The organism is Nocardia sp. NPDC050378, assembly GCF_040655675.1.
GTDB lineage: Bacteria > Actinomycetota > Actinomycetes > Mycobacteriales > Mycobacteriaceae > Nocardia > Nocardia coubleae.
Map to the genome: position 1 here is coordinate 56242 of NZ_JBFAKI010000009.1, position 112885 is coordinate 169126.

The window sequence follows — 112885 nt, forward strand, 5'->3', positions numbered from 1 at the left end:
GCACACCGATCAGTACTTCAACACCCGCAACCTCGACGCGCATCGCACCGGGACCGCGCCGGAGATCATCAAGGACCTCGACGGCGCGGGCCCCGACATCTTCGTCGCCTGCATCGGCACCGCCGGGTCCTCGACGGGGGTGGCAGGGGTGCTGCGCGAACACAATCCGGCGGTATCGGTGATCGGGTTGGTCGCCGACAAGTCCGATTTCATCCCCGGCATCCGCAATATCGACGAGATCAACGAAGTCGGCCTGTTCGACCCGGACAACTACGACACCATCGACGCGGTGACCTCGCAGGAGGCGATCGAGGGCATGCTCACCCTCAACCGCCGCTGCGGGATCCTCGGCGGGCCGACCGCGGGTGCCGCCTACTTCGGGGCGCTGCGTCATCTGCGGGCCGTCGACGCCGAGCTCACCGAGCGGCGCACCGCGGTGTTCATCGTGTGCGATCGGGTGGAGAGCTATCTGAGCTACGTGCGCAAGCGCAGGCCCGATCTGCTCGAGCAACCGGTGCGCCCGAATTCGGTGAGCACGGTGACCGACGCCGAGATCGCCGCCGTGGCGACCGTCGACGTGGACCAGGCGCGTGAGTGGATCGCCCGGGACCGGCCGGTGGTCGTCGACCTGCGCGGTTCCTTCGCCTATAGCGCGGTCCACATCGAAGGCTCGATCAATATCGTCGACGAGCTGTTCGACGAACTCGTCCACGGCGGGCTGCCGTTCGGTGCGGGCACACCGGTGCTGCTCGTGTGCCCGGTCGGTGAGAAGTCCGCGCGCTACGCGGCCCTGCTCACCCGGATGGGGCACCGGGACGCGCGGAGTCTGCGCGGTGGTGTCGTGGCCTGGCGCGACGCGGGCGCACCCCTGGTCAGGGACTGAGCCATGACCGACGATGTTCTCGACCGGCTGGCCGACTGGCAGGCCGGACTACGCGCCCAGTTCCCGATTCTCACGCGCAATCCCGACGTGGCCTATCTCGACAGCGCGGCCACGACCCAGAAACCGGCCGCGGTGCTCGACGCGGTCGGCGATTTCCTCACCACCGGCAATGCCAACGTCGGGCGCGGGTCCTATCCGTGGGCGACCGCGACGACCGGCCGCATCGAGCGTGCCCGCGAGCGGATCCGAATCGCCCTGGGCGACACCACGACCGGCTCCTCGGTGGAGTTCGTCGGCGGCACGAGTCACGGATTGCGGGCGGTGGCGCAGGACTGGCTGGCCGATCAGCTCCTCGACGGCGACGAGATCATCGTCCCGTTCGGTGACCACGAAGCCAATCTGCGTCCCTGGCTCGACATGCGAGACGACCTGGCGCGCGGCGGTATTCGCGTGCGCATCGTCGCGATGCCCGTCGACCCGGCCTCCGGTGATTACGACCACCGGGCCCTGCCGTCGGTGGTCACCGACCGCACCCGCTTCGTCGCCGTCACCCACGTGCATCACGTCTTCGGTGTCGATATGAACGTGCACCGGGTGCGTCAGGCGGTGGGGCCCGACGTGCCGATCTGTCTCGACGCCGCGCAGAGCGTCGGGCACCGGCCGGTGTCGGTCGCCGACCTCGATGTGGATTTCGTGGTGTTCTCCGGGCACAAGATGCTGGCCCTGCCCGGCATCGGGGCGGTGTGGGCGCGCAACCGTCGTGGCCCGCGCTTCGCGCTACGCGGGTGGGAGGGGACGCCGAATACGGCGGGCATCGTCAGCATGGCCGCCGCCTTCGACTGGCTCGATGCCGCCGGAACGGCCGAGATCGGCGCCTGGACAAGCGCTTTGACCCTCCGACTCACCGACGGGTTGGCCCAGCTGCCCGGAGTGCAGGTGCTCGGCTGTCAGGACAGTCTCACCGCCGAATCGACCGTGCAGCGGCGCGAGGCACTGGTGACCTTCCGGCATCGCGCGGTGCGCTCCGACGATCTGGGTTTCGTGCTCGCCGACGAGGGGATCATGGTGCGCGCCGACGGGCACTGCCAGGCGGGCCGTGATTCCGGCGACCACGCCGTACGGGTGAGCGTGCACGTCTACAACACCCCCGACGAGATCGACCGGGTGCTCGAGGTGGTGCGCCGGTGCGAGGGAATGAGCAGCTGAGCGATCGCAGGTCACGGGTGCGGCCCGGAAGTGGCCCGAGGGAGTGAGCAGTCGAGCGGGTCAGGCGGGGGTGCGGCCTCGGAAAGCGGTGCGCGCGCTGAGGAGGGCGAGGTCGTCGCGGGTGCCTAGCCAGTGTTCGTCGTGCGGGTCGAGGAGTCGCTGCCAGACCGCCGTGTCGGCGTCGTCGAGGTACGGTGCCGCCCGGCGCACGCGCGCGGCGAATTCGTCCAGCACGACCCGGCGGACCTCGGTGGGCAGGGGAGCGGGCAGGTCGACCAGCGCCGTCGAGGCGGTGACGTCGACGAGACCGGCGTCGGCGAGGATCGCCGTCCACGCGCGGCGCGGTCGCACCGCCGCCGCACGGTCGAAGAACCAGCGGGTGAACTGCTGATCGTGCGCCTCGTCGAGCCGAATCTCCAGGCCGGGCCTGCCGACGCCGATGTCCCACGGCAGGCAGCGCGTGGGCAGACCGCCTTCGGCGATGCCGAGGACGCCGCCGGGTCGGAGCATCCGGGTGAGGGACCCGACGGCCGCGTCCCAGTCGTGCGCGTGGTGCACACACCAGGACGACCAGACCACGTCGGCCGGCTCGGGTAGTGGTGGTGCGCCGTCCTCGAGATCGTGCAGGACCACGCGGACCCGGTCGCTGACCCCGGCCGCACGCGCGGCTTCGATGGTCAGCTCGAGCATCGCCGGATCGAGGTCCACCGCGTAAACGCGCCCCGCCTCGCCGACAGCTCGTGCCAACGCGACGGTCGACGTCCCGGCCCCCGGCCCCACATCGACGACAACCTGGCCCGGCGCGACCGCCAACGGCTCGAGCAACGCCAGCGTCGCGTCGAGGAATACGGCCTCGGCCGCGGCCGGTTCCCCGGTCGAGGTCCCGGTCCCCGCGCGCCCCCCGCGGCGCTCATGAATGATCGTCATAACGCACATGCTACTGAACATCATTTTCAATTCGAATTCGGACACGCCGATCCGGAACCGGTGCCGGCGAAAACTCGCTGGTGGCGTCGGATCATCAACCCCCGCAACGGCTTCCGCCGAAGAATTGTCCTGCTGCGACCGTCGCCACGGTCCTGTCGCACCGGATCGGCCTCGGCACCGAGTACCTCACCATGCACGAATCGGGCGACCCACTGTCGGTTCCGGGCTTCTCGGTCGACCTGGATGTGGACCCGGCCGATCCCGACGAGGACGAGGGCGGCGAAGAAGAGGACGGCTCCTGGGCCGCCACGGTTTCGTTCGTGCGTCTCACAGGAGGCGGCGAACTGCCTCGATGACGGCGCGGCGGCGGTCGTCGGTGGTCTCGGTTTCGGAAGCCGGCACGCCGGCGGCATTGCCCGGATTCCAGGCGAGCGCGATGCTCAGGACCAGCGTCAGCAGTGTGCCGGGTGAGAAGCCGGAGCCGATGTTGTTCGCCTTCTGTACGGCGGCAAGCGCTTCCAGCTTCACCTCGCGCGCCGGCGTTGCGCCTGCGGGGTTCTGACTGCCGCGCTCGAGGCGGTGCCAGGTGGCGAGCCGGATGACTTCGGGATGGGCTCGACTGGCGCGGCAAGCCGCTCGGCGTCCCCCTGCCCGGGTACGCCGAGGTACTGACGCCCGGCGACAGTGCGCACTTCACCGGTCTGATGAAGCGCGAGTACGGCCTGGTCGCTCGCATCGGGCTGGCAGGCAGCGCGCTGCGCGGCGGCTCCGAGCGCATGGCGGGCATCCGCATCCGACTCGAGCGGTGACCGGTGTGGATTCCGCGTGTCGTCGGCCGTGACGAGGAGTTCTAGACTCGACCCATGTCTGCCGACACCGACCCCACGGACTCCTTCGACGCGGTGATCTCGGCGGCGGACGCGCCCGTCTGGATCGTCACCACCAGCGCGCACGGCCATCGTTCGGGCTGTCTCGTCGGATTCGCCACGCAGGTGAGTATCGAGCCGCGCCGGTTCCTCGTCGGCTTGTCCAAGAGCAACCACACCTACGAAACAGCCGCCACCGCAACACACCTCGCCGTGCACCTGATCGCGGCGCGGCATTTCGAGGTGGCCGGGCTGTTCGCCACCGCGACCGGGGACGACACCGACAAGTTCGCCGGATGTGACTGGTACACCGGACCACACGGGCTGCCGATCCTCACCAGCGCGGCCGGCTGGTTCGCGGGGGAGATCCTCGAGCGCATCGACCTCGGCGACCATCTCGGCGTGCTCCTCGCGCCCGTCGCGGCCGAAGCCCCGTCGACCGACCACGCGATCCTGCACCTGAGCGCGGTCGCCGAACTGAAGCCGGGTCACCCCGCCTGAACACGACAACGGCCCGGAACCGTGGTGGTTCCGGGCCGTCGGCGGGGATCAGCGCAGGTCGAAGCGGTCGTTGTCGACCACCTTGACCCAGGCGTCGACGAAGTCCCGCACGAACTTCTCGCCCGCGTCGCTCTGGGCGTACACCTCCGAGACCGCGCGCAGCACCGAATGCGAACCGAACACGAGGTCGTTGGCCGTGGCCGTCCAGCGCTTGGCTCCGGTCTTGCGATCGAAGCCCTCGTAGACGTTCTCGCCCGACTCTGCGGGCTTCCACTCGGTGTTCTGATCGAGCAGATTCACGAAGAAGTCGGTGGACAGCACCCCCGGGCGATCGGTGAACACACCGTGCGAGCTGCCACCGTGGTTGGCGCCGAGTGCACGCAAGCCGCCGACCAGCACGGTCATCTGCGGTGCGGTCACATCGAGCATGTACGCGCGGTCGAGCAGCAGACGCTCGAGCGGCGCCTTCTCACCGGGACGTACGTAGTTGCGGAAACCGTCGGCACGCGGCTCGAGCACGGCGAACGACTCGACGTCGGTGGACTCCTGGGTGGCGTCGGTGCGTCCCGGGTGGAACGGAACCGTCACCGTGTGACCGGCGTCCTGGGCGGCCTTCTCGACCGCCGCGGAACCCGCGAGGACGATCAGGTCGGCCAGCGAGATCTTCTTGCCACCGGTGGCCGAGGCGTTGAAGTCCTGCTGGATGCGCTCGAGCACTTCGAGCACCTTGGCCAATTCGGCCGGCTCGTTGATCTCCCAGTCGCGCTGCGGTTCCAGCCGGATGCGGGCACCGTTGGCGCCGCCGCGCTTGTCGGTGCTGCGGAAGCTGGCCGCCGACGCCCACGCCGTCTTGACCAGCTGGGCGACCGTCAGACCGGAATCGAGCACAGTGCGCTTGAGCGCCGCGACATCGTTGTCGTCGACCAGTTCGTGGTCGACGGCCGGGACCGGGTCCTGCCACAGCTGCGGCTCGGCCACCCACGGGCCGAGGTAGCGGCTCAGCGGGCCCATGTCGCGGTGCAGCAGCTTGTACCACGCCTTGGCGAAGGCCTCGGCCAGCTCCTCGGGATGATCGAGCCAGCGCCGGGTGATCTCACCGTAGATCGGGTCCTCGCGCAGGGCCAGGTCGGTGGTGAGCATCGTCGGCGTGCGGGCCGGACCGCCGAACGGATCGGGGATGAGTCCTTCGCCCGCACCATCTTTCGGCTTCCACTGCCACGCGCCCGCGGGGCTCTTGGTGAGTTCCCATTCGAAGCCGTACAGGTTCTTCAGGAAGCCGTTGCTCCACTGGGTGGGTGTCGCGGTCCAGACGACCTCGAGCCCACTGGTGATGGCGTCCTTGCCCTTGCCGGTGCCGAAGGAGCTCTTCCAGCCGAGACCCTGCTGCTCGATCGGGGCGGCCTCGGGCTCGGGTCCGACCAGGCTCGCGTCACCCGCGCCGTGGGTCTTGCCGAAGCTGTGCCCGCCGACGATCAGCGCCGCGGTCTCCTCGTCGTTCATCGCCATCCGGCCGAAGGTCTCGCGGATGTCGCGAGCCGCCGCTACCGGGTCGGGCCTGCCGTTGGGGCCCTCCGGATTCACATAGATCAGGCCCATCTGCACCGCACCGAGCGGTCCGGAGAGCTCGCGCTCACCGCTGTAGCGTTCGTCGCCGAGCCAGGTGTCTTCCGGGCCCCAGAACATCTCTTCGGGCTCCCAGATGTCGGGACGGCCGAAGCCGAAGCCGAAGGTCTTGAAGCCCATCGACTCCAGCGCCACATTGCCCGTGAAGACCAGGAGGTCGGCCCAGGAGATCTTGTTGCCGTACTTCTGCTTCACCGGCCACAGCAGCCTGCGCGCCTTGTCGAGATTGGCGTTGTCGGGCCAGCTGTTGAGCGGGGCGAAGCGCTGCGCACCCTGGCCGCCGCCGCCGCGGCCGTCGGCGATCCGGTAGGTACCGGCCGCGTGCCAGCTCATCCGGATGAACAGGCCACCGTAGTTGCCGTAGTCGGCGGGCCACCAGTCCTGGGAATCGGTGAGGACCGCGGCGATGTCGGCCTTGAGCGCCTCGACGTCGAGCTCGGCGAATTCCTTCGCGTAGTCGAAGTCCTCGCCGAGCGGGTTGGACTTCGACGAGTGCGCGTGCAGGACCGAGACGTCGATCTGCTCGGGCCACCAGTCCTGATTGGTCAGCGGGCGATGCGCCTTGGGCTCGGGCGAGGGGATCGCGGGGTTCTCGCTCTCGCTGGTGCTCGAGGTCTCGGTGTCAGGAGTGGGTGGGCGGCTATCGGAGGTCACGATATTCCTTCCTGGACGGGTGGTGCGGACTACTCGTTAGGGGTGGACGGTGCGTGCGCGCAGTCGGGGCACAGGCCCCAGTAGATGACCTCGGCTTCATCGATGGCGAAGCCGTGGTCGTCGGACGCGGTGAGACAGGGTGCTTCGCCGACCTGGCAGTCGACGTCGAAGATCGCGCCGCAGTCCCGGCAGATGAGGTGGTGATGGTTGTCGCCGACGCGCGACTCGTATCGGGCGACCAGGCCGCGTGGCTGGATGCAGCGCAGCAGCCCGGCGCCGGTCAGGGTGCGCAGCGAGTCGTAGACCGCCTGGTGGGACACACCGGGCAGGCGCGAGCGGACCGCCCGGATCACCGAATCGGTATCGGCGTGCGGATGTTCGTGCACAGCGCCCAGCACCGCGACACGCGGAGCTGTGACGCGCAGTGAAACTCCCCGCAGCATCTGCTGGAATTCCTGGTCCGTCGGCACGCCACGAAGTCTTCCCCGTTTTCTTGAATCAGTCAAGTATTTGTTCCGGGTCAGGTTCGTGAGAACACCGCGACGAGGAAGTCGGAGTCGTCGCGGAAGGGGCGCAGGTCCCAGGTGGACAGCAGGAGATCGGTTGTGAGACCGGCTTTTTCGGTGTCGTCGAGGAAATCGGCGAACTCGTAACCGCGCTCGGCGCCGAAGCCGGTGATCAGGCGGCCCGCGGGTGCGAGATGCCGGGCGAACCCCTCGAGCACCGCGATCCGGGTGGACGGCGCGAGGAAGGTGAGCACATTGCCCGCGCACACGATGGCGTCGAAATCGCGGGTCGGTAGATCCAGTTCGGCGAGGTCGCCGACGAGCCAGGTGGGGCCCGGGTGATCGGCGCGCGCGGCGTCGATGAGCACCGGATCCACATCGACACCGACCACGGAGTGACCCACGTCGTGCAGGTAGCCGCCGATCCGGCCCGGACCGCAGCCGGCGTCGAGCACGCGCGCGCCACGTCCGAGCATGGCGTCGACCAGCCGCGCCTCACCGACGATGTCGGTGCCCTCGGCCGCGAGGGTGCGGAATCGTTGCACGTACCTCGCCGAATGCGATGGGTCGGCGGCGACGATCTCCTCCCACAGACTGGGCGTGCGGTCCTTCGATGCGCTCATGATCGACTCCTCCTGCGGCCGACCCTAGCGCGATCCACGGACTAGGCGCGGAGATCTCCGGGAAATGGCCGACTGGTGAGGCTGTGATAGAGCACGCTGAGGTCGAGGGCGTCACCGGCGGCGGTTTTGGGCTCGGCGGCTCGATCGACCTGGCGGTGCAGCGCTTCCATCTTCTCGTCGAGCTGGGTGGCCGCCTCGGCTGCCTGGGCGAGGTCGCTGCGCAGGTTCGGCGGCACCTCACCCCGGTACTTGTAGTAGATCTTGTGCTCGAGGCTGGCCCAGAAATCCATGGCGATGGTCCGGATCTGGATCTCCACCGGGACCCGCTGGGTGTGCCCGGCGCGAAACACCGGGATCGACACGATCAGATGCAGGCTCTGGTACCCGTTGGGTTTGCGGTGGGTGATGTAGTCGCGCTCCTCGAGCACGGTGATATCGGCCTGGCTGACCAGCAGGTCCCGGATGGTGGCGATATCGGAGATGAAACTGCACACCACCCGCACCCCGGCGATGTCGAGCACGTTCTCGCGGATGGCGGCCAGGTTCATCGCGTAGTTCTTGCGCCGCACCTTCTCGAGCACGCTCTCGGGCGACTTCAGCCGCGAGCCGACGTGCTCGATGGGGTTGTAGGCGTGGGTGTTGTTGAAGTCCTCACGCAGGATGTTGATCTTGGTGGTGACCTCGTCGATCGCGAACTTGTACCCGAGCATGAAGTCGACGAACTGGTCACGCAGCGCGCGCACGTCGTCGACATCGACCAGTTGCCCGTTGGATGCCGAGCCGGTGTCGGGTTGCCAGGGTTTCACCCCGACCATTGTGCCCGTTACGTCGCCGACGGCGCCGCAGGGGCGTCACAGCCCCGGGTCGTCCTCGTCGAGCCGATGGTGGTTGAGCTGGGTGAATCCCCATGCTGCCAGGGCGGTGAAGCAGGCGATGTAGAGCATGTAGGCGGTGAGGACGAGCACGATGCCGTAGTCGTGCATCCAGTGCCCGAGGGGGAATACCGCGAGTGCGCCGAGACCGAGCATCACCACCGAGGTACCGAGGGCGGGCAGTGCGAGGGGGGTGAGATCGGGGCGTTTCGGTTCCGGCGCGGGAGTGGGTTCCGGGCGAGCGATCTCGGGGCAGCGGTCGGGTTGTGCGTCGGTGATCATCGAGAATTCCTCGCGTTCGGGCTCGAAATATCAACGGGTGCAGCGGGAGTGGGGCGGGTCGGCGGTCCCGCGCGAGGATCGCCACCCGCCGATGGGCGGTGACCCGTCATGTATTCGGTCCTGCGGACGGATGGGATGGGACCGAATCGCGTGTCGCAATTCTCCAGCTAAATCGTGTCGCCGAGCGTGGAAGTAGTGGTCTCGTGGCATAGAGGGAGCGTCAGCCAACGTGTGCGCCACCGTGCCAGCTACGGTGTGGCACACCGGTACCGTTTGCGGCGCGGTCGGCGGGGTACGGCCACGGCATGACCGAACCAGACGACACCTACGACCCGCCCCAGGACACCGGCGCGCCCGACTCGGTCGAAACCGATCCGGCCGCGCTCAACAGCAGCGAGGACCTCGATGAGGACCGCCTGCGCGAAGACCCACTGGAAGCGGGTATGGACCCGCCCGAGCACTGGACCGGCGTCACGAAGTACGGGATGACCCCGGCCGAAGAGGCCACCCCGCGTGGGCTGGACGAACGCCTGGCCGAGGAGGAACCCGATGTGGTTCCCGGGTCCGCGCCACAGGCGGCCGGGTCGTCCTCGGTCGAACTCGATCAGGACGGCAACGAGGTCGCTCCGCGGGTCGGCTACGAAGAGGGCCTCGGCATCGCCGCCGACGTGGCCGGTGGTTCCGTGCCCGACGAGATCCGCAGACCGGAGCCGCCGGAGTGATCCGGACCGGTCAGCCGCCCGCGTATTTCTCGGCGTAGAGAGCCTGATCGGCGCGGGTGAGCAGGTCGTCGGGCCCCTGGCCCGCCAGCGCGACGAGGACCGCGCCGATGCTCACCGTCACGTCGATGCTCACGGTGTCGACGGTGACCGGGGTGCTGAGTGCCTTGTGCAGCGCGGCGACCAGCCGGTCGAGGAGGTCCTGGTCGGCCGGCGGCTCGGCGAGGACGACGAACTCGTCACCGCCGGTACGCGCCAGTACGCACCCGTGCCCGGCGGCCGCGGACTCCAGCCTGTTCGACACGGCGGCGAGCAATTTGTCGCCGACGATGTGGCCGAACGAATCGTTGACCTCTTTGAAGTTGTCCAGATCCAGCGCGCACACCCCGGCTTTCGCCTCCGGAGCCGCCTCGTCGATCACGGTATTCAGCCGGTCGAGCAGGTACCGCCGGTTGGGCAGTGCGGTGAGTGGGTCGTGCATCGCCTGCCACTGCAATTGCTCTGTGGTCGTGCGTCTTTCGGTGATGTCCTCGCCGAAGCCGAGCAGGTACCGGCGTTCGCCGTCGGCCGAGGCGCAGCGGGTGACGGTCCAGGAGGTCCACACCATCGAGCCGTCCTGGCGGGGGAAACGGCCTTCGATCTGGATGCAGCCGGTCGCCGAGTCGTCGAGGGCGCGCATCACCCGCTCGCGCACCTCGGTCTGCCGGTCGGCCGGGAACATGGTGAAACCGGTCGTGCTGCGCAGCTCGGCCAGGTCGCGGCCGATGAGCCGTTCGAAGGCCGGGTTCGCGTCGAGGATCATGCCGTTCTCGTCGCCGATGGAGATGCCGATCGAGGAGTGGTGGAAGGCGATCTCATAGCCCTCGGCATGCGGTGGGCCGGTACACAGGGCGCGCGCGAAGCCGGTGCCGAATCCGCCGAGCAGGGCATCGCCGGCGGCGAGGTCGCGCGGTCTCGCCGATTCGGCGACCGCGCGTAGTACCGGAACCGACGCGGCGATGACGGCCGGGTCGGTGAGGCCGAGCTCGGCTATCGCTCGCGCGGCTCGTTCGCCGGCCTCGAACGAGGATTCGGGTGGTGCTTGGCCGAGCTCGGCGACTATGTGGCGGACCCGCTCGACGAGCGAATCCCGCGAGACCGGACCGAGCTCGGCCAGGCGCCGAGCCCACTCGTCTGCGTGGTCGTCGAGGTTCATAGCGAAGCCGGTTCCAGGTGTGCGGCGTCCTTGCCGCGGCCGATGCGATCGGTGGTGATCATGCCACGTCGTGGCCGGACAGTGGCCGCTCGGCCGCACCGATTCGGTGCGGCGGGGGTCAGGTGGGCTCAGCTGTCGAAGTGAACATCCAGCAATCTCTCGCTCGCGCGCAAATGCTCGGCCATGGTGACGAGCAGGTCGATCGAGTCGCGGGACAGGCCGATCGTCTGCACGAGGAACAGGCGTGGCCGGTCGAGCTGCAGGCGCGCGAGCAGGGTGCTGTCGTCGACGCTCGACTCGTTCAGGTCGCGGCCGAAGAAGTAATCAGGTTCCACCTGGAAGTAATCGGCCAGGGCGGCAACGGTTCGCCACGAAGGGTTGCTGCGGCCGCCCGACCGCAGCTGGGACAGATACGGTGCCGAAATGCGATGCCCGGCCGCCTGCAACGAGCGTGCGACCTGGCGGTTGGTGCACCGGTCCGCGACCTGCTCGGGCGGATTGCGGAAGAGCTCGTTGAGGCGGGTAGCGAAGTGCGACACGGCGATTCCTCGACATCGGGTTGGTCAGAAGACCATCTTCTGCCGCTCACTGTGTCGCTGGCAATAGTGCCAGCTACCTTGTGGCTTCCATCACGAAATTCGGCCGGGGCAATTGTTCCACGGCGAAATGTGATCACCTGCCTCAGTAGGCGAGAGGGTAGTCGTCCTCCGGCATCGGAGTGATCCACGACTGGTCGAATACGTCGGCCGGGTTCGCGGAATCCCAGGCGGCGGGGGCGAATTCGCTCGGTGGTGTGAGCGCGTCCAGATCGGGGCCCGCGTCGCGGTCGGCGTCGTCGGCCACCGCGAGCTGTTCGGCGAAGTCGGCGTCATCGCGGGTAGGGATCATTCTCGACCTCCAGATGCGGATTCTGCGGGTGGGCCGGCTGCCGGACCGGCCCACTCCGAGGTGGAAGAGCGACGTGACATTCGAGGTGTTCTCGCCGTTGCGGCGGGGGTCCGCGCTGGGTAGGCGGAGCCGCTGACAGGATCATGACGCGCCTCCTCGCAGAGAAGCGTCCGGACGGGTCAGGCGTTGATGGCCTGGCGCTGATGTCCGTTGGAGTGCGCGATCTCGATCTTGCGCGGCTTGGCCTTCTCGGCCACGGGGATCGTCAGGCGCAGCACGCCGTCGGTGTATTCGGCGCGGACGTTGTCGGTGTCGAGGCCCTCGCCGAGGAACAGCTGGCGGCTGAACACTCCGCGCGGGCGTTCCGCGGCGAGCATCTCGCGGCTCGAGTCGAGTTCGGGTCGCGATGCTCGCACGGTGACAACGTTGCGTTCGATGTCCAGGTCGAGCGAGCTCGGGTCGATACCCGGCAGGTCGAATTCGACGAAGAACTCGTCGCCCTCACGCCAGGCGTCCATCGGCATCACCGTCGGCCGGGCCGCGGTGCCGAGCACCTGCTGCGTGAAACGGTCCAGATCGCGGAAAGGATCGGTACGCATCAGCATGGTCGCCACCTCCAACTCACTCCATTTCTCTCTCGTAGGTCAGGTAACCTATGCCGTGTGGCATAGATTTGTTTTAGCACTCTCGACCCGAGAGTGCAAGGGAGGAGTGAGATGTCGCTGGACCCGCACGCGGGATCCCCGCTACCCGACCCGGCGCAGGCCGTGTACGGGATCTCGGTGACAGCAGAACTGACGGGGGTCGGGGTGCAGACGCTGAGGCTCTACGAGCGGCACGGGCTGCTCACCCCGGCGCGCAGCGACGGCGGTACCCGTCGCTACAGCAGCAACGATCTGGCGCGCCTGCAGCGCATCGTCGCGCTCGCCGCCGCGGGGGTGAACCTCGCGGGGATCGGCCGCATCCTCGAACTCGAGGACGCCAACGCTGTTCTGCACGCTCGTCTGCGTGGCGAACCGCCTCCGGATTAGCGCCGACCTGATGGTCTGTTCCTGTGGGTGAGCATGGGGTCGCGCGGGAAGTGTCGTGAATCTTCCAATGACTTCGGTTAACGGTTTTTCCGGGTGCGGGCGGGTCCTAGGTTTCGGGGCGGCTGTCCGGCCGAATTTTCGCCTGCGAAAGACCGAGTGTGCGTGTGACGAGTTGGGTGCCGATCCTGCGATCGGCGCTGGTGATCGCCCTGATGTCCGGGGCCGTCATCGCCCTGCGCGGTCGGGTTCCCGGGGTCGCGCCGGTGGCGGGGGAGCGGCCCTCCGCGCTGACGGTCGCGGTTATGCCGGTGCTGTTGCTCGTCTCGGTGGTGATTCTGGCGGCCGGGGTCTTGATCAGCCAGCACCGCTTGCCGTTGGCGATGCCGCGGATCGAGACCGGTGGCGGGCTGCCACGGTTGCGGGTCGGACGGCTGTCGGTGCTCGTTCCGGTCGCCGTCGGCGTCGCGGCGCTGGTGTTCGCCGGTGGGATCGTCGCCCTGTTCCTGCTGCCCGGCGCGAAAACCGAGCAGACGCCGCGCGAGGACGCGCCGATACGCGACCGTCCGACCTCGCTCGATGCCGCTGCTCCCGAATCACCCTTCAGCACACCGGATCTGAGTGGCCTCACCCTCGTCGTCGCGACCGCGCTCGCCCTGCTGCTCGTGGCGATCGCGATGGTCGGGCTGGCCGCGGCGTTCGGTTCCGCGCGTCGCGTCCCCGACCACGTTCCCCCGGCCGACACCGAACTGCCCGCGCCCGAAGTGGATTCGCTCACCCGGGCCGCCGAAATGGGTCTGGCCGCGATGATCGCCCCCGGCCAGGACACCCGCGAGGCCATCATCGCCTGCTACGCCGCCATGGAACGCGGCCTGTCCGCCGACCGCGCCGCCGCCCCCCTCATCTCCGACACCCCCAACGAGGTCCTGGCCCGCGCCTTCACCACCGGCGTCCTGCAGGACTCCTCCGCCCACGAACTCGTCACCCTCTTCGAAGAAGCCAGATTCAGCCCCCACGACATGCTCGGCTGGCAACGCATCCGCGCCGAACAATCCCTGCGCGCCGTCCTCGCCGACCTCCAACGCCGCACCGCCGAACTCGTCGCGTAGCGACCGGCGAGGTGGGGGCACGCGCCGCGTCTTTGCTACGGTGACGATGTGTGCTGGAGCACACCTGTTCGGGTAGCAGCTGGTGGTGGGCCCGTGAGGGCGTGCCGCGGTGGTCGGTGGTGAGGTCGGTGTCCCACGACGAGAGGCCGTTCGATGCGTGCGCAGATCAGTTTGACCGTGGACGGGCATACGCGGGAGGTCGGTGTCGATACGCGGGCCACGTTGCTCGACGTCCTGCGTGAACAGCTCGGTGTGACCTCTCCGAAGAAGGGATGCGATCACGGGCAGTGCGGGTCGTGCACGGTGTTGCTCGACGGGCGTCGCGCCATCCTGTGCCTGGCGCTGGCCGTCGCGCACGACGGGGTGACCATCGTGACCGCCGACGGGCTCGCCGACGGAGACGACCTGCACCCGATGCAGCGGGCTTTTCTCGAGCACGACGGCTTCCAGTGCGGTTACTGCACACCGGGCCAGATCTGCTCGGCTGTCGGCATGCTCGAGGAGGTGGAGGCGGGCGCACCGAGTCATGTCACCGCCGACCTCACCGGTTCGGTCGAGCTCACCGACGACGAGATCCGGGAGCGGATGAGCGGCAACCTGTGCCGCTGCGGCGCCTATCCGCATATCGTCGCCGCGATCGCGGAGGCCGCCCGGTGAGGGACTTCGGCTACGAGCGTGCGATCGGGCCCGAGCAGGCGGTGGCGACGATGCTCGCCGAGCCGGATGCCGTATTCCTCGGCGCCGGAACCAATCTCGTCGATCACCTCAAGCTCGGCGTCACCGCGCCCGGCTTGCTCGTCGACGTGAGCCGCCTACCGTTCGACGACATCACCGAACGCCCGGACGGTGGCGTGCGGGTCGGGGCTACGGTGCGCAATGCCGACCTCGCGGCGCACCCGATCATCCGCGCCCGCTACCCGATGCTCTCGGCCGCGCTGCTGGCGGGCGCGTCACCCCAGCTGCGCAATCTGGCGACCACCGCGGGCAACCTGCTGCAGCGCACCCGCTGCCCGTACTTCCAGGACGTGACCACGCCGTGCAACAAGCGCACGCCCGGCAGCGGTTGTTCGGCCATCGGGGGATACGACCGCGACCAAGCCGTCCTCGGCGCCTCTGACCGGTGCATCGCCACCCACCCCTCCGACATGGCGGTGGCCATGACCGCGCTGGACGCGACGGTCCGGGTGCTCGGCGCCGACGGTGAACGCGAGATCCCGCTGGTCGATCTGCACCGACTGCCCGGTGCCGAACCCGAACGCGACACCGTGCTCGCCCACGGCGACCTCATCACCGCCGTCGACCTGCCCGCCCTCGACGTGGCCACCAACTCCACCTACCGCAAGGTGCGCGATCGGGCGTCGTACGCGTTCGCACTGGTTTCCGTCGCCGCGGCCGTCGATATCGCCGACGGGCAGGTTCGCGACTGCCGCATCGCGTTCGGCGGTGTCGCGCACAAACCCTGGCGCGCCCACGCCGCCGAAGCCGCGCTGCGCGGTCGCCCCGCCACCGAGACGAGCTTCGCCGAGGCCGCCGACGCTGAACTCGCCGCCGCACGCCCACAACGGCACAACGCCTTCAAGATCCCACTGGCACGCAAAGTCCTCGTCGCGACCTTGCGCGACCTGACCGAGCAGGGGGCGCGATGACACCCGCGATCGGCAGCTCCCCCACCCGTGTCGACGGGCCGGCCAAGCTGCGCGGCCGGGCGCCGTACGCGATGGAACACCCGCTCCGGGATGCCCTGCACGCCTTCCCGATTCAGGCCACCATCGCTCGCGGCCGGATCGGCGCGATCGATACCCGCGCGGCCGAGACGATGGGCGGTGTCGTCGCGGTACTCACTCATCTCAACGCCCCACGGCTGGCCACCGACGACGACAACGAACTGTTCATCCTGCAGAACGACGAGGTCGCCTTCCGTGGCCAGCTGATCGGGGTGGTTGTCGCCACCAGCCCCGAAGTGGCGCGCGAGGCGGCCACACGAGTGCGGGTGAGCTACGACGAAAGCCCCGCCGACGTGGTCTTCGACGCCGACCGCGACGACCTGTACGCACCCGAGGACGTGAGTGGCGGCTTCGCCACCGACACCACCATCGGTGATGTCGAGAAGGCACTCGAGCTGGCCCCGGTGACCGTCGACCAGACCTACACCACCGCGATGGTGCACAACAATCCGATGGAACCGCACGCCACCATCGCGCACTGGACCGAGGACGGCCTGGTCCTCTACGACTCCACCCAGGGCCCGCACGTGGTGCGCTCCACGCTGGCGCCGCTGTTCGGGCTGGAACCCGAACAGGTGCGTGTCATCGCACCGTATGTCGGTGGTGGATTCGGGTCGAAGGGGGAACCGCACGCCAATATCGTGCTCGCGGCCATGGCGGCGCGGTTCACCGGCGGCAAACCGCTGAAACTGGCGCTCACCCGACAGCAGTTGTTCTCCCTGGCCGGTTACCGCACTCCGAGTGTGCAGCGGATCCGGCTCGGCGCCCATCACGACGGTACCTTGACGGCTTTGAGTCATGATGTGGTCCAACAGGTTTCGAAGGTGAAGGAATTCGCCGAGCAGACCGCGATCGTGTCGCGGGTGATGTACGCGTCCGGTACCCGCGCCACCACCCACCGGTTCGCCGCCCTGGATGTGCCGGTGTCGTCGTGGATGCGCGCACCGGGGCACTGCCCCGGGATGTACGCGGCCGAAACGGCGATGGACGAACTGGCCGTGGCGCTCGGCATGGACCCGATCGCGCTGCGCATCCACAACGAACCGGAGGTCGACCCGGAATCGGGGCGCCCGTTCTCCAGTCGTGGGCTGGTCGAGTGCCTGCGTACCGGGGCACGGCGGTTCGGCTGGACCGACCGCGATCCGGCGCCGAGATCGCGCCGGGACGGACGTTGGCTGGTCGGTTCGGGTGTCGCGGCGGCCACCTATCCGGCCGATGTGAATCCGGGCAACAGCGCGCGGGTGCGTTTCACCGGCGGACGCTACGAGGTGGCCATCGACGCCATGGACATCGGCACCGGCACCTGGACGACACTCGGCCAGATCGCCGCCGACGCCCTCGGTGTCGCCGGCGACCGCGTCGACCTGCGCATCGGTGATTCCCGGCTGCCCGCCGGAACCGTCGCGGGTGGTTCGAGCGGGATGGCGTCGTGGGGATCGGCGGTGGTCGCCGCCGCCGAGGACTTCCGCCGCCGTTACGGCGACGACCCGGCCGACGGTGCCGAGACGACGGTGGAGACGTCGAAAGACCCGGCGCGGGAGAGTTTCTCGACCCATGCCTTCGGCGCGCATTTCGTCGAGGTGCGGGTCGACACCGACACCGCCGAGATCCGGGTGCCCCGGGTGGTGAGCGTGTTCGGCGCGGGCCGCATCATCAACCCGCGCACCGCCCGCTCGCAGTTCATCGGTGGCATCACCATGGGCATCGGCATGGCACTGCACGAGGAGAGCGTCTTCGACACCCGCTTCGGTGAGGTCGTCAACCACGACTTGGCCGGCTACCACATTCCCGTCAACGCCGACATCGGCGAGATCGATGTCAGCTGGATCGACGAACACGACCCGCACGTGAATCCCATGGGGGCCAAGGGAATCGGTGAGATCGGCATCGTCGGCTCGGCGGCGGCCGTCGGCAACGCGATCTACCACGCCACCGGAGTCCGCGTCCGCCATGTTCCCATCCATCTCGAGGACCTCCTCGACGCCGTCTGAGCTCATCGCCTAGATTCGCCGGATGACCTCCACCGCCCTGTACTGCGGCACGCGCTGGGACGAGCAGGGCCGATGGTGTTACGAATTGCTGCGCGCGGACGGCACCGTCGACCTGCTGCCCGGTCTCGGCACCCGGCTCGCGTTCCGGGTCACCGAGGGCCGCTACTGCCTCGGCTACCGCGCGTTCGGCGGCGAACCCGGCCGGCGGACTTGCCCGCACGAGGCGCGGATCGACGCCGGTCACCAGTGCGAACGGTGCCGGATCCGGGAGGGGTGGTCGGTGGTGCACAGTCATCGTGGCCCCCTCGCCACCCTGCCCGAACAGGTGCGCGATTACATGGCCCGCCCGCACCACCTCTACATCGCGTACTTCGGTGACGGGATGGCCAAGGTCGGGACGGCCTCGGCGATGCGCAGGCACCGCAGGTTGTTCGAACAGGGTGCGCTGGCCGCCCGCTTCATCACCGATTCGCCGGACGGGTTGCATGTGCGCGAACTCGAACGGTTGGTGACCGAGCGGGCCGGGCTCCGGCAATCGGTGCCGGGCGTCACCAAGACGCGGATCCTCACCCGCCCCCTGCGGCCGTGGTCGGCGGTGGAAGAAGGAGTAGCCGAGGCGGCCGCGCACGCGGCGAGCGCCCTGCCCGACGACATCGTCCGCACCGATATCGCGTGGTCGGGCGGTCGCGACTTCTACGTGACCATCCAGGCCAGCGGCCGATTCCCGGATCCCATCGAAATCACAGCCGCCGCAGGCGAATACGTGTTCGACGCGGTGGCCGCACACGGCCACACCCTGGCCTGCCGCGATCCGGCGGGCGCCGCTGAACTGGTGTTGGTCAACGACTCCCGCCTCGTCGGTCGCCGGATCGAACTCGATCCGGCGATCAGCGTCACCCCGGAACCGGCGCAGACCAGCCTGTTCTGAGGTGCCGGATCAGGCTGATGGTCCAGCGGGGATCGCCCCGTTCTCGACGGCTCTGAACAGTGCGGCGCCGAACTCGGCGAAGGCGGGACGAGGTGCCGGCGTTGGGCAGGCGGAAACGGTCGGACATGGTCGTTTCCGTTCCGATGGTGTGGTTCTCACACGATGCGGGTTCGGGAGCCTGCGAGTGAACGCAGGGCCGCGGTGGTGGATCCACCGGTGGGCAGCCAGGCGCGCGCGGCGAAGGTGGCGGCGGTGAAGAACAGGGGCATGGCCCATTTGTCGGGGCCGTCGCCGACGGCCAGGTGCGACGCCGCCGCACCGCCGTAGACGAAGACCAGTCCGGCGTAGGCCCATTCCTTCGTGCGCGGGTGGCCGGGCGTGAGAACGGTGGCCAGCGCGGCCGTTTTCGCGACACCGAGGACGGTGGCGAAGTACATCGGGTAGCCGAGGTGGTCGAAGGATTCTCGGACGTAGGAGATCCGCGCGAGATCCCAGTACGCGCCGACGGCGGTTTCGGCGAGGACTGCGACAACGGGCACCCAGCGCGCGAATTTCGCGACGCGGGTCAGGCGGGTAGTCATGAGTGAGTTCTCCTGTGTGGGAAGGGAATCGGTCAGGCAGCGGCCGCGACATTGGTCGCGGCCTGGTGGAGGACGGCGGCGAACCGGGCGTTCTCGGGGGCATTGAAGGCGAAGGCGGCGCGACGGCGGGTGTAGCCGTAGGTCAGGCCGCTGTGCGGGTCGGCGAACCCGTCGGATCCGGCGGAACCGGTGTGCCCGAAGGCGTAAGCGCCGAGGAATGGAGTGAGCAGGCTCTTGGCTTCGAAGCCGAGCGTGTACGGTGCGCTGTCACCGCGCACCAGGTCGCGACCGCCGGAGTGGATGGTGGATACCGTCGCGATGGTCTCCAGCGACAGCAGTGGTTCGCGTCCGTCGATCCCCGTGGTGGCCGCCGCGTACATCGCCGCGATACCCGCCGCGCTGCCGACCCCACCCGCCGAGGCCTGGCCGAGCCTGCGCACGGTGCTGTCGTTGGGCAGCGCCATCACGTCGGCGGCGGTGAAGCCGTGGGCGTTGAGGTTGTAGGCGATGCCCGCGATGCTGTGCGGCGCAGGGGAATGCGCGGCGAAGGCGGCCTCGGCCTCCGGTGTGGCGCGCCAGGGCAGGATCGGCAGGTAGCGGTGCTCCAGGTCGGCGGGCAGGCCCAGGTGGATGTCGAGGTCGAAGGGTGCGCGGATGCGCTGCTCGAACAGTTCCCGCACGGTGGCGCCGGTGACGGCCCGCACCACCTCGCCGACGACGGCGTACGTGACGAACCCGCCGTATCCGTGCACGGTGCCCGGCTCGAAGTAGGGTCGCTGTCCGATGAGCCGTTCGGCGATCACCCGGTCGTCGGCCAGTTCCGCGACGGTGAAGCCACCGTCGACACCGACCACGCCGGAGCGGTGAACCAGCATGTCGCGCACCGTGACCCGTTCCTTGCCCGACTGGGCGAACCGCGGCCAATAGTCGGCCACGGGCCGGTCGACGTCGAGCACACCGTCCTGGATCAGCAGCGCGATCACCAGGGCGGCGGCGCCCTTGCTGGTAGAATGCAGCCCGGTCAGCGTCGTGCCGGACACCGCGGAGCCGGACCAGAGGTCGACCACCCGGCGACCACGCACGAACGCTGCCAACTGTGAGCTCGGGTCACCCTCCTCGGTCACCACGGCGGCGAATTCGGCCCGCACCTGTTCGTATCCCTCGGCGACGAAGCCGTGCACTTCGACCATGATGTTCTCCTTTCGGCCGCAGCTTCCGGCCGCGGCGGATCGTGTTCTGACGCACTGACGTAAGCCACGGGCAGAACGTGACCCGGTCGTGGAAAAGCGCTGGTCACGGCACCACGGTCACACTCGGCGTCCCGCCTTCGTCATAGCGGTGCGACGACATCGAGGAGGACCCGTGCAGAACGCACAGTTGCTGGCCGAACAGTTCGAGGACAACCGCGCCCACCTGCGGGCGGTCGCCTATCGGATGCTCGGCTCGCTCACCGAGGCCGACGACGCGGTGCAGGAGGCCTGGCTGCGGCTGGCCCGCACCGACACCGCCGAGGTGGACAACCTCGGTGGCTGGCTCACCACCGTCGTCGGACGGGTCTGCCTCGACATGCTCCGCTCACGCAAGAGCCGCGGCGAGGAACCCCTCGACGCCGATCACCTGTCCGATCCGGTGATCACCAGCGAGACCGCCGCCGACCCCGAACAGGAAGTGGTGCTCGCCGATTCGGTCGGCCTGGCACTGCTCGTCGTGCTCGAGTCGCTGCGTCCCGCCGAACGGCTCGCCTTCGTGCTGCACGACCTGTTCGCCATGCCCTACGAACAGATCGCTCCCATCGTCGACCGCACGCCACAGACGGTGAAGAAGCTGGCCAGCCAGGCGCGCCGCCGGGTACAGGGCGCGACGCCGGGTCCCGATCCGGATGTCGCGCGCAGGCGCCGCGTCGTCGACGCCTTCCTCACCGCCGCGCGTGGTGGCGATTTCGACGAACTGCTCCGCCTGCTCGATCCCGAGGTGGTGTTGCGGGCCGACGCGGGTGCGGCGATGCGGGTAATCCGTGGTGCCGCCGCCGTCGCGGGCCAGGCCGAGACGTTCCGGCGCATGGCCACCCTGTGCACCGTGTACCCGGCCCTGGTCGACGGCCGCTGCGGGCTGGTGACCACCGTGGAGGGTGACCCGTTCTCGATCATCGGCTTCACCGTCGTCGACGACCGGATCGCCGCGATCGACATCCTGTCCGACCGGCAGCGGCTGGCCGGTCTAGATCTGTCGCCCGTACTCGGATAGCTCGATCAGTCCGTGGCCAGCTGGGTACGCAGGGTATCCAACCCCATGCCACCCAGCTTCAGGGCCCGGGTGTGGAAGTGCTTCAGGTCGAATGCCGCACCCGCGCGGCGCCGGGCGTCGTCGCGGGCCGCGAGCCAGGCTTGTTCGCCGAGTTTGTAGGCGGCGGCTTGGCCGGGCCAGCCCAGGTAGCGGTCGATCTCGTCGCGGGCGGTTGCAACGTCTTCGAGAGTTCTCGTCAGCAGGAATTCCCGACCGAGGTCCGGGGTCCAGCGTGCACCCTCGTGGAAACCGGTGCCCGGCGGGATCGACAGGTCCAGGTGCATGCCGATATCGAGGACGACGCGGGCCGCGCGGAAGAGTTGTTCGGCGAGCATGCCGAACAGGGCGCCGTCGTCGTCGAGAAAGCCGAGTTCCCCCATGAGACGCTCGGCATAGAGCGCCCATCCCTCGCCGTGCCCGTCCACGAACGACATGAGTCGCTGGAACCTGTTGAGCGACTTCGCCTCCCGTACGGCAGTGGCGACCTGGAGGTGATGACCCGGCACACCCTCGTGGTAGACGGTGCTGATTTCCCGCCAGGTGCTGAACCGCTCCCTGCCCGCGTCCACCGACCACCACATACGGCCGGGCCTGCCGAAATCCTCGCTCGGCCCGAGGTAGTAGGCGCCGACTCCGCCACCCGGCGGTGCGATGCGGCACTCCAGGGCCATCAGTTCGTCAGGAATCTCGCAGTGTTCGGCGCGCAACGCGTTCAGTGCTCGATCGGAGGTTTCCCGCAGCCAGCTCGCCAGGGCGGCGTGCCCGTGCAGGTGGTACCGGGGGTCGGCGTCGAGGACCGCGGCAGCTTCGGTGAGGGAGGCGCCCGGTGCGATCCGGTCGGCCACGGTCGTCATCTCCTCATGGATGCGCCCGAATTCCGCCCACCCCCAGGTGTATGCCGCACGCGGGTCGATCTCGGCCCCGGTGAAGTACCGCGACCACAGCCGGTAGGTGTCCGCACCCACCGCGTCGGCACGGGGAGCGTGGGGCGCGAGCTCGGTCCGCAGGAACCCGGCGAGCTCACCCAATGCCCGGTCGGCGGCCGCGGCGACACCGGACAGATCCGGGGCGCCCCGCACGCGGGCGGCAGGCGCGGCGAAGGTGGTGAAGAACCCGGCTGCCCACGTCTCGACCTGTCCGGCCGTGCCGAGGACCTGCCGCAGCGCCGCGCCACGGCCCCGCTGCTGCGCGGTGAGCAGGGAATCACGCAGGCCCGCGATACTGTCCGGAACGGCGGCGAGGCGATCACCGACCACGGCCCAGTCCTCGGCGGTGTCGTCGGCCATCACGTCGAACGCCATGCGCAGGTCCTGTACCGGCGAGGCGATGACATTCAGGGCGCCGAGCCGCAGCCCCGCATCTTGCAGCTCGACCTCGAGGCCGATGCGTTCGGCGAACACCGCCGCCGCCACCCGCTCGTCGTCGGCGGGTGTGGTCGCGGCGATGTCCTGTGCGGCCCGGCGGGCGAGTTCGGCACGGGCTTCGTACCCGGCGGGGGAGTAGTCGGTGAGCCGATCGTCGTGGCCGGTGATGCCGAGCAAGGTCGCCGTCACCGGATCCGCGGCGGCGAAATCGTCGACATACCGGTCGCAGATCCGGTGCACCCCGGAGTCGGCGCGCACGCCGTCAGCTGTCGACGGAACGATTGTCGAGCGCCTCGCGCAGATCGGCGTTGATCCGATGGGCCTCGGCGAGCTGGTCTTCGAGAATCACGATGCGACAAGACGATTCGAGGGTGTTGCCCGCGTCGACGAGTTCGCGTACTCGCGCGGCGATGCGCAGCTGATACCGGGAGTAGCGGCGATGGCCGCCCGCGGAGCGCTGCGGAGTCAGCAGTTCCGCGGCGTCGAGGGCGCGCAGGAAAGCTTGGGTGACGCCGAGGATTTCGGCGGCGCGACCCATGCTGTAGGCGGGGTAGTCGTCGTCTTCGAGTCGGTCGGCGGCACTGATGCCGTCGTTGGTGGTCACCTGCTGCACTGCACCTCTCGGTCAACGCTGGCAGGCCCGGCGCGCTCGGCGCCGGGCCTGGGATCTACAAACGAGGGATTGACTTCACATTCACTCCGCACCCCGACACTCTCCGGGACGCGGGACTGGTAAGTGACTGCTCAGTGACCACCACCTCCTGTGACTGCCGGTTATGTCGAAGCTCATGTACATCAGCGACTGTACAACTGCTCTCGCAAAATGTCTACAGTCCTCACTGTAGATTTTCTCGACCGGCGACGCGTCAGTTCAGGATCGGCATCGGCGCGGTCTCCGGGAATGTGACAGGCAGCGCCGTCAGCGCCCGGTGGAAGGGACCCGGACGCCACGTGAGCTCCGACTCGGGAACCGCGAGTTTCATCTCGGGCAGAGCGTCGAGCAGTTGATCGATGGCCTCCTGGACGATCAGATAGGCGGGGGATTTGGCGGGGCAGCCGTGCGGGCCCGTGCTCCAGGCCAGGTGGGCGCGGTTGTCGAGGAACTCGCCCGTGCCGATGGCCGGATCGGTGTTGCAGGCCGCCATGCTGATGAGCACCGGCTGATGCGCGGGCAGCCACACACCCTCGACCAGGATCGGCTGACGCGGATAGGTGATGCAGTGGTTCGCCATCGGCGGATCGGTGTAGAGCACCTCGTCGAGCGCGTCGCGCGTCGACAGGCTGCCGCCGAGGATGCTGCCCGCGAAGCGCTGATCGGTGAGGATCAGCCGCACCGTGTTGAGGATCAGGTTCAACATCGGTTCGATACCGGCGCCGTACATGGTGAGCAGCTGGTTCATCAGCTCCTCGTCGTTGAGCCGGGCGGGGTGCTGCACCAGGCGGGTGGTGACATCGTCACCGGGGTCGAGCTGTTTGTGCTGGATCTGTTCGTACAGCGCGTCCTCGAGCATCTGACCGCCCTGCGCCGCGCTCGCCCCGCCCTCGAAGATGGCCGCCATACCCGCGGCCGCTCGGGCGCCGACGTCCTCGGGGACACCGAGCATCGAGTTGAGAGCCGCGAAGGCGAGCGGGAAGGCGTACTGACTCAGCAGTTCCGCACTGCCGTCGGCGCAGAAGGTGTTGATCAGGGGGATCGCGAACTGCTCGACGGTGCGCTGCAACCGGTACAGGTCGACCCCTGCCAGGCTGGCGACGGTGGCCTGCCGGTAGCGGGCGTGCTCGGCCCCCGCGGTGCGCAGAGCGTTGGGGCGGTAGCGCATCATCGGCAGCACCGGGCAGTCTTCGGGCACGGTGCGTTCCCACATGCGGGCGTCGGCGGGGAAGTGGTCGGGATCGTTGAGGATCTGGACGGCGGTGCGATAGCCGATCACCAGGGTGGCGGGCACGCCGGGCACCAGATCGACCGGGACCAGCGAGCCGAAGCGGCGCCGCATCTCGCGGTAGGTGCTCTGCGGGTCGGCCGCGAACTCCTCCGAGTACAACGCCACCCTGGTCTGCCCGCTGTTCGAGTCGGGGGACACCGGGGTGGGGCCGAAGGATGTCTCGAGCGTCACAGCGACGTCTCCGCTCGGCGGAATTCGTCGCGCCGGGGCGCGGCGCCCAGCTCGCGGCCGACCCGTTCGGCCAGATCGTTCATCCGGTGCGCGACGAGTCCGAGATCGACGTCCGCGGTCGTCGCGACACCGAGCAGGGTGCCCGCTCCGGCGGCGGTGATCAGGATCATTCCCTCGTCGTACTCGGTCATGTTCTGGCGCACCGTATTCGCGTAACCACCGCAGAACTCGCCGAGCGCCTTGCCGAGCGAGCGCAACCCGGAGGCCGCGGCGGCGAACCGCTCGGCCTCGTCCTTGCTGATACCGGGCGAGTGGGCCACCCGTAGACCGTCATCGGATAAGAGGACCACGAACCGCACGCCGTCGAGCTCCAGATCGTCCAACAGCCAAGCCAGGCGGTTGGTGCTGTCGGTGAGGGAAGTGCTCATCAGCTGTCCTGTCCGTCGATGGAACGCTCGGCCGCGGCGCGGCCGTGCCGGGATCCGCTGTGCCAGGCGGTGACCAGTTCCGGTCTGCCGGGCGATTCCGCGCCCGTGGCCAGGCCGGTGGCGGGGGCAACGACTCGTCGCGTGCGTTTGGGTAAACCGCCGGGGGTCGTGCCGGGTGCCGTGTGTTCGGGTGGGGCCGCGACAGCCACCGCCTCGACTTCCCGTGGCTCGGAAACATCCTCTCGCACAACGGGTTCCGGCGGCGCATCGGCCTGCGCGAGCTCGTTCGAGCGGGCGTCGGACTTGTCGACGAGCAGCGCGGAGGGGATGAAGACCATCGCGCGAGTGCCACCGTAGACATTGGGGCCGTCGACGTAGGCCGCGAAGCCGTAGCGGCGGGCCAGTGCCGCCACACCGGGAAAGCCGATCTTGGGTGACGGCCCGAGTGCGTTGATGTCGATCACGCGCTCGCCCGACAGGATCTGGCGCGCCTCCTCCATCTGTTCCTGGCTCATCCGCACGCCCGCGTCGTCGATGATCAGGGTGACGCCGTGGTGTCCCTGCTGGAAGGCGACATCGACGAACGAGGAAGGCGGCGAGTAGCGCAGGGCGTTGTCGAGCAAGGTGGCCACGGTGTGCACCAGCGGCTCGACGGCGCGGCTGATGACGACCCGGTCGCAATGTCCCGCCCGCACCCGCAGGTAATCGCGTACGCGGCTGGTCGCGCCCGCGACCACGTCGTCCACGGTCTGCTGCGGCCAGCGCCTGCCGGGCAGGCCGCCGGAGACGAGCACATAGGACTGCGCCTGCCGGATCATCTGCTGCACGGTGTGGTCGATGCGGCTCAGGGTGCCGTACACCTCGTCGTTGCGGTTCTCGCGCAACGCGTTGCTGACCACCTGGCCCACGTCGGCGCCCAGGCTCACCACGGTGGTGCCGAAGGCGCGTACCGCGTTGCCCGTCGCGGCACGGGCTTCGGCGGCGACCTGCGCGCGGGTCTCCGCGCGGACGGCCTCCACCCGCTCGTCGGCGCGCTCCTGCGCCTCGTGTTCCACGGCGAGGCGGGTTTCCTCGCGCACCAAGGCGAGATCGTCGGCGTGCTCGGCCGCGATCCGGGCGATCTTGTGCGCGAACGGCGAGTCCCGCAGCTGGGCGGGGACCTCGGCGGTGACGTCGGGTTCGTCGTGGCGGCGGATCGCTTCGGTGATCCTGGGCAGGGTCGCCTCGATCAGGCGCGTCATCGCCTCGTCGTGCGCGTAGAGCTCGCGTTCGGCCGAGGACAGCCGCGCGCGGACGTGACGCTCGTTGCGCAGCGCGACCAGAGCGACCGCGACAGCGCCGAGCAACACCAATGTTGCGATACCGAACAAGAACACCGCGATTGTCGGGGTCATCGGTTCCTTTGTCGTCTCACCGGCCGAAGAGCCTGGTGGCCGGAACCTCGCCGGTCCCTCCGGCGAGACTGTTGCCGGTGGTGCAACCGTGCGAGTGCGGCCTGTCCCCGTCCCGCTGTGCTGCGCTTCCGGCGAATCCGCACACACCTTATCAGTGCGTATTTCGCGGTCGGAAAGTGTTGGTACCGAAAGTGATTCGCCCCTATTCCGCATCCGGTGACGGCGCGCCAAGATATATGTAACACGAAGTTCCATCTACACTTGAATGGAACCGCCGGTACCACTAAACTGACCAGTGGAACCACTGCTAGGAGACACCGATGACGTTGTCCACTTACCACGATATTCTGCAGGGCTTGTCCGAGGGATCGGTGAGCAAACACTTCGACCCCTATGTCGACATCGATTGGGACGCACCGGAAATGGCGGTGCATTCCGACGACCCCCGCTGGATCATGCCCACCGAGGACCCGTTGGGTCGCCACCCCTGGTATCGGGCCCAGCCCGTGGAACGCCAGATCGCCATGGGTATGTGGCGCCAGGCGGGCATCGCCAAAGTCGGTATCGACTTCGAGCAGCTGCTCATCCGTGGTCTGATGCAGTACCTGATCTCGGTACCCAACGGTGATCCGGAATTCCGGTACGTCACGCACGAGGCTGCCGAAGAGTGCAACCACACGATGATGTTCCAGGAGATGATCAACCGCATCGGCTACCGCGATGTGATCGGCATGGGCCCGATCGACCGCAAGCTGACGATGATCATCTGGCCCGCGGTGAAGTATTTCCCCGAGTTGTTCTTCACCCTGGTGCTCGGCGGTGAGGAGCCGATCGATCACCTGCAGAAGTCGTTGCTGCGCGGCGGTTTCGACCTGCATCCGATGGTGCACCGGGTGATGCAGATCCATGTCGCGGAGGAAGCCCGCCACATCTCCTTCGCGCACGAGTATCTGCGCAAGAACGTGCCCGCGATGCACCCGGCCACCCGGTCGCTGCTCTCGGTGCTGTTCCCCGTCGTGATGCGGGTGATGCTGTCGATGATCGCCACCCCGCCGAAGGAATTCGTGGACAAGTTCCACATTCCGGGCGAGGTGATGCGCGAGGCGTACTGGGGTGGCACCGAATCCCGGCACACCAAGCGTGACGTGTTCACCGACGTGCGCGCGCTGGCCACCGACATCGGCCTGATGAACCCCGTCGCCAAACTGGTGTGGCGGGCGCTGGGCATCGATGGCCCCGTCTCGCGCTACCGCAGCGAACCGGCCCGCCGGGTCACCGCGTGATCCCGGAGAGCTGGGCGGCCCCCACCGAGGTGTTGCTGCCCGACGCCGATCCGTTCTATGTGCCACGCGACGGATTCGACAGATCGGCGCCGGGCACGCTGTTGCGCTGGCGCCCGGTGGAGTTGGCGGCGTTCGGGCTGATTCCGCTGCGGGCCCGGGCCTGGCAGCTGCTGTATCGCAGCAACGATCTCAACGGCGTACCCGAGGCCGCCGTCACCACGGTGATCGCCCCGGCCGACGGTGTCGCCGAGGGGGCGCCACTCGTCTCGTTCCAGTGCGCGATCGACGCCATCGCGCCGCGCGCCTTCCCGTCCTACTCGCTGCGCCGCGGCTCACGGGCGATCGGCACCTGTGCCCACATCGAACTGCTGCTCTTCGCCGACGCGTTGTCCAGGGGCTGGGCGGTGTCGGTGCCCGATCACGAGGGCATGCTCGGCGCGTGGGGTGCGCCACGCGAACCGGGCTACCGCGCCCTCGACGGCATCCGCGCGGCACTCGCCTTCGAACCGGGCGGCCTCGCGCCGGACGCCCAGGTGGGCTTGTGGGGCTACTCGGGAGGCGGCCTCGCCTCGGCGTGGGCCGCCGAGATGGCGCCGACCTACGCGCCCGAACTCGATATCGCCGGCGCGGTACTCGGCTCACCGGTCGGTAACCTCGTCGCCACCTTCCACCGGCTCGACGGCGGCCTGCACGCGGGCTTGCCGACCCTGGTGGTGGCGGCGCTGCGCCGGGTGTATCCGGCGTTCGCCGAACTGGTCGACACCCATTTCTCCGACGAGGGCCGCGCGGTGCTCGACAAGGCGGCGGAGTCGACGACGGTGGGTGCGGTGCTGCGGCTGGCCAGGTACAGCATCGACCGCCACTCCGGTGCGCCGATGACCGAACTGCTGGCCCTCGAGGCGATGCTCGAGATGTTCGCCGACCTCACCCTCGGCGACCGAGCGCCGGCGGCGCCGCTGCTGGTGACCCAAGCGGTGCACGACCAGATCATCGCGGTCGACGACATCGACGCGCTCGTGCGGCGCTACCGGGCCAACGGTGCGCACGTGACCTACCTGCGCGACCGGCTCAGCGAGCACCTGAGCCTGCTGGCCGGCTCGGCCCCGCTGAGCCTGAACTGGCTGGCCGACCGCTTCGCCGGGCTACCGGTGACACCCTCGCAGACCAGGACCGTGCTCAGTGTCCTCGGTCTGCCCGCGGGCCGTCACGGTCTCGCCGACCTGGCCAGGGCTGTGCTGCGAGTCCTGTTCGCGCGCCCGATCACCAAGTCGGTGACCGGTCGCGAGCTCGGCAGTCCGGCGAAGCGGGACCAGCGCGCCGCCTGACCGAACCCTCAACTTACTCACTGGTAAGATACTGGCCCGTAGGGACTGCCGACGGCAGCCGGTGAGATAAGGGGTTATCGGTGGGGATTGTGACCGATGTACCGCGCGCGGTACGGAATGTGTGGGCCGTCTCGTTCGGCGGTGGGCTCGAATCCGGCGAGCCCACCCCGTCGACGACGGTGTACGAGCGGCCGCACCGACATCTGAAGCGGTACGAGGCCGCCGGCCACGCCGGGGGAAATCCGGTGCTGCTCGTGCCGCCGCTGGCGGTGACGCCGGAGTGTTTCGATCTGCGTCCAGGTCAGAGCCTGGTCCGCCACCTGGTCGAGCAGGGGCGACAGCCGTACGTGATCGATTACGGCCGATTCGGTTACGCCGACCGGAATCTCGGCCTCGAGGACTGGATCGACGACATCCTGCCCGAGGCCGTCGCGCGGGTCGCCGCCGAACACGACCGGCCGGTCGATCTCATCGGCTGGTCGCTGGGCGGGGTGTTCGCGCTGCTCACTGCCGCCGCCGACGCCGGCCTGCCGATCGCCTCCATCACCGCGCTCGCGCCCCCCATCGACCAGCGCCGCACCCCGCTGCTGGCGCCGATGCGCCTGGCCGCCAAGATCACCGGTGGCAAGGAGATGGCCCTGGCCACCCGGATCATGGGTGGTATCCCGCAGGAATTCGTCCGTCTCGGGTTCCGGTTGCAGGCACTCGATCGCGAGATCACCAAGCCCGCCTACCTGATCCGCAACGCGCTGGACACCGAGGCGCTGGCCCGGCTCGAGGCGACCGAGCGGTTCATGGCCTCGATGCCCGGTTACCCGGGGCGGTCCTACTGGCAGATCCACCGCAGTCTGGTGCTGCGCAACGAACTCGCCGAGGGCTACATCCGGCTGCGCTCGGATCTGGTGATCGAACTGGCGAAGGTCACCTGCCCTGTGCTGTTGCTCGGCAGCCGCGGCGACGCGGTGGTGCCCGCCTCCTCGGTGCGGCGCGGCCTGGACGTGCTGCCGAACGCCGAGGTCGAATTCGTCGAGGTGCGCGGCGGTCACCTGGGCTTGCTCGCCAGTGCGACCGCCGCGCAGATCACCTGGCCGGTGATCGACGAGTTCCTCAGCCGCTGACCGCCTGGGCCGAACCGTGCTGCGCCCGCAGTTCGTGCTTGACGACCTTGCCGCCCGCGTTGCGCGGCAGGGCGTCGATCACGACAAGCGCCTTGGGGTGCTTGTAGCGGGCCAGGTGCGCGTCCAGGTGGTCGGCGAGCTCGGCGAGGGTGATGTCGCCGTCGTCCTCGGTGACTACGACGGCGACGGGCACCTCGCCCCACTTGTCGTCGGCCCGGCCGATCACCGCCGCCTCCCGGATGCGGGGATGGGCGAACAGCACGTTCTCCACCTCGGCGCAGTAGATGTTCTCGCCGCCGGAGATGATCATGTCCTTCTTGCGGTCGACGACGTAGACGAAGCCCTCCTCGTCGCGGCGCACCAGATCGCCCGAGTGGAACCAGCCGCCGGCGAACGCGTCGGCGGTGGCCCGCGGGTTGTTCCAGTACTCGCGCATCAAGGTCGGTCCGCGGTAGACGATTTCGCCCACCTCGCCGGGGCCGACATCGTTCATCTCGTCGTCGACGATGCGGGTGGCGATGGTCGGGATCGGCTTGCCGACCGAACCGAGTTTGCGGATCGCGTCCTCGCCGTCGAGCACACAGGTGATCGGTGACATCTCCGTCTGTCCGAAGACCGCGACGTTCAGGGCGTTCGGGAACGTCTCGGCCATCGCGCGCAGCACGGTGTCGGAGGCGGGGGCGGCGCCCCAGCTGATCACGCGCAAACGCAGATCCCGCTGCGCCACGGTGGGATCGGCGCACACGATCTGCCACTGGGCGGGCACGAGGAACACCGAGGTGGCCCGTTCGCGCTCCCAGGCGTCGAGCACCTCGGTGGCGTCGAAGGCCTTGAGCGGGTGGATCACGGTGAGCGCGCCGAGTACGAAACACGCCGCGACACTGCCCAATCCGGCGATGTGGAACAGCGGTGAGGCGCAGAAGGCGATGTCGTCGGCGCGGTACTGCATGGCCCGGATACAGGTGAGGGCCTGGGAGTTCATGTTCAGGTGCGTGAGCACCGCACCCTTGGGATTACCGGTGGTGCCCGAGGTGTACATGATCAGCGCGGCACTGTCTTCGGGGACATCGAGCGGCTCGTGCGGTTGGCCCTGTTCGGCCAGCAGGTCGTCGTAGCCGAGGACGCCGTCACCGGTGGCGCCGCCGACCACGATCCGGGTGGCCAGCGCGTCGGTCTGCGCGGCGACGGCGGCGACCAGCGGCGCCAGCACCGTGTCGGTGATGATCGTGCGGGCACCGCTGTCGGTGACCTGATAGACGATCTCGGGCGGGGTGAGCCGGAAGTTCACCGGCACCGCGATGGCGCCGAGGGTGTTGATCGCGAACACCGACTCGATGTATTCGGCGTTGTTGAGCATCAGGATCATCACCCGGTCGCCCTGGCCGACTCCTCGCCGCGCGAGCGCGTCGGCCAGGCGTTGTACCCGGTCGTGCAGTTCGCCCCAGGTGGTCGTCCTACCGAGGAACCGCAGCGCGGGCGAATCGGGAATCGTGGTGGCGTGGATCGCGATCTGGTTCATCCAGTGATTGCGTCGCGAGCGCATCGGTTCGGTAGCGGTTGACATCTCGTCTCCTGCGGAACGCCGGACTCAGGCCGGATCGGTGATGGGGTGGACGGCGCCGTCGAATCGGGGCGCCCGGCGGGTGAGCATCGCGGTCATTCCCTCGAGGAAATCGGCGGAGGTGAGCAGTTCGGACTGGCCGGTCTTCTCCCTGGCCAGGGCGGCATCCAGTTCGGCGAGGGTGGCGGCGTTGAGCGCGGCCTTGGTGAGTTGCAGCGCCCGGCGCGGTCCCGCGGCGAGTTTGGCGGCGACGGTTTCGATGTGTGCGCCGAGCTCTTCCGACGGAATCGCGCGGGTGATGAGGCCCGCCGCGGCGGCCTCGGTAGCGGGCAACCGGGCGCCGAGCAGGGCGAATTCGGCGGCGCGGGCACGACCCATGGCCGCCGCGACCACGGCCGTCGCACCACCGTCGGGCATCAGCCCGATGGAGGTGAACGGCAGCAGCAGGTAGGCGTCCTCGGCGGCGTAGATGAGGTCGGCGGCCAGGGCGATGGACGTGCCGACACCGGCGGCGGGACCGTTGACCTGCGCGATCACCGGCAGCGGCGAATCGACGATGGCACGGATCAGATCGTTGGCACGATCCATCACCACCTCCGGGGACGCCTCGTTGCCACCCGCCGCGCTGGCCGCGGCCAGATCGGCACCGGTGCAGAACGCCGCCCCCGCCCCCGTCAGCACGATGACCCGCACCGACGGCGTCGTCGCGGCCGCGGTGACCAGGTCGCACAGCTCGGTCATGGTCGCCAGATCGATGGCGTTCATCCGCGCCTGGCGGTCGATCGTGATCCGCAGGACGCCGTGTTCCTCGGTGCTGAGAACGCTCGCGCTCATCGGGCCACCGCCTCGACGATCGAGCCGGCCAGACGGTCCGCGATCAGTTCCTCGGCCTCGCGCACCATCCGGTCGATCAGGTCGGCGCAGGTGGGGATGTCGTGGATGAGGCCCTGGCACTGCCCGACGCTCCAGATGCCCGCGTCGAGATCGCCCTCCTCGTAGACCTTGCGCCCGCGCGCACCGGCGACCAGGTCACGCACATCGGCGAAAGTGCCGCCACCCCGCTCGATCTCGACCACCTGGCGGCTGACGGCGTTGTCGGCCACCCGGGCGGTGTTGTGCATGGTGCGGAAGATCAGTTTCGTGTCGAGCTCGGTGTTGGCCACGATCTTCTCCTTCACGGCGTGCGCGATCGGTGACTCCACGGTGCACAGGAACCTCGTGCCCATGTTCACCCCGTCGGCGCCGAGCGCCATGGCCGCGACCAGGCCGCGCGCGTCGGCGATCCCGCCGGAGGCGATCATCGGGATCTCGAGCTCACGAGCCGCGGCCGGGATGAGAACCAGGCCCGGGGTGTCGTTCTCGCCGGGGTGCCCGGCGCATTCGAAACCGTCGATGCTCACGCCGTCGACCCCCACTTGCTGTGCCTTGAGGGCGTGCTTGACGCTGGTGCACTTGTGCAGCACCTTGATGCCCGCGTCCTTGAGGAACGGCAGGTGGGTGGCCGGATTTCCGCCGGCGATCTCGACGATCTTCACCCCGCCGTCGATGATCGCCTGCCGGTACTCCTCGTAGGGCGGCGGCGTGATGGACGGCAGGATCGTCAGGTTCACCCCGAACGGCTTGTCGGTGAGATCGCGGGTGCGGGCGATCTCTTCGCGCAGTGCCTGCGGCGTGGGCTGGGTGAGGCCGGTGATGATGCCGAGACCACCCGCTTCGGACACGGCGGCGGCGAGTTCGGCGCGGCCGACCCACATCATCCCACCCTGCACGATCGGGTGCTCGACACCGAATGCCTCGGTGAATCGGGTGCGCAGCATCGCGCTCTCCCTCCGGATTCAGACGTTCCCGCCGGTCGCGGGCAGAACCAAGACGGCTCTGGGCAACCGGACAGAATCATGATTAACTTAGCGAGAATTGTGATTAACTTAATGGCGGCCGACGCGGCCTGTCAACACCTCGTGCGGCGAGTTGCCCACCCAGTGGAACCGCGCACCGCCACACCGCGAACGAGTGACCTGAAGGAAGGTCGACAATGACCGAAACCCCCACCGCAACACCGATTTCTGCGACAATGATCGCCACCGCGAGCCCGGCCACCGGCGAGCCCGTCGGTAGCTGGCCGGTCGACGACGCCGAGCGGGTCGCGGCCGTCGTCGCGCAGGCTCGCGTGGCCGCGCAGTCATGGCGCGAACTCGGGTTCACCGAGCGGAAGCGGGCGTTACAACGCTGGGCGTCCCAGCTGGTGCTGCGCGCCGACGAGTTCTGCGCGCTGATCCACGCGGAGAACGGTAAACCGCTCGACGACGCCTATCTCGAGGTCATCACCGCGGTCGAACATCTGAACTGGGCCGCCGAGAACGCGCAGCGGGTGCTGAAACCCAAGAAGGTCTGGCCGGGGCTGATGATGGCCAACCACGAGGCGGTGATCGAGCAACGCCCGCACGGTGTGGTCGGTGTGATCGGCCCGTGGAACTACCCGGTGTACACCCCGAACGGGTCCATCGCCTACGCCCTGGCCGCGGGCAACACCGTCGTGTTCAAGCCGAGCGAGCTCACCACCGGCATCGGGCACTGGTACGTGAACGCCTTCGCCGAGGCCAATCCCGGCCTGCCCGAGGGGGTCCTGAGTGTGGTGACCGGGCCGGGAGAGACCGGCCGTGCGCTGGTGGAGTCCGGTGTCGACATGATCGCCTTCACCGGCTCGACCGCCACCGGCAAACGGATCATGGCGGCGGCCGCCGAGCGGCTCACCCCGGTCGTACTGGAATGCGGTGGCAAGGACGCGGCCATCGTCGCCGAGGACGCCGACGTGGCCGCGGCCGCCGACGCGATCGTGTGGTCGGCGATGGCCAACTCCGGGCAGACCTGTGTGGGCACCGAACGGTGCTACGTCGTCGCCTCGGTGTACGACGAGTTCCTCGCCGAACTGACCAAGCGGGTGCGCGAGCTCGTACCCGGCTCCGACGGCGACGCCGCCTACGGGCCGATGACGTTGCCCGCCCAGGTCGATGTGGTGGCCGAGCACGTCGACGCCGCTCTCGCCGACGGCGCGACCGCCCTGGTCGGTGGCGCCGATTCGATCGAGGCGCCGTTCGTCTGCCCGATCGTGCTCGTCGACGTCCCGGAGAACTCCCTCGCGGTGCGCGAGGAGACCTTCGGCCCGACCCTGACGGTGCGCAAGGTGCAGGATGTGGCCGAGGCGATCCGCCTGGCCAACGACTCCCGCTACGGGCTCGCCTCGTCGGTGTTCTCCCGCAAACGCGGCATGGCCATCGCGCGCGAACTGCGGGCGGGCGCCACCTCGGTGAACAGCCCCGCCGCCTACGCCGCCATTCCGGCCCTGCCTTTCGGCGGCGTGGGGGAGTCCGGCATCGGCCGGATCCACGGTGCGGCCGGGCTGCTCGGCTTCACCCGCCCGCATTCGATCGCGCGACAGCGCTTCGCGATTCCCGGCATGGCGCTGCAGTCGTTCGCCAGAACCGAATCGACCATCGCGATGGTCAAGAAACTCACCGTGCGCCGCTTCGGGCGCGCGAAGTAGACCCAGAAAATCACGAAAGAAGAGGACACAAGAGATATGGGCGTCGAATTCACCTCGGAACAGAAGGATTTCGCCGCGGCCGTGGCCGCGTTCGCCAAGCGCGAGGCGGGCACCCGGGCTCAGCGTGACGAGCTCACCGACAACGATCGCGAACAGCACAACCCGGCCGTCTACGCGAAGATGGCCGAGCTGGGATGGCTCGGTCTGACGGTGCCCGAGGAGTACGGCGGTTCGGCGGCCTCGATGGTCGACATGTGCATCCTGCTCGAGGAGACGCACCGGGGGATGCTGCCGATCGGCGCGATCGGCCCGACGCTCATCACCGGTGGCGCCTACGCCAAGTTCGGCACCGACGAGCAGAAGGACACCGTGCTGCGCGGCATCGTTCGCGGTGCGTCGCAGTCGATCTCGATGTCGGAACCCGAGGCGGGTTCGGATGTGGGCAACCTGTCGACCAAGGCGGTCAAGACCGCCGACGGCTGGCTGATCAACGGCCAGAAGACGTGGTGTTCCAACGCACACATCTCCGAGAACATCCTGCTCGTGGCCCGCACCTCCAAGGAGGGCGGCAAGCACGAGGGCATGACGATGTTCCACGTGCCCGCGAACACCCCGGGCCTGCAGATCACCCCGATCGAGCTGATGGGCAACCAGAAGGAGACCAACGACCTGTACTTCACCGACTGCGTGCTCCCCGAGGACGCGGTGGTCGGTGAGGAGGGCAACGGTTGGCGGCAGCTGATGACCGGCCTGAACTTCGAGCGGCTGATCCTGGCCGCGATGAGTCTCGGTGCGGCCGAACGCGCGTTCGCCGACACCCTGGAGTTCGTCACCCAGCGCAAGCAGTTCGGCAGGCCCGTCGGCACCTTCCAGTCGCTGCGGCACCGGCTGGCCGATCTGGCCACCGAGATCGAGTGCACCAAGCTGCTGATCTACAGCGTGGCCCGCGAGGCCGACGCGAATCCGGACAAGATGCTGGCGCGTGAGGCCTCGATGGCCAAGCTCAAGGCCACCGAGACCGCCAAGCGGGTGGCACTCGAGGGTATGCAGATGATGGGCGGCTACGGGTACGCGCGCGAGTTCGACATGGAAAAGCATGTGCGCGGTGCCCTGGTGTCGACCATCTTCGGTGGTACCAGCGAGATCCAGCGCGACATCATCGGGCGCACGCTGGGGCTGTGACCCGCGGGGTTCTCGCCCCGCGACCGTTGGGGGGTGGCGGCGAGAACCCACGCGCTACCGTGGTCGGCATGGCCGAACGCATGGTTGTCATCGGCGCCGACGCGACAGGCATGTCGGCGGCCTCGCAGGCGCGCAGACTGCGCGGCGCCGACGAACTCGAGATCGTGGTGTTCGAGAAGGGCAGGCACGCCTCGTATTCCGCGTGCGGCATTCCGTACTGGGTCAGCGGTGACGTCGCCGAGGCCGACGACCTGATCGCCCGCACCCCCGAGGAACACCGTGCCCGCGCGATCGATCTGCGCATGCGCACCGAGGTGATCGAGCTCGATGTGCCTGGGCGGCAAGTGCTCTCGCGCGACCTCGACACCGGCGACGAGACCTGGACCGGCTACGACAAGCTGGTGCTCGCCACCGGCGCCACCCCGACCCGCCCGCCGCTGCCCGGCATCGACGCCGACGGTGTGTTCGGCGTGCAGACCCTCGACGACGGTGAGGACCTCATCGAGGCGTTGATGTCGTCGTCGGGACGCGACGCCGTCGTCGTGGGGGCGGGCTACATCGGGGTCGAGATGGCCGAGGCACTCATCCGGCGCGGGTTCCGGGTCACCATGGTGACCCGGGGTCCGGAACCCATGTCGACTCTCGATCCCGATATGGGCGCCCTGGTCCGAGAGGCCATGGACGGCATGGGAATCCGGTTGGTCACCGACACCGAGGTGACCGGTATGCGCACCGACGCCGACGGGCACGTGTGCGCGGTGACGACCGCCGACACCGAGTACCCGGCCGACGTGGTCGTCCTCGGCATCGGCGTGCGGCCCGCCACCGATCTCGCCCGGCGTGCGGGACTGCCACTCGGCGAATCCGGCGGCCTGCTCACCGATCTCGCGCAACGTGTGCGCGGCTACGACCACATCTGGGCGGGCGGCGACTGCGTGGAGGTGCTCGACCGGGTCTCGGGCACAATGCGCCACATCGCGCTCGGCACGCACGCCAACAAACACGGTCAGGTCATCGGTACCGGCATCGGTGGCGGATACGCCACCTTCCCCGGCGTCGTCGGCACGGCCGTCAGCAAGGTCTGCGATCTCGAGGTCGCCCGCACCGGGCTGCTCGAGAAGGACGCCGAGCGGGCCGGCCTGCAATTCCACGCCGTCACTATCGAATCCACCGGGCGCGCGGGCTATTTCCCCGGCGCCGAACCGATGACCGTGAAGGTGCTCGCCGAACGCCGCACCGGCAGACTGCTCGGCGCGCAGATCGTCGGGCGTGAGGGCGCGGCCAAACGGGTCGACATCGCGGCGGTCGCGCTCACCGCCCGGATGACGGTGGAGCAGATGACGGCCCTCGACCTCGGTTACGCGCCACCGTTCTCGCCGGTGTGGGATCCGGTGCTCGTCGCCGCCCGCGCGGCCACCCGCGCGGTGGCGCGCGGCGACTGAACGACTCAGCGGGGGAGCGGCCGGCCGAGGGTGACGGTCTGGAGCAACCGGACCACGAGGTCCTGCGGGCAGATCCCGTCGTCACCGAAGATCCGTCCGAGGTCGACCACCAAGCTGAACGCGGCATGGACCAGGATCCTGGCCTCACCGATCGACAGCTCCGGCCTGGCCTCGGCGACGAGTTTGGCCCACTCGGTGATGATGAGTTGCTGCAGGTGACGCAAGGTCACCTGATCGGCCTGGTCGACATGGGTGAACTCGGCGTAATAGACGAAGGTCAGCGCCCGTTCGTCGAAAGACCCGGCGACATAGAGATCGATGAGCGTTCCCAGCGCCTCGGCGGGTGTCTCGGCGGTGTTGATCGCCGTGGGAATCGCCGCCGACACCCGGTCGGCGGCCCGCCGGAACGCCGCCGCGAGCAGGTCGCTCTTGCTGCGGTAGTAGCGGTACACCGCGGAGGCCGCCGACAGATCGGCGGCCACGGCGATGTCTTCCATACTCACATTGGGATAGCCACGCTCGTGGAACAGCTCGACCGCTTTGCGTAGCAGCAGTTCATGCTTGAACGGTTGCGGCAGGTCGGCGCCCCGCCGGGCCGCCGCCGTGCTCGGCTCGCCGCGCAGATCGGCGTCGACCAGCGCCCAGCTGGTCGACTTCAGCAGCTGGGCAAGGGTTTTCGCCGACAGGCTCGCGTGGTGGTCGCCGATGCTGCTGACCACCGCGAACACCGACACCGCGCGCACGGCACGGTCGTGCCCGTCGAGTTCGGGGCGCACGTCACGGATCAGGCCACGCAGTGCGGCGATCGCGGTGACGAACTGCCCGGTGAACTCGGTGAAGTCGGCGGGCTCCAGATACCGCCGCTCCCAGCGGGCCAGCGCCACGGTCGGCCGGTTGGTGACCGTGGCGGCGATGATCGCGTCGAAGACATGATCGAGACGTTCCCTCGGCGACCAGCCTTCGGCTTCCGGCGGCAGTTCGACCGCGCTGAGCGCCAGCCCCGACAGCCGAAGCAACTCCTCCCGGAACAACGCGTACTTGCTCGGGAAGTGGCGATACAGAGCGGCGGAGCTGATGTCGAGCCGGCGTGCGATGTCGTCCATGCTCACGCCGTGGTAGCCGTGCGCACCGAAGGCCGCCGCGGACTCGGCCGCGATCTGCGCACGCCGGTTCTTCGGCCTGCGGCGGATCTGCCGTGCCGGGGCGGCGGGTTCGTCGATCTGCTTGCTCGTCATCTCGCCTGTCATGCTATCGCCTGTCGGTACCCGGTCGGACCGGCCGCTGGAGTCACTGGGCGGGCGTCGCTGTCAGCGGGGAGTTCACCTTCTCGACGAGCCAGCGGCCACCGTCGTTGTGCAGGCTCATCACCATCGACAGCTGGCCCGGCTTGGCCTTGTGCTCGGTACCCAGGCTCGAGATGGTCGTGCCGATCACCACGATGGCCTCGGCGGAGTCCTCGTCGCCGGTGCGTAGCGCGCACTGGGTGTCGGTGGCCTTCGAGGTGACCTGGCCCTGGGTGAGGGCTTCGCGCAGCTCGGTGCTCGTCGCTTCGAACTGCTTCTTCCAGTCGCCGGTAGCGCCGTCGAGGACGGCCTGGAAATAGCCGTCGAGGCTCTTGCTGTCGTAGTCGGCCAGGACCGGGGCGTAGCGGCAGGCGGCCTCGCGGGCGCCTTGCTGGGCGGCGAGCAGGTCCTTGCTCTCCTTGTTCTCGAGGAACAGGATCACCGAACTCGCCACCGAGGCCCCGAGGAGGACGGCGGCGGCCCCGCGCAGCAGCAGTGACTTGCGCTCGGTTGTCCACCGGGAAGCACGCGGTGCCGCATCGGTGGCGACCGTCGTCTTCGAGGTGGTGGTCGGCACTGCTGTGTCGACCACCGCGGTCTCGGATTCGCCTGTGCTGGTGTCTTTTTCGTCTGTGCTCATGGGGGATCGTCTCCTTATCGGGGTGCGGGCACCGCAGGCTGGGACAGTTCGTCGCCGGTGACACCGGGCGGCGGTCCGGCACCGTTGTCGGGGCCCGGCGGTCGTGGTGCGTTGGCCGAACCGCGCACCTGCAGCGCGGGGTTGTCGGTGACGCAGTAGTTGTAGAGCCGCACCCTGGTGTCGGTGGTCGCGTTCGTCGGCACGATCGGCACCGTGTCGTAGTCGCAGGTCGGGCGCGGCCACGGATCGACGAGGGTGAAGAAGGCGTTGTCGTGGGCAGGGACGCCGACCGCCTCGGCGAAGCGGCTCAGGGAGGGGAACAGCAGCTCGATGGCGGGCTGGCGCAGTTTGGCCGCCCGGGTGATCGCCACGAAGTTCGTCACCAGGTCGGTGATCGGGTCCTGAGTGCGCGATACGAACCCGCCGAGCGTGGCCAGCTGACCCGGTCCCTCCTCGAGCAGGTGCCGCAGCTCCGCGTCGGCGGCGGTGAACTGCTGGAACAGCGCGCTGCCTGCATGCGTGATGGTGCCGAGGTCGGGCTGGGCGTGCGCGGTGGTCGAGGCGATGACCTGCAGATTGCGCAGGAGATGCTCGGTCTGGGGGAGCAAATCGGTGAGCCCGGCCATCGCGCGGCTGAGCCCGGAGATCATATTGCGCAATCCGTCCGGCCCGCCGGCGAGAGCTTTGTCGAGCTCGTCGACGATGACATTGAGGCGTTCGGGATTCAGCCCGCTCACCAGCCCGGTCATATTGGCCAGCACCGACTGCACCTGCACGGGCACCGCCGTATCGGCCCGCGCGATCACGGCACCGTCCGCCAGGTACGGGCCGGTCTCGGATTCCGGGCGGAAATCCAGATACTGCTCACCGGCCGCCGACAGGCGGGCCACCGCCACCCGGCCACCCTTCGGGATCAGGGTGCCCTCCTCGATCTGTGCCACGGCGGCGATGCCGTCACCGGAGACACGCACGTCCTGGACCCGGCCGACGCGCACACCGCGGAAGGTGACATCACTGCCCGCCGTGAGCCCGCCCGAGGTAGCCAGTTCGACGGTGACCTCGTAGGGCGAATCGGTCGGGTCGATCCGCAGAACCACTCCGCCCAGATAGAGGACACCGAGTACCAGAACGACGACCAGGCCCGCGTTGGCGACGGCGACGCGGCGGCGCACCAACCACAGCCACAGTGGTGAGTTCATCGAGGTCCCTCCTGCTGCGGCGGCTGCTGCGGTGTGCTGTTGAGGCGGCCGGTGACCTTGGCGATCACCTCGGCGAGGCTGCCGATGAAGGCGGGGATATCGGTGCCGTCGGGCCAGCGGCTGCCCTCGGGATCGGTGACCGCGCCGACATCGAGGTAGGACAGGATCGCCCCGACCGACAGGTTCGGCCCCTCCAAGCTGGCCATCACCGGGGGATAGATCGCGTGGAAGCCCTCGAGGGCGCCGGTGAGGTCGTCGCCCATGCCGACGAACCCGTTCATGAGGTTCTGGATGCTCTGGAACAGGCTCACGAACTGCGGTCCGTTGGTGGAACTGAAGTCACCGAGGGCGTCCATGGTGATCGCGACGCGGTTGATGAGATCGATGATCGCCTGGTTGTTCTCGGCGAACAGCCCGATCAGCTGTGGGAAACTGTCGGCCGCCGCGCCGAGTTCGGCTTTGCGCCGTGCCAATTCGCCCGTCAGCACCTGCAATCCGCTCAGGGTGGCGTCGAGGTCGCCGGTGCGTTCGTTGAGCGCGGTGATCACCGAGGTCATCTCGCCGATCAGGTGCTGTAGCTGGGGTGCCTTGCCCGCGAAGATCGAATTCAGTTCGGAGGTGATCTCGGCGGCCTGGTTGATGCCACCACCGTTGATCAACATCGACACCGACATCATCAACTGCTCGACCGAGGCGGCCGAGGCGGTGTGCTCGGTCCCGATCCGCGCGCCTTCGCGCAGCGGGGGACCGGCATTCGTTTCGCTCGGCAGTGTCATGGCGACGAAGATGTCGCCGAGTGGTGTGGCCTGGCGCAACTCCACGGTGGTGCCTTCCGGCAGCCGGATGTCCTCGCGGATGAGCATTTCCACGTCGGCCAGGAACGAGGTGGTCGAAATGCCGGTCACCACACCGATATCGGTGCCGCCGATCTTCACATGGGCGCGATCGGGCAGATTGAGCGCGTCGCGGAAGGTGGCGTGCACGGTGTACCCGGGGCCGCCGATGCCGGGTTCGGGCATCGGCAGCTGGGCCACGGTCATCGAGCAACCCGTGCTCGACGCCGCGACGGCGGCCGCGCACAGGGCGACGGCGAGGGTGCTGCGCATGCTCATTTCGTGAGTCCCAACAGCGCGGCGGTCAACCCGAAATCCGGGCCCATATCGGAGATCTTGCCGGTGCGACAGCCGTCGAGGCGCATCTGCACGCGCTCGCAGAACGTCGAGAGGATCTCGCTGTCGAGCACGATCTTGTCGAGCAGGCCGTGCAGGCGAAGGGCTTGGTGCTCGCGGCTGATCGCGTTGTCGAAGTTCTGGAACATCAGCGGGCCCACGTCGATGATCTCGGTGAGATTGCGTGCGTTGGCGCGCATCTGGTCGGCGATGCCGACGAATTTGGTGAGCGCACCCGCGAGCTGGTCCTCGTTCTGGCCGACCAGTGTGGACGTGTTGGTGATGAAGTCGTCGAGTTGCTTCAGCACCGCCTGCAGGCCAGGGGACTGCTGGGCGAACAGCGCGACCAGCTCGGTGATCCGCCCGCTGAAATCGCGCACGGTCTGATCGTTGTCGGCGATGATCTGGGTGATCTCGCCGAGCCGGACGACGGCGTTGGCGATCTGGTCCTTGTTGGCGAGGGTCACCTCGAACGCCGCCGACAGTTCGTCGAGCGTCGCGCGCAGCCGGTCGCCGTTGCCGTCGAGCAGCGGGAACAGCACGCGGCTGGCCATCGGCCCGGTCTGGCTGTCGCCCTTCAGCGCTTCGCCGAGCTGGTCGAAATTGGCCAGGATGCGGTCCAATTCGACCGGGGTCCGGGTCTTGCCGAGGGGCAGATGCGCACCGTCGGCGAGTTCGGGGCCCGATCCGGTGTAGGCGGGCGCCAGCTCGACGTGGCGGTTGGTGATCAGCTGCGGTGAGATCAGCGCCGCCATCGCGTCGGCGGGAATGCGGACATCGCGATCGACCTTCATCACCACCTCGACATAGCTGCCGCGTGGTGTCACCGAATCGACCACACCGACCGGCACCCCGAGGACAGCGACCTCGTTACCCGGGTACAGCCCGGACACGTTCTCGAAGTCGGCGCTGATGGTCTTCTGGTCCCCGAGCACCCGGTTCCCGAGCCCCGCCACGCTGTCGGGGACAAGGGAACAGCCCGAGGCGAGGGTGAGGGCCGCGCAGAGCGCGGCCAGTTTGCCGATTCGTTTCGTTCTCATCAGTTGCACCCCTGTACGGCCTGCGCGAAGCACAGCCAGTTGTCCGGCAGGATCCACGGTGCCCAGATCTCGCCGTACGGGCCGTTGCCGAGCAGGTTGTTGAACTGCCGCAACGTCACCGGGGCGATCTCGTAGAGCCGGTCCAGGTTCTCCTTGTTCTTGGTCAGGCCGTCGGCCATGGTGTTGAGATTCGAAATGAGCGGCGCGAGTTCGCCGTTGTTCTCGAGACCCATCTCCTGCAGCAGCCGCGACATCTGCGCGACGTTGTCGAGCAGCTGGGTGAGCAGCGTCTGGCGCTTCTGCACCGCGGCGCCGATCGCCTCGCCCCTGGTGAGCAGGATGAGCACGCTGTTGCGGTTGTCCGAAACCAGTTGCGAGACCTGATCCAGGCTCTTGAGCAGGGTGTCGACCTCGTCGCGCCTGCTGTTGATGGTCTGGGCCAGGGCGCCGATGCTGTCGAGGGCCTGCACCGCCATAGCGGGGGAGTCACCCAGCTGGGTACTGAACACATCGAGCGCGGTGCGCAGCTTGGCCGGGTCGATGCGTTCGATCCGCTCGAACGACGAGGTGTACTTCGGGTCCTGGATGACCTTGCTCAGGTTGTAGGGCACGGTGGTGTTCTCGACCTTGATCCGGTTGTCCGGCAGACCTTTTCCGTCACCGGGTCGCAGATCGATGTGCAGCCTGCCGAGGATGGTCGACATCTCGACGGCCGCGTGCGCGTCCGCGCCGAGGCGGATGTCGCGGCGGATGCGCAGCGCCACATCCACCTTGTCGTTCACCAGTTTCACCGACTGCACCTCGCCGACCTCGATGCCCGAGATGTCGACGGTCGCGCCGGGCCGCAGCCCGGCGGCCTGGGCGAACTCGACATGGATCGTCTTGTCGCCCAGATTGATCTGGGTGAGCAGATTCGACCCACCGAGCAGCACGAGCACCGAGGCGGCCGCGATCAGGCCTAGGCGCAGATTCCGATTGCGCCGCAGGAACTCCGGAACACGGGGCCGGTTCATCGGCACACCTCCGATTGTGCGGGGCCGCCGACCTGCGAGAACAGGCCCTCCGGCAGCAGTACTCCCCACAGCGACACATCGAGGCGGCAGATGTAGGCGTTGCCGTAGGTGCCGTACTGGGTGAACCGGGCCACGCCGTTGAGGAAGTCGGGCAGTTCCACCGCGCCGCGATCCAGGGCGGCACCGTTGGCGAGCAGCATGGCCACGCCCGTCGTCGCGTTGCGCTGTGCGTCCGCGACGCCGGGCTTGACCTGTTCGATGATCGTGACCAGCGAGTTCGTCGCACCGGCCACCCGTTCGACCGAACTCTTCAACGATTCTCCTTCGACGTAGAGCCCGTCCATCAGGCTGCGGGTCTGGGTGATCAGGGTTTCCAGTTCGCCGCTGCGGTTGGCCAGACCCGCCATCACGGAACTGAGGTTGCTCAGCACGTCGCCGAGGATCTGGTCGCGTTCCCCGAAAGTGGAGGCCAGCTGCGCGGCCTGGGTGATGAGCGCCGAGAGCGACACCTCGTTGCCCTGCAGCGCCTGGATGAGGGTTTCCGACAGCGAATTGATCTGGTCGGGCTGCAGCACACTGAACAGCGGCTCGAAACCCGACAGCAGCGCGGACACGTCGAACGACGGTTCGGTCCGGTCGAGGGGAATCTCCGAGCCCGGGGCGATGACGTTACCCGCGTCGGTGCCGGCCGCCAGCGCGAGATAGCGCTGACCGATGAGGTTCTGGTATCGCACCAGTGCCTTGGTGGTGTCGGTCAGCCGCTGGCGTTCCTCGATCTGGAAATCGACGCGGGCGGTGTAGTTGTCGGCGAAGTCGATCTTGTCGACTCGCCCGACCCGCACTCCGGCCATCCGGACGTCGTCGCCGACGCGCAGGCCGAGCACATCGGTGAACACCGCCGAATAACTGCTGGTGCTGCCGGGCACACTGCGCTGCAGGGTCGACCAGATCGTGTAGGTGAGCACGGTCGCCAGGACAGCGAAGAAGCTGAACCCGATGAGTGCCTTGGTGGATTTCACTGTCGGACACCGTCTTCTGTGTCGGGAACGAGGGGACTGTCACCCAGGATCGCGCTGAGTAGCAGCAGCTGACTGAAGGTCGGCGTCCCACCGACCAGCGCCGAGATCGCGTCGAGGCCGGTGAGCCGCTGGTGCGAAGCCGGGGTGACGGCGGCCGCGGGCTCCACGGCGGCGGCCGGAGCCGTGATGCCGGGAATGGCGGGCAGGCCGGGAATCGGGGGCAGGCCGGGGATCGACGGCAGGGTGACGTTCGGGAGTGCGGGCAGCTCCGGCAGCGCGGGCGTCACCACCGGTGCGGGGCCCGCGGCCTCGAGCCGGTTCGGCAGCATGTTCGGCGGATACTCCTGCGGCGGGGCGACGTCGGGCACGGTCGGCCCACCGCAGCGAGGACCGGTCATCTCGCCGTAGCGGGGGCAGTCGGCCGCCGTGTACTGCTGGAAAGGCGTGAACGACACGTCCATTCGCCAGGTCATCTGCCGCTGCGGACCGAAGTTGAACACCTGCTGCAACTTGCGCAGCGACACATTGAGATTGGCCGCCGTGGTCTGCAGGGCGCCGGGATCGCGCGCGATGCCGCCGAGCAGGTCGTCCAGGCCCGCGACCAGCTCCTTGCCCGCGTTCGGGTTCGCACCGAACAGCACGTTCACCGTGTCCACGGTGCTGTTGCCCTGCATGAGCAGTTCGATGAGTTCGGCGCGGTGCTCGTTGAGGGTGCGCGCGGAGTTCACCGAGTCGGCGAGCACGCCGACCAGCTCCGGTGCCGATTGGCTCAGCGCCGTCGACGCGCGACCGAGATCGCCGAGCAGGTCGCCGATTTCGGGAATCGCGTGCACGGTGGTGAGCCACTGATCCAGCCGCTCGATGGTCGAGCCCGGCACGCGACTGGACGGGTCGAGTGCCGCCGACAGGGTGGCGAGCACTCGCCCGAGCTTCTCCGGCTGGATGGTGGTGAGCACATCGCGCAGGGTGTTGAGGGTGGACTGCAACTGGATGGTCGCCTCGCTGGTGTCCTCGGCGATGACCGCGCCCGCGCGCAGGCCGGAGGTGGCCGCGCCGTTGTCGACCAGCTGGACGGAGGAGACGCCGAAGATGTTGTCGGGCACCACCCGTGCCGTCACCGTGTCCGGAATCGTCTCGGCCAGGCCGGGTTTCAGCTCGAGGGTGGCCCGCTGACGTTCGCCCGCGGCGACCATGTCCACCGACCCGACCGCGCCGACGATCATGCCGCGGAACTTCACATCCGCGCGCTGCGGTAGGCCGTCGCCGGTGCTGGTGAGGTCGGCGGCCACCGTCACCGTTTCCTCGAATTCGCCGTTGTAGCGCAGTGCGAGCAGATACAGCGCCACCGCGAAGGCGGTGATCACCGTGAGCCCCGCGAGGGTGAGCTGCAGAGGTTTGGGGCCGCGGCCGCTGAGATCGAGAATCATCCGATCGACCTATCCCGAGATCCGGAATCCGGGGTCGATGCCCCAGATCGCAAGCGTGAGAAACAGATTCGTGAAGACCATGACGACGATCACCATCTTGATCGCGCGCCCGGCCGCCACCCCGACACCTTCGGGCCCGCCGGTGGCGACGAAACCGTAATAGCACTGGATGAACGCGGCGATCAGCACGAAGACCACCACTTTGAACAGCGAGAAGAACACGTCGGGGCCGAGCAGGAACTGATAGAAGTAGTGGTCGTAGGTGCCCGCGGTGGTGCCACCGAGGAACAGCACCGACAACTTCGTCGCCACGTACGCCACCGCGAGACCCACCGTGTAGAGCGGGATGATGGTGATGGTTGCCGCGAGCATCCGGGTGGTCACCAGGTAGGGCAGCGGCCGGATGGCGATGGATTCGAGCGCGTCGATCTCCTCGGAGATCCGCATCGACCCGAGCTGCGCGGTGAACCGGCACCCCGACTGGATGGCGAAGGCGAGTGTGCCGAGGATCGGCGCGATCTCCCTGGTCGTCGCGAAACCGGAGATGGCGCCGGTGAGCGGGCCCATGGTGAGCAGGTTCAGCGCCGAGTACGACTCCATGCCGACCGTGATGCCGCCGAAGGCGCACAGCACGATCACCACACCGACCGTGCCGCCACCGACGATCAACGATCCGTTGCCCCAGCCGACATCGGCGACCAGCCGCGCGACTTCCTTGCGGTAGTGCCGCAGCGTGAACGGGATCGCCAGCAGCGCCTGGAAGAACACGATGGCCTGATGGCCCAACCGCTGGTTGGCCTCGTAGGGCACCTTGGCCGTGGCCGTCAGCGCCTGCACCGGACGCATCGCCGGCGGGATGTATTCCGCGGCCATGTCACACCACCTTCGCCGGGAAAATCGCGTTGTAGAGCTGGGTGACGATGATGTTGGTCGCGAACAGCATCAGCGCGGAGCTGACCACCGCCGAGTTCACCGAGTTCGCGACACCACCGGGCCCACCCTTGGTGTGCAAACCGATGTCGCAGGCGATGATCGCCGTGAGCGCACCGAAGATCGCCGCCTTGAACAACGCGACCAGCAGATCGCCTGCCACCGCGAACGATGCGAACGAACTGATGAACGAACCCGGCGTGCCGTGCTGGGCGTACACATTGAACATGTACGCGGTGGCGAAGCCGACGAACACGATGAACCCGCACAGCAGCACGCTCACCAGCACGGCGGCCACCAACCGTGGCGCGACCAGGCGGCGCACCGGGTCGACGCCCATCACCTTCATGGCATCGATCTCCTCGCGGATCGTGCGCGAGCCGAGGTCGGCGCAGATGGCCGACCCGACCGCGCCCGCGATCATCAGCGATGTCACCAGCGGTGCGCCCTGCCGGATGATGCCCAAGCCGGCGACCGCGCCGATGAAGGTGGTCGCACCTACCTGGTTGACCAGCGCACCCACCTGGATCGAGACCACCACGGCGACGGGAATGGCGACGAAGACGGTCGGCAGGGCCGAGACGTTCGCCATGAACGCGCACTGTTTGACGAACTCCTGGAACGGAAATCGCCGCCGCACCAGCGACAGGAACAGTTGCACGATCGCGGACCTGCCGAGCAGGACCTGCCTGCCGAGGGTTTCGACCGATTGCTGTGGATGGCGCCGCCAGAGCCCGGTGGCGCTGTCGACGATCCGTTCGAGCTCCGACGGTTCGGTAGCCGGTTGTGTCGTCATGCCGTACCGATCCCGGAGAGCCACTGCTCGAGCAGGACGACGAGTCCGGCCAAGGCCGCCAGGCCCAGCACGAGCGCGCACAGAACAGCGATCCACATACCGAAACGCAGGATCGGATTCACCGTGATCCGCCCGCCGAGGATCTTCACGATGGTCACCACCAGATCGATGACCCAGACCAGTGCCATCATCAGGTCATCGTCACATTCGCGAAGATGAGCACCGGCCAGCACACGATCGACCCGAGGAACGACATCACCAGGTCCACACCGTGCAGATCCCGCAGGTGGCTCGTATGGGTGAGCGTCCAGATGATGCCGACGAGGCCGTATGGAACGGCGAGGATGATGAGCGTGCCGAGGAATTCGGACACCTTCATCTCATAGCTGAGAAACCTGTCCAGCCGTCGCAACATGTGCCGCTGTTCCTTCCTGCAGGACCGTGGACAGCGGGGGCCGATGTGGGCGGCCGACGTCGCTGACGGTCGAGTGATGTTGCTGCGCGTTCTCGGGGATGCGGTTTCGCTCATCCGAGATCTTCCCCTGGATCATCGGATAAGTTGGGAGTTGTCGGGCGCCACCTGCGGCAGCGCCTCGGTTAAGTTACTACAAATTCTCGTCCTGTGACGAGAATTACCGGTAACATAGCGCATGAATCGCTGCTTGCCTATAGGACGGTTGCCGTGCGGCGTCATTCCCTTGTCGTCTGCGAGAATGGCCAGTAACTTATTGGTGGGTCGCCGGTAGGCGGCGACTGTGCAGGAGGAACATGATGTCCGCAGTGATCGTCGACGTGGTTCGCACCCCCTCGGGTCGTGGCAAACAGGGTGGTGGACTCTCGTCGGTCCATCCGGCCACCCTGCTCGCGGGCGTGCTCGCCGAGCTCATCGCCCGCACCGGAATCGATCCCGCCCTGGTCGACGATGTGATCGGCGGATGTGTGACGCAGAGCGGTGAACAGGCCAACAACATCTCCCGCACGGCGGTACTCGCCGCCGGGTTCCCCGAGTCCGTGCCCGCAACGACGGTGGACCGGCAGTGTGGATCCAGCCAGCAGGCCGTGCATTTCGCTGCCCAGGGGGTGCTCGCCGGTGCGTACGACATCGCCATCGCCTGTGGCGTCGAGTCGATGAGCCGCGCGCCGATGTTCTCCAACACCCAGGGCAAGGACTCCTTGCGGGCGCCGCTGGCCGCCCGCTATCCCGACGGGCTGATCGGACAGGGTATCGCCGCGGAGATTCTGGCCGCGCGCTGGAAGCTCGATCGTGGACGCCTCGACGAGTTCGCCGCCCGCTCGCACCGGCTCGCGGCCGCCACCGCACAGGCAGGTGGGTTCGACGCCGAATTGGTGCCGGCGGGCGAGCTCACCGCCGACGAGACCATCCGCTCCGGCACCACGGTGGAAGGTCTGGCCGGTCTGCGTCCAGCCTTCACTGATCCGGATATGGCGCAACGCTTTCCGGAGATCGACTGGTCGGTCACGGCGGGCAATTCCTCGCCGCTCACCGACGGTGCCTCGGCCGCGCTCATCATGAGCGAGTCGGTGGCCTCGAAGCTCGGGCTCACTCCCCGTGCCCGCTTCCACTCCTTCGCCGTCATGGGTGACGACCCGACGCTGATGCTGACCGCGGTGATCCCGGCGACCCGCAAGGCACTCGAGCGCGTCTCGCTGACCGTCGACGACATCGACACCTTCGAGGTGAACGAGGCGTTCGCGCCCGTGCCGCTGGTGTGGCAGCACGAACTCGGCGCCGACCCGGACCGGGTGAACCCGCGCGGCGGCGCCATCGCCCTCGGCCACCCGCTCGGCGCCTCCGGCACCCGCCTGCTCGCCACCATGGTCAACCACCTCGAGCAGACCGGCGGCCGCTACGGCCTCCAGACCATGTGCGAGGCAGGCGGTCTGGCCAACGCCACCATCATCGAACGGCTCTGACGCACCTCACGTACAGATTCCCTCGATCATCGAACTCTGGAGTAGCCATGCGCCGTCGGACCGCAGCTGTACGAACATCGGAAACGTCGGGTGAGCGACGGCGTTTCATGGCCGGTCCGGCGGCGTTTCTCGGTGGCCCCGCCAATGTGATCATGCAACTGAGCTTCGCGCCGGTCGGTCGCGGTGTGCTCGAAAGCACGGTCACCAGTGGACGTTTCGATCTGCGCCCACGCAAGCGAGGGCGAACCACGTTGACGTATCTGGCGGTCGCGATGCTCGGCACCGACGAGGATCGCGCCGCCTTCCGGGCGGCGGTGAACACCGCGCACCGGCAGGTGCGATCGGGTCCCGACAGCCCGGTGCGCTACAACGCCTTCGATCCGCGGCTGCAATTGTGGGTGGCCGCCTGTCTCTACCGTGGCACCGTCGATTCTCTCGCCTACCTGTTCGGTGCGCTGGACGAGGAATCCGCGGACGAGTTGTACGCCGAATCGGCGAGATTCGGGACGACGCTGCAAGTGCCCCCGGATCTCTGGCCCGCCGATCGTGGCGCTTTCGCCGAGTACTGGGAGTCCATGCTGCCCGAACTCTCGCTGGACCCGCAGATCCGGGAGTACCTGCTGACCCAGCTGGTCGACATGGCCCCCTACGGAGTGTGGGAGCGGCGCCTCTTCCGTCGCGTCAACCGGTTCTTCACGACCGGCTTTCTGCCGCAACACTTTCGCGACGAACTCGGGTTGGCGTGGAGCGTTCGCAGGCAGCGCGCGTTCGAGGTGACGATGCGGATCATCGGCCGTGTATTGACGGTCGGCCCGGAGGCCTGGCGGCTGTATCCCTTCGAGGAGTATCTGGCGGACATGCGCCGGCGCCGCGAGCGCGGTCTGCCGTTGATCTGAACGGCAGACCGCGATCACTCACAAGCGAGCGACTCGCAGATAGCGGATCGAGCGGGGAGTCAGGTGGCCCGCGCCGCGCAAGGTCGTGGCGTAGGTGCGCAGGGCGCGGCGGTCCCTGCGGGTCACCGTGACGTCGAGCAATTGCGCGGCCCGGTCGTGCAGCAGGGCGGGAATCACGGCTGTGGGGGTGAACCTGGGTACCCACGCATCGGGCCGGAGTGCTTGCGGGGCAAGTGTTTCGGTGGCGGCGGTGACCCGCAGGGTGGTTGCGCAGGCCTGCTCGAAGTAGGTGACGAATTCGGCCCAGGTGGTCGGCATGGGGCGGGTCGACAGTTCGTATCGCCGATACCACGCACAGCATTCGGCGTAGAGCTGCTCGTGCTCGTCGGCCGACATCGGGCGGATGAAAGTGTTCACCGCGGTGAAGAGGGTCTCCACATAGGTGGCGTGCTGGAAGTGGAAGACCTCGGGATTCAGCGCGTGGTAGCGGTGCCCGAGGCTGTCGCGCCCTTTGACGTGCTCATGCGCGGCGCGGATCACGAAGCGCGCGTTCGTGCCGGTGTAGGCCAAGTGGATCATGCGGGTGATGGAGCGTTGCTTGTGCGACCACAGCCGGTAGTGCACATGGTCGGTGAGAGCGGCGGCGATCGCCGGGTGCAGGACCTGCAAGCTGACCGCGCGGGGGAGGGCGAGCGCGAACCGTCGATCGCCCAGATAGCGCCGGAGCAACGAGTCGGTCGGGGTGAGCTGCTCGGTCATCAGCGATCCCCGCCGATCGGTTGCCGGAACTCCCCGAGCAGCAGCTCGCGTACCGCTGTCGACTTGACCTTGCCGGTGGTACCGCGCGGCAATGCGTCGACGGCGACCAGGATTTCGGGCACCTTGTAGGCCGCGATCGCCGCGCGCAGGTGTGCGCGCAGCCGGGAAACGTCGACATCGCCTGCGGTTTCGACGGCCGCGCCGACACAGGGGCGGCCGCTGGGCGTCGTGAGCTGGAGGACGTGACAGTCCGTCACACCGTCGAAGGACAGGATCGGATCGCGTACCGAGTCGACACTGAACTTGCGCCCACCGATCTCGAGCGTCGGTTGTGCGCGGCCGCTCAACGTCACCTGGCCGTCGGTCACCGTGCCGGTATCGGAGGTGATGTAGCTGCCGTCCTCGGCGATCGAACGTTCGAATTCGCCGGGATAGTTCAGGTACTTCGAGCCCATCGACCGAGTGCGGACCTGCAGCACCGAGATCCCGTCGGCGCGCGGACGACTCACCATCGAGACACCGGGCAGCAGACTGCCGTGGGTGCCGCCGACACCTGGTGTGCGATTGAACGTGATCGGTCCGGTCTCGGCGATTCCGTAATAGTCCGATACCGGACCCGACAGCGTCGTAATTCGCGCGGCCGTCTGTGTCGACAGGGGCGCGGCCGAGGACAGGCGTAACCGGATCGCCGCCAGGGCCGTTCGCGTCTGCGCCGGAATGCTGTCGACCGGGTACTCGGCGACGCGGTTGTACGCCTCGGGAAAGGCGACCAGGATCGTCGGCCGGGCGCCGGCGACTTGGCGCAGGATGTTGCCCGCCGACGGCATTCCCGTCGCCAGGATCATCTCGGCGCCGGTGAGCAGGCTCGGGATCAGAGTGGTGTTGAAGGCCAGCCCGTTGTACAGACCCGCGAAGCAGAGGCTGCGATCGGCCTGGTTCAGCTCACTGGCCTGCGCCCACGTCCGCGCCGCGGCGAGGACCGCCTCAGCGGAGAATTCGATGCAGGCGGGCGAGCGTGTCGACCCGGATGTCAGACGGCACAACTCGGTGGTGGGTGCCGGTTCGGGGCGCGGGCCCTCGACCCCGGTGCTGCGCACCCAGGACCGATCGTCGAGCCGGATTCCGAGGATGCCCGGTGTCGCGTCGACGACGGCATCGATCCCGCATTCGGTAACGAGCTTGTCGATCTCGGCGCCGGTGAGGCTCGGATCCGCGAGCACGGGCAGATCACCGCGCGACAGCACGGCCAGCAGGCTCGACAGGTACCCGAGGTGGTTGGGCAGTGCCAGCAGCACGCGCGCGCCGCGTGGCACCACCCGATCCAGCAGGCCGGCCTTCTCGGTGCTGTCGGCGAGGACCTCGCGGTAGGTCCTCGCCGTGCGGGTCGTGGCGATCCGGGCATCCGGGTGGGCATGCAGCGCCTCGCGCAGCGCTTCGTAGAGATGCATCACGACTGTGCTGGGGTGGGTCCGGGCTCAGCCGGGTGGTGTCCGGTGTCGTCGAGTATTTGTCTTTCGTCCGCCATGAAGCCCCCTCCGAATGTGCGGCTGGTTGCCGAAGAATGTCTTTATGTTACTGATGAATCGTGCTCTGAGATGCCCTCCGCCTACCGGGCCGCGATGGAGTTCCAGGGATGACTGGCTATTTGAACAGGTATTTATAGGCGATATTGTGTCTTACATCACAATGTCGGCCGCGGGAGTAAGTCGGGTAAGTGACTCGTAATTCCTCGCATCGATGCCGCTGTCCGGATTATCGGCGTCGGGCGCGGACCTTCCGTATCGCGGTGCGCCACAACAGCGAGGGCAGCGAAGCGGCGATCTGTGGTGCCATACCGGAGCTCAGGCCGAGCCGCCACTGATCGCCGAGTGCCGCGCGGCGTATCGATGCCGACGCTTCGGCCGGCCGTGGCATGTCGAAGGGTGGCTGCGGGTCGTACTCGATGTCCAGCTGAATGATCCGCGCGCGCTCGGTGCCACATAGTTGCCCTACCAGCCAGAGCGCCATATCGATGCCTGCCGAAACGCCTGCGGCGGTGGCGATTCGGTCGCTGTGGACGAATCGCTCATCGGGTCGTGGGTGAGCGCCGAGCGTGGCGAGCAGTGACTGAGCCGCCCAGTGGGTGGTGGCCGGTCGGCCGTCGAGCAAGCCTGCTGCGGCGAGGATCAGCGCGCCGGTGCAGACCGACGTCGTCCAAGTCGACGTTTCGTGGACTCCGCGCAGCCAGGCCAGGACCGATTCGTCGGCCGCGACCACGGTCGCCGCCGGGCCACCCGGCACGACCACGATGTCGGGATGCGCGGTCTCGTCGAGGGTGTGGGTCGCGCCGAGCACGAGGCTACCGCTGTCGGTGATGACCGGCCCCACCTGGTGCCAGACGAATCGGACGTTCGCCTCCGGCATGAATCGGAGGACCTCGTACGGGCCGACCGCGTCCAGCGCGGTCATGCCCGGGTAGGTCAGCACGGCAACCTGCATGGGAGTGCTCCTGTCGTCGTTGACGAGGGTTCTCGAAGTGTAGGACATGTGGAGCAAAGTGAGTCATTTTGTCTCACTCTCTCATTCAACCGTGCTGGTCGGTTTGTTAACCGGCTAGAATCGCCAGTTACATAAATCACCCATCCCGCCTCATGAATCTACAAAGAGCCAGTTAGAAGCCACTTTGTGGAACCCGCGAAATTTAGTGAGACGAGAATGAACAGTAACTTAGCGGTTGTGAACCGCACGGTGCTGTGGGAAGTTCTGTGCGTCATCGCATCACTGGGGGAGGGGATACATGGTCGACACTGCGGCTCGTGCCGAGGACACACTGCTGGCGCGGGTGCGCGCGATCACCTTGCGCCACAACGCTATCGGTGCGGGGCCGGACGCCGCTCGGCAGCACCATGCGGTCGGCGAGCTGCTCGGCGCCGGGCTGATCGACCTGGTCACCGCACCCACCGCCGAACATCCGACGCGCCTGCTGTGCACCGCGCTGGAATCCATCGCGCACTATTCTGTCGAACTGGCCGAGGCCGTTCAGGTGCAGGCGTTCGCGGTACACACGGTGCGCCGCCACGCCACCGAGCAGCTGTGGACCGAATCGGGCGGCGTGAGTTCGGGCGCTGTCTCGCTCGCCAACTGCCTCAGCGAACCCGGGGCGGGGTCCGATCTGGCGGCCATCGAACTCGCGGCCACCCGCGACGGCACGGATTTCCGGCTGACCGGCTACAAGGACTGGGCGGCCTACGCCGCACAGGCCGGCGAATTGATCGTCTACGCACGCACCAGTGCGGCTGGTCTCGGCGGAGTCACCGCGTTTCTGGTTCCCGCCGACAGCCCGGGGATCACCATTTCGCCGGCCGCCGAACAACTGCGTGGGCTGGCGATTCCGGTGTCCGACATCACCTTCGACGATGTCGCGGTACCGGCGCGCCGGATGCTCGGCCGTCTGAACCGTGGTGCCCGCGTCGCCGACATCCTGTTCACCCAGGGGCGGCTCGGTCTGGCCGCGTGCGCCCTCGGGCTCGGCAACGCGGCTTTCGAGCGGGCGCTCGCGTTCGCCCGGACCCGAGTGCGGTTCGGGCAACCGATCATCGAGCACCAGGGCATCGGATTCCTGCTCGCCGACATGGCGACCGGCCTGCAGGCCGCTCGGCAACTACTGCACCATGCCTGCGACGTTTTCGAGCGTGACGTCGACGGTGCCGTGCTCGCGTGCGCGCAGGCGAAGCTGTTCGCCACCGACACCGCGCGGCGAGTCACCGCCGACGCCGTCCAGATCCTCGGCGCCGGTGCCTATCTCCCCGGCGAACAGGTCGAGACCTGGATGCGGCAGGCCGCCCTCCTGCAGATCCTGCAGGGCACCAATCAGATTCAGCGCAGAACCATCGCGGCGCGGCTCGGCGGACCGGCCGCCACGTCACCCACCAGAGCACGGAAGGACAGCTAGTGCCCCACACAGCCGACGACACTCTCACCCACGCGGTGGCCGAACTGGTCGCCCAGGCCACCGACGGCATCATCGACGCACCGGCCGCACGGGCCGCGGACCAGAGTTTCGCCGACGCCGGCATGACATCGCTGTCGTTCCTGCGACTGGTCGACGCGCTCGAGATCCGGTACGGCGTCGAGATCGATCTGGAGAACGACATCGACGCCATGCGCACGGTGGCGCTGATCGTGGAATACCTGCGCGCCAAGGGGCTCTCGTGAGCAGCGGGGGCGTGGCGATCATCGGTGCCACCGGACGCCTCGGCTCGGCCATCCATCGAGGTTGCGCCGACGCCGGTGTCGCCGTGCTCGCCACCGCCGACTCGACCGGCTGGCACGGCACCGAATCGGCCACGCCCGAGGTGGTCATCGACGCCAGCCGCCCTGCCGCCCTGCCGTCGACGATCGACTTCTGCACCCGGACCGGTGCCGCGCTGCTGTATTGCGTGTCGAACCAGACGCCGGCGGGCCTGCGGGAACTGCGCGCGCTCTCCGATGACGTCCCCGTGGCGGTTGCCACGAATCTCAGTCCGCTGCAATGGGTTCAGACACGGGTCGCGGAGTTGTCCGCGCAGCTGGCCGCGGCGTTGCCGCTGGCGGTGGAGGTCACCGTCATCGACCGGCACCCGGTCTCCAAGACCGACGCGCCCTCGGCGACGGCTCAGCTGCTGGCCTCGGCGATGTCGTTCCCGGCCACGGTCGTGTCCGAGCGTTTCGGACCACGCGTCTGCGATCACCGAGTCGTGTTCACCGCGGGCGGTGAGACCTTCGACCTCGTGCACACGGTCCGGGATCTGGACCTGGTCGCCGCCGCCGCGGTGCGCTTGGCGGGGGCACTGGCGGACTCCGAGCCCGGCTGGTTCACCACCGACGAGCTCTACAGCCGGCTGCTCGCGCGAACCGAGGAGCACTGACGATGCAGCAACAGCCATCCGGGGCCGACCCGCTCGTCGTCCAGGCCGCAATCGGGGCACGCGCGCTGTCGGCACACGGCCACGACGACTTCAATCAGGGCCAGATCTCCTGCCGCCGCCCCGGCAGCAGCCGGTTCATGATCAAGGGCGCGCTGGTCGGCTTCGACGAGGCGAGCCCGGCCCAGTTCGTCGACGCGGGCATCGATCCCGGCTCCGAGGTGGACGCGCAAGCACCACCCGAACTTCCTCTGCACCAGGCGATCTACGCGGCACGCCCGGAGATCGGCGGCATCGTGCACAGCCACGCGCCCGCGGGACTGGCCTTCGGCACCCTCGACGCCGAACTGGCGCCGTTGAGCCATGAGGGTGCCTTGCTCGCTGGTTCGGTGCATCGCTTCCACGACACGAGCAACACCGTGCTGACCCGCGAGGTCGGCGACGCCATCGCGCACTGCCTCCATGACGGCGTCGCTGTATTCCTGGTGAACCATGGCGGCGTCGTCGTCGGTCGCAGCGTGCGCCACGCCGTGGTCTTCGCGCTCATGCTCGAACGGGCCTGCCGGCTGCAACTGGACGTACTCGCCACCGGCCGCGACTACGCGGTCTCCACCCCGGTGGATGTGGCGGCCAAGCGGGACTTCATCTTCGCCGACCTCTCCGTGCGCTCGTACTGGGAGCACACCCGTCGCCGCGTCGAACGCGCACACCCCGAAACCGAAAGCTGGGTTCGCCATGCATAGCATCGCCCCCGCGCCGATGGCCTGGACGGACCTCGTCGAACCACGCACGCCACACATCGCACGACGAGAACCACTGACCGGGCGAGTGGCAGGCGTGGTGGCTCGTATCGAGGCGGTGATCGGCCGCGACGGCGCCGGGTCGCTGCGCCGGGTGCCGTCCGCGGGGGCCGCCTATCCGTACGAAATCGTGCTCGTGCCACCGGGTTCGGAGTCGGTGGTCCTGGTGGATCTGGCTCGTCGGCAGGTGCTGGTTCGCGCGGGCGACACCTTCGATGCCGACGCCGACAGCTACCCGTGCCTGCTCGTGGGCAGGCCGTGGTTGTCGATGCGCAAGTACGGGCCGCGCGGGTACCTGTACCACCTGATCGACAGCGGACACGCGATCTTCGACCTGGGGCTGTTGAGTGTGGCCGACCCGCCCGCCGCGGCTGCGGCACTGCCGGACCCCTCCGGCGCCGTGATCGGGGATGTGCTGGCCGCCGGGCAGATCGCCGCGGGAACACCACACACCTCGGCGGGGTGGCGGCTGGTCACCACGGTGGACGCACGGGTGCAGGCCGGACGTACCGCTTTCGAGAAATGGGCCACCCGGATCAGTCCGCCCGCCCCGTCACACCCGGTTCGTTTCGATCGCGTCCGTCAGCTGCCCGGGCTGGCGCAACGCACCATCGCCGCGCGCCGGTCGGCGGCGTCGTTCCGGCCGGGTGCCGACGGCGACCTCTTGGACCGGGTCGTCGGCACGGGGCTGCGGTACGCGGAGAGCATGCTCGAGCAGCTGGACCTGCCCTGGCCCGGCGTGCATGTCGTCGGGTGCGGTGGCCGGGCGGTCGCGTCACCGCCGGAGGATCTGCTGACGGCACTGGCAGGCCAGGACCACCTGCTCGATGCGCAAACCTTTGTCGTGATCGGTGCGCCCACCCGCGGTGACGACAGCATCGATCACCGGCGTCAGGGCCTGCTGATCGCGGCGGGGGTCGTCGGGCAAGCCCTCTACCTCGCGGCCACCGAGATGGGCGCGGCCGTCACCGGCGTCGGTGGGATCGAACCCGGCGCCTGGAACCGGCTGCTCCCGGCCGGACAACAGGCTCTCTATCTGATCGCCCTTGGCCGCTCGGGTGACGGCGAAAAATTCGACGCGCTCTATCCGGGCAGTCATGGCTGAGAGAAACCGACAATGACAACGACAACGACAACACCGTCCACGTCCGATCTGTCACGGGCCGAATATTCGCAAGCCGCACGGGTTCTCGCGGCATCCTTCGCCGAGGATCCGGTGTGGCGCGAGCTACGACCGCGCTCGCCCCGACGTGCTGAGCTGGCCCTGTACTGGATCTTCCGCTGCGAGATCACCATCGCGGCGCTGCTCGGCGGCTACCTGCTCGTGACCCGCGACAGCGGGCGCAGGGTCACCGCTGTCGTCATCGCGTATGCGCGGACCCGCCGCGGCTTCCCCTGGTGGACAGCGATCCTGCGAATCCCCTCGATGGTGGTGCTCGGTCCGCGACGAACCTTCCGGGCAGCCCGGATGGCGTTGGCAGCCGAGACACACCAACCCGACCATGCCCACGTGTACGCCTTCTACGGCGGGTCGACCACGCTCGGCGGCGGCGCCGCGTTGCTGAAAAGGCTGATGCGGATCGCCGAGCACGATGGCCTGCCTGTCTACGGCGAGGCCAAATCATCCGAATCACGCGAGATCCTCCGGATTCTCGGCTGGCGTATGTCGGAACCGATCGATGTCGGATACGACTGCCTGCTGACCCCGGCCCGATGGGATCCACCGAACGGCCCGGTATCGACCGGGTCCTCCAGGAACGGAACTTCGATGATCGATCGTTTCGCGGGGTTCGCGGCGCGCGCCCCGAAAGTCGTGCTCGCGATCATCGGCATCGCGTTCGTCGTCCTCGGAGCTGTCGGGGCACCGGTCGCCGAGCGGCTGTCCGCCGGCGGATTCATCGGCACCGACGCCGAATCCGCCCGCGCCACCGAGACTCTCGAACGCGACTTCGGGCTGGCGGGAATGCAACTGCTGCTGACCGTGGAAGCCGAGGCGGGCGCGCTGAGTCCGGTGGCCGACGAGCGGGCACGGCGCATCGTGTCCGAACTGCGTGCCGACGAGCGCATCGAGGCGGTGCTGTCGCCGTGGACCGAACCGCGGACGCGCGGCAAACTGGTCAGCCGCGACGACCGGATGGGCCTGATCGTGGCGACCGTGCGCGGTGGCGACGACGTGGCCCCGGCGACGGCACACGAACTCGCCCAGCGCCACACCGGGACCGGTGACGGCGTGGAGGTACGCGCGGGCGGCCAGTCGATCCTGTTCCACGACGCCAACACGCAGGCCGCGCGGGATCTGTTGCTGGCCGAGGCGGTCGCGATGCCGCTGTGCTTCCTGCTGCTGATGTGGTTCCTGCGCAGCGCCGTCGCGGCGGCGATCCCGATCGTCGTCGGCATGGTCGCCATCGTCGGCACCACCGCGATCCTGTACGCGCTGACCTTCGTCGTGGAATTGTCGGTGTTCGCGCTGAATCTCACGAGCGCGATCGGGCTGGCCCTGGCCATCGACTACTCACTGCTGCTGATCAGCCGGTACCGGGAGGAGATAGCCAGGGGCCGGTCGCCGTCCGACGCCGTTCTGGTCGCCACGCGGCGGGGCGGGCGTGCCGTGGTCTACGCCGGAGCGACCGTGGCCATCGGCGTGGTCGGCATGGTGTTCTTCCCGATGCCGTTCCTTCGCTCGATCGCCTACGCGGGCGTGGCTGTGGTCACGTTGTCGATCCTGCTGGCGCTCACCATGGTTCCCGCGCTGCTCACCCTGCTGGGTGGGCGGATCAACCGCAAACCGCTGCGCGAGGCGACCGCCGTCGATCAGACCCGGTTGTACCGGATCGCCCGCACCATCCAGCGACGGCCGGTGCTGGTCGCCGTGCCGGTCGTGGCGTTGCTGCTCGGGCTCGGGGCACCCGTGCTCGGGCTGAAGCTGGGGCTGCCCGACGACCGGGTACTGCCCGCCACGGCCGAGCCGCATCGCGTCGGCGACGATATCCGGCAACGCTTCTCGGACAACCCGACCGGTGTCGTGCAGATCGTGGTGACCGGGGATCGGGCCGCCGACACGGTCGCCTTGGCCGACTACGCGGTCGGGATCTCCCGGGTGGCGGGCGTATCGGGAGTGCTCGCACCGACCGGCGCCTACGCCGACGGCCTGCGCCTGGCCGACGGCGACGCGGGCATGGCGGGCGAAGGCTCCGCCTATCTGACCGTGTCGACGACCTCCGATCCCTACTCCACCCAGGCCCGCGACCAACTCGATGCCCTGCACGCGGTGGCGGCCCCCGGCGACACCGCGTTCGGTGGACTCGCGCAGCAGACGCGCGATACCGCCGACGGAATCAGCGGTGCGTTCCCGCTGGCGCTGGCGTGGATCGCGGTGGTCACGTTCGTGCTGCTGCTCCTGCTCACCGGCAGCGTGGTCCTGCCACTGAAAGCCCTTGTCCTCAACACATTGTCGCTGTCGGCGACCTTCGGCGCGATGGTGTGGATCTTCCAGGACGGGAACCTCGGCGGCCTCGGCACCGTCGCGCCCGGCTATATCGCGGCGACCGTGCCGGCCTTGGTGTTCTGCACCGCGTTCGGGTTGTCGATGGACTACGAGATCTTCCTGCTCACCCGGTTCAAGGAGGAATGGGACAAGTCCGAGCGATCGAGGGCCGACAACGACACCGCGGTCGCGGTCGGACTCGCCCGCTCCGGGCGGGTGATCACCGCGGCCGCGGTGTTGATGACGGTGGTGTTCGCCGCCGTCATCACCAGCGACCTTTCGCTGATGCGCATGTTCGGGCTCGGGCTGACGCTGGCGGTCATCGCCGATGCCACCCTGGTCCGGATGCTGCTGGTGCCCGCGTTCATGCGGTTGTTCGGCACCTGGAACTGGTGGGCGCCCGCGTGGAGCCGCCCCACCCTCGACCGCCTGGCGCTGCGCGAATAGCAGCGCCGAAATCGACGACGACAGAGACGGATTGATGCGATGAGTATGGAGAAGTTCCGCGACCGGATCGAGTACGCGGGCATGCGATTGCTGGTGCGCGAACTGGAGGATCTCGGCCGATCGCCGATCTTCCGGGTGATGCAGTCCGCCACCACCTCCCATGTCCGGGTGGCCGACCGGCCGCGGCTGATGCTGGGATCCAACAACTATCTGGGGCTGGCCACCCACCCCGCCGTACTCGAGGCCTCCCATCGGGCGCTTGACCTGTACGGCGCGGCGAGTACCGGAAGTCGCGTGGCCAACGGCAGTTTCGACGTGCACGCCGAACTGGAAGCCACCCTGGCGCAATGGCACGGCACCGAGGCCGCCATGGTGGTCACCACGGGCTACCAGGCCAATGTCGGCGTGGTCAGCGCACTCGCCGGGCCCGGTGACACCGTGGTGCTCGATTGGGCGGCGCACGCGTCGCTGCACGACGGCGCGAAGATGTCGGGAGCGCGGGTCCGCCGGTTCGCCCACAACGACGCGGCCGAGCTGCGCACGATCCTGGCCGAGACCGAGTCACCGGTGTTCGTGATCGTCGACAGCGTCTATTCGATGGACGGCGACATCGCCCCGATCGACGAGATCGCCGCGCTGTGTACCGAATTCGACGCCCTGCTGCTGGTCGACGAGGCACACGGGGTGGGAATCTTCGGTGCCGAGCGCACGGGCGCGGTCGAGATGTACGGCCAGGCTCCCGCGGTCGACATCCGGATGGGCACCCTGTCCAAGGGCATCGGATCCATCGGGGGATACCTCGCCGGATCACGCGACCTGATCGACTACCTGCGCACCTACAACCGGGGCTATCAGTTCAGTACCGCGGGCACCCCGGCCTCGGTCGCGGCGGCCGCGGCCGCGGTGCGCGTGATCCGCTCCGCCGAGGGTGCCGCACTGGCACAGAGCCTGCTGGACAATTCCCGGCTCCTGCGAGACACCTTGCGAGCCAAGGGTATTCCGGTCGAAGGCACGACGGTGACGCCCTGGGGTGACGATGTCATCGGCCCGATCGTGCCGGTCCCCGTCGCCGACGAGCCCGCGCTGATCGAGCAGTGGAACCAGCTGTTCGAACGCGGGATCTTCGCCGGCATCAGCGTATTCCCCGGCGTCCGGCTCGGCAGCCCGATGCTGCGCCTGTGCGTGCAGGCCACCCACACCACCGAGGATCTCGAGTTCGCCGCCGACGCGATCGCCGACACCTACCGCCACGCGCTGGCGCCCTCCGCCTCCTGACCGACCACAGACAGAAGGATCTCCCTGATGGGAAGTATCGCCCTCACCAAGTACCTGTCCAGCACCCCACACGCCCTCTTCGACACCATCACCCGCCCCGCGACCTGGGAACACTGGTTCAGCATCCACCGCAGCTTCCTCACCGAGCCACCCGAGCGGCTGACCGAGGACTCGGTGCTGAGATCGAAGGTCGGGTTGCTCGGCATGACCAACGAGATCGAGTGGACCGTCACCGCGGCCGACCGACCGAACCGGATCGTGCTGCTCGGCCGAGGCAAGGCAGGCGTCAGCTGCGAATTCACCTATGTCATGCGCGAATCCGGGGCGGGCACCGAGCTCACGGCGGGTGGCGACTTCTCCGGACCGCTCATCACCGGTCTGCTCGCCAAAGCTCTCGAAAAGCACGGACGCGCCCAGCTGGACACCACCCTCGACCAGCTCGCCGCCCATGCCTCGGCGATCGGGAACTAGCAGCTCGGCGCAGTGCCGGCGATGGCTGGGGTGAGGGGTCAGCCGGGACGGAACGCGCGGGCGACCACGGCCGACTTGAGTTGCCAGAGTCCCGTGGCGCCCGTCGCGTCGATCCCGGTCAACGCCGCGATCCGGCTCAGCCGGTAGATGATGGTGTTGGTGTGCACGTGCAGCTGCCGCGCGGTTCGCTGGCGATTCATGTCATTGGCGACGAGCACCCGGACAGTCTTGGCCAGCGCGGGATGATCGTCCAGCGGTGCGAGCAATTCGCCCAGTTCGAACAAGGCCGGTCCGGGGCGGGTGAGCTGGTATTCGAGCGCGAGGTCTTCGAACCGGTAGAGCTTGGGTGGATAGCCGAGCCGGCCCGCGATATCGAGAAGTTCGTGCGCGCGCTGTGCCGCGTCGGGAATCTCGGCGGTCCTGCTGACGACGACGGCCCCGGTGATCTCGGCGCGGGCAGCAGCCGAGAGGACGTCGATGAGGGGATCGAGTTCGGCATCCTCGGGGTTCTCACCGGGGATCAGGATGGTGCCGCCGTCGGGCGACAGTATCGCGAGGGCGGAATCGTTGTGCCGCTCGAGTGCCGAGTGGACCCGGTGCAGTCGACGCCGTGCCGTGTCGCCGGTCTGCCACTGACTCTGGGACCGGCGGGGAATCGACACGGCGAGCACCTGATAACCGTCTGCGATCTGCACGCCCGACTCGCGAGCCATCGTCGTCGTCGCGCGGCCGGCGAGCAGCGCCGAGGTCACGGTGCGCATCGCGGTGTGGTGTTCGCCTGCGACCACGCGGTATTCCCGCAGATACGCGCTGACCATCGTGGTGGACAGGAGATTCGACAGTCGCACGGATGCGCGAAGTCCCGCGGCGAGGGTGTCGTCGTCATAGTCGTCGCGGGGCGAGAACACCGTGTCCACGCTCGCCCAGAGCGACTCGTGGAAGGCGCGCAGGATGTCCTCGATCGACAGCCCTTCCCTGGCCCAGACGGCCGCAGCGGTCGTGAGCCAGTCGACTTCACCGGAGACATCCTCGTCGTCGACGATGCCCCGCCCGATCCGCGCGCACATGCTGGTGGCGGTGCTGATCTCCGCCGAGACCGCATCACCGAGCAGCGCGCGGCGCCTGGCCAGGTCGCGGACGAAGTAGCTGACGACCCGACCGGTCATGACGCCGACATCGGACCGCGGACACCGAAGCGGTGGATCGGCCACGTCGAGCGGCATCGTCGGCTCCTCCTCGATCGCCTCGGTGGCACCCCCCGCGGCGACACGGGTGCGCCCGAGCGCTGCAGACAGCCGGAGCGGCGGTGCCGTCTGTGGTTCTCGCACTGTCATGGTGTGTCCACGGCTTCCAGTCGGTTTCGCAGGACTTTGCCGGTGGCGTTGCGCGGCAGGGCCTCGACGAAGCGCACCGCACGGGGCACCTTGTGTCGCGCGAGGGTGGTGCGCACGTAGTCCTTGACCTCACGCTCGGTGCACGAGGCGCCCGGAGCGAGTACTACATAGGCGCGCAGGCTCTGCCCGAAATCGCGGTCGGCGACGCCGATGACGGCTGCCTCGAGGATGTCGGGCCGGTCGACGAGCAGGTTCTCGACCTCGAGCGGGTAGACGTTCTCCCCGCCGGAGACGATCATGTCGTCGTCGCGCCCGTCGATGAACAACCTGCCCTCGGCGTCGAAATGGCCGAGATCACCACTCGAGCACAGCCCGTCGATCATCTCCTTGCCGGTGCCGTCGGTGTAACCGGTGAAGCTGAGTCCACTGGCGACGAAGACGGTCCCGACCACGCCCGGAGTAGTGATCCGGCGACGCTGCTCGTCGTAGATCGCGACCCGGCAGCCCACGGGCGGGCGGCCGACCGTGCCCGGTGCCTCGCGCAGATCCTGCGGTGTCGCGACCGCCGCCACCGCGACCTCGGTGGAGGCGTAGAGGTTGTAGAGCACCTCGCCGAAGTGCTGTGCGGTGCGACGGCTCAGGTCCGGGGCGAGCGCCGAGCCTGCCGAGAAGATCACCGTCAACGCGGAGGTGTCGTACTCGGCCAGCACCTCCTCACCCAGATCGACGATGCGCTGCAGCATGGTCGGAACCAGGACGAGCGCGCTCGCGCGGTGGCGAGCGACGGCGGCCAGGGTGTGACGGGGATCGAACCGGTCCGGCAGCAGCACCACCGTGTTGCCGAGCGCCCAGCCCAGAATCAGCTGCGACAGGCCGGTGCCGTGGAACAGCGGCGCGGCGAGCACGATGGTGCTCGCCTTGGGGAGGGGGATGCGATCCAGGAACTGGGCCGACTGCAAAGGCGAAACCTTGCCGCGCGGAGCGCCTTTCGGTGTTCCGGTGGTGCCACTGGTGAGCACGACGATGCCCCCGGGCGAGGCAGGCGCGGGTAGCGGAACGCCGGAGTGCCAGGCCGCGACGGCATGGATCGTCTGCCGCCCCGGCAGGTTGGTGTCGCCCGCGCGCGTGAGAATGATCGGCACCTCGCGTGCGAGATGGTCGAACAGGTCGGCGAACTCGGCGTCGACGAGCAACATCCCGATCCGCTCGCGCTCCACGACCGTGCGCAGTTGCGGGCCTGCCATGCCGGTGTTGAGCAGGACGATGCGCGCGCCGAGCTTGCCTGCTGCCAGCAGCGACAGGATGAAGCCGCGGTGGTCGCGGCACAATGCGCCGACCACCGTCTGTGCGGTGACCCCCTGTGCGGCCAGGCCGTTGGCAAGCCGGTTGGAGGCGTGATCGAGCTGTTCGAAGGTGATCGGTCCGCGGTCGTCGATCAGCGCGGTAGCCGAGCTCGCGACCCGGGTCGCGTGCGCCAGGGTGGTGACGGCCGGACCCAGGGCGGTGGCATCACGGGCCGTTCGTAGGAGCTCGATCGGATGCCGGAGTTCGATCGCGCCACGCCGGTGTAGGACGGCGGCGGCGGCCAGCGAATCGGCAACGGTGCGTACGACGTCGGTCGGCGCGAAGGAGACGGACGGCACGGATACCTCCGAGGGTCGGTCGTCGGGAATAGCCGCCGCCAGTGAGGCGGGACGGAGCCGAGCCTATCAGGCGGGAGAATAGTGGGTAACTTATTGGCTCAGATCGACAGCTGGTGCATCGGACTGCAACGAGGTGCCCGTCCCATTTCGGCGAAAATCGTCCCTCTGTGACCAGAATTGGCGGTAACATAACGCTGACGTCGACGACTGCTCGGCGGTGATCCGCGTTCGCGAGATCCGGGGCGAGGACGCCTCTGGGAAAGGATGACGATGACCACGGCAACGAAGCCCGGCGAACCCGACTACTCGGACCCGACCAGCGAGGGATATGTCGAGGAGGGCCCGGGTGGGCAATGGCGTCCGACCACCGCCCCGGCTTCGGCATCGGGGCTCGCGCAGGCTCCTCCGGAGCTGACGCTGGAGCGGGTGCGCATTCATATTCCCGACACCTACCGATCGCCGCGTAAGAAGCCCGCCCGGTTGGCCGACGCCCTCGACTTCTGGATGTTCGCCGGCGCGGCCGCGAACGTGGCGATGCAATTCTCGCACCAGGGTGTGGCCGCGGGTGTCATGGAAAGCCCGGTCGAATCCGGTGCGCTCATGGTGCATCCGTGGAAGCGGCTGCGCACCACCTCGGCCTACCTCGCGGTGGCACTGCTCGGGACCGACGAGGACAAGAAGGCGATGCGCGAGGCGGTCAATGTCGCCCACCGGCAGGTCAGGTCCCGCCCCGACTCCAAGGTGAAGTACAACGCCTTCGACCGCAATCTGCAGATGTATGTGGCCGCCGCCATCTACATCGGCTTCGAAGACACCCATCAGTTGCTGTGCGGCAAGATGACGCCCGAGGAGCTGGAGGTGTTCTACCAGGGCTCCGACACCTTCGGCACCACCCTGCAGGTGCACCCCGACATGTGGCCCAAGACCCGCGCCGAATTCGACGAGTACTGGCTCGAGGCGTGCAAGCAGGTGGTGTGCGACGACGAATTCCGTGCCTATATCGGTGATCTCGTGCACCTGCGGATGATCCACTGGTCGCTGCGCCTGCTGTTCGGTGGGCTGCTGGAGTTCTTGACCACCGGGTTCCTGCCGCCGCACTTCCGCGAGCAGATGGGCATCGAGTGGAGCGATTCGGATCAGCGCCGATTCGAAAACCTATTCCTGTTCGTCGGTTTCGTGAACCGGTTCATTCCCAAGTTCATCCGTTTCGCGGGCACCCACGCGATGATGCGCGACGTGCGCCGCCGCATCAGCAAGCACAAGCCGCTGATCTGACGCGGTTCTCGACACCTCGGCAGGCCACCCGCTCGACGCCCGGACAACCGCGGCGTCGAGACGAGTGCCCTGCCGACGTGGGGTCGCGATGCTCAGCCGCGTGCCTCCGATACCGCCGGAGCCGAGGTATCGGGATCGGTGCGCGCGGTCGTGGGCAGCGTGTAGGTGGCCACGATCGACAACACGGCGACGACGAAGCAGGCGGCGGTGTACCAGAGGTTGCCGATGGGGTCGCCGTTGCTGGTCTCGCCGTCGGTCGCCGCGAAGAAGTCGGGCAGGGCGGCGAGCCACAGGACAGCGAAGACCACCAGATAACAGGTAGCGAAGCGCTGGACGAACGGGTCGCTGTAGCCGGGGTCGGCGGCGGAACCGCGCCGCAGCTCCGACCACTGGCGTGCCATCACCAGCGCACCGACGACCACCAACACCGCGAGCTCCAACGCGTACACCACACCGCGCACGGTGTCGCCACTCATCCCGATCACGGTCGCGGGCAGCGGGAGCAAGAAGGTGCCGACCGAGGCGAGCAGGCCGATGACGACTGTGCGCCAGGTCAATTCGACGCCTGTGAACCGCTTGCCCGCGTCGACATGCCGTCCGACGAAGTACTGCACGCAGAACGCCAGCGACATCGGCCACAGCGCGGCGAACACCACCACGCTGCCCATCGGCACCGAATCGAACATCGGCTGGTTGATCGGATTGTCCACCGACCACTCCCACCAGCGCAGTTGCGGCCCGAGATGGTCGAAGATCTCGTAGAAGGCGTGGTGCACGAAGCCGACGCAGGTGGCGCCGATCAGCACCCCGAACCGGCGGAAGATACCGAGCATGCGCACCAGGCCGAAGGCCATCGTCGCCATCAGCGGATAGATCGCGATGATGTAGATCGGCAGGCGACCCCACAGGAAGTCGACGGTGAACACGTTGTGCGCGAACATCGTGTCGACGTGGTCCTCGATACCGAACGCGGCGGGGAAGTACAGCGGCGGCTCGATGATGAACAGGTACGCGGTCGCACCGAACCACAGGACGAGGTTGGTCGGGTCGCCGTGGCGGCGCAGGCGGACGATGGCGAACCAGAGCGCCAGCACCGCACCGAGCACGATGGTCAGTTCGAGAACCGGCAGGGTCCAGTTCTCCAGCCCGAACGGGCTGCGGAACTCGACGAGTCCACCGGCCTCCTCACAGGAGAAGCCGAGCTGGACCGCGAGGTCGGCGAAGGTGGGGGAACAGTGTTCGGCCATGGGTCGGCCCTTCTAGGAGCTCACGGAATCGGCGGTGTACCAGCGGGTGACGTCGTAGCCCTCGTCGTAGCGGCGGAACCACTCACCGGCCAGGTCGGGCAGTTTCTCGTGCGCGGGGTTGTGGCCCGGCGTCTGGCTGCGGATGATCCCGCCCAGGGCGACGAGCTGCTCCTTCAGGCCGAGATCGTCGAAGGCGCGCGGCATCGTGCCGTTGTCGGCGGGGCGCAGGCCCGGCAGCAGGCGGCGCAGCGTCTGCTGATTGCGGTAGCTCGCGAACATCGACAGCGCGTCGACCTGCCGGTCTTCCAGTGGCACATGCTCGTTGAAGCCCGCACAGGCCACCCGGATCACGCGCAGCACGTGCCGGAACACCGACGGCGCCACCCGCATCCGGTACAGCTCACTGTTCACCACCGAGTTGAAGATGATCAGCGCCGAACTGCGGTGTTCGACCTCCTCGACGAAATGCCAGATGAACAGCGAGGCCACCCGGTCGTCGCCGGGGGCGAACAGGGTGGCGTCGTTGTCGAGCATCAGCTTGAACACCGGGGTGAAGGTGGCCTCGAGGTCGGCGGTGTAGGCCAGCCGGTACTTGACCGGGGTGGACGCGGTGAGCTCGTCGAACTCGCGGATCACCGCGTCGAGGGTCTGCTGTAGTCCGGGGTAGCGACGGATCAGGCCCTTCACATGCTGGCGGTGGGCGGTGGAATGCTGACCCTCCTGGCGCATGAAGGCATCGGCCTCTTCGGCGACCTCGGGGTCGGTGATCAGCGGTTTCGCCTGGTTGATGAGCTGCACGATCATCTTCTCGAAGCCGATCGCCAGGAACGAGACAGCGTTGGCCATCGAGGAGAACGCCGGATTCTGCGGGTTCCACAGAAACGGCACGTCGTAGTCGGCGAACGCGAAATCCATCTTGCGGACGTGAAGTTCGGTCACGGTGAGTACCTCGTTGTTCGGGCGTGCGCCGGTCCGGCCGCCACTCGGTTGGGTGAGGTAATCATACGACTGAACGTCAGTCTGTATGATTACTTTCACCGAATCCGCTGTGACCAGGGCTTGTGCTAGCGTCCACCGGGTGGCGCGCAGACGGGGATGGGGCGGTAGTCCGCCGGGAGACGACGCGGAGGCGACGCGCCGGATCGTCGCGGCGGCAGTCGAATTGATCGGGCGCACCGGGGCGGAGATCAGCATCGCCGATGTGGCGGAATCACTCGGTGTCATCCGGCAGACGGTCTATCGGTACTTCCCGAGCGCCGACGCGCTGATGACCGCCGCCGCGATGGCGTCGGTGGAGGGTTTCCTCGACCGGCTCGCGGCGCAGGTGCGCGGGCTCGGTGATCCGGTGGAGGCGATGGTGGAGGCGGTGGTCTACACGCTGGCCGAAGTGCGCCGCACACCGCACCTGGGCATCCTGCTGTCGAGTTCCTACTCCAACGTCCGCCCCGACAGCCTCACCTCCGAGGAGGCGCAGGCCTTCGGAATGACCATGATCCGGCGGTTCGACGTGGACTGGGCCGCGCACGGCTACGACGAGCAGGCGCTGCGGGAACTGGTCGAATACGTCCTGCGGACGATGCAGTCGTTCTTCTTGTCGCCCGGTGACCCGCCGCGCACCGACGACGAACTACGCCGTTACCTGCGGCGGTGGATGGGCACGGCCATCAGCGCTCAGACCGCGGCCGGACAATTCCTCGAACGCTGAGGCCGCTGCTGTTTTCTGGCGTGTCCCGCGGGGGCGGCCGACGAGGACTCCGTGCGATGACGTCGTTGGCATCGCGGTGGAGCGTCGGCCCGACCCCGCGGGTGCACCGGTGTCGACACCGTGACCGAAAAACATTGCTCCCCCGGACCGTTCGGCGCCTCGTACAACGGGCCGGTCGAGCACCACATCAGTGTGGTTCCCGCTGGGTGACGGCTCAAACGTGGTTCGCCGTTGCTGGTTGAGGACGGATTCACCGGGTAGGCGGCGGGTATGGAGATTCTCGTGATTCTCGCCGTGGTCGTCGTGGTGGCGGCCGTCGTGCTGTGGCGCAAGACGCGTGGCGGACCCAAGCCGCCGGACGAACCCGAATGGACGGGCAATCCGCCGCGCTGAGCGTTTCCGGCTCAGGGTTTTCGCGCGACGACCAGGACGTTCTTCCCGAACAGCTTGCCGGTCACCGACTGCAGGGCCTTGCTGAGCGGGAAGACGACCCGGTCGTAGAGCTTGAGCGCGCGCACATTGATGCTGCCGTCGTCGTTGCCGAGCAGTTTGTAGGCCATGGTGGCGAAGAACCCGATCGGATCGCAGTAGCGCGAATCCACCACCTCGAGTCCGGCATTGCGCAGAATCCGGTTCAGCTGGGTGCGCCGGTAACGGCGGTAGTGCTCGACTTTCACATCCATCGAGGAGAACAGCATCTCGAGCGCGGGCACGTAGATCACCATCGTTCCGCCGGGCCGCAACAGTGCAGCCAGGTGTTCGGCGGCTTCCTGGTCGTTCTTGATGTGCTCGAAAACGTTGAAAGAATAGATGAGCCCGTATTTTTCGGCCTCGGGCGGTTCCGTCTCGCAGTCGACGACTTTGTAGCCCTTCGCCAGCAGCACCTTCTGCAGGTCGGGGTCCGGTTCGAGACACTCGGGGAAGATCTCGCGTTCGGCGAGCAGATCGGCGTAGGTGCCCTGTCCCGCGCCGAAATCGAGCACACGCAGATCCGGTGTGGTGACATGTCTTTCGACGCAGTCGAGGAGAAAATTGTTGTAGTTGATCGCTTCGGCCATCACCTCCAGGTTGTCGCACCCGGTGTAGGCGAAATTGCTGCTCGTCACGCTCGGTCCCCTCAATCCATCGAGATGTGTGAGTCCGTCCGTTCGAGCGGCCATGATGCCACGTCGCGGTCACAATGGTCGTCGAACACCCGTACCGAGCAGGGAGTGACCGTGTCCACTGTCTTCGTAGCATCGGGCGCGGGCGCGGCCCGCCGCCGCCTCGTCGTCGCCCTCGGCGCGGCGATTGTGCTCGCCGTCGCGTTCGTGCTGGCGCCGCCCATGGTGGCGGGGTGGTCGCCCGGTGCCGACTTCGCCGACGAGCACGCGCTGCGCGCGGGTTTCCGGTCCGCGTTCGTCACCTATTGGCAAGCGGGACAGGCCGAACTCACGCCCGAGCTGCAGGCGGTGGTGGACTACTGGTTCGGGTACCACCTCGTGAAGGCGGCGGTGGCGTTGCTGTGGTCGATCGTGCTCGTCGCGCTCGGGGTGATGCTGTGGCGGTCCGCGCTGCGTACCCGGCAGCCGAACCGAACGATGTTCGCGGTGGCGGGGGTGAGCACCACGCTGGTGCTCGCGGTAGCCGGGGTGGCGGTGCTGGCCAATATTCAAGGGGCCGTGACACCGTTCGCGTCCTTGCTGCCGATGGCGGTCGACGGTGCGGCCGACGCGTCGCTGGCCGGGGTACTGACCGAGGTGGAGCAGGGGCTCGACGACTACCCCGGTGGTCCGGCGGCACTGGAGGTGATGGTCGAGGACTTCGCGCGCTACCACGTCGCGATGGCCGTGCTCGGTGCGGCGGCGTCGGCCGGACTCCTCGGGCTCGGTGTCGTGCTGTGGCGGCGGCGCGCGGGCGCGGCCGTTCGCGTCCTCGGCGCCTATGCCCTGGCCGCGGTGGCCCTCGGCCTGGTGTTCGCGGTGGTCACGGTCGCCAACGTGACCACCGCGCTCGATCCGGCCCCCGGGCTCGCCGCCTTGCTGACGGGTGGCTGGTGATCAGCGCGCCTGCCAGTTCGGGCTGCGCTTCTCGACGAACGCCAGCAGACCCTCGCGGACGTCCGCCGAGCGGGTGAGTTCGGCGATCGCGCGGTCGGACCGGTCCCAGGCGTCGTCGTCGGGCAGGACGCCGTCGACGATGCCGAGCGCCACCCGCTTACTCGCCTGCACCGCCAGCGGCGCGTTCGCCGCGATCCGCGTCGCCAGCTCCATCGCGGTGTCGAGGACCCGGTCGGCGGGAACCACCCGGTTGACCAGACCGAACTCCAACGCGCGTGCGGCGGTGATCGGCTCGCCGGTCAGGATCATCTCCATGGCGACCTTGCGCGGCAGTTGTTCGGGCAGCCGGAACGCCCCGCCCGCGGCGGCGAAGAGACCACGTGCCACCTCGGGCAGCCCGAAGGTGGCGGTCGACGCGGCGACGGCCAGGTCGCTGGCCAGCACCAGTTCGGTACCGCCACCGAGCGCGAGCCCGTTCACGGCCGCGATGGTCGGCTTGCTGAGGGGGTGGCGCATGTAGCCACCGATACCCCAGTGTTCGTGTCCCGCAGCCAGAATCGACTCACCGCGCCCGAGTGCGCGCAGATCCGCCCCGGCGCAGAAGGCCCGGTCGCCCGCGCCGGTGAGGACGAAGGCCCGCACGGCCCGATCGTTGTCGGCCTGTTCCAGGGCCGCGCCGAGCTGGGCGCTGACCTCCCCGTCGATCGCGTTCATGGCCTCGGGCCGGTTGATGACGGCGACGAGCACATGCTCGTGCATCTCGACGAGAACGGCGCTCACGATCGACTCCTGCCTTCGTTGTCCCGGCCGGTCGTGGACGGAACCCGACCGACAAGTACCACGCCGCAAGTAGGCTCCGAAAAAAATTCGCGAAAGAATTTCCGGCGGGTGTCGATTCGCGCGGTGCCCGTTCGACCTACGGATGAACGCAGCGCCCGCCAGGGCACCGACCCGAAGGAGACACACCATGAAGTACATGCTGATCATGCGCGCCACCGACGAGGCCTTCGCCGAGTTCGCGAACGTGAGCTTCGACGAGATGCTCGACGTCATGGGCAAATTCAACGACGAACTGATCCGCGCCGGCGTGCTCGTCGCCGCCGAAGGGCTCGAGGACGCCGCCGAGGGCGTTGTCGTCGACTACTCGTCCGAACCACCGGTCGTCACCGACGGTCCCTACGGTGAGACCAAGGAACTGTTCGGCGGGTACTACATCCTCAACGTGGCATCGAAGGAAGAGGCCGTCGAGTGGGCCAAGCGGATGCCGATGACCGGTCCCGGCATCAAGACCGAGATCCGGCGGGTGCCCTCCATCGACGAATTTCCCAAGGACAACGTCTGGGTACAGAAGGAACGGGCCTGGCGCGAGTCCACCGGGCAGCTCTGAGGCGATGACGGAGCACACCGGACGTGCGGCGGTCGCCGCCGTATGGCGGATCGAATCGGCGCGCATCGTCGGCGCGCTGGCCCGCTACACCGGCGACTTCGCGATGGCCGAGGACCTCGCCCAGGAGGCGTTGGCCGAGGCCCTGGTGACGTGGCCGCGCGACGGTGTGCCCGCGCATCCGGCCGGGTGGCTGCTCACCACCGGACGACGACGCGCGATCGACGCGTTCCGCCGTCATGCCGCCCTGGACGAGCGCTACACCGCCCTCGCGGCCGGACTCGGCGAGGGCGGTGCGTTCGCCGGCGGCGAGCCGGTCCTCGCCGGTGAACCGGTGTGGGATCCCGAGCAGATCGACGACGACGTCCTCGCGCTGATCTTCATCGCCTGCCACCCGGTGCTCTCGCGCGAGGCGCGGCTGGCGCTGACCCTGCGCGTGGTCGGCGGCCTGACCAGCGACGAGATCGCCGCGGCCTGCCTGGTGCCGACCGCGACCGTGCAGGCGAGGATCACCCGGGCCAAGAAGACCCTCGCCGCGGCACGGGTGCCGTTCGAGGTGCCGCCGCTCGCCGAACGTCGCGAGCGGCTCGGTTCGGTTCTCGGCGTGATCTATCTGATCTTCACCGAGGGATCGACGGCCAGCAGCGGCGGTGAGCTGATCCGGTTCGACCTCGCGGGGGAAGCGCAGCGCCTGGCGCGGGTGCTCGCCCGGCTGATGCCCGGCGAACCGGAGGTCTACGGCCTGCTCGCCCTGCTCGAACTCACCGCCGCCCGGTTCCCGGCCCGCACCGGACCCGACGGCGAACCGGTCCTGCTCGAACAGCAGGACCGGCGTCGCTGGGATCGGACCGCGATCCGGCGCGGCCGCGCCGCCCTGGCCAAGGCCGAACAGGCCGGGCGTGGGCTCGGCGCCTACGGGCTGCAGGCCGCGATCGCCGAATGTCACGCCGTCGCCCCGTCGGTGGAGCAGACGAACTGGGAGCGCATCGTGCTGCTGTACGAGGCACTCGGCAGGCTCGCGCCCTCACCGGTGGTCGAACTGAACCGGGCCGTCGCGGTGTCGATGGCCGCCGGAGCGGCCGCGGGCCTCGCCGTCGTCGACGAGCTGGCGGCCGGGGGAGCGTTGCCGTCGTCACATCTGCTGCCGAGCGTGCGTGGGGAACTGCTGATCCGCCTCGGTCGCGTCGACGAGGCACGCGGCGAACTCACCGAGGCGATCCGGCGCTGCCGCAACGACCGCGAGAAGGCCGTGCTCGCGGGCAAACTCCAGGCACTCCGACCACACGACACACAAGCGTAAAGTTTTGTCCGCGTACCGATCGGGTAGTCCGGAATGGCGACGACGAGAGGTTTGTGGATGTCTCAGGAATCGAAATCGGTGTTGCACCGGGCAATCGGTGCATCGGCGATCGGAAATGCGGTCGAATGGTTCGACTACGGCGTCTACGCCTACCTCGCCACCTATATCGCGGCATCGCTTTTCCCGGGTGACGGTACCGGATCCAGCGTTGTCTATACGCTGCTCGGTTTCGCGGTCTCCTTTCTGATCCGCCCGATCGGCGGCGTGATCTGGGGTCCGCTCGGCGACCGCATCGGTCGCAAACGCGTGCTCGCGATGACCATCATGCTGATGGCCGGTTCCACCCTCGCCGTCGGTCTGATCCCGAGTTACGAGGTCATCGGCATCGCCGCGCCGATCCTGCTGTACGCGCTGCGCATGGTGCAGGGTCTGTCCGCCGGTGGTGAATACGGCGGCGCCGCAACGTTCATGGCCGAATACGCGCCCGACCGTAAACGCGGTTTCTACGGCAGTTTCCTCGAAGTCGGCACACTCGCCGGTTTCACGCTCGGAAATCTGACGGCGCTGCTGCTGGTGAACGTGCTCGACGACACGAGTATGGAATCGTGGGGCTGGCGCATTCCGTTCCTGATCGCCGCACCGCTCGGCTTGATCGGTATGTATCTGCGCAGCCGGGTCGAGGACACCCCGGTATTCCGCGAAATCGAGGCGAAAGACGAGACCGAGGAAACGGTCGGGGTCTACCGCGATCTGCTGACCAAATACCTGCGCCCGGTCCTCACTCTTTTCGGTCTGGTCATCGCCTTGAACGTGGTGAATTACTCGCTGCTGAGCTACACGCCGACCTATCTCGGCACCACCATCGGCATGGCGGAATCCGACGCGCTGCTCGTGCCGCTCATCGGCCAGATCGTGATGCTGCTGACCCTGCCGTTCCTCGGTGCGCTCTCGGACCGGATCGGTCGCAGGCCGATGTGGTTGTTCTCCTGCGCGGCGCTGATGATTACCGTGATCCCGGTGTACATCCTGATCGGCACCTCGCTCACCGGTGCGATCGTCGGCTTCGCCATCCTCGGCCTGCTCTACGCGCCGCAGCTGGCCACCATTTCGGCGACCTTCCCGGCCATGTTCCCCACCATCGTTCGGTTCGCGGGCGTGGCGATCGGCTACAACGTGGCCACCTCGATCTTCGGTGGCACCGCGCCGGTGATCAACCAGTCGCTCATCGAGCTGACCGGCGACAACCTGGTCCCGGCCTACTACATGTTCGGCGCGTGTCTGGTCGGCCTGATCGCGGCCTACTTCCTCATCGAGACCAAGGGCATGTCGCTGCGTGGCACCCAGGTGCCCGGCACGCCGGAAGCCCTCGAGGAACAGCGCGAGCTCGGCGAGCCGGTGGAACTCGCCGAGGGACTCGATCCCGCTGTCCCGGTGAAGTAGATCCCCGAACCGCGACGAATCGGTGTGATCAGCCGCCGCCCGCCGGAGCTCGGCCGGCGGCGGCCGCATGGTGGAGGGCACTGCGTGCCGCGCGCACGGCCGGATGATCGCCGGTGCCGTTGCGGTAGGCGAGACGAGTGCGGCGGCGAATCGGCAACGCGGTGAGGGCGAGCCGTTCCGGCGGTGCGTACAACGCCAGGCCTGGGACGATCGCGGCGCCCGCGCCTGCGGCCACCAGGGCGAGCACCGTGTCGAAGTCGTCGGCGTGATGACGCACGCGTGGTGTGAAACCCGTTGCCTGGCAGGCGCGGATGGTCATCGTGTGGCACAGCGTGCCGGGGGTGCCCGCGATCCAGGGTGAGTCGCGGTGGGCCCGCAACGGATCGTCGGCGGGCGCCGGATCGCGGGTGGCGAGAAAGACCGTTTCGGTGTGCAGTGGTTCGGTGTGCAAGGCCCGGTCGGTGTCGGCGGGCACCAGGTCGTAGTCGTGGGTCAGCGCGATGTCGAGGGTGCCTGCCCGCAGGGCGTCGGGTACGTCGGCCGGATCGATCTCGGTGACAGTGAGTTCCAGTCGTGGGTGTTCGGTGCTGAGGGCCACCAGGGCGGGGGAGAGCAGGGTACGCGCGGCGGTGGGGAACGCGCCGATGCGCAGGGTACCGACCAACGCTGTCCGCGCACCGGCCAATTCGGCGTCCGCGCGTTCGAGGGCGGCGAGCACGGTCTCGGTGTGGCCGACCAGCAGGTGGGCGGCGGGGGTGAGCATCACCCGGCGGCCCGATCGCTCGAGCAGGGCGACGCCCGCGTCCTTCTCGAGCGCGCTGAGCTGCTGGGACACCGCCGACGGCGTGTAGCTGAGCGCCTCGGCGACCGCCGCGATGGTCCCGCGGTGAGCGAGTTCGCGCAGCAGGCGGAGTTTGCGGACATCGAGCATCAGTTCAGCTTACGTTCTACCTCATGAACGTGAACTGGACCTTACGGTCGCGGGGTTCGACGATGGAGTCATGACATCGCTGCACGGTCTGTTCGTCCCCCTCGTCACACCCTTCACCGCCGACGGCGCCCTCGCTCCGGGCGCCCTCCGCACGCACGCCCACACGGTCCTCGACGCGGGCGCCACCGGACTTGTCGCGCTCGGCACGACCGCCGAACCGTCGGCGTTGACGCCGGCCGAACGCGCCGAGGTGCTCGACATCTGCGCCACGGTGTGTGCCGACCGGGACGCGCCGCTGATCGTGTGCGCGGGCGGCAACGCCACTGCCGAGGCCGCTGCCGCGGTGGCCGCTGTGCCGCCGTCGGCTGCCGCGGTGCTGTCGGTGGTGCCCTACTACGTCCGACCCAGCGAGGACGGTGTGATCGCGCACTTCACCGCCCTCGCGGCCGCGAGCCCGGCGCCGATCCTCGTCTACGACGTGCCGTACCGGACCGCCCGCCCACTCGGCGCCGCAACGCTGATCCGGCTCACCACCATCGCGAACATCGCCGGTTTCAAGCACTCTGTCGGTGGCATCACCGATGCCACCGTGGAACTGATGGCGACCGTGGGGGATCGGACCACCGTGCTGGCGGGCGACGACCGTTTCGCCTCGCCGCTGCTGGCGCTCGGCGCCGACGGCGCGATCCTCGCCGCGGCCAATGTCGCGCCCGCCGGGTACGCCGAACTCGTGCGAGCCTGGGGGACAGGCGATCTCGCGCGTGGCCGCGCGGTGGGTAACCGTCTCGACGCCCTCGGCGCCGCCCTGTTCGCCGAACCGAACCCCACGGTCGTCAAGGGTGTCCTCGCCGCGCGGGGCGACATCCCCAGCGCGGCGGTGCGTCTGCCGCTGCTGCCCGCCTCGGCCGAATCGGTCGCGGCGGCGCTGTCGGCGACCGGGACTCAGCCGTAGAGTTCGACGAACTTCGCCAGCGACCGTTCGAAGTCGCCGCGCAGTGCCTTGGCGACGGTCGAGCCGATCGGGCCGAACAGCGGCGCGCCACCGAGTTCGACGGTCAGGTCGACCGCCGAACCGTTGCCCTTGGGCTGCACGGCGAGATCGATGCCGAACTTGGTGCCGCCGATGCCCGCGCCGGTCAGCTTCAGCTTGTGCGGCGGCTGAGCGGTGCGCACCGTCCAGGTGACCTTGTTGCGAAACCCCTTCACCCGCGCGACACCGACCAGCACGGTGCCCTCGGTGAGTTCTTCGGGGACGGTGCCGCGCCAGGCCTCGTGGATCGCCAGCCAGTCGCCGAGGTGCTCCAGGTCGGAGGCGTGGTCCCATGCCTTGTCCGGTGCGAGGGGGACGTCGATGGTGAGCTTCAGTTTGGCCACGGCGGGATAGTATCCGGTACTCCCGGTTCCGCGACCACCGCATCCGGACCCTCGTGTGTTTCGACAACCCCGCGCCTGCGGCGATTGGGTAAAATCAGCGGCAAATCCCGTGCCTGACAGCAGGTTCCATCTCGAATCGGTCACAGTGCTGCTACTGTGTGCGGGTCGCTGGAAGCGGGGACTGTCTATCGGGTATCCGGGATGGTTCCCTCGAGGGCGGCTGCCCGGGTGGAACGACGACGAAAGATCAGATGAACTCCGGAATCGCGGTGCTGTCGCTCATCATCGGAGCCCTGGTGGTCCTCGCGGCCATCGCTGTGGCTGTGCTCGCCATGCACAACGAGCGCAAACAACGCGCACGCGCCGACACCGCCAAGCGGGAACGTGAACTGTGCGAGGCGGCGGTACATCACCTCGCCCAGATCACCCTGCCCGCCATCACCGATGCCGTACGGCGACACGACATTCCGTCGGTGGCGGTGGAACTGCCCGCCGAATTACGCGACGCGCCCCTCGGCGAGTCGCTGCAGGCGATCGCGACCGGCCACGCCGACGACCTGCGCGTCGTCGCCGAGGAGACACGGGCGATGGTCGAGCGCTACGGCGAACAACGCCGCGTCGCCGAGATCCAGGCCGCCCGCGAAGAGACCCGCGCCGAACTGCAGGCGTCGTCCCGCGCGGCGACCAGCGCGGCGGTGCGTTCCTTCGGCACCTCGGTGGTGAGCCTCGGCACCGACCTCGGCCAGGTGGTGAGTACCGCCCTGCGCGAGCACCGCGACGACGCCGTCTACGAAACGCTCACCCGCATCGACCACACCGTGCAGCAGATGATCCGGCAGGCGCAGTCCTATGTGATCGTCTCCGGTGGCCTGCCCGGCAGGCGCTGGCCACAGCAGTCGCTCACCGACGTCGCCGGCGGCGCCACCGGGCGCGTGCGTGAGTTCCTCCGGGTCCATTCGGCCCAATCGGAACGCATCGTCATCAGCCGCGCCGTCGAGCCGCTCGTGCACACCCTGGCCACCCTGCTCGACAACGCGCTGCGGTACTCGCCGCCCTCCTCGTTCGTCGAGGTCGGGTTCCAGGAAGGCCATCACGGCGTCACGATCATCGTCGACGACGCGGGCATGCGGATGAGCCCCGAGCAGCTCGAGGACGCGCGTCTGGTGCTCAGCGGTGAACGCTCGGTCGACATCCACGACCTCGGGCCTGCGCCCAAGGTCGGTTTCCCCGGTATCGCCGCACTCGCACGCCGTTACGGCTTCTCCGTGCATGTCGACGGTCCCAATATCTACGGTGGCATGCGCGCGATGGTCTATGTGCCGTCGGCGCTGCTGGTGAGCGGAGAGGCGCCGAGAATCCCCGAACCCGAACTGGCCGCGCCCGCGCACATCCCGGTGCCCGTGCCCGACCCTGTCGAGACCGACGGCCCACGCGCGGCCGTGCACGAAATCACCAGCGGTGGGCTGCCCAAACGGCGCCGCCGCCCGGTCGCCCCGGATTCGGCGGGGGTGACCACGGAAGTGGGGCAGGCTCGCCCCGACCTCGCCGCTGCCTGGCACAGCGGTTCCCGCAGCGGTCGTGCCGCTGCGGCCGAGCGATCCACGGAAGGAACAGCCGATGAGCACACCGGTAGCCGATAGCACCAACCGTTTGGCATGGCTGCTCGAGGATCTCGAGATCCCCGGCGTCCGCTTCGCCGTGCTGCTATCCGACGACGGCCTTCGTATCGCGCACTCCCACGGCGTCGCCAAGGACGACGCCGAACGGTTCGCGGCGGCCGCTTCCGGTCTACGTTCGCTCGGCAAGGCCCTCGGCGAGTTCTGCGGGTCACCGGCGAACACGGTGCGCCAGAACATGACCGAATACGACGAGGGCATGATCATGATCACCGCCGCCGGTGTCGGCGCGCTGCTCGGTGTCGCGACCACCGCCGATGTCGACGTGGCGCTGGTGGCGCACCGGATGAACGAACTGGCCGCGCGGGTCGGCCACGAGATCGGTGCGGCGCCACGGCACGGTGTCAGGTAATGAGCCGAGGCAGGCGTGACCCCGACCTGGTCAGGTCCTATGTGCGCACCGGCGGCCGGACAAGGGCCGCGCACGAACTCGATCTGGTGACCCTCGTACGCGCCGTCGCCGACCCGCGTGCCGATCACCGACCCGACGAGCGCCGGGTACTCGCGCTCACCAGCCGCCGTGGCGCGCTGTCGATCGCCGAACTCTCGGCGTATCTCGACCTGCCCGCTTCGGTGGTGAAGATCATCGTGTCCGACCTGCTCGACAGCGGACACCTACACTGCCCCACCCCGGCCGAGGTGAAGCCGGAGCTGGCGTTGATCAAGGAGGTGCTCCATGGTCTCCGTGTCCTCGCAGGCTGAGGTCGACTACGTCGCCGAAACGGTGACCAGGTCGGTGAAGATCCTGGTAGCGGGCAATTTCGGCGTCGGCAAGACGACGTTCGTGTGCGCCGTGTCCGAGATCCGGCCGCTGCGCACCGAGGAGACGATCACCGAGGCGAGTATCGGTGTCGACGATCTGGCCGGACTCGGCAGCAAGGTGCAGACCACCGTCGCCCTCGACTTCGGCAGGCTCACCCTCAATCCGCAACTGGCGCTCTACCTCTTCGGCACGCCGGGTCAGGAGCGGTTCGCGCCGCTGTGGGAGGAACTGGCGCGCGGTGCGCTCGGCGCCCTCGTCCTGGTCGACACCCGGCGCATCGAGAAGGCCGACGACGTGCTCTCGGCGCTCGAACAACGCGGCGTCCCCTACGCGGTGGCGGTCAACGAGTTCGAGGGTTTCCGCCGCTACCCCCTCGACGAGGTGCGTGAGGCGCTCGACCTCACCCCCGACACCCCGGTGATCGCGGTCGACGCGCGACGCCGCGACCACGGTCTGCGTGCGCTGATCACGTTGGCCGAGTACCTATTTCAGAGGCAGGAAGCGGCAGTTCGGTGACCTTGCAAGACCTCGCGGCCGAAATCCGGGTACCGATGTATTCGCCCGAATTCGCGGCCGACCCGCAAGCTGCCTACCGGCAGATGCGGGAACGGTTCGGATCCCTTGTCCCCGTTGAACTCTCACCGGGAATCCGGGCCACCCTGGTGATCGGCTATCACACCGCGGTACGGATCCTCAACGATCCGGACCACTTCCCGGCCGACCCGCGCATGTGGGAACGCAACATCCCCAAGGACTGCCCGGTGCTGCCCATGCTGCAGTTCCGTCCCGCGGCCCTGCGCACCACCGGCGCCGAGCACGCCCGCTACCGGCAGGCCAACGTGGCCGGTCTGGCCGGGGTCGACCTGTACGCGATGCACAGCACGGTCGAGCAGTTCGCCATCCCGCTCATCAACAGCTTCTGTGCCAGCGGCTCGGCGGATCTGCTGAGTCAGTACGCGTTTCCCCTGGTGTTCCAGGCGCTGAACTCGATGCTCGGCTGCACGCCGGAGATCGGTCAGCAGGTGGCCACCGGGATGTCGCAGATCTTCGAGGGCGGCACCGACGCCGAGGCGGGCAACAACATGGTGGCCAACGCCCTGGCCGACCTTGTCGGGCTGCGCAAACGCGAGCCGGGCGACGACGTGGCGACCCGGCTGCTGCAGCACCCGGCGGCGCTCACCGACGAGGAGCTGGTGCACCAGCTGCTGGTGCTCTACGGCGCGGGCATCGAGCCCATGCTCAATCTGGTGGTCAATACGCTGCGCCTGATGCTCACCGACGACCGCTTCGCCGGCGATGTGCTCGGCGGCAGCATGTCCACCCGCGACGCCCTCGACGAGGTGTTGTTCACCGACCCGCCGCTGGCCAACTTCTGCATGACCTACCCCCGGCAGCCGACCCTCATCGAGGACACCTGGCTGCCCGCGCACGAACCGGTCGTCATCAGCATGGCGGCCTGCAACAACGACCCGGCGATCGCGGGCCTGGACGTGATCCACAACCGCGCCCACCTGTCGTGGAGCACCGGCCCGCACGGTTGCCCCGCGAAATCGGTCGCGTACCTCATCGTGCAGGACGCCATCGATCAGCTGCTCGACGCCCTGCCCGAGATCCGGCTCGCCGTACCCCCCGAAGAGCTGGTCTGGCGCCCCGGCCCGTTCCATCGGTCCCTGGCCGCGCTGCCGGTCGTCTTCCCGAATACACCGCCCCTGCCGATGCCCTGATCGGGTACTCTCCGGAATTCCGGGAGTCGCCCGAGATTCGCTCATACCGCCCACCACCGGTACTGCCGGGTGGTGGGCGGTCGTCTGTCCCGAGCACACTGTCGACAACGCGTAGGTGAGTCCACCGGCCACCAGCACTGCACCCCGGCACCGCCGAACACCCCGACCCTCTGGTCGCTGGGGTAGCTGGACGGATGCGAGCGATTCGGGTGTTTCTCCCACCATCGGTGTGCGGATGGGGCCAGGATTGGGAAAACCTCGCCGGCCTCGCGTTCGGCCGGCCTCGCAGCACAAGGACGTGAGATATGAGTGACAGGACTTGCGGTGTGGCCGTCGCGGCCGTCGGAACGGCCGTCGCGGCAGTGATGTTCGGTGCGCCGACGGCTTCGGCCGGGGTGTCACAACTGACGGTGAATCCCAGCCTGAGCGTGGGAAGTTCGACGAACTACGGCACCGGGTGCACGCACTACCTCGAGGCTCGGCTCAGTGTCGGCATCGTTCCTGTCGCGTTCTACGACAACGGCACACTGCTCGCGGTCGTGAACCCCACCGACGGCATCGCCACCATGCCGTGGGTGCCGTCGAGCACCGGAGCGCACACCCTGGCCGCCGTCCAGGACGGCATCGGTCGCGCCGTCGACGTGAGCGTGGGCCGTGGGTACCGCTTCGGTGAGTCCTGCGTGGTCACCGGCGGCTGACCCGCTCAGACGACGGTGGCCCGGTCCTTCCGCGGACCGGACCACCGTCGTTCGACTCACTTCGAGTCGACCAGCTTCTTGTCGGAGCCCTTCTTCTTGGAGTTCTTCTTCGGCGCCGCACCGTTGCCCGCGGACGGGTCGTCGGGCACGGTCGCGGTGACCACCAGATCATCGCCCGAGGTGTCGACGTGCACCGTGCCACCGGCCTCCAGCCCGCCGTCGAGCAGCAGTCGCGACACCCGGTTGTCGAGTTCTCGCTGCACCGTCCGGCGCAACGGACGGGCACCGAACTCGGGCTGGAAACCCTTCTCGCCCAACCAGTCCACCGCCGACTGACTGATGTCGAGCTCCACGTCCTGGGCTGCGAGCATGCGCCGCGTGCGATCGAGGATGAGCTCGACGATCTCCTCGAGCTGCGACTTGTCGAGCCGGTGGAACACGATCTGCTCGTCGATGCGGTTGAGGAACTCCGGCCGGAAGTGCGACCGCAGCTTCTCCTCGAGCTGGGGAACGATCGAATCCAGATCACCGGCGGGGGCGTCGAGAATCAGCTGGGAGCCGATGTTCGAGGTCATGATGACGATGGTGTTCTTGAAGTCCACCATGCGGCCCTTGGAATCGGTGACGTGCCCGTCGTCGAGCAGTTGCAGCAGCACATTGAACACATCGGGGTGCGCCTTCTCGACCTCATCGAACAGGATCACCGAGTACGGCTGACGGCGCACCTTGTCGGTGAGCTGGGCGGCGTCGTCGTACCCGACGTATCCGGGCGGGGCGCCCACGAGCCGTGAAACGGTGTGCTTCTCCTGGAACTCGCTCATGTCGAAGCGGATCAGCCGGTCCTCGTCGCCGAACACCGCCTCGGCCAGCGCCTTGGCCAGTTCGGTCTTGCCGACACCGGTCGGGCCGAGGAACAGGAACGACCCGATGGGCCGGTTCGGGTCCTTGAGCCCGGCCCGGGCCCGGCGCACCGCCTCGGCGACCGCGACGATCGCCTCGTTCTGCCCGATCACCCGCTTGTGCAGTACGTTCTCCAGCTCGAGCAGGCGCTGCTTCTCCTCGGCGGTCAGATCGGCCACCGGAATGCCGGTACGCCGCGAGATGACCTCGGCGATGTCGACCACCTGCACCTCCGGCTCCGACGAGGTGGCGCCGGATTCCTCCAGTTCCTCCTCGGCGGCGGCGATCTCGGCCTTGAGCGCCTTGGCCTTCTCGTAGTCCTCGTTGTCGACCGCCGCGTCCTTCTCCCGGTACAGCCGCGCGATCTCGTCTTCCTTGGCTTTGACCTCCGGATCGGCAGTGCCCGAACGCAACCGCACCCGTGCGCCCGCCTGGTCGACCAGGTCGATCGCCTTGTCGGGCATGAAGCGGTCGGTGATGTAGCGATCCGACAGTTGCGCGGCCGCCACCAGCGACTCGTCGGAGTAGCGCACCTGATGGTGTTCCTCGTACACGTCGGCGAGCCCGCGCAGGATCTCGATCGTGTCGGCCACCGAGGGTTCGGCGACCATCACCGGCTGGAAGCGGCGCTCGAGCGCGGCGTCCTTCTCGATGTAGCGGCGGTACTCGTCGATCGTCGTCGCGCCGACGACATGCAGGTCACCGCGCGCGAGGGCGGGTTTGAGCAGGTTGCCCGCGTCCATCGAACCCTCGCCGCCACCACCGGCGCCGACGATGGTGTGCAGCTCATCGATGAATACCACGAGTTCATCCTTGTGGGCGCGGACCTCGTCGAGGATCTTGGTGAGCCGTTCCTCGAACTCACCGCGATACTTGCTGCCCGCCACCAGGGAACCGACGTCCAGGGCGATCACCCGCCGGTCCGCGAGTGAGGTCGGCACGTCACCGTTGACGATGCGCTGGGCCAGACCCTCCACGATCGCGGTCTTGCCGACACCGGGATCACCGATCAGGACCGGGTTGTTCTTGCGTCGCCGGGACAGGATCTCGATGGATTCCTCGATCTCCTCCGCCCGCCCGACCACCGGGTCGATCAGGCCCTCGCGGGCCTCGGCGGTGAGGTCGCGACCGTACTCGTCCAGCGTCGGGGTGTCGGTCTTGCGCTGCTGGCGTTTGGCCTGGGCGGCTGCGGTGCCCGGTGTCGGGCCGCCACCGCTCTGGCTGGCGGCCAGGCCCGCGACCAGGGTCTGGGCCGCGACGCTGTCGGGCAGCGAGGCGATGCCGAGCAGGATGTGTTCGGGCCCGATGTAGGTGCTGCCTGACTGCGCGGCCTGACGCTGGGCGGAGCGCATGGCCAGCTTGGTCGCCGGGCTGAGCGTGATGTCGGCCAGGTCGTAGCCGCCGGTCGCACCGGTGTCGAGGTAGTCCTGCATCTGCTCGGCGACCTGGTCGGCGTCGAGGCTCAGCTCGTCGATCATGTCGCGCGCGGGTTCGGTCTCGGCGGCGGCGTAGAGCAGGTGCTCGGGCGTGATCTCCGGGTTGCCCCACTGCTGGGCAGCTTGCCGCGCCGCACCGACCAGCAACTTCGCGTCGTCGGTCATCAGACGACTCAGGTCGATGCGTTGCACCGGCGGTTTCGCCGACATCCCGGAACCGAAAAAGCGCTGGAAGATGTCGTCGAAGGGATCGCTCGAACCGGGCCAGCTCGCTGTCATGTCCGCACCTCTTCGTTCGTCGTGCCGCAGCCAGCGGCGACTCCTGTAGATCGGGACCGTGCTTCCAGCAATACTTCGGCATCCTCCGGTGCTGTGCAAGCCATTGGGCGGTTTCACATCCGCGTCGTCGAGCCGATGGCGGACCGACCAAAATGCGGTGGAAACCGTCCGATACCACCGGATTTGTCTGATTCTTGGTTCCGGGACGGCGCTCGACGGTAGCGTGACGACCCGCACGGCGGGATCGACCGTCGTGCCCGGTTGTTGGGAAGAGCACGGAGTTTGGTCACCGACGTCATCGATGTCAGCGCGGATTTCACCATCGCCAGGCAAGCCCTCTGGGATGTCCTGCTCGATCCGCAGAGTTATCCACGCATGTTCACCGGCATCGGCGCCTGCGAGCGGATCGATCACCCCGACGGAGCGGTGGTGTGGCAGGTCCGGGTCGGCTCGGTGGACACGGGTATCCACACCCATGAGTTCGTCCTCGGCGTCGGCCGCTGGTACGAGAGCTTCGAACTGCGCAGCCCCGCGCTCGGCAGCTTCGCCTCGGTGCGGCTGCGTGGCGACCAGCAGCGCACCCGGCTCGACATCACGCTGTTCGCCGCCGCCCGGGTGCATCCGATGCTCGAGCAGCGCAGCAACTCGGTGGTCACCGACTGGGTGAAGGCGGGTCTGCGCCGTACCGCCGACGTGATCGCGGGGACCAGGTCGTCGGTGGTCGTCAACGCCGAACGCTCGCCGCTGCGCCGCAACGCCGGGGTGGCGCGTTCCATCGCGGCCACCGGTCTGATGCGCCCGGAACCGGTGTCGATCCTCAAACAGCTTCGCTCCCTGTCGAAGTGGGGCTTCAACCTGGCGGGCGGTTACGCCGCCGGTGCCGCGCACTCCCCGGACCGGGTCGCGGTGCTCGATCGGTTCGGCACCCGGACCTACCGCGAGATCGACACGCGATCCGACGCCCTGGCCGGAGCCATGTACGAACTCGGCATGCGCGCCGGTGACGCGATCGGGTTGCTGGCCCGCAATCACGCGGGCATGGTCGAGACCATGGTCGCCGCGGGCAAACTCGGTGTCGACGTCGCGCTGCTCAACGCGGGACTTTCCGGGCGGCGCATCGAGGAGATCGTGCAGCGCCATCGCCTCAGCGCGGTGTTCGTCGACGGGGAACTCGAGACGCTGATCCGCTACCTGCACAGCGAGATACCGCGTTTCACCACCGACGCCGACCCGCCCGATCCGCGACGCGCCACCATCGAAGGCCTGATCGCCGCGGGGGTCGAGGACTTTCCCGTGCCCGCCCATCCCGGCAGGCTGATCGTGCTCACCTCGGGAACCAGCGGCTCACCCAAGGGCGCCCGCCGCCCGCACGCCAAGGGCTTCGGCACCATCGCCGCGCTGCTGTCGCGGATCCCGTTGCGCGTGGAGGAAGTGGTGCTGGTGCCCGCACCGCTGTTCCACACCTGGGGGCTGGCCGGGCTGCAGCTCAGCACCGCGCTGCGCGCCACCGTCGTGCTCAGCGACGGCTTCGACGCGGTCGAGTGCCTTCGCTCGATCAGCGAACACCGCATCACCACCCTGATCGTGGTGCCGACCATGGTCGAACGCCTCCTCGACGTCCCCGACGACGTCCGCGCGAGCTTCGACCTGTCGAGTCTGCGGCACGTGGTCAGCTGCGGCGCGCCACTGGCCGGTGCCACGGTGCTGCGGTTCCTCGACACCTACGGCGACGTGCTCTACAACGTGTACGGCTCCACCGAGGTGTCCTGGGCCAGTGTGGCCACCCCGGCCGACCTGCGGGTCTCGCCGACCACGGCGGGCCGCCCGCCGTTGGGTACCCGCGTGGGGGTGCTCGGCCCCGATCTGCGCCCGGTGCCGGTCGGCGCGGTCGGGCACATCTTCGTCGCCAACCACATGCTCTTCGACGGGTACGTCAACGCCGCGCCGCCGGAGGAGGCCGACGGCATGCTCGACACCGGCGACCTGGGCTATCTCGACGCTTCGGGCAGACTGTTCGTGGCGGGTCGCGACGACGAGATGATCATCTCCGGCGGCGAGAACGTCTTCCCGCGACCGGTGGAGGAGGCGCTGGCACACCTGCCGCAGATCACCGAGGTGGCGGTGGTCGGTGTGCCCGATCGTGAGTTCGGGCAGCGCCTGGCCGCGTTCGTGGTGAAACGCGAAGGCGCGGGCCTGGATCCGGACATGATCCGCACCTATATCCGCCACCGCCTGAGCCGGTTCTCGGTGCCGCGCGATGTCACCTTCATCAACGCGCTGCCCCGTGGGGAGACCGGCAAGATCCTCAAGTGGATGCTGGTGCAGTGACATCGGCGGCCGGCGCCGAGACCGGTCAATGCTGGTTCAGGAGTGAATGTTTCCGGGAGTAGGCGAAATACACGACCAGGCCGACCAGCAGCCAGCCGGCGAAGCGCACCCAGGTCTCCCACGGCAGCGACCAGATCAGGTACGCCGAGAAGCCGATTCCGATCAGCGGGATCACCGGCATCAACGGCAGCCGGAACGAGCGCGGCGCGTCGGGCCTGGTGCGCCGCAACACGATCACGGCCACACACACCACGATGAACGCCATCAGGATGCCGATATTGGTGAGTTCGGCGACGGTGTTGATCGGCAGCACACCGGCCAGGATCGCCGCGCCGATGCCGACGATCCAGGTGACCCTGGTCGGCACCTTGCGCGTGGGGTGGGTCTTGGCGAACCAGAGGGGCAGCAGGCCGTCGCGGCTCATCGCGAACCACACGCGGGTGACACCGAGCATGAAGGTGAGCACGACGGTGATGATGCCGACGATCGCGCCGACGGCGATGATATTGGCGACGCCCGGCATCCCGACCGATTCGAAGGCGGTGGAGAATCCGCTGGTGGGGCTGATCTCGGTGTATTTCTGCATGCCGGTGAGTACCAGCGTGCACAGCACGTAGAGCACCATCGCGATGGCGAGGGAGTAGATGATCGCCTTGGGCAGGTGCTTGCGCCCGTCGAGGGATTCCTCGGCGGCGGTGCTCATGGCGTCGTAACCGAATACCGCGAAGAACACCGTCGCCGCGCCCGTCCACACCGCGCCCGCGCCGTAGGGGAAGTACGGGTCGTAGTTGGCGCTGTCGATGTGGAACACGCCAAGTACCACGATGAGCACGACCAGCGCGACCTTGATGCCGACCGCGACGGTCTCGAACCGGCCGACGCTGCCGATCCCGCGCGAGAGCACCCAGGCAGTGCCGAGGCAGAACAGCACCGCGAACAGGTCGATCACCCGGCCGTCGCCGGTATCGGGTGCGCCGAGCATCCACTCGGGCAGCGTCAGGCCGACCTGATCGAGCAGGAACCCGAAGTACCCCGACACCCCGATGGCGACGACGGCGGCGACCGCGATGTACTCGAGCAGCAGGTCCCAGCCGATGAACCAGCCGGCGAGCTCACCGAGCGAGACATACCCGTAGGTGTAGGCCGAGCCCGCTTTCGGCACCATGCCCGCGAATTCGGCATAGCACAGCGCGGCGGCCGCGCTGGCGACACCGGCGATCAGGAACGAGATCAGTACCGCGGGCCCGGTCACCGAGTGGGCGACCGATCCGGCCAGGGTGAAGATGCCCGCGCCGATGATGCCGCCGACGCCGATGGCGGTGAGCTGCCACAGGCCAAGTGATTTGGCGAGGCGTTCGTCGCCGGGAATCTCGTCTTCGACCTCGACGAGTGGCTTACGGCGCAGCATCTGGGCGCGCAACTCTGCGAAAGACATCGCTGTTCCTTCCGTCGGCGGCCCTGGCCGCGTGATCAGTACACCGCCGCGTGGCCGTCCCCGACGCCGAGAATGAATATTGTTCAGTGGTGGTGCCCGAATGGAGAGCGGCTCGTTACCCGCGTCCGCCGGCCAACGCGCGCAGGAAGAAGGCGAGATTGGCGGGCCGTTCGGCCAGCCTGCGCATGAAGTAGCCGTACCACTGGTCGCCGTAGGGGATGTACACGCGAACGTGGTTGCCCTCGGCGGTGAGTCGCTGCTGTTCGTCGTCGCGGATGCCGTACAGCATCTGGTACTCGTACTCCTCGCACTTGCGCCGTGCCGCCGCGACGGCCGCACCGGCGGCGGCGATGATCGCGGGGTCGTGGGAGGCGATCATCGGGTAGCCCTGCCCGGCGGCGAGTACGCCAAGGCAGCGCAGATAGGAGGCGTCGACCTCGGCGCGGTCGCGGAAGGCCACCGATTCCGGTTCGTCGTAGGCGCCCTTGCACAGCCGGATCCGCGACTGCGGGCCCGCCAGAGCGCGGCAGTCCTCCTCGGTGCGGCGCAGGTAGGCCTGCAGAACGGTGCCGAGCCAGGGGAAGTCCGCCCGGAGCTCGGTGACGATCGCGAGAGTCGAATCGGTGGTCGTGTGGTCCTCGGCGTCGACGGTGACCCACAGTCCGGCCGCCTCGGCGGCGGCGCAGATCTGGTGCGCGTGCTCGCGGGCGACGGCCTGGCCGTCGCGGGACAGGGCCTGGCCGAGCGCCGACAGTTTGACCGAGACCTCCAGTGGCCGAACGGCTCCCGGTGTGGTCTCGGCCTGGGGGAGCCGTCCGAGGGCGGCGATGAGGGTGCGGTACTGCTCGACCGTAGCCTCGGCGCGCGCCAGATCGGTGGTGTCCTCACCCAGGTAGTCGATGCTGACGAAACGTCCTGAGCGGAGCAGGGTTTCGGCGGCGGTCACCACCTGTTCGGTGGTGGTTCCCGCCACGAACCGCGACACCACGTCACGGCTCACCGGCAACCGGGTGACGGCGCCTTCCAGCCGTGCCGAGCGCGCCGCGGTGAGCAGCGCCGAGCGCAACAGTGCCGACATCAGTTGGCCTCCGATTCCTGGTGGGGGTAACGGTGCTCGGTGGGCGGGGTGAAGGTCTCCTTGATCGTGCGCGCGGAGGTCCAGCGCAGCAGGTTCTGGGCCGAGCCCGCCTTGTCGTTGGTGCCCGAGGCCCGCCCGCCGCCGAAGGGCTGCTGGCCGACGACCGCACCGGAGGGCTTGTCGTTGATGTAGAAATTGCCCGCCGAGAAGGTGAGTCGTTCGGTGGCGGCGGCGATGGCGGTGCGGTCCTGGGCGATGATCGAGCCGGTGAGCCCGTAGGCGCCCGCGTCGACCAGATTCATGGCCTCCTCGAAACCCGACGGGGTCGAGTCGTCGTAGACGTGCACGGCGAGGATCGGACCGAAGTATTCGGTGTGGAAGATCTCGTCGCCCGGGTCGTCGCCGACCACCACCGTCGGTTCCACGAACCAGCCGACGCTGTCGTCGCTGTGCCCACCCGCGACCACGGTGATCCCCTGGGTGGCCTTGGCCCGCTCGAGGGCGGCGGTGTTGCGGTCGAAGGCACGCCGATCGATCAGTGCCCCACCGAAATTCGCGAAATCGGTGACATCGCCGTAGCGCAGCGACGCCGTCTTCTCGATCAGGTCCTCCGACATCGCCGACCACACCGAACGCGGCACATACGCGCGCGAAGCGGCCGAGCACTTCTGGCCCTGGTAGTCGAACGCGCCACGCAGCAACGCGGTGGTGAGCACGGCCGGGTCCGCCGAGGGATGGGCGAGCACGAAGTCCTTGCCGCCGGTCTCGCCGACCAGCCGAGGGTAGGTGCGATAGCGGTCCAGGTTCGTCGCCACTTCCCGCCACAGATGCTGGAAGGTCGCGGTGGACCCGGTGAAATGCACACCGGCCAGGCGCCGATCCGGCAGCACCACCTCCGAGACCTCGGGTCCGGCGCCGTGCACGAGGTTGATGACACCGGGCGGCAGACCCGCCTCCTCGAGCAGGCACATCGTCAGATACGCCGCCACCGCCTGCGAACGCGCCGGCTTCCACACCACGGTGTTGCCCATCAGCGCGGGCGCGGTCGGCAGATTGCCCGCGATGGCGGTGAAGTTGAACGGGGTCACCGCATAGACGAAACCCTCGAGCGAACGGTACTGCATGCGGTTCCACACCCCGCGCGAGGACAGCGGCTGTTCGGCGATGATCTTGCGCGCGAACGACACGTTGAACCGCCAGAAGTCGACCAGTTCGCACGGTGCGTCGATCTCGGCCTGATACGGCGACTTGGACTGACCGAGCATCGTTGCCGCGCAGATCTTTTCGCGCCACGGACCGGCGAGCAGGTCGGCCGCACGCAGGAATACCGAGCCGCGGTCGTCGAACGACATCGCCCGCCAGGCGGGTGCGGCCTCGGTGGCGGCTTCGACGGCAGCGGCGGCCTCGCCTGCGGTCGCGTCGTGCAGGGTGCCGAGTACGGCGCTGTGGCGGTGCGGTTGAACGACGTCGAAGACCGGTCCGTCGCCGCGTAGGTGTCGACCGCCGATCACGTGGCAGATCTCGGTCGGTGCGGCGGCCAGTTCCGTGAGTGCGGTCTGCAACCGGGTGCGTTCGGGTGTGCCCGGCGCGAAGGTGCCGACGGGCTCGTTGACCGGCGGCGGGGTGGTCGCGATGGCGTCCATGAGTGCCTCTCCTGCGTCGTACGGCGGTAGCGGGATGTGACGTAGTCAACACCCATCGGCATCGGCCATAATCAGCTGATCGGACGAAGTTCTGCCCAGAGATTAGTCCGATCGGACAATGGAGTGGGCGCATGGAGACGACACTGGCCGAGCTGCTCGGCGCGCTCGATCACACCGTGGCCACGCTGGTCGACGCACCGGCGGGGCAGCAGGTGGTGGTGCGCACCGTCGCCCTCGCCGAGCCCGCCGACCTGGCCGAACACCTCGAGGCCGACGGTGTGTCGGCGCAGGTGTACCTGCTGGTCGGCGTCGATGCCGAACAGACCGTGCGGTGGTTGCGGGGCGTCGGCGCCCGCCCGCTCGCGCAGCGGCCGCGACTGCTGATGACCAAGCGCGCCGACGACTCGCCCGCCGTGCGTGCGGCCGCCCATGCGGCCGGGATCGCGCTCGTGCAGGTGCACCGGCATGCCCGCTGGGACCAGGTGTTCGGCCTCGTCCGCCGCATGCTCACCCGCGCGCCCGGCGGCCGGACCGAGGCCGGTGAACCCGACCTGCTCGCCCCCGATACGGACCTGTTCGGGCTGGCCCAGGTGGTGGCGGCCGAAACAGGCGGCATGGTGAGCATCGAGGACCCGCACTCGCACGTGCTCGCCTATTCGGCCTCCGACGCCGCCGCCGACCAGTTGCGCATCCGTTCGATCCTCGGCCGTGAGGGCCCGGCCGACTACCTGCGGATCCTGCGCGAGTGGGGCGTGTTCGACCGGGTGCGCCGCACCGACGAGGTCCTCGACATCCCCGACCACCCCGAACTCGGGATCCGCCGGCGGCTGGTCGTCGGCATCCGGCGGGCCACCGTCGGCGCCGAGGACCGGATGCTCGGCACGATCTGGTTGCAGCAGGGCGACCGGCCGCTGCGGCCCGACGCCGCGCAGGTGCTGCGCGGTGCGTCGGCGGTCGCGGCGCGCATCATCGCGCGAGCACTCGACGCACCGTCGACCGAGGCTGTGTTGGTGCGCAGGCTGTTCGGCGCGCACGGCGAAGGAGTCGACGTGCCGTCGGTGGCGGCCGCTTTGCGTCTGCCCGAAGCGGGTCCCGCTGCGGTGATCGGTTTCGCCGCGCTCGGTGCGGCCGCCGAACTCGCCGCGTCCAGCGGCCTGATCCGGTTGCACGCCAGTGCTTTTCGTGGCGACTCGGTCACCGAGGCGATCGGTGAGCGGGTGTATGTGCTGCTGCCCTCCTATCACTCCGAGCACGGTGTCGGGTCGTGGGTGCGTGAGCTGGTCGCGCAGTTCGAGCAGGTGCGTGGGCTGGTTGTCCGCGCCGCAGTGGCCGCGCCGGTGGCCGGGCTGACGGCCGTCGCCGGAGCCCGCGCCGAGGTCGACCGCGTGCTGGACAGCCCCGCCGCCACCGTCGAGGGCGGCCGCGTGACCACCCTGGCCGAGGCGCGAACGGCGGTGCTGCTCACCGAGATCGTCGACCTGATCCGCGAGCATCCCCATCTGCACGACCCGCGCCTGGCCGCCCTCGATGCCTACGACCGCGACCACGGTGCCGACCTGCGCGACTCGATCCGCACCTACCTGCGAGCCCACGGCGAGGTGAGCACCGCGGCCGCCGCCCTGCGCGTGCACCCGAACACCTTGCGCTACCGCCTGCGCCGCGTGGAATCCATCCTCGGTATCGACCTCACCGACCCAGACGACCGCCTGCTCCTGGAAATCCAGCTCGCCGCCTGCCCACCGCTCGACCCCTCCTGAGATGCCGAAACCACGGCACCTCCGCCACGCCGAGCCGTGTCGTCATGCCCCCGTCGGCACCTCCCCGACGGCTTTCGCCGGGTCGATCACACCGAGCACCTCGCCCTGGGGTGCCTGCAGGATTCCCATGCGCCCGAACGGACTGTCGTCGGGCCCCATGATCACCTTCGCGCCCAGTTCGGTCGCCTTGTTCAGCGCGCCGTCGGCGTCGTCGACCTGGATCCAGGTGAGCCAGTACGGCGGATTACCGAGCGCCGAGGCGTCCATCATCCCGCCGACCTCGTGCTTGTCGCCGGGCAGCGAGAAGGTGGAGTAGGTGAAGTTCACCCCGTCGCCCATCTCGGTGTAGTGCCAGCCGAACACGCTGGTGTAGAACTCGTGTGCCTGGTCGTAGCCGGGGGTGTGCAGCTCGTTCCAGCAGTAGGCGCCGTGCTGGTTGAACACCGCGGCACCGATGTGGCGCTTGGCCTCCCAGACGCCGAAGGCGCCGCCGGTCGGGTCGGCGGCGACGAACATCCGTCCCACGTCGAGTACGTCGAACGGCGGCACGAAGACCTGACCACCGGCTTTCGTGACGCGCTCGGCGATCTCGTCGGCCCGTTCGGCCGCGAAATAGGTGGTCCACACCGACGGCATCTGCCGCATGTCATCGGGTTTGGGTCCGATGCCCGCCGCGGGTCTACCGTCGAGCATCGCCATGAGATACCCACCCGCGCCCGCGTCCTGGATATCCCAACCGAAGAGCGCGCTGTAGAACGTGCGGGCGGCGGCGGGGTCGTCGACCTGACAGTCGACCCAGCACGGCGTGCCCTGGGGCCATGGTTCGTCACGTGTCGGCATTGTCGAACGTCCTCCTCGTCGATGAATGACACCGGCCGGGTCGGTCGGCACGCGCCAAGTCAACCACTGCCCACCGACACGTCCGCCGCCGAGGATAACGCCTTGAACTGGAACGATACGTGTTCACTGCGACCCTCCGAGCGGTCCGGCGCTGCCCGCCGCAAGTCGTTACCACTGTTACAGTTTCGGCGCCGATCTGCGGTGGCTAGGTCAACGATGAACGAACCGGTCGGGAGCGACTCGATGACGTTGAGAGGTTCCGAACGTGGGCTCGTCCGTGTGCTGACGGCGATTCTCGCGATCACAACGGTGCTCGCCTGCGGGGCAGGCCAGGTGTCGGGCAAGCCGGGCGGCGACGTGCCCGGCGTGCGCTGGACCGCCCAGCACGACGCGCCGGGCACCTATCCGGAAGTGCGCGTGGAGCGCGGCGTGCACATCACCATGAGCGACGGCGTGGTCCTCAAGGCCGACGTGTACCGTCCCGCCGACGCGGCAGGGGTGATCGAGCAGAAGCCGCTGCCGACGATCGTGAGCCTCACGCCCTACTCCAAACTCATGACCGGCCTGATCGAGGCGGCCGCCGCCACCCCCGGTCTGCAGTCGACCGCCGTCGACATCGTGCGCCGCCTGAACCTGTCGAGCACACCCATCAGCGGTTTCGGCGATCTGATGCAGGCACTGGACGGCGGCATGATCCAGACCATGCTCGGCGTCGACCGCAAACTCATCGGCAGCGGCTACACCGTGGTGGTCGCCGATGTGCGCGGAACCGGTCAGTCGCAGGGCAAATGGGACACCCTCGGCGCCCGCGAACAGCTCGACACCCGTGAGGTGATCGAGTGGGCGGCCGCCCAGCCGTGGTCCAACGGCCGCATCGGCATGAGCGGCGGCTCGTACTCGGGCATCAACCAGCTGCGGGCCGCCGAAGACGCGCCCGCCGCGCTGCAGGCCATCTTCCCCGTGGAACCCGGCAGCGATCTGATGCGCGACGTGGTAGCCCCCGGCGGTGGCGTCGGCACGACGTTCCTTCCGCTGTGGCTCAATTCGGTCAACCAGCTCAAACTCGTGCCCGACGTGGCGTCGATGATCCAGGGCACCTTCGACTGGACCTGGTTCAACGATCGCATCGCCGACCCGACGACCAATTTCGACCTGCTCGCCCAGGCCCTGCTCACCCCGTCGCTCGAGGACATGCCGCCCGCCCTCGACGGCGCGCTCGACGAGACCTCGGCGTTTCGCGAGGCGATCATGGGCCACCCGGAGAAGGTGAACGTGCCGACGTTCGTCTACGGCGGCTGGCACGACATCTTCGCCAACAGCGCGACCAAACTCTACGAACAGCTCCCGCTGCCCCCGGGCCGCAAGCAACTGGTCGTCGGCGACACCTATCACGCCAATCCCGGTGCGGGAACCGGTGTTCCGGGGGCGCCGCCGCGGCTGGACGTGCTGCAGCGCGCCTGGTTCGACAAGTGGCTCAAGGACATCGACAGCGGTGTCGAGGCGTTCGGCCCGGTGACGGTGAAACAGCAGGGCGGCGGGTGGGTCACGCTGCGCGAGTGGCCGCAGCCCGGTGTCACGCATCGGCGGGTATATCTGTCGGCCGATCCGAGCGGGACCACCGAGGACAGCCTGCACGACGGTTCACTGCGTCCCACGGGGCCCGGCGCGGTCGAAAACCTCACGGTGGCACCGGGTTTGAGCACCATCTGCTCGCGGGACGCGGCGCAGGGTTCGGCGGGGATGACCGCCGCGCTCGACGCGTGCGCCAAGGACTCGCGCATCGCCGAACGCAACGCGCTCACCTTCACCAGCGCACCGGTCGCCGAGGAGACGGTGATCTCGGGTCCGATCAATGTGCGGCTCAACACGGTGCACACCGGCAGTGACGGATTCTGGAACGTCACCGTCAACGATGTCGCTCCCGACGGCACCTCCACCGTGCTCACCACCGGTCAGCTCACCGCCTCCATGCGGGCCATCGACGAACGGCGCAGCGCGCGGTCGGTGAACGGGGATCTCACCGCACCGTTCAACCCGCTCACCCTCGACCGGTTGCTGCCCGTGGTCCCCGGTGCGCCGACCGAGATCGACATCGCTGTCATTCCGACCCAGGCCGTGCTCGCACCGGGACACCGCGTGCGAATCGACGTGTACGCGGGCAACGCGCCCAAGGCGCTGCCGTTCCGCCCGATGCTCGACGCCTCCGGGCTGGAACCGCAGCAGGTGCGCCTGGACCCGGCGGCACCGAGCTTCGTCAACCTGCCCACCGACAAGCCGATCCCGTGAGTCGGGCTCAGAGCTGCGATTGCACCTCGGCGGCAATGAGTTCGAGGTGGTCGAGATCGGCCAGGTCGAGGATCTGCAGGTAGATCCGGCTCGCACCGATCTCGCGGTAGCGGGCGATCTTGTCCACCACCTCGGCGGGCGAGCCCGCCAGCCCGTTGGTCTTCAGCTCGTCGACCTCACGCCCGATCGCCGCGGCCCGGCGCGCCACCTCGGCGTCGGTGCGCCCGACGCAGGCCACGAGCGCGTTGGAATACACCAGTTCGTCGGTGCGCCCGGCCGCGCGCACGGCGTCGCGGACCCGGTCGAACTGGGCGGCGCTGTCGGCCACCGAGGCGAAGGGCATATTGAATTCGGTGGCGTAACGGGCGGCCAAGCGGGGGGTGCGGACCTTGCCGTTGCCGCCGATCACCACCGGCACCGGATCCTGCGCCGGTTTCGGCAGGGCGGGGGAATCGGTGAGCTGGTAGTGGTCGCCGTCGAAGGAGAAGGTATCGCCGAGCTTGGTCGACCACAGGCCCGTGATGACCGCGAGCTGTTCTTCGAGCAGGCCGAACCTGTTGTCGGGGAAGGGAATTCCGTAGGCGGCGTGTTCGGCGGCGAACCAGCCGCTGCCGAGCCCCAGTTCTACCCGGCCGCCCGACATCTGGTCGACCTGGGCCACCTGGATGGCCAGCGGCCCGGGCAGCCGGAACGTGGCGGCGGTGACCAGGGTCCCCAGGCGGATGCGGGAGGTGTCGCGGGCCAGACCCGCCAGGGTGATCCAAGCGTCGGTGGGGCCGGGCAGGCCGTCGGCATCGCCCATGGCCAGATAGTGGTCGGAGCGGAAGAAGGCGTCGAAGTCGAGATCCTCGGCGGCGCGCGCCACGGCGAGCAGCGTGTCGTAGTCGGCGCCCTGCTGCGGTTCGGTGAAGATGCGGAGGTCCATGATCACCATCGTGCCCGAGACGTGCGCGGGTGTGTGAGGCTGTAGGGGCAACGGCTCGGCGGAGGAGGATGCGGTGGGAGAACCTGTCATTGTCGTCATGGGCGTCTCCGGGTGTGGCAAGACGACCGTCGGGGCCCTGCTGGCCGACCGCCTCGACGTGCCCTACGCCGAGGGCGACGACTTCCACCCGCTGGCCAATATCGAGAAGATGGCGGCCGGGATCCCGCTCACCGACGAGGACCGGTGGCCGTGGCTCGACACGGTCGCCACCTGGCTGCACGAGCACAGCGAGACGGGCGGGGTGGCCAGCTGTTCGGCGCTGCGCCGGGTGTACCGCGACCGGCTGCGGGCCAAGGCTCCCGACACCTACTTCGTGCATCTGGCCGCGACCCGGGTGGAGCTGATGCGCCGGATGACCGGTCGCCTCGGCCATTTCATGCCGACCATCCTGCTCGACTCGCAATTGGCCACGCTCGAACCACTCCAGCAGGACGAAGCAGGCGTCGCCCTCAACGCGCTACAGCCGCCCGGGGTGCTCGTCACCGAGGCGGTCGAGAAGTGGAGAGCCGATCACCGCTGAAACAGCGGATGCAGCTGCTCGACGGGCGCGAGCATCAACCACCCGCCGATCACGGCCGCCGCCAGGCAGACCAGTGCGAAGAACAGCACCCACAGCAGCGCGGGCAGATGCGTGAGACGAGCCAGCTGATCGGCATCGGAATCGGTGCGCCCGGGTTGTCTGCGCCTGCCGCGCTGCAGCTCGAGGACAGGGCGGGCAGCGGCGGCCAGCAGGAACCACGCGGCCAGATACGCGAACCCTGCCTGGAGCAGGTCGCTGCCGTACCAGGACACCCCGAACACCAGCGCGCCGAGCACGAGCACGGTCAGCAGACCGTACACATTGCGCACCTTCACCAGCACCGCCACCAGCATGGCCAGGGTGGCCCACAACATCACCGACACCCGGCCGGAGCCCAGCAGCGCCGCGTAGCCCACGCCGAGCAGCGCGGGCGCCGGGTATCCGGCCATGGCGGTGAGGATCATGCCGGGACCGGTGGGTTTGCCACTGGACACCGTGAGACCCGAGGTGTCGGTGTGCAGCGTGATCGCGTGCAATCTGCGCCCGGTGAGCAGCGCGAACAGCGCGTGCCCGCCCTCGTGCGCCACGGTGACGGCGGCCCGGGTGATCCGCCACAGCGGCCGATACCCGACCAGGATCAGCGCCAGCGCCGCGGTGACGAGCACCAGCCACCACGGCGGGGCGGGCTGCGGTGCGAGTAAACGTTCGAACGAAGAGCTGACCGATCCGGTGTCCACCGCCGCACTGTAGCCGCGATTCGCCACGCCCACGGCCCGGTCAGCGCATGATGCGCCGATACCTCGCTCGCGCAACGCTTTCCGGGCAACAATCGCGTCCGGGCGTGGTAGCAAGGGGCATGCAGATGCGACCGCACCGATGGAACCCGCCCCGCGCGACCGCCCGGGCCGGCCAGACACAGAGCACACCCGCGCTGCCCGAGGTTCGGTTGATTCCGCTGCGCGGGCAGGGACCGGAAGATGTCGTGCTGACGACCGACGGATACCTGGTCACCGGCACCGAGGACGGTGCCGTCTGGCGCGTCGACCCGGCCGATGGCACCGTGGAGAAGATCGCGCAAACGCCGGGCAGGCCGCTGGGCATGCACGCCGACGCCGACGGTTCGCTGCTCGTCTGCGTCGCAGGCCACGGCGTGCTCCGGCTGGCCGGGGCCCGGCGCCGAACCGGAGCCGGTGATCACCGAAGTGGACGGTGAGCCGATCATCTTCCCGAGCAATGTGGTGCGCGACGACGACGGCACCGTCTACTTCTCGATCTCGTCGCGGCGCTGGCCGTTCGAGCAGTGGATGGGTGACATCCTCGAGCATTCCGGCAGCGGCAGGCTGGTCCGCCGCGACCCGGCGGGGCAGGTGGACGTGCTGATCGACGGGCTGCAGTTCGCCAACGGGGTGGTGCTGGCGCCGGACCGGTCCTGTGTGCTGGTCGCCGAGACCGGCGCCTACCGCATCACCCGGTACTGGGTCTCGGGTCCCCGCGCAGGCACCGTCGACCGTCTCGTCGAGAACCTGCCCGGTTCGCCGGACAACATGCTCCTCGGCAGCGACGGCCTGGTCTGGATCGGGATGGTGGCACCACGCAACCCCCTGCTGGACCGGATGCTGGCACTGCCGGGCATCTTCCGGCGCCTGACCTGGGCGTTGCCCGAGTGGCTCCGCCCGGCGCCCGCCCGCTCCGCGTGGGTGGTCGCGCTCGACCTGGACGGCACGGTGGTGCACGACCTGCAACGGGCGGGCGACGACTTCGCGATGGTCACCTCGGTGGTCGAGCACCGAGGCGCCCTGTATCTGGGGAGTCTTTCCGAATCGGCCGTCGGGGTGAGCGCGGTGCCGTGACGTGCGCAGTATCGTCGGTAGCCGACCCGATGAGACCGCGGAGGGATGGCTCGACGATGACCAAGCCCTGCCTGTTGCTTCAGCTTCGTCCCGAACGCGCCGCGTCCGACGACGAGTACGCCGCACTGCTGCGCGCCGCCGAACTCACCGACGACGAAGTGGTGCGCATCGAGATGGACCGCGGGATGCCGGAGGTCGACCTGGACGACTTCCGCGCCGTGATCGTCGGCGGCGGGCCGAGCAATGTGAGCGCGCCGGAGCAGGACAAGTACGACTACCAGCGGCGGTTCGAACCGCCGCTGCGCGCGCTGCTCGCCGAGATCGTCGACCGGGACTTCCCGTACTTCGGCGCCTGCTACGGCCTGGGCATCCTGGCCGACGTGCTCGGCGGTGAGGTCGGCCCCGACCGCTACGGCGAAGCTGTCGGCGCGAGTACGGTCGTATTGGCCGACGGTGCCGAGGACCCCTTGCTCACCGGCATCCCACGTTCGTTCCGCGCCTTCGTCGGTCACAAAGAGGCTTGCCAGGACGTGCCGCCGGGCGCGGTGCTGCTCGCCGGTTCCGAGAGTTGCCCCGTGCAGATGATCCGGGTGGGGCGCAATGTCTACGCCACCCAGTTCCATCCCGAACTCGACGGCACCGGGCTGGCCGTGCGGATCGAGGCCTACCGGCACGCGGGCTATTTCGACCCGAGCGAGGCGGACATGCTGGCCGAACTCGGCCGGCGTGAATCGGTGCCGGTGCCGCGGGAGCTGTTGCGGCGCTTCATCTCGCGCTCTCGCGGGTAGCCCGGACGGTGGACGGCAGCGGGTGGTCGGGTTCCAGCGCGGGCAGACCGTCGATGCTGGTGGAGTTGTCGCCCGCGATGCGCCGCGCGAAATCCTCGTCGGTGCGCCGGGTGTGGGCCTCGTCCAGAATGGAGCGCTCCTCGACCAGGTCCATCCTCGGCACCGACCAGCCACACGAATCGGCGATGCGGTCGACCGAGACCACGATCACCGCGCGGATACCGGGATGCTCGGTGCCGAATCGTGCACGCAGCGTGTCGAATTCGGGGGAGTCGGGCCGCACGACCCGCCCGGTGCCGAGCAGGCGCAGGATGCGGGCGACGCGGGAGAACGAGCAGAACATCACGGTGATGCGGCCGTTGTCGCGCAGGTGCGCGATCGTCTCCGAGCCGCTGCCGAACAGATCGAGGTAGGCCACGGTGTGATCGTCGAGGACGGCGAAGGTGTCGCGATACCCCTTGGGGGACACATTGATATGGCCACCGGACGAGGGCGCGGTCCCCACGAAGTACATCGGCTGGTCGGCGATGAACGCCCGTAACTTGTCGTCGATCCGGTCGAACACCTTGGCCATGACGCACTTTCCGGTCCCGCCGGGCGGCGAGCTCCCCGTGGTCGAGTGTATCGACCGCGACGTTGGATTCACGGTGAGAGTTATCGCAGACGGCGCCCACCGCGGTGACCGACGATGGGGCCATGACGCAGACCGCTCCCCACCCTGTCCAGCAGCGCTACGCGGACCCGGACGCCGCCGTTCCCGCGCAGTGGAACTCTGTGCTGCAGGTGTTGCACGAACACAAATCGGTCCGGCGCTACCTGCCCGACCCGGTGACACCGGAGACGATCCGCCTGCTGATCTCGGCGGCCCAGTCGGCCCCGACCTCGTCGAATTTGCAGGCGTGGAGTGTGATCGAGGTCCGTGATGCGGCGCGGCGGGCCCGGCTGGCGGCGGTGGCGGGCGGGCAGGCGCACATCGAGCAGGCGCCGGTACTGCTGGTCTGGACCGCCGACTTCGCGCGGTTGCGTCAGCTCGCCGACGACCACCGCGCGCCCCTCGACGGCGCCGACTATCTGGAATCCAGCTATGTCGGCGTGGTCGATGCCGCGCTCGCCGCCCAGAACGCGGTGATCGCCGCCGAATCGCTCGGGCTGGGCACCGTCTACATCGGTGCGTTGCGCAACGACCCGGAGCGGGTGGCGGCGGAACTGAACTTGCCCGCCCACGTGTTCCCCATCTTCGGGCTGGTGGTCGGCCACCCCGACCCGACAGAGGGCACACGGGTGAAGCCGCGACTGCCGCAGGATGCTGTGCTGCACCAGGAGACCTACGACCTACCGCGCCAGCGCGGACCGGTCGCCGCTTACGAGCAGCGGATCGGCGCGGTCTATGGCGACCAGGGACTCCCGTTCTCCTGGACCGAGCGGGTGCTGGCCCGGCTCGGCTCCGAGGCGTCGCTCAACGGGCGGCACCGGCTCCGGGAGTCTCTGGCGGCCATGGGATTCCGGCTCCGCTGAGGCGGATCAGCCGTTGATCGCCGCGGCGGTGAGCTCGAGGGAACGGATGCGGGTGTCGATGTCGTAGACGAGGGTGGTGAGCATCAGCTCGTCGGGGCGGGTGTCCTCGATGAGCTGGGCAGCCTGGGCGCGCACCGTCTCCGGCGACCCCTGCAATTGACCGGCCTTGCGCTGTGCGGCGAAGTGGCGTTCGGCATCGCTGCCCGGGAACCCGTCGGCTTGCTCGGGGGTGGCCAGCGCCTGCGGGCGGCCGGCGCGCAGGTTGACGAAGGCCAGGTCGCGTGGTGCGGCGAGGCGGTCGGCCTCGGCGTCGGTGTCGGCGCAGATCGCCGAGACCGCGACCATGCTGTACGGCTCGGCGAGGATCGGTGAGGGCCGGAAGTTGTCCCGGTAGAGCGCGAGCGCGGCGGCGGTGTTCTCGCCGGCGAAGTGGTGCGCGAACGCGAACGGCAACCCCAGCACGGCCGCGACCTGCGCGCTGTACCCGCTCGAGCCGAGCAACCACATCTCGGGCCGGGTGCCGCGACCAGGGGTGGCGACGATGCCGTCCGGGTCGGTGCCGCCGAAATAACCCATCAGGGCGGTCAGCTCACGGGGGAACGATTCGGCGCCGAGGCCGTCGGCATGCCTGCGCAGCGCGCGAGCGGTCGCCGGGTCGGTGCCGGGCGCGCGACCGATACCGAGGTCGACGCGGCCCGGATGCAGCGCCTCGAGGGTGCCGAACTGTTCGGCGACGACCAGCGGAGCGTGGTTGGGCAGCATCACGCCACCCGATCCGACCCGGATGCGCGAGGTCGACGCGGCGAGGTGCGCCAGAACCACGGCAGGCGCCGAACTGGCGATGCCGGGCATGTTGTGGTGCTCGGCCACCCAGAAGCGGTGCATTCCCAGCTCCTCGGCGCGCTGGGCGAAGCGGGTCGTCGCGTGCAGGGCCTCGCCTGCCGTCGCGTCGGCCTGCACCGGTGCCAGATCGAGTACCGACAGCGTGACCGGGCTCATGAGTCTCCTTCGCGTGAAATCCCCTCAGTAGGCCAACCGGTGCGGCGGCTGCGGTATTTCCGCGCGAGCGGTGGGGGTGATCGGCGGCACGGTTGCCGCGCGGTAGCGTGCAGGACTGTTCGACACGAAGGAAGGATCCCTCCATGTCCGCTGACGGTCCCGGCCTACCCACCGCCGCGCCGACCGAGGCCCCCACCGCTGCGTCGGAGGAGGGTTACGCGCGCGGGCTCAACCCGCGCACGATCCAGATGATCGCCATCGGCGGCGCCATCGGCACCGGCCTCTTCTACGGCTCCGGCGCGGCGATCGAACAGGCAGGCCCCTCGCTCATCCTGGCCTACCTCGTCGCCGGGCTGGCGATCTTCGTCATCATGCGCGCGCTCGGTGAGCTGCTCACCTACCGTCCGGTGTCGGGCAGCTTCGCCGAGTACGCGCACGAGTTCCTCGGCCGGTTCGCCGGATTCGCCACGGGGTGGTCCTACTGGGCGGTGTGGGTGTCGACCTGTATGGCCGAGATCACCGTCGCCGGGCACTACGTGCAGTACTGGTTCGACATTCCGCAATGGGTGACCGCGCTGGTGGTGTTGGCGGTGCTGTTCACCGCCAACCTGATCTCGGTGCGGATCTTCGGCGAGGGCGAGTTCTGGTTCTCCGCGATCAAGGTGACCGCGATCCTGGCGATGATCCTGATCGGCATCGGTGTGCTGGTGTTCGGGTTCGGGCACGCCGCCGATCCGACGGTGACGAACCTGTGGGCCGACGGCGGGGTGTTCCCGCACGGCTTCGGGCAGACCCTGCTGGTGTTGCAGATCGTCGTGTTCGCTTATGTCGGTGTCGAATTGGTCGGCGTCACGGCGGGGGAGGCCCGCGACCCGAAGACCACCTTGCGCAAGGCGATCAACACTCTGCCCTTCCGCATCGGCCTGTTCTATGTGGGCGCGCTCGTGGTGATCATGTCGGTGGCGAGCTGGCGCAGCTTCCACGCCGGGCGCAGCCCGTTCGTGGAGGTGTTCGAGCAGATCGGCATCCCCGCCGCCGCGGGCATCATCAACTTCGTGCTGCTCACCGCGGCCCTGTCGTCGTGTAACTCCGGCATCTACTCGACCGGCCGAATGCTGCGTAGTCTCGCGTTGCGCGACGAGGCGCCCGGCGGGTTCGCGAAGCTGAGCAAGCAGTCGGTGCCGTTCGCCGGTATCTGCGCCTCGGCGGCGGCGATGGTGATCGGTGTGGTGGTGAACGTGATCTCGCCGGACAAGGCTTTCGCCTACATCACCTCGGTGAGCACGGTCGGCATCATCGTGGTGTGGAGCGTGATCCTGGTGTGCCACTTGAAGTATCGCGCCAAGGTGCGCGCGGGCGAGCTGCCCGGCAGCGACTACCGCCTGCCCGGCGCGCCCGTGACCACCTGGGCGGCGCTGGGTTTCCTCGGCCTGGTCGTGATCCTACTGCTGTGGACCGACGGTGGGCGCACCGCGCTGGTCGTCGGTGCCGTGTGGGCCGCGCTGGTGTGCGTCGGCTACTACACCTTCGGCCGCAAGACAGTAGCGCACACCCACTGAGCGTCGGCCCCCGTTTGCTGGAAAGCCGCTGGCAGACAAGCGTTTTCTGTCATACCCCAGCGGTATCGTCGAAGTGTCACACAACTGGCCCGGCGAGTGTTGCCGGGCGGTGCGAGAACGGGGGCACGACATGAGTGACGACTTCCGCGGCGATCTGCGTCCACCACGCAGGCACGGAACCACCTGGCGCGAATCGGAATACCGGATCCTCGCCGACGACCTACGGGCGGGTGTCGATCTGGCCCGCACCGCGCGAACGCTCGGGCGCACGGAATCGGCGATACGCACCGCGCTCCGCAACTTCGTGCCACCCGAGGACCGGATATCCACGGCCGAGCGTGAACGTTGGGTGCGAACGCGCTTGGTCGCCGAACCCGAATGGGATTGGTGGGCGGTGGTGATCGAGCAGCACCGCCGCTCCGGCAGCCGCTTGTGGTTCACCCGCCACGAACACTGTGCCCGGATCGGCTGGCGCCGTAAGACGCCCATGCCCGCGCTCGCCCAGGAACTCGACACCTCGGAACTCTCGGCGGCCGAGTTGCTGCGCTCACTCGGCCTCGTCGAGAGCATCGAGGAAGCCGCCGATCGACTCGGCGCCACCCCGGGACACGCGCTGGCCGAACGGGTTTCGGCCCGCCGCGACCGCGCCGTCGGTGCCCGCTGGATTCTGGTGATCGACGGCGCCGCGGGCACGACCCACCCCCGCAACGCCCCGAGCCGCCGCCATATCTCCCTGCACGAGACCCGCGCCGCCGCCGAAGCCGAACGCGACCGGATCCTCGCCTGGCACCAGCGCCTCACCGCCTCGGCTCGGCGTAGCGGGCCGGCAACCGGGCAGGACAGCCCGTACACATACGGCGACACGACAGTCTTGCGTGACCATGGCGCACCCGTACCCGCAGCCGCACCCGCACCGGCGGACCGGTCGCATCGGTCGGCGCATGCGGACCCAGGCACCGCGGCTCTGCCCAGCGTCGGAGACCTCGCCGAGACGGCCCGGCCGCACCGGCAGACGCGTGCCGATGGCGACGCCGCGGCGTCGTCCGGGCCGGGCGATGCCCGCGAGGCGGTGTGGTGGACCATCGCCGAACGTGGGCTCGGTGCGAGCACCGGACCGACTCGGTGCGGTGAGTTCGCCGCGGTGGGCAGCGGTGGTGAGGTCGCCGCGGAGGCACTGGCGGTGGGCGACATCATCAGGGTGCCGGTTCCCGACGGGTACCTCCAGGACCGCATCATCGCGATCACTCGCGCGGGAGCGGGCGCGCCGGTCACCGTCGACCTCGCACCCGTCGCGAACTCGAGGATCCGTCGTGTTGTCGAGTTCGGGCCGCAGGAGCGGGTCGAGGTGGTGCGCCACACCGAGCAACGATCCGCCTGACCGCGACCACGAACCGACGCCCGCGGCGGGCGTCGACCGGACACCCTGGTATCGGCGGTGCCCGCACAACCGTCGCGTGAGCGACACCGATGACGCCTCGGCGCGGGCAGCCGTCGGCCCTGGTGCGACCGGATGTCGGTTGTCGCCCGGGCGCCCTGTCAGTCGGCGGCTGTCCGTCCGGGCATGGTGGCGGCCGCCGCGAACATGATCACCGCCATGGCGAGGATGGCGGCGAACACCAGGTGGATGCCGGAGGCGAGTTCGGTGGGGGTGGGGTGGTCGGGGTCGGTGATCCCGGTGTTGACGATGGCGCCGAACACGGCCACACCGAGCGCGCTGCCGAGGGAGCGCGCGAACATGTTGGCCGAGGTCACCACACCCCGCTCCTGCCAGGGCGCGCTGTTCTGCGCCGCGATCAGGTGGGAGAGGCGACCAGGCCCATGCCACCGCCGATCAGGAAGCACGAACCCGCGATCTGCCACGGGCTGGTCCCGGCGTCGATGAACAGTGTTGTCGCGCAACCGATGACGGCAAGCGTGCTGCCGAGCAGACCGGCGATGCGGAATCCCCAGCGCAGGTACAACCTGCCCGACAGTGTCGCCGCCAGCGGCCAGCCGAGCGTGAGTCCGCCGACGGCGAGCCCGGCGATCAGGGCGGTGGTGCCGAGGACACCCTGGGCGAAAGTCGGGACGTAGGAGGTCAATCCGAGCACCACCGCGCCGACGAGCAGCGACACCGTACTGCTGGCGATCACGATCCGGCGAGTGAAAACCCACAGCGGCAGCACCGGATTGGAGACCCGCAACTCGACGACGGCGAACACCGCGAGAACGACCGCGCTGCCCGCGAACAGGCCGATCGACACCGGTGAATCCCACGCCCACGCCTGCCCACCTTCGAGCAGCGCCAGGATCAGCGCCCCCGCGCCCAGCGTGAGCAACGCCGCGCCGAGGTAGTCGATCCGCTGACGGCTGCGCGGCGCCGATTCGGCGAAGTGCCGCACCAACATCCACGCCGCGACCGCACACAGCGGCAGGTTGATCAGGAAGATCCACCGCCAGTCCGCGTGATCGGAGAGCAGTCCACCCAGCAGCGGCCCGAGCACCGCCGACCCGGCCCACACACCCGCCATATAGCCCTGAACCCTTGCCCGTTCGGTCAGGTTGTAGAGGTCGCTCGCGATGACCATCGTCATCGGCTGGATCGCGCCGGCGCCGATGCCTTGGACGGCACGAAAGACGATGAGCGCCAGCATGTTCGACGCAAGTCCGCACAGCAGCGAGCCGACGGCGAACACCGCGATCCCGAACAGGATCACCGGCTTACGGCCCACCATGTCGGCCAGCTTGCCGTAGATCGGCACCGTGACCGCCTGCGCCAGCAGGTAGATCGAGAACAACCACGGGAACATCGCGAACCCACCGAGCGAATCGGTGATGGTGAGCACCGCCGTGGCGATGATCGTTGAGTCCAGCGCGATCAGCGAGGTCGAGAGCATGAGCGAGGCGAGTACCGCACCCCGTTCGGATCGCAACCCGACAGCCGTGTCCGCCGTATCGGTCGCCACTGCGGTCCTTTCCTCGACTAACCAGTCGATCCACGGTATCCGGCGCGCACGCGTTCGCGCGCGGGGATTTTCCGTGCCCGGCGGGCCGGGAGGGATCAGGCCGCCGCGAACTTGACGGCGATCTCGGCCGCGGTGACCTTGGCCAACTCGACGAAGAACGGCACCCGTTCGTCGATCATCAGCGTGACGGGTCCGCGCAGGCCGAGCGCGAATCGGCACCGCCGGTCGGGGTCGAGGATCGGCAGGCCGATGGTGCGGAATCCGGGATCGAGTTCGCGGTCGTTGAACGCGTAGCCGCGCTCGCGGGTGGTGACGAGTTCGGCGCGCAGTTCCTCGGGTCCGGTCACGGACCGTTCGGTGCCTTCTTCGTAGGGCAGCGAACGCAACTCGTCGTCATCGACATCGGACCAGGCGAGCAGCGCTTTGCCGAGCGCGCTGGCGTGCAGCGGCAGCCGGACACCCTGCAGCTTGTGCCCGTCGCTCTCGCGCCACCGGCTGGTGCCGAGCAGGACGGCGTGGATTCCGTGGCGGGTGGCCACCGAGCCCGTCGCCCCGGTGGTGGCGGCGAGCTGCTCGAGGCAGGGCTCGGCGAGGTAGATCTTGTGCTGGCGGTAGGCGATCTGGCCGTACTCGGCCAGGGCACCGCCCATGCGATACCGGCTGGACTCGGCGTCCTTCTCCAAGAAGCCCGCCTGCACCAGCGCGCCGAGCAACCGGTGCGTGGTGCTGACCGCGAGCCCTTGTGCGCGTGCGACTTCCGAGACGCCGCGTTCCTCGCCACCGCGGAAGCAGTCGAGTACAGACAGGGCTCGGGTGACGGTCTGCACGCTGGAGGTCTCCACGAACCGAAGGTAACACAGGCCTGTGCGGGGGCCTGTCGATGTATTCCGTTATGTGGAAAGCGATGCGACGCAGTGACCGCACAATTGCCATAAATCCGCGGATGCGCTCCTGTCAAGCTTTCCGATCCACGGAAAGGCATACCTCGTTCCGCACGATGCGCGCCCATACGCTCCGAGGGCATCGACCCCGTCCCGAACAGGAGCACCGAATGTCCCGCAGGCTGTCGGCCTTCTCGCGAATCGCCCTCGCGATCGCCCCCGTCGTCGCCCTCGTCGCGGCATGTGGCTCCGGCTCGACGCCGGAACAGGGGGCAGGAGCCCCCTACATCCTCAAGGTCACCGACCCGGGCAACAGCGGCCCGCTGGCTGTCGGCAAACGCGACGGCACCTTCGACGCGGCCCTCGCACCGCTGGGCGCCAAGATCCAATGGGTCAGTACCACACCGGGTTTCAGCTCGATGCTGAAGCTGTTCAACACCGGCGAACTCGACGTGTCCGGTGCGGCCTTCAGCCCCGTGGTCGGCGCGCTGTCCAAGGACGTCGGCGTGAAGATCGTCGCGGTGGCCGACCCGGCGGGTCAGGATCAGAGCGGAATCGTCGTCCGGCCGGAGTCGGGGATCACCTCGGTGGCCGGCCTCGCGGGCAAGCGGATCGCGGTGAACCCGGCAGGAAAGGGCGAGTACATCACGCTCAAAGCTCTTGCCCAGGCCGGTGTTCCGGCCGATCAGGTCACCCGGGTCCCGCTGCAGCAGAAGGATGCCGCCTCGGCGTTCGCGACCGGCAAGGTCGACGCGTGGGCGTCGTTCCTCGTGCCGTACCAGGAGGCCAAGGCCGCGGGCGCGGTGGAGATCACCACCGAGAAGCAGATCGGCTCCAGGGACAACTCCGTGGTGGTGTTCCGCACCGAGATCCTCGACGAGCGCCCCGACGTGGCCGCGAAGTATCTCGAAGTCCTGCAAGGTCTCACCGCGAAGCAGAAGGCCGCACCGGCCGAGTTCGAGAACGTCTTCGACAAGTCCGGTCCACGCGCGCTCACGGGTGAGCGGCTGGCCGACGCGGTCCGGGTGGGTGCGCAAGCCTCCGTGCCCCGGTTGCCCGTCGACTCCGACGCCACCGACCTGGCCGATGTGGTGAAAACCTTCGCCGACAACGGCGTCATCGACCGCCGTATCACCGCCGCCGACATCTTCTACGACCTGAAATCCAAGCTGACCCCCGAACAGCTCGCCGCGCTGAAGGACAAGTGAGGTGAGCGCCCTCGTCCTGGCCGCGCCCCGTGTCCGGCGCACCCGGGAGCGGCCACGCTGGTTGTCGCTCGGTCTGCGCGCGCTGCTACCCGTCCTCATCGTGCTCGCCTGGTGGGCAGGCTCGGCAAGCGGCGCCATCTCGCCGCGGGTGATCGCCGGACCCGGCGCCGTCTGGTCGGCGCTGGTCGAGCTGGCGGGCAGCGGTCAGCTGCTCGACTTCGCCCTCGCCTCCTTCGGCCGGGCAGCCGCCGGAGTGGCGATCGGGGTCGGGGTCGGGCTCGTGCTCGGCCTGCTGTCGGGGCTGTCCGCCCTCGGCGAGGAGTTGGTCGACTCGACCATGCAGATCGTGCGCGCGGTGCCGTTCCTGGCGCTTGTCCCGTTGTTCATCGCCTGGTTCGGCATCGACGAGCTCTACAAGGTGCTGCTGATCGCGGTGGCGACCACCGCCCCCATGTACGCCTACACCTACTTGGGCGTGCGCAATGTGGATCGGAAGATGGTCGAGGCGGCGCGCAGTTTCGGGCTCACCGGAACCAGGCTCGTCGTGGAGGTGATCGTGCCCGCCGCGCTGCCCGGCATCCTGATGGCGCTGCGGGTGTGCTTGTCGATCAGCATCACCGCGCTGATCGCCGCCGAGCAGGTCGGCACCCAGCAGGGCGTCGGCTACCTGGTGACGCTGGCCCAGGAATACAACCGCACCGACTACATGGTGCTGTGCGTGGTCCTCTACGCGCTGCTCGGTCTGGTGTTCGACGCACTCGTACGGCTCGCGGAACGATACGCGATGCCCTGGCGCAAGCAGGTGGCGATCCGATGACGACAACAGCAGCCGCCCCGATCGAGGTAGCGGCGGACCCGGTGGCGGTGTCGATCACCGGTCTGCGCAAGGCCTTCGGCGACAAGACCGTGCTCGACGGCGTCGACCTCACCATCCGCCGCGGCGAGTTCGTGGTGCTGCTCGGCCCGAGCGGCACCGGCAAGACCACGCTGCTGCGCCTGCTCACCGGGCTCGAAACACCGGACGCCGGTGAGGTTCTGGTGCCGCCGCGCCGCACGACCGTCTACCAGGAACCGCGCCTGATCCCCTCGAAGCGGGTGCTGGCCAACGTGATCGTCGGCCTGCGGCGCGGCAAGGCACAGCGCGAAGCCGGCCTGCGCGCGTTGATCGAAGTGCACCTCGACGGCAAGGCGGGGCAGTGGCCCGCCACCTTGTCCGGTGGCGAGGCGCAGCGCGCCGCCTTGGCCAGGGCCTTGGTCCGCGAACCGGAACTGCTGCTGCTCGACGAGCCGTTCGCGGCGCTGGACGCGCTGACCCGACTGCGCATGCAGGACCTGGTCGGCGATCTCGTCGCGCGTCACCGGCCCGCCGTACTCATGGTCACCCACGACGTCGACGAGGCTATCCGGCTCGCCGACCGCGTGATCATCCTCGATCGCGGCCGTTTCGCCGTCGACGAGGTCGTCGACCTACCCCACCCGCGCGATCACGCGGCACCCGAAACCCTCGGCTACC

109 protein-coding genes and 1 pseudogene (2 of these 110 running past the window's edge) are annotated in these 112885 nt (G+C 68.5%); 55 read left to right on the top strand and 55 right to left on the bottom strand.

Features of this window, described 5'->3' with window-relative positions:
• A protein-coding gene (locus AB0I35_RS20555) for a pyridoxal-phosphate dependent enzyme (RefSeq protein ID WP_357397708.1) crosses the window boundary here: on the top strand, nt 1-883 show its 3' portion. The gene continues 437 nt to the left of window position 1, outside the view; only the last 883 of its 1320 coding nucleotides appear in the window; the start codon falls outside the window, past its left edge; it ends in the stop codon at nt 881-883.
• A 3-nt stretch (nt 884-886) separates the two neighbouring features.
• Nucleotides 887-2089, top strand: coding sequence for an aminotransferase class V-fold PLP-dependent enzyme (locus AB0I35_RS20560; RefSeq protein WP_357397709.1), 1203 nt, complete (start codon nt 887-889; stop codon nt 2087-2089).
• A gap of 60 nt (nt 2090-2149) precedes the next feature.
• Here the strand turns inward: AB0I35_RS20560 and AB0I35_RS20565 are convergent, their stop codons facing one another.
• On the bottom strand, nt 2150-3016 hold the full coding sequence (locus tag AB0I35_RS20565; protein WP_357397710.1) for a methyltransferase domain-containing protein: 867 nt from the start codon (nt 3014-3016) through the stop codon (nt 2150-2152).
• Between the two features lie 80 nt (nt 3017-3096).
• On the opposite strand from AB0I35_RS20565, the gene AB0I35_RS20570 reads away from it, so the two are divergent.
• On the top strand, nt 3097-3372 hold the full coding sequence (locus AB0I35_RS20570; protein WP_357397711.1) for a hypothetical protein: 276 nt from the start codon (nt 3097-3099) through the stop codon (nt 3370-3372).
• Here AB0I35_RS20570 and AB0I35_RS20575 read toward each other — a convergent pair.
• Complete coding sequence (locus AB0I35_RS20575; protein ID WP_357397926.1) at nt 3344-3616, bottom strand: hypothetical protein; 273 nt, start codon at nt 3614-3616, stop codon at nt 3344-3346. The two genes, AB0I35_RS20570 and AB0I35_RS20575, sit on opposite strands and share 29 nt — an antisense overlap.
• Before the next feature lie 263 nt (nt 3617-3879).
• Between AB0I35_RS20575 and AB0I35_RS20580 the strand changes: the two genes are divergently transcribed.
• Nucleotides 3880-4383 (top strand): flavin reductase family protein, encoded by a 504-nt coding sequence (locus AB0I35_RS20580; protein ID WP_357397712.1) that lies wholly within the window; start codon nt 3880-3882, stop codon nt 4381-4383.
• Between the two features lie 48 nt (nt 4384-4431).
• Here the strand turns inward: AB0I35_RS20580 and katG are convergent, their stop codons facing one another.
• The 5 genes from katG to AB0I35_RS20605 are packed head-to-tail and all read right to left on the bottom strand — an operon-like array spanning nt 4432 to nt 8943.
• The gene (katG, locus tag AB0I35_RS20585) at nt 4432-6660 is read right to left on the bottom strand and encodes a catalase/peroxidase HPI (RefSeq protein WP_357397713.1); all 2229 of its coding nucleotides are present in this window, start codon (nt 6658-6660) and stop codon (nt 4432-4434) included.
• A gap of 29 nt (nt 6661-6689) precedes the next feature.
• The gene (locus AB0I35_RS20590) at nt 6690-7130 is read right to left on the bottom strand and encodes a Fur family transcriptional regulator (protein WP_067639219.1); all 441 of its coding nucleotides are present in this window, start codon (nt 7128-7130) and stop codon (nt 6690-6692) included.
• A 50-nt stretch (nt 7131-7180) separates the two neighbouring features.
• On the bottom strand, nt 7181-7789 hold the full coding sequence (locus AB0I35_RS20595; RefSeq protein WP_357397714.1) for a methyltransferase domain-containing protein: 609 nt from the start codon (nt 7787-7789) through the stop codon (nt 7181-7183).
• 41 nt (nt 7790-7830) lie between these two features.
• Nucleotides 7831-8595: a GTP pyrophosphokinase family protein gene (locus tag AB0I35_RS20600; RefSeq protein WP_243749964.1), complete on the bottom strand. Its 765-nt coding sequence runs from the start codon at nt 8593-8595 to the stop codon at nt 7831-7833.
• 45 nt (nt 8596-8640) lie between these two features.
• Nucleotides 8641-8943 carry a hypothetical protein gene (locus AB0I35_RS20605; protein ID WP_357397716.1) on the bottom strand — a complete coding sequence of 101 codons (303 nt, stop codon included), beginning with the start codon at nt 8941-8943 and terminating at the stop codon, nt 8641-8643.
• A 305-nt stretch (nt 8944-9248) separates the two neighbouring features.
• Here AB0I35_RS20605 and AB0I35_RS20610 point away from each other — a divergent pair, with 305 nt between their 5' ends.
• Nucleotides 9249-9665 (top strand): hypothetical protein, encoded by a 417-nt coding sequence (locus tag AB0I35_RS20610; RefSeq protein ID WP_357397717.1) that lies wholly within the window; start codon nt 9249-9251, stop codon nt 9663-9665.
• A gap of 10 nt (nt 9666-9675) precedes the next feature.
• Here AB0I35_RS20610 and AB0I35_RS20615 read toward each other — a convergent pair whose 3' ends face one another.
• The 4 genes from AB0I35_RS20615 to AB0I35_RS20630 all read right to left on the bottom strand — a co-directional run bounded on the left by AB0I35_RS20615 (nt 9676) and on the right by AB0I35_RS20630 (nt 12350).
• Nucleotides 9676-10857, bottom strand: coding sequence for a sensor domain-containing diguanylate cyclase (locus AB0I35_RS20615; protein WP_357397718.1), 1182 nt, complete (start codon nt 10855-10857; stop codon nt 9676-9678).
• Nucleotides 10858-10985: 128 nt separating this feature from the next.
• Entirely contained in the window at nt 10986-11396 is a 411-nt protein-coding gene (locus AB0I35_RS20620; RefSeq protein ID WP_357397719.1) for a helix-turn-helix domain-containing protein, read from the bottom strand.
• Between the two features lie 142 nt (nt 11397-11538).
• Nucleotides 11539-11745, bottom strand: a complete 207-nt coding sequence (locus AB0I35_RS20625) for a hypothetical protein (RefSeq protein ID WP_357397721.1) — start codon at nt 11743-11745, stop codon at nt 11539-11541.
• A 179-nt stretch (nt 11746-11924) separates the two neighbouring features.
• Nucleotides 11925-12350 (bottom strand): HSP20 family small heat-shock protein, encoded by a 426-nt coding sequence (locus tag AB0I35_RS20630; protein WP_357397722.1) that lies wholly within the window; start codon nt 12348-12350, stop codon nt 11925-11927.
• Between the two features lie 111 nt (nt 12351-12461).
• Here AB0I35_RS20630 and AB0I35_RS20635 point away from each other — a divergent pair, with 111 nt between their 5' ends.
• The 6 genes from AB0I35_RS20635 (at nt 12462) to AB0I35_RS20660 (ending at nt 18525) form a co-directional block, all read left to right on the top strand.
• Nucleotides 12462-12776, top strand: a complete 315-nt coding sequence (locus AB0I35_RS20635; RefSeq protein ID WP_357397724.1) for a MerR family transcriptional regulator — start codon at nt 12462-12464, stop codon at nt 12774-12776.
• A 158-nt stretch (nt 12777-12934) separates the two neighbouring features.
• Nucleotides 12935-13882, top strand: a complete 948-nt coding sequence (locus tag AB0I35_RS20640; protein ID WP_357397725.1) for a DUF4129 domain-containing protein — start codon at nt 12935-12937, stop codon at nt 13880-13882.
• Between the two features lie 153 nt (nt 13883-14035).
• Entirely contained in the window at nt 14036-14539 is a 504-nt protein-coding gene (locus AB0I35_RS20645; RefSeq protein ID WP_357397726.1) for a 2Fe-2S iron-sulfur cluster-binding protein, read from the top strand.
• Nucleotides 14536-15528: a xanthine dehydrogenase family protein subunit M gene (locus tag AB0I35_RS20650; RefSeq protein WP_357397727.1), complete on the top strand. Its 993-nt coding sequence runs from the start codon at nt 14536-14538 to the stop codon at nt 15526-15528. Before AB0I35_RS20645 ends, AB0I35_RS20650 begins: the two co-directional genes overlap by 4 nt.
• The gene (locus tag AB0I35_RS20655; RefSeq protein ID WP_357397729.1) at nt 15525-17597 is read left to right on the top strand and encodes a xanthine dehydrogenase family protein molybdopterin-binding subunit; all 2073 of its coding nucleotides are present in this window, start codon (nt 15525-15527) and stop codon (nt 17595-17597) included. The genes AB0I35_RS20650 and AB0I35_RS20655 overlap by 4 nt, the downstream gene beginning before the upstream one ends.
• Before the next feature lie 22 nt (nt 17598-17619).
• Nucleotides 17620-18525: a hypothetical protein gene (locus AB0I35_RS20660; protein WP_357397730.1), complete on the top strand. Its 906-nt coding sequence runs from the start codon at nt 17620-17622 to the stop codon at nt 18523-18525.
• A 155-nt stretch (nt 18526-18680) separates the two neighbouring features.
• Here AB0I35_RS20660 and AB0I35_RS20665 read toward each other — a convergent pair whose 3' ends face one another.
• Together AB0I35_RS20665 and AB0I35_RS20670 are read right to left on the bottom strand one after the other, a co-directional pair.
• On the bottom strand, nt 18681-19106 hold the full coding sequence (locus tag AB0I35_RS20665) for a DoxX family protein (RefSeq protein WP_357397731.1): 426 nt from the start codon (nt 19104-19106) through the stop codon (nt 18681-18683).
• Between the two features lie 32 nt (nt 19107-19138).
• Nucleotides 19139-20296, bottom strand: a complete 1158-nt coding sequence (locus AB0I35_RS20670; protein WP_357397732.1) for a serine hydrolase domain-containing protein — start codon at nt 20294-20296, stop codon at nt 19139-19141.
• 172 nt (nt 20297-20468) lie between these two features.
• Between AB0I35_RS20670 and AB0I35_RS20675 the strand changes: the two genes are divergently transcribed.
• Nucleotides 20469-21350 (top strand): sigma-70 family RNA polymerase sigma factor, encoded by an 882-nt coding sequence (locus AB0I35_RS20675; protein WP_357397733.1) that lies wholly within the window; start codon nt 20469-20471, stop codon nt 21348-21350.
• Between the two features lie 5 nt (nt 21351-21355).
• On the opposite strand, the gene AB0I35_RS20680 is transcribed toward AB0I35_RS20675, so the two are convergent.
• The 5 genes from AB0I35_RS20680 to AB0I35_RS20700 all read right to left on the bottom strand — a co-directional run bounded on the left by AB0I35_RS20680 (nt 21356) and on the right by AB0I35_RS20700 (nt 26689).
• Nucleotides 21356-23011, bottom strand: coding sequence for a DUF885 domain-containing protein (locus AB0I35_RS20680; protein ID WP_357397734.1), 1656 nt, complete (start codon nt 23009-23011; stop codon nt 21356-21358).
• A 4-nt stretch (nt 23012-23015) separates the two neighbouring features.
• Nucleotides 23016-23291 carry a MerR family transcriptional regulator gene (locus AB0I35_RS20685; protein WP_084457151.1) on the bottom strand — a complete coding sequence of 92 codons (276 nt, stop codon included), beginning with the start codon at nt 23289-23291 and terminating at the stop codon, nt 23016-23018.
• A 328-nt stretch (nt 23292-23619) separates the two neighbouring features.
• Nucleotides 23620-24834, bottom strand: a complete 1215-nt coding sequence (locus tag AB0I35_RS20690) for a cytochrome P450 (RefSeq protein WP_357397927.1) — start codon at nt 24832-24834, stop codon at nt 23620-23622.
• Between the two features lie 29 nt (nt 24835-24863).
• Nucleotides 24864-25295 carry a roadblock/LC7 domain-containing protein gene (locus tag AB0I35_RS20695; RefSeq protein ID WP_357397736.1) on the bottom strand — a complete coding sequence of 144 codons (432 nt, stop codon included), beginning with the start codon at nt 25293-25295 and terminating at the stop codon, nt 24864-24866.
• Entirely contained in the window at nt 25295-26689 is a 1395-nt protein-coding gene (locus AB0I35_RS20700) for a sensor histidine kinase (protein WP_357397738.1), read from the bottom strand. The genes AB0I35_RS20695 and AB0I35_RS20700 overlap by 1 nt, the downstream gene beginning before the upstream one ends.
• Before the next feature lie 320 nt (nt 26690-27009).
• Here AB0I35_RS20700 and AB0I35_RS20705 point away from each other — a divergent pair, with 320 nt between their 5' ends.
• The 3 genes from AB0I35_RS20705 to AB0I35_RS20715 all read left to right on the top strand — a co-directional run bounded on the left by AB0I35_RS20705 (nt 27010) and on the right by AB0I35_RS20715 (nt 30415).
• Nucleotides 27010-27972: a diiron oxygenase gene (locus tag AB0I35_RS20705; protein WP_357397739.1), complete on the top strand. Its 963-nt coding sequence runs from the start codon at nt 27010-27012 to the stop codon at nt 27970-27972.
• Nucleotides 27969-29297 (top strand): lipase family protein, encoded by a 1329-nt coding sequence (locus tag AB0I35_RS20710; protein WP_357397740.1) that lies wholly within the window; start codon nt 27969-27971, stop codon nt 29295-29297. Before AB0I35_RS20705 ends, AB0I35_RS20710 begins: the two co-directional genes overlap by 4 nt.
• Before the next feature lie 80 nt (nt 29298-29377).
• A complete protein-coding gene (locus AB0I35_RS20715; RefSeq protein ID WP_357397742.1) occupies nt 29378-30415 on the top strand; it encodes an alpha/beta fold hydrolase in 1038 nt (345 codons plus the stop codon).
• Here the strand turns inward: AB0I35_RS20715 and fadD5 are convergent.
• Genes fadD5 through AB0I35_RS20730 form a run of 3 tightly spaced genes read right to left on the bottom strand, consistent with a single transcriptional unit; the run spans nt 30405 to nt 33793 of the window.
• On the bottom strand, nt 30405-31979 hold the full coding sequence (fadD5, locus tag AB0I35_RS20720; RefSeq protein ID WP_357397743.1) for a fatty-acid--CoA ligase FadD5: 1575 nt from the start codon (nt 31977-31979) through the stop codon (nt 30405-30407). The genes AB0I35_RS20715 and fadD5 overlap by 11 nt on opposite strands.
• A 24-nt stretch (nt 31980-32003) precedes the next feature.
• Entirely contained in the window at nt 32004-32810 is an 807-nt protein-coding gene (locus tag AB0I35_RS20725) for an enoyl-CoA hydratase-related protein (protein ID WP_357397745.1), read from the bottom strand.
• The gene (locus tag AB0I35_RS20730) at nt 32807-33793 is read right to left on the bottom strand and encodes a nitronate monooxygenase family protein (protein ID WP_356983333.1); all 987 of its coding nucleotides are present in this window, start codon (nt 33791-33793) and stop codon (nt 32807-32809) included. Before AB0I35_RS20730 ends, AB0I35_RS20725 begins: the two co-directional genes overlap by 4 nt.
• A 215-nt stretch (nt 33794-34008) precedes the next feature.
• On the opposite strand from AB0I35_RS20730, the gene AB0I35_RS20735 reads away from it, so the two are divergent.
• From AB0I35_RS20735 to AB0I35_RS20745, 3 genes are all read left to right on the top strand, one after another.
• A complete protein-coding gene (locus AB0I35_RS20735; protein WP_357397746.1) occupies nt 34009-35517 on the top strand; it encodes an aldehyde dehydrogenase family protein in 1509 nt (502 codons plus the stop codon).
• Between the two features lie 36 nt (nt 35518-35553).
• Nucleotides 35554-36699, top strand: a complete 1146-nt coding sequence (locus tag AB0I35_RS20740) for an acyl-CoA dehydrogenase family protein (RefSeq protein WP_357397747.1) — start codon at nt 35554-35556, stop codon at nt 36697-36699.
• Between the two features lie 68 nt (nt 36700-36767).
• Nucleotides 36768-38141: an FAD-dependent oxidoreductase gene (locus tag AB0I35_RS20745; RefSeq protein WP_357397748.1), complete on the top strand. Its 1374-nt coding sequence runs from the start codon at nt 36768-36770 to the stop codon at nt 38139-38141.
• A 5-nt stretch (nt 38142-38146) separates the two neighbouring features.
• On the opposite strand, the gene AB0I35_RS20750 is transcribed toward AB0I35_RS20745, so the two are convergent.
• The 12 genes from AB0I35_RS20750 to AB0I35_RS20805 are packed head-to-tail and all read right to left on the bottom strand — an operon-like array spanning nt 38147 to nt 49072.
• A complete protein-coding gene (locus tag AB0I35_RS20750; protein WP_357397749.1) occupies nt 38147-39376 on the bottom strand; it encodes a helix-turn-helix domain-containing protein in 1230 nt (409 codons plus the stop codon).
• 52 nt (nt 39377-39428) lie between these two features.
• Complete coding sequence (locus tag AB0I35_RS20755; RefSeq protein WP_357397750.1) at nt 39429-40064, bottom strand: hypothetical protein; 636 nt, start codon at nt 40062-40064, stop codon at nt 39429-39431.
• Between the two features lie 14 nt (nt 40065-40078).
• Nucleotides 40079-41263 (bottom strand): MCE family protein, encoded by a 1185-nt coding sequence (locus tag AB0I35_RS20760; RefSeq protein WP_357397751.1) that lies wholly within the window; start codon nt 41261-41263, stop codon nt 40079-40081.
• Nucleotides 41260-42375, bottom strand: coding sequence for an MCE family protein (locus AB0I35_RS20765; RefSeq protein WP_357397752.1), 1116 nt, complete (start codon nt 42373-42375; stop codon nt 41260-41262). Before AB0I35_RS20765 ends, AB0I35_RS20760 begins: the two co-directional genes overlap by 4 nt.
• On the bottom strand, nt 42372-43472 hold the full coding sequence (locus AB0I35_RS20770) for an MCE family protein (RefSeq protein WP_357397753.1): 1101 nt from the start codon (nt 43470-43472) through the stop codon (nt 42372-42374). Before AB0I35_RS20770 ends, AB0I35_RS20765 begins: the two co-directional genes overlap by 4 nt.
• Entirely contained in the window at nt 43472-44485 is a 1014-nt protein-coding gene (locus AB0I35_RS20775; protein ID WP_357397754.1) for an MCE family protein, read from the bottom strand. The genes AB0I35_RS20770 and AB0I35_RS20775 overlap by 1 nt, the downstream gene beginning before the upstream one ends.
• Nucleotides 44482-45504 (bottom strand): MlaD family protein, encoded by a 1023-nt coding sequence (locus tag AB0I35_RS20780; RefSeq protein WP_357397755.1) that lies wholly within the window; start codon nt 45502-45504, stop codon nt 44482-44484. Before AB0I35_RS20780 ends, AB0I35_RS20775 begins: the two co-directional genes overlap by 4 nt.
• Nucleotides 45501-46931: an MCE family protein gene (locus AB0I35_RS20785; RefSeq protein WP_357397756.1), complete on the bottom strand. Its 1431-nt coding sequence runs from the start codon at nt 46929-46931 to the stop codon at nt 45501-45503. The genes AB0I35_RS20780 and AB0I35_RS20785 overlap by 4 nt, the downstream gene beginning before the upstream one ends.
• Nucleotides 46932-46940: 9 nt before the next feature.
• The gene (locus tag AB0I35_RS20790; RefSeq protein ID WP_357397757.1) at nt 46941-47804 is read right to left on the bottom strand and encodes an ABC transporter permease; all 864 of its coding nucleotides are present in this window, start codon (nt 47802-47804) and stop codon (nt 46941-46943) included.
• 1 nt (nt 47805) lies between these two features.
• Nucleotides 47806-48657 carry an ABC transporter permease gene (locus AB0I35_RS20795; RefSeq protein ID WP_357397758.1) on the bottom strand — a complete coding sequence of 284 codons (852 nt, stop codon included), beginning with the start codon at nt 48655-48657 and terminating at the stop codon, nt 47806-47808.
• On the bottom strand, nt 48654-48848 hold the full coding sequence (locus AB0I35_RS20800) for a hypothetical protein (RefSeq protein WP_357397759.1): 195 nt from the start codon (nt 48846-48848) through the stop codon (nt 48654-48656). Before AB0I35_RS20800 ends, AB0I35_RS20795 begins: the two co-directional genes overlap by 4 nt.
• On the bottom strand, nt 48848-49072 hold the full coding sequence (locus AB0I35_RS20805) for a hypothetical protein (RefSeq protein WP_357397760.1): 225 nt from the start codon (nt 49070-49072) through the stop codon (nt 48848-48850). The genes AB0I35_RS20800 and AB0I35_RS20805 overlap by 1 nt, the downstream gene beginning before the upstream one ends.
• Before the next feature lie 353 nt (nt 49073-49425).
• Here AB0I35_RS20805 and AB0I35_RS20810 point away from each other — a divergent pair, with 353 nt between their 5' ends.
• Together AB0I35_RS20810 and AB0I35_RS20815 are read left to right on the top strand one after the other, a co-directional pair.
• Nucleotides 49426-50592, top strand: coding sequence for a thiolase family protein (locus AB0I35_RS20810; protein WP_357397761.1), 1167 nt, complete (start codon nt 49426-49428; stop codon nt 50590-50592).
• Between the two features lie 107 nt (nt 50593-50699).
• Nucleotides 50700-51488 (top strand): oxygenase MpaB family protein, encoded by a 789-nt coding sequence (locus AB0I35_RS20815; RefSeq protein ID WP_357397763.1) that lies wholly within the window; start codon nt 50700-50702, stop codon nt 51486-51488.
• Nucleotides 51489-51506: 18 nt separating this feature from the next.
• Here the strand turns inward: AB0I35_RS20815 and AB0I35_RS20820 are convergent, their stop codons facing one another.
• From AB0I35_RS20820 to AB0I35_RS20830, 3 genes are all read right to left on the bottom strand, one after another.
• Nucleotides 51507-52247 (bottom strand): oxygenase MpaB family protein, encoded by a 741-nt coding sequence (locus AB0I35_RS20820; RefSeq protein WP_357397764.1) that lies wholly within the window; start codon nt 52245-52247, stop codon nt 51507-51509.
• Entirely contained in the window at nt 52247-53695 is a 1449-nt protein-coding gene (locus AB0I35_RS20825) for a class I adenylate-forming enzyme family protein (RefSeq protein ID WP_357397765.1), read from the bottom strand. The genes AB0I35_RS20820 and AB0I35_RS20825 overlap by 1 nt, the downstream gene beginning before the upstream one ends.
• Before the next feature lie 304 nt (nt 53696-53999).
• Complete coding sequence (locus AB0I35_RS20830; protein WP_357397766.1) at nt 54000-54725, bottom strand: DJ-1/PfpI family protein; 726 nt, start codon at nt 54723-54725, stop codon at nt 54000-54002.
• A gap of 298 nt (nt 54726-55023) precedes the next feature.
• On the opposite strand from AB0I35_RS20830, the gene AB0I35_RS20835 reads away from it, so the two are divergent.
• Genes AB0I35_RS20835 through AB0I35_RS20870 form a run of 8 tightly spaced genes read left to right on the top strand, consistent with a single transcriptional unit; the run spans nt 55024 to nt 63607 of the window.
• Nucleotides 55024-56178 (top strand): acyl-CoA dehydrogenase family protein, encoded by a 1155-nt coding sequence (locus AB0I35_RS20835; protein ID WP_357397767.1) that lies wholly within the window; start codon nt 55024-55026, stop codon nt 56176-56178.
• Complete coding sequence (locus AB0I35_RS20840; protein ID WP_357397769.1) at nt 56178-56441, top strand: acyl carrier protein; 264 nt, start codon at nt 56178-56180, stop codon at nt 56439-56441. Before AB0I35_RS20835 ends, AB0I35_RS20840 begins: the two co-directional genes overlap by 1 nt.
• Complete coding sequence (locus AB0I35_RS20845; protein ID WP_357397771.1) at nt 56438-57133, top strand: dihydrodipicolinate reductase C-terminal domain-containing protein; 696 nt, start codon at nt 56438-56440, stop codon at nt 57131-57133. The genes AB0I35_RS20840 and AB0I35_RS20845 overlap by 4 nt, the downstream gene beginning before the upstream one ends.
• Before the next feature lie 2 nt (nt 57134-57135).
• Nucleotides 57136-57873: a class II aldolase/adducin family protein gene (locus AB0I35_RS20850; RefSeq protein WP_357397773.1), complete on the top strand. Its 738-nt coding sequence runs from the start codon at nt 57136-57138 to the stop codon at nt 57871-57873.
• Complete coding sequence (locus tag AB0I35_RS20855) at nt 57866-59035, top strand: nitroreductase family protein (RefSeq protein ID WP_357397775.1); 1170 nt, start codon at nt 57866-57868, stop codon at nt 59033-59035. The genes AB0I35_RS20850 and AB0I35_RS20855 overlap by 8 nt, the downstream gene beginning before the upstream one ends.
• A gap of 12 nt (nt 59036-59047) precedes the next feature.
• Nucleotides 59048-61861, top strand: a complete 2814-nt coding sequence (locus AB0I35_RS20860) for an MMPL family transporter (RefSeq protein WP_357397776.1) — start codon at nt 59048-59050, stop codon at nt 61859-61861.
• Between the two features lie 39 nt (nt 61862-61900).
• Nucleotides 61901-63136, top strand: a complete 1236-nt coding sequence (locus AB0I35_RS20865) for an aminotransferase class I/II-fold pyridoxal phosphate-dependent enzyme (protein ID WP_357397778.1) — start codon at nt 61901-61903, stop codon at nt 63134-63136.
• Between the two features lie 27 nt (nt 63137-63163).
• Entirely contained in the window at nt 63164-63607 is a 444-nt protein-coding gene (locus AB0I35_RS20870) for an SRPBCC family protein (RefSeq protein ID WP_357397779.1), read from the top strand.
• Between the two features lie 38 nt (nt 63608-63645).
• Here AB0I35_RS20870 and AB0I35_RS20875 read toward each other — a convergent pair whose 3' ends face one another.
• A complete protein-coding gene (locus AB0I35_RS20875; RefSeq protein ID WP_357397781.1) occupies nt 63646-64941 on the bottom strand; it encodes a helix-turn-helix domain-containing protein in 1296 nt (431 codons plus the stop codon).
• Entirely contained in the window at nt 64938-66584 is a 1647-nt protein-coding gene (locus AB0I35_RS20880) for an AMP-binding protein (RefSeq protein ID WP_357397782.1), read from the bottom strand. The genes AB0I35_RS20875 and AB0I35_RS20880 overlap by 4 nt, the downstream gene beginning before the upstream one ends.
• 270 nt (nt 66585-66854) lie before the next feature.
• On the opposite strand from AB0I35_RS20880, the gene AB0I35_RS20885 reads away from it, so the two are divergent.
• Nucleotides 66855-67859 carry an oxygenase MpaB family protein gene (locus AB0I35_RS20885; RefSeq protein WP_357397784.1) on the top strand — a complete coding sequence of 335 codons (1005 nt, stop codon included), beginning with the start codon at nt 66855-66857 and terminating at the stop codon, nt 67857-67859.
• Between the two features lie 92 nt (nt 67860-67951).
• Here AB0I35_RS20885 and AB0I35_RS20890 read toward each other — a convergent pair whose 3' ends face one another.
• Both AB0I35_RS20890 and AB0I35_RS20895 read right to left on the bottom strand, forming a co-directional pair.
• Nucleotides 67952-69106 (bottom strand): hypothetical protein, encoded by a 1155-nt coding sequence (locus AB0I35_RS20890; protein ID WP_357397786.1) that lies wholly within the window; start codon nt 69104-69106, stop codon nt 67952-67954.
• Nucleotides 69107-69118: 12 nt separating this feature from the next.
• Nucleotides 69119-70045, bottom strand: coding sequence for a metal-dependent hydrolase (locus AB0I35_RS20895; RefSeq protein WP_357397787.1), 927 nt, complete (start codon nt 70043-70045; stop codon nt 69119-69121).
• Nucleotides 70046-70184: 139 nt separating this feature from the next.
• Between AB0I35_RS20895 and AB0I35_RS20900 the strand changes: the two genes are divergently transcribed.
• Both AB0I35_RS20900 and AB0I35_RS20905 read left to right on the top strand, forming a co-directional pair.
• On the top strand, nt 70185-70811 hold the full coding sequence (locus AB0I35_RS20900) for a TetR/AcrR family transcriptional regulator (protein WP_067488834.1): 627 nt from the start codon (nt 70185-70187) through the stop codon (nt 70809-70811).
• A 270-nt stretch (nt 70812-71081) separates the two neighbouring features.
• Complete coding sequence (locus tag AB0I35_RS20905) at nt 71082-71204, top strand: hypothetical protein (protein ID WP_255284010.1); 123 nt, start codon at nt 71082-71084, stop codon at nt 71202-71204.
• Nucleotides 71205-71215: 11 nt separating this feature from the next.
• On the opposite strand, the gene AB0I35_RS20910 is transcribed toward AB0I35_RS20905, so the two are convergent.
• Nucleotides 71216-71917: a class I SAM-dependent methyltransferase gene (locus AB0I35_RS20910; RefSeq protein ID WP_357397788.1), complete on the bottom strand. Its 702-nt coding sequence runs from the start codon at nt 71915-71917 to the stop codon at nt 71216-71218.
• Nucleotides 71918-72028: 111 nt separating this feature from the next.
• On the opposite strand from AB0I35_RS20910, the gene AB0I35_RS20915 reads away from it, so the two are divergent.
• Complete coding sequence (locus AB0I35_RS20915; RefSeq protein ID WP_357397790.1) at nt 72029-72850, top strand: hypothetical protein; 822 nt, start codon at nt 72029-72031, stop codon at nt 72848-72850.
• Here AB0I35_RS20915 and AB0I35_RS20920 read toward each other — a convergent pair whose 3' ends face one another.
• Nucleotides 72851-73609 (bottom strand): enoyl-CoA hydratase-related protein, encoded by a 759-nt coding sequence (locus AB0I35_RS20920; protein WP_357397928.1) that lies wholly within the window; start codon nt 73607-73609, stop codon nt 72851-72853.
• A 208-nt stretch (nt 73610-73817) separates the two neighbouring features.
• Between AB0I35_RS20920 and AB0I35_RS20925 the strand changes: the two genes are divergently transcribed.
• The 3 genes from AB0I35_RS20925 to AB0I35_RS20935 are packed head-to-tail and all read left to right on the top strand — an operon-like array spanning nt 73818 to nt 76974.
• On the top strand, nt 73818-74237 hold the full coding sequence (locus AB0I35_RS20925) for a YciI family protein (RefSeq protein WP_357397792.1): 420 nt from the start codon (nt 73818-73820) through the stop codon (nt 74235-74237).
• Nucleotides 74238-74241: 4 nt separating this feature from the next.
• A complete protein-coding gene (locus tag AB0I35_RS20930) occupies nt 74242-75534 on the top strand; it encodes a DUF6596 domain-containing protein (RefSeq protein WP_357397793.1) in 1293 nt (430 codons plus the stop codon).
• A 57-nt stretch (nt 75535-75591) separates the two neighbouring features.
• Nucleotides 75592-76974, top strand: a complete 1383-nt coding sequence (locus tag AB0I35_RS20935) for an MFS transporter (protein ID WP_357397795.1) — start codon at nt 75592-75594, stop codon at nt 76972-76974.
• A gap of 28 nt (nt 76975-77002) precedes the next feature.
• Here AB0I35_RS20935 and AB0I35_RS20940 read toward each other — a convergent pair whose 3' ends face one another.
• Entirely contained in the window at nt 77003-77905 is a 903-nt protein-coding gene (locus AB0I35_RS20940; RefSeq protein ID WP_357397796.1) for a LysR substrate-binding domain-containing protein, read from the bottom strand.
• 70 nt (nt 77906-77975) lie between these two features.
• Between AB0I35_RS20940 and AB0I35_RS20945 the strand changes: the two genes are divergently transcribed.
• Nucleotides 77976-78857 (top strand): dihydrodipicolinate synthase family protein, encoded by an 882-nt coding sequence (locus AB0I35_RS20945; protein ID WP_357397798.1) that lies wholly within the window; start codon nt 77976-77978, stop codon nt 78855-78857.
• Here AB0I35_RS20945 and AB0I35_RS20950 read toward each other — a convergent pair.
• Nucleotides 78848-79279, bottom strand: coding sequence for an SRPBCC family protein (locus AB0I35_RS20950; protein WP_357397800.1), 432 nt, complete (start codon nt 79277-79279; stop codon nt 78848-78850). The genes AB0I35_RS20945 and AB0I35_RS20950 overlap by 10 nt on opposite strands.
• Before the next feature lie 251 nt (nt 79280-79530).
• Between AB0I35_RS20950 and AB0I35_RS20955 the strand changes: the two genes are divergently transcribed.
• The 6 genes from AB0I35_RS20955 (at nt 79531) to AB0I35_RS20980 (ending at nt 84140) form a co-directional block, all read left to right on the top strand.
• Nucleotides 79531-80919 (top strand): sensor histidine kinase, encoded by a 1389-nt coding sequence (locus AB0I35_RS20955; protein WP_067488808.1) that lies wholly within the window; start codon nt 79531-79533, stop codon nt 80917-80919.
• Nucleotides 80897-81307: a roadblock/LC7 domain-containing protein gene (locus tag AB0I35_RS20960; RefSeq protein WP_067488807.1), complete on the top strand. Its 411-nt coding sequence runs from the start codon at nt 80897-80899 to the stop codon at nt 81305-81307. Before AB0I35_RS20955 ends, AB0I35_RS20960 begins: the two co-directional genes overlap by 23 nt.
• Nucleotides 81307-81657 carry a DUF742 domain-containing protein gene (locus AB0I35_RS20965; protein ID WP_067488806.1) on the top strand — a complete coding sequence of 117 codons (351 nt, stop codon included), beginning with the start codon at nt 81307-81309 and terminating at the stop codon, nt 81655-81657. The genes AB0I35_RS20960 and AB0I35_RS20965 overlap by 1 nt, the downstream gene beginning before the upstream one ends.
• Nucleotides 81632-82234 (top strand): ATP/GTP-binding protein, encoded by a 603-nt coding sequence (locus AB0I35_RS20970; RefSeq protein ID WP_357143437.1) that lies wholly within the window; start codon nt 81632-81634, stop codon nt 82232-82234. The genes AB0I35_RS20965 and AB0I35_RS20970 overlap by 26 nt, the downstream gene beginning before the upstream one ends.
• A gap of 35 nt (nt 82235-82269) precedes the next feature.
• Nucleotides 82270-83442 (top strand): cytochrome P450, encoded by a 1173-nt coding sequence (locus AB0I35_RS20975; RefSeq protein ID WP_357397929.1) that lies wholly within the window; start codon nt 82270-82272, stop codon nt 83440-83442.
• Between the two features lie 305 nt (nt 83443-83747).
• A complete protein-coding gene (locus AB0I35_RS20980; RefSeq protein ID WP_067488805.1) occupies nt 83748-84140 on the top strand; it encodes a hypothetical protein in 393 nt (130 codons plus the stop codon).
• A 56-nt stretch (nt 84141-84196) separates the two neighbouring features.
• On the opposite strand, the gene AB0I35_RS20985 is transcribed toward AB0I35_RS20980, so the two are convergent.
• The gene (locus tag AB0I35_RS20985) at nt 84197-86755 is read right to left on the bottom strand and encodes an ATP-dependent Clp protease ATP-binding subunit (RefSeq protein ID WP_357397801.1); all 2559 of its coding nucleotides are present in this window, start codon (nt 86753-86755) and stop codon (nt 84197-84199) included.
• Nucleotides 86756-87037: 282 nt separating this feature from the next.
• Between AB0I35_RS20985 and AB0I35_RS20990 the strand changes: the two genes are divergently transcribed.
• Complete coding sequence (locus tag AB0I35_RS20990) at nt 87038-89083, top strand: AMP-binding protein (RefSeq protein ID WP_357397803.1); 2046 nt, start codon at nt 87038-87040, stop codon at nt 89081-89083.
• 25 nt (nt 89084-89108) lie between these two features.
• Here AB0I35_RS20990 and AB0I35_RS20995 read toward each other — a convergent pair whose 3' ends face one another.
• The 3 genes from AB0I35_RS20995 to pruA form a co-directional block, all read right to left on the bottom strand.
• Complete coding sequence (locus AB0I35_RS20995) at nt 89109-90518, bottom strand: amino acid permease (protein ID WP_357397804.1); 1410 nt, start codon at nt 90516-90518, stop codon at nt 89109-89111.
• A gap of 115 nt (nt 90519-90633) precedes the next feature.
• The gene (locus AB0I35_RS21000) at nt 90634-91596 is read right to left on the bottom strand and encodes a proline dehydrogenase family protein (protein ID WP_357397806.1); all 963 of its coding nucleotides are present in this window, start codon (nt 91594-91596) and stop codon (nt 90634-90636) included.
• Nucleotides 91596-93239 carry an L-glutamate gamma-semialdehyde dehydrogenase gene (gene pruA, locus AB0I35_RS21005; protein WP_357397807.1) on the bottom strand — a complete coding sequence of 548 codons (1644 nt, stop codon included), beginning with the start codon at nt 93237-93239 and terminating at the stop codon, nt 91596-91598. Before pruA ends, AB0I35_RS21000 begins: the two co-directional genes overlap by 1 nt.
• A gap of 131 nt (nt 93240-93370) precedes the next feature.
• On the opposite strand from pruA, the gene AB0I35_RS21010 reads away from it, so the two are divergent.
• The gene (locus AB0I35_RS21010) at nt 93371-94996 is read left to right on the top strand and encodes a helix-turn-helix domain-containing protein (RefSeq protein ID WP_357397808.1); all 1626 of its coding nucleotides are present in this window, start codon (nt 93371-93373) and stop codon (nt 94994-94996) included.
• Nucleotides 94997-95038: 42 nt separating this feature from the next.
• On the opposite strand, the gene AB0I35_RS21015 is transcribed toward AB0I35_RS21010, so the two are convergent.
• Nucleotides 95039-95836 (bottom strand): VOC family protein, encoded by a 798-nt coding sequence (locus AB0I35_RS21015; RefSeq protein WP_357397809.1) that lies wholly within the window; start codon nt 95834-95836, stop codon nt 95039-95041.
• A gap of 243 nt (nt 95837-96079) precedes the next feature.
• On the opposite strand from AB0I35_RS21015, the gene AB0I35_RS21020 reads away from it, so the two are divergent.
• The gene (locus tag AB0I35_RS21020) at nt 96080-98122 is read left to right on the top strand and encodes a CocE/NonD family hydrolase (RefSeq protein ID WP_357397810.1); all 2043 of its coding nucleotides are present in this window, start codon (nt 96080-96082) and stop codon (nt 98120-98122) included.
• A gap of 7 nt (nt 98123-98129) precedes the next feature.
• Here the strand turns inward: AB0I35_RS21020 and AB0I35_RS21025 are convergent, their stop codons facing one another.
• The gene (locus tag AB0I35_RS21025) at nt 98130-99047 is read right to left on the bottom strand and encodes an LLM class F420-dependent oxidoreductase (RefSeq protein ID WP_357397811.1); all 918 of its coding nucleotides are present in this window, start codon (nt 99045-99047) and stop codon (nt 98130-98132) included.
• A gap of 97 nt (nt 99048-99144) precedes the next feature.
• Between AB0I35_RS21025 and AB0I35_RS21030 the strand changes: the two genes are divergently transcribed.
• Nucleotides 99145-99627 (top strand): gluconokinase, encoded by a 483-nt coding sequence (locus AB0I35_RS21030; RefSeq protein ID WP_357397930.1) that lies wholly within the window; start codon nt 99145-99147, stop codon nt 99625-99627.
• Here AB0I35_RS21030 and AB0I35_RS21035 read toward each other — a convergent pair.
• Complete coding sequence (locus AB0I35_RS21035; RefSeq protein ID WP_357397812.1) at nt 99618-100364, bottom strand: M50 family metallopeptidase; 747 nt, start codon at nt 100362-100364, stop codon at nt 99618-99620. The genes AB0I35_RS21030 and AB0I35_RS21035 overlap by 10 nt on opposite strands.
• Before the next feature lie 125 nt (nt 100365-100489).
• Here AB0I35_RS21035 and AB0I35_RS21040 point away from each other — a divergent pair, with 125 nt between their 5' ends.
• From AB0I35_RS21040 to AB0I35_RS21050, 3 genes are read left to right on the top strand one after another with little or no spacing between them, the layout of a single operon-like run.
• On the top strand, nt 100490-100840 hold the full coding sequence (locus AB0I35_RS21040) for a hypothetical protein (RefSeq protein ID WP_357397813.1): 351 nt from the start codon (nt 100490-100492) through the stop codon (nt 100838-100840).
• Nucleotides 100818-101477: an SMP-30/gluconolactonase/LRE family protein gene (locus tag AB0I35_RS21045; RefSeq protein WP_357397814.1), complete on the top strand. Its 660-nt coding sequence runs from the start codon at nt 100818-100820 to the stop codon at nt 101475-101477. Before AB0I35_RS21040 ends, AB0I35_RS21045 begins: the two co-directional genes overlap by 23 nt.
• 56 nt (nt 101478-101533) lie before the next feature.
• A complete protein-coding gene (locus AB0I35_RS21050) occupies nt 101534-102265 on the top strand; it encodes a glutamine amidotransferase (protein ID WP_357397815.1) in 732 nt (243 codons plus the stop codon).
• Here the strand turns inward: AB0I35_RS21050 and AB0I35_RS21055 are convergent.
• A complete protein-coding gene (locus AB0I35_RS21055; RefSeq protein WP_357397816.1) occupies nt 102243-102839 on the bottom strand; it encodes a pyridoxamine 5'-phosphate oxidase family protein in 597 nt (198 codons plus the stop codon). The genes AB0I35_RS21050 and AB0I35_RS21055 overlap by 23 nt on opposite strands.
• A gap of 122 nt (nt 102840-102961) precedes the next feature.
• Here AB0I35_RS21055 and AB0I35_RS21060 point away from each other — a divergent pair, with 122 nt between their 5' ends.
• A complete protein-coding gene (locus AB0I35_RS21060) occupies nt 102962-103780 on the top strand; it encodes an NADPH-dependent oxidoreductase (RefSeq protein ID WP_357397818.1) in 819 nt (272 codons plus the stop codon).
• Nucleotides 103781-103786: 6 nt separating this feature from the next.
• On the opposite strand, the gene AB0I35_RS21065 is transcribed toward AB0I35_RS21060, so the two are convergent.
• The gene (locus tag AB0I35_RS21065) at nt 103787-104779 is read right to left on the bottom strand and encodes an LLM class flavin-dependent oxidoreductase (protein ID WP_357397819.1); all 993 of its coding nucleotides are present in this window, start codon (nt 104777-104779) and stop codon (nt 103787-103789) included.
• 143 nt (nt 104780-104922) lie between these two features.
• Between AB0I35_RS21065 and AB0I35_RS21070 the strand changes: the two genes are divergently transcribed.
• Complete coding sequence (locus AB0I35_RS21070) at nt 104923-106338, top strand: amino acid permease (protein ID WP_357397820.1); 1416 nt, start codon at nt 104923-104925, stop codon at nt 106336-106338.
• Between the two features lie 130 nt (nt 106339-106468).
• Nucleotides 106469-107716, top strand: coding sequence for a hypothetical protein (locus AB0I35_RS21075; RefSeq protein WP_357397822.1), 1248 nt, complete (start codon nt 106469-106471; stop codon nt 107714-107716).
• Nucleotides 107717-107874: 158 nt separating this feature from the next.
• Here AB0I35_RS21075 and AB0I35_RS21080 read toward each other — a convergent pair.
• Both AB0I35_RS21080 and AB0I35_RS21085 read right to left on the bottom strand, forming a co-directional pair.
• Nucleotides 107875-109283 (bottom strand): annotated as a pseudogene (locus AB0I35_RS21080) (MFS transporter).
• Nucleotides 109284-109378: 95 nt separating this feature from the next.
• On the bottom strand, nt 109379-110125 hold the full coding sequence (locus AB0I35_RS21085; RefSeq protein WP_357397823.1) for an IclR family transcriptional regulator: 747 nt from the start codon (nt 110123-110125) through the stop codon (nt 109379-109381).
• Between the two features lie 209 nt (nt 110126-110334).
• On the opposite strand from AB0I35_RS21085, the gene AB0I35_RS21090 reads away from it, so the two are divergent.
• The 3 genes in view from AB0I35_RS21090 to AB0I35_RS21100 are tightly spaced (at most 1 nt apart) and all read left to right on the top strand, a layout consistent with a single transcriptional unit that may run on beyond the window.
• Entirely contained in the window at nt 110335-111372 is a 1038-nt protein-coding gene (locus AB0I35_RS21090) for an NrtA/SsuA/CpmA family ABC transporter substrate-binding protein (protein WP_357397824.1), read from the top strand.
• Nucleotide 111373: 1 nt separating this feature from the next.
• Complete coding sequence (locus AB0I35_RS21095) at nt 111374-112189, top strand: ABC transporter permease (RefSeq protein WP_357397826.1); 816 nt, start codon at nt 111374-111376, stop codon at nt 112187-112189.
• Nucleotides 112186-112885, top strand: the 5' portion of a protein-coding gene (locus tag AB0I35_RS21100) for an ATP-binding cassette domain-containing protein (protein WP_357397827.1). 56 nt of this gene lie beyond the right edge of the window; 700 of the gene's 756 nt are visible here — the first part of the coding sequence; it begins with the start codon at nt 112186-112188; the stop codon falls past the right edge of the window. The genes AB0I35_RS21095 and AB0I35_RS21100 overlap by 4 nt, the downstream gene beginning before the upstream one ends.

Bases quoted from the DNA above. Each gene is read 5' to 3' on its own strand.
- AB0I35_RS20560 (WP_357397709.1), top strand. From the start codon at position 887: ATGACCGACGATGTTCTCGACCGGCTGGCCGACTGGCAGGCCGGACTA.
- AB0I35_RS20565 (WP_357397710.1), bottom strand. From the start codon at position 3,016: ATGACGATCATTCATGAGCGCCGCGGGGGGCGCGCGGGGACCGGGACC.
- AB0I35_RS20580 (WP_357397712.1), top strand. From the start codon at position 3,880: ATGTCTGCCGACACCGACCCCACGGACTCCTTCGACGCGGTGATCTCG.
- AB0I35_RS20595 (WP_357397714.1), bottom strand. From the start codon at position 7,789: ATGAGCGCATCGAAGGACCGCACGCCCAGTCTGTGGGAGGAGATCGTC.
- AB0I35_RS20605 (WP_357397716.1), bottom strand. From the start codon at position 8,943: ATGATCACCGACGCACAACCCGACCGCTGCCCCGAGATCGCTCGCCCG.
- AB0I35_RS20610 (WP_357397717.1), top strand. From the start codon at position 9,249: ATGACCGAACCAGACGACACCTACGACCCGCCCCAGGACACCGGCGCG.
- AB0I35_RS20615 (WP_357397718.1), bottom strand. From the start codon at position 10,857: ATGAACCTCGACGACCACGCAGACGAGTGGGCTCGGCGCCTGGCCGAG.
- AB0I35_RS20625 (WP_357397721.1), bottom strand. From the start codon at position 11,745: ATGATCCCTACCCGCGATGACGCCGACTTCGCCGAACAGCTCGCGGTG.
- AB0I35_RS20630 (WP_357397722.1), bottom strand. From the start codon at position 12,350: ATGCTGATGCGTACCGATCCTTTCCGCGATCTGGACCGTTTCACGCAG.
- AB0I35_RS20635 (WP_357397724.1), top strand. From the start codon at position 12,462: ATGTCGCTGGACCCGCACGCGGGATCCCCGCTACCCGACCCGGCGCAG.
- AB0I35_RS20645 (WP_357397726.1), top strand. From the start codon at position 14,036: ATGCGTGCGCAGATCAGTTTGACCGTGGACGGGCATACGCGGGAGGTC.
- AB0I35_RS20655 (WP_357397729.1), top strand. From the start codon at position 15,525: ATGACACCCGCGATCGGCAGCTCCCCCACCCGTGTCGACGGGCCGGCC.
- AB0I35_RS20660 (WP_357397730.1), top strand. From the start codon at position 17,620: ATGACCTCCACCGCCCTGTACTGCGGCACGCGCTGGGACGAGCAGGGC.
- AB0I35_RS20665 (WP_357397731.1), bottom strand. From the start codon at position 19,106: ATGACTACCCGCCTGACCCGCGTCGCGAAATTCGCGCGCTGGGTGCCC.
- AB0I35_RS20670 (WP_357397732.1), bottom strand. From the start codon at position 20,296: ATGGTCGAAGTGCACGGCTTCGTCGCCGAGGGATACGAACAGGTGCGG.
- AB0I35_RS20685 (WP_084457151.1), bottom strand. From the start codon at position 23,291: ATGGGTCGCGCCGCCGAAATCCTCGGCGTCACCCAAGCTTTCCTGCGC.
- AB0I35_RS20695 (WP_357397736.1), bottom strand. From the start codon at position 25,295: ATGAGCACTTCCCTCACCGACAGCACCAACCGCCTGGCTTGGCTGTTG.
- AB0I35_RS20700 (WP_357397738.1), bottom strand. From the start codon at position 26,689: ATGACCCCGACAATCGCGGTGTTCTTGTTCGGTATCGCAACATTGGTG.
- AB0I35_RS20705 (WP_357397739.1), top strand. From the start codon at position 27,010: ATGACGTTGTCCACTTACCACGATATTCTGCAGGGCTTGTCCGAGGGA.
- fadD5 (WP_357397743.1), bottom strand. From the start codon at position 31,979: ATGTCAACCGCTACCGAACCGATGCGCTCGCGACGCAATCACTGGATG.
- AB0I35_RS20725 (WP_357397745.1), bottom strand. From the start codon at position 32,810: ATGAGCGCGAGCGTTCTCAGCACCGAGGAACACGGCGTCCTGCGGATC.
- AB0I35_RS20730 (WP_356983333.1), bottom strand. From the start codon at position 33,793: ATGCTGCGCACCCGATTCACCGAGGCATTCGGTGTCGAGCACCCGATC.
- AB0I35_RS20735 (WP_357397746.1), top strand. From the start codon at position 34,009: ATGACCGAAACCCCCACCGCAACACCGATTTCTGCGACAATGATCGCC.
- AB0I35_RS20740 (WP_357397747.1), top strand. From the start codon at position 35,554: ATGGGCGTCGAATTCACCTCGGAACAGAAGGATTTCGCCGCGGCCGTG.
- AB0I35_RS20745 (WP_357397748.1), top strand. From the start codon at position 36,768: ATGGCCGAACGCATGGTTGTCATCGGCGCCGACGCGACAGGCATGTCG.
- AB0I35_RS20750 (WP_357397749.1), bottom strand. From the start codon at position 39,376: ATGACGAGCAAGCAGATCGACGAACCCGCCGCCCCGGCACGGCAGATC.
- AB0I35_RS20755 (WP_357397750.1), bottom strand. From the start codon at position 40,064: ATGAGCACAGACGAAAAAGACACCAGCACAGGCGAATCCGAGACCGCG.
- AB0I35_RS20760 (WP_357397751.1), bottom strand. From the start codon at position 41,263: ATGAACTCACCACTGTGGCTGTGGTTGGTGCGCCGCCGCGTCGCCGTC.
- AB0I35_RS20765 (WP_357397752.1), bottom strand. From the start codon at position 42,375: ATGAGCATGCGCAGCACCCTCGCCGTCGCCCTGTGCGCGGCCGCCGTC.
- AB0I35_RS20770 (WP_357397753.1), bottom strand. From the start codon at position 43,472: ATGAGAACGAAACGAATCGGCAAACTGGCCGCGCTCTGCGCGGCCCTC.
- AB0I35_RS20775 (WP_357397754.1), bottom strand. From the start codon at position 44,485: ATGAACCGGCCCCGTGTTCCGGAGTTCCTGCGGCGCAATCGGAATCTG.
- AB0I35_RS20785 (WP_357397756.1), bottom strand. From the start codon at position 46,931: ATGATTCTCGATCTCAGCGGCCGCGGCCCCAAACCTCTGCAGCTCACC.
- AB0I35_RS20790 (WP_357397757.1), bottom strand. From the start codon at position 47,804: ATGGCCGCGGAATACATCCCGCCGGCGATGCGTCCGGTGCAGGCGCTG.
- AB0I35_RS20795 (WP_357397758.1), bottom strand. From the start codon at position 48,657: ATGACGACACAACCGGCTACCGAACCGTCGGAGCTCGAACGGATCGTC.
- AB0I35_RS20800 (WP_357397759.1), bottom strand. From the start codon at position 48,848: ATGATGGCACTGGTCTGGGTCATCGATCTGGTGGTGACCATCGTGAAG.
- AB0I35_RS20805 (WP_357397760.1), bottom strand. From the start codon at position 49,072: ATGTTGCGACGGCTGGACAGGTTTCTCAGCTATGAGATGAAGGTGTCC.
- AB0I35_RS20810 (WP_357397761.1), top strand. From the start codon at position 49,426: ATGATGTCCGCAGTGATCGTCGACGTGGTTCGCACCCCCTCGGGTCGT.
- AB0I35_RS20815 (WP_357397763.1), top strand. From the start codon at position 50,700: ATGGCCGGTCCGGCGGCGTTTCTCGGTGGCCCCGCCAATGTGATCATG.
- AB0I35_RS20820 (WP_357397764.1), bottom strand. From the start codon at position 52,247: ATGACCGAGCAGCTCACCCCGACCGACTCGTTGCTCCGGCGCTATCTG.
- AB0I35_RS20825 (WP_357397765.1), bottom strand. From the start codon at position 53,695: ATGCATCTCTACGAAGCGCTGCGCGAGGCGCTGCATGCCCACCCGGAT.
- AB0I35_RS20830 (WP_357397766.1), bottom strand. From the start codon at position 54,725: ATGCAGGTTGCCGTGCTGACCTACCCGGGCATGACCGCGCTGGACGCG.
- AB0I35_RS20835 (WP_357397767.1), top strand. From the start codon at position 55,024: ATGGTCGACACTGCGGCTCGTGCCGAGGACACACTGCTGGCGCGGGTG.
- AB0I35_RS20850 (WP_357397773.1), top strand. From the start codon at position 57,136: ATGCAGCAACAGCCATCCGGGGCCGACCCGCTCGTCGTCCAGGCCGCA.
- AB0I35_RS20855 (WP_357397775.1), top strand. From the start codon at position 57,866: ATGCATAGCATCGCCCCCGCGCCGATGGCCTGGACGGACCTCGTCGAA.
- AB0I35_RS20860 (WP_357397776.1), top strand. From the start codon at position 59,048: ATGACAACGACAACGACAACACCGTCCACGTCCGATCTGTCACGGGCC.
- AB0I35_RS20865 (WP_357397778.1), top strand. From the start codon at position 61,901: ATGAGTATGGAGAAGTTCCGCGACCGGATCGAGTACGCGGGCATGCGA.
- AB0I35_RS20870 (WP_357397779.1), top strand. From the start codon at position 63,164: ATGGGAAGTATCGCCCTCACCAAGTACCTGTCCAGCACCCCACACGCC.
- AB0I35_RS20875 (WP_357397781.1), bottom strand. From the start codon at position 64,941: ATGACAGTGCGAGAACCACAGACGGCACCGCCGCTCCGGCTGTCTGCA.
- AB0I35_RS20885 (WP_357397784.1), top strand. From the start codon at position 66,855: ATGACCACGGCAACGAAGCCCGGCGAACCCGACTACTCGGACCCGACC.
- AB0I35_RS20890 (WP_357397786.1), bottom strand. From the start codon at position 69,106: ATGGCCGAACACTGTTCCCCCACCTTCGCCGACCTCGCGGTCCAGCTC.
- AB0I35_RS20905 (WP_255284010.1), top strand. From the start codon at position 71,082: ATGGAGATTCTCGTGATTCTCGCCGTGGTCGTCGTGGTGGCGGCCGTC.
- AB0I35_RS20920 (WP_357397928.1), bottom strand. From the start codon at position 73,609: ATGCACGAGCATGTGCTCGTCGCCGTCATCAACCGGCCCGAGGCCATG.
- AB0I35_RS20925 (WP_357397792.1), top strand. From the start codon at position 73,818: ATGAAGTACATGCTGATCATGCGCGCCACCGACGAGGCCTTCGCCGAG.
- AB0I35_RS20930 (WP_357397793.1), top strand. From the start codon at position 74,242: ATGACGGAGCACACCGGACGTGCGGCGGTCGCCGCCGTATGGCGGATC.
- AB0I35_RS20935 (WP_357397795.1), top strand. From the start codon at position 75,592: ATGTCTCAGGAATCGAAATCGGTGTTGCACCGGGCAATCGGTGCATCG.
- AB0I35_RS20940 (WP_357397796.1), bottom strand. From the start codon at position 77,905: ATGCTCGATGTCCGCAAACTCCGCCTGCTGCGCGAACTCGCTCACCGC.
- AB0I35_RS20945 (WP_357397798.1), top strand. From the start codon at position 77,976: ATGACATCGCTGCACGGTCTGTTCGTCCCCCTCGTCACACCCTTCACC.
- AB0I35_RS20955 (WP_067488808.1), top strand. From the start codon at position 79,531: ATGAACTCCGGAATCGCGGTGCTGTCGCTCATCATCGGAGCCCTGGTG.
- AB0I35_RS20960 (WP_067488807.1), top strand. From the start codon at position 80,897: ATGAGCACACCGGTAGCCGATAGCACCAACCGTTTGGCATGGCTGCTC.
- AB0I35_RS20965 (WP_067488806.1), top strand. From the start codon at position 81,307: ATGAGCCGAGGCAGGCGTGACCCCGACCTGGTCAGGTCCTATGTGCGC.
- AB0I35_RS20970 (WP_357143437.1), top strand. From the start codon at position 81,632: ATGGTCTCCGTGTCCTCGCAGGCTGAGGTCGACTACGTCGCCGAAACG.
- AB0I35_RS20975 (WP_357397929.1), top strand. From the start codon at position 82,270: ATGTATTCGCCCGAATTCGCGGCCGACCCGCAAGCTGCCTACCGGCAG.
- AB0I35_RS20980 (WP_067488805.1), top strand. From the start codon at position 83,748: ATGAGTGACAGGACTTGCGGTGTGGCCGTCGCGGCCGTCGGAACGGCC.
- AB0I35_RS20985 (WP_357397801.1), bottom strand. From the start codon at position 86,755: ATGACAGCGAGCTGGCCCGGTTCGAGCGATCCCTTCGACGACATCTTC.
- AB0I35_RS20995 (WP_357397804.1), bottom strand. From the start codon at position 90,518: ATGTCTTTCGCAGAGTTGCGCGCCCAGATGCTGCGCCGTAAGCCACTC.
- AB0I35_RS21000 (WP_357397806.1), bottom strand. From the start codon at position 91,596: ATGTCGGCACTGTTGCGCTCGGCGCTGCTCACCGCGGCGCGCTCGGCA.
- pruA (WP_357397807.1), bottom strand. From the start codon at position 93,239: ATGGACGCCATCGCGACCACCCCGCCGCCGGTCAACGAGCCCGTCGGC.
- AB0I35_RS21010 (WP_357397808.1), top strand. From the start codon at position 93,371: ATGGAGACGACACTGGCCGAGCTGCTCGGCGCGCTCGATCACACCGTG.
- AB0I35_RS21015 (WP_357397809.1), bottom strand. From the start codon at position 95,836: ATGCCGACACGTGACGAACCATGGCCCCAGGGCACGCCGTGCTGGGTC.
- AB0I35_RS21020 (WP_357397810.1), top strand. From the start codon at position 96,080: ATGACGTTGAGAGGTTCCGAACGTGGGCTCGTCCGTGTGCTGACGGCG.
- AB0I35_RS21025 (WP_357397811.1), bottom strand. From the start codon at position 99,047: ATGGACCTCCGCATCTTCACCGAACCGCAGCAGGGCGCCGACTACGAC.
- AB0I35_RS21030 (WP_357397930.1), top strand. From the start codon at position 99,145: ATGGGCGTCTCCGGGTGTGGCAAGACGACCGTCGGGGCCCTGCTGGCC.
- AB0I35_RS21040 (WP_357397813.1), top strand. From the start codon at position 100,490: ATGCGACCGCACCGATGGAACCCGCCCCGCGCGACCGCCCGGGCCGGC.
- AB0I35_RS21050 (WP_357397815.1), top strand. From the start codon at position 101,534: ATGACCAAGCCCTGCCTGTTGCTTCAGCTTCGTCCCGAACGCGCCGCG.
- AB0I35_RS21055 (WP_357397816.1), bottom strand. From the start codon at position 102,839: ATGGCCAAGGTGTTCGACCGGATCGACGACAAGTTACGGGCGTTCATC.
- AB0I35_RS21060 (WP_357397818.1), top strand. From the start codon at position 102,962: ATGACGCAGACCGCTCCCCACCCTGTCCAGCAGCGCTACGCGGACCCG.
- AB0I35_RS21065 (WP_357397819.1), bottom strand. From the start codon at position 104,779: ATGAGCCCGGTCACGCTGTCGGTACTCGATCTGGCACCGGTGCAGGCC.
- AB0I35_RS21070 (WP_357397820.1), top strand. From the start codon at position 104,923: ATGTCCGCTGACGGTCCCGGCCTACCCACCGCCGCGCCGACCGAGGCC.
- AB0I35_RS21075 (WP_357397822.1), top strand. From the start codon at position 106,469: ATGAGTGACGACTTCCGCGGCGATCTGCGTCCACCACGCAGGCACGGA.
- AB0I35_RS21090 (WP_357397824.1), top strand. From the start codon at position 110,335: ATGTCCCGCAGGCTGTCGGCCTTCTCGCGAATCGCCCTCGCGATCGCC.